Below are 113,149 nucleotides of genomic sequence, written 5' to 3' on the forward strand. Positions count from 1 at the left end.
ACGCCAATCAACAGCGCCACGCCGACGGTGTAGAGCGGCACCGCAAAGCGCATCAGCGTTTGCTGCGGCAGGTTGGCGATGATCCACATCAGCACGAACGACAGCAGGATGTTGCGGACCTGATCTTCCACCCGGCCCGGCATGTCGATGGCGGCCGAATACAGCGCGACCAATCCCGTGCCGAGCAGCAGGAAGACGATCAGCGCCAGCGGGCCATCGAAGCCGGTGAAGAGCGACTTGATGATGTTGAATATGCGGCGCTTGTCCAGTTTGTTCATGGCGAGATCCTCAAGCGCAAATATCAGGGCGCGGCCGGTTTGGAGGCCGGTTTCTGCACGGGCTTTGGCGCCGGCTTGTTACCGGGCTTGGCGTCCTTTGCCCCCTTTGGTGTGGTCGACGGGGCCGCCGCCGGTGCGGCAGCGTTGCCACGTCCGCGCGGTGGCAGTTCGGGTGCCGGTTGCGCATGCGACAGCGCTTGCAGCACCTGGGCGTCGAGCGTAGCCGGGGCGACAGCTTCGGCGCTGGTGCCGGCTTCGCGCAGGGCCGGCGCCACCAGGTCCGGCGACAGCGGCGGCGCGCTGCGGGTGGCGCCTGATGCCACCGCCGAAGCGGCGGCCACAGCACTGGCGGCGGGGGCTGCCACGTCCGAAGCGGCAGCCACACCTGACGCTGCTTCTGCAGCAACCTGGGGCGCAGCCGTCGCGCTGGCGATGGTGGCCGTCTTGCCGGTCGAGAACACACTTGGCGTATCCACTGGCGGTTGCTGCTGGGGCTTCGGCGCGGTGGCGGCCAGCTCGGCGGGCCATTTGCCCGTCAGGTAATAGTCCATGACCGCACGCGCAATTGGCGCGGCCGACGTGGCGCCGAAGCCGGCGTTCTCGACGATGACTGCCAGCGCGATCTTCGGATGGTCCGCCGGTGCGAACGCTTCGAACAGCGCGTGATCGCGCTTGTTTTCGGGAATCGCGTGGTGGTTGTACTTTTCGTTCTTGCCCAGCGAGTACACCTGCGCCGTCCCCGTTTTGCCCGCCGACACGTATTGCGCACCGATGAACGCCTTGGCTGCCGTACCGGCCTGGTTCACGCCCACCATGGCGCGCTTGATCACGTCGATGTTCGCCTGCTTGAGCGGGATCCGGTAGCTCTCCGTCGGCACTGTCAGCGCGCGCGACTTGGACAGCGAATCTTCGACCGCCTTCACCAGGTGGGGCTTCATCACCACACCGTTGTTGGCCAGCGTCGATATGGCATGCGCGAGCTGCAGGATGGTGAAGTTGTTGTAGCCCTGGCCGATGCCCAGCGAGATGGTTTCGCCGTCGTACCACTTCTGCTGTTCGGGGCGCTTGTAGGCTTTGCGCTTCCAGTCGGTGGACGGCAGGATGCCCGTGCGCTCGCCTTCGATGTCGATGCCCGTGACCTGCCCGAAGCCGAACGGCTTCATGAAATCGTGGATGGCGTTGACGCCCATGTCGTTGGCGAGCCGGTAGTAATACGTGTCGCACGACATCACGATGGAGCGGTACATGTCGACCCAGCCGTGGCCGCCCGGCACGTCGTCGCGGAACGTGTGATTACCCAGCGTGAACGAACCCGGATCGGCCATGCCCCACTGCGGCGTGCGCTTGCCAAGCTCGAGCGCGCCCAGCGCCATAAACGGTTTGTAAGTCGAGCCGGGCGGATAGGTGCCGCGCAGCGGGCGGTTCAGCAGTGGCTTGTCCGGCGAGCTGTTCAGCTCGTTCCAGGTCGCGCTGTCGATGCCTTCAATAAACAGGTTCGGATCGAACGTCGGCTTGGAGACGAACGCGAGGATGTCGCCCGTCTCTGGCTCGATCGCCACCAACGCGCCGCGGCGGTTGCCGAAGAGCTGCTCGGCCAGCCGCTGCAGGTTGATATCGAGCGACAGGATCAGGTTGTTGCCCGGCGTAGCTTGCGAGGTCGACAGCGTACGGATTGGCCGCCCGCCCGCGCTCACTTCCACCTCTTCGTAGCCGGTCAGGCCGTGCAGCTCAGTCTCGTAGCTCTGTTCAATGCCGACCTTGCCGATGTATTCCGTGCCGCTGTAGTTGTTGGAATCCTTGCGCGGGTCGTACGCCACGCCGGGCTGGCTGTTGGCATCGCTCATGTTGTCGATGCGGTCCAGGTCGCGCTCGGAAATCCGGCCGATGTAGCCGATCACGTGCGACGCCGATTCGCCCAGCGGGTATTGGCGGAACAATCGCGCATGCACGTCCACGCCCGGAAAGCGGAAGCGCTGCGCCGAGAAGCGTGCCACTTCCTGATCGGTCAGCTGACTGCGGATCGGCAGGCTTTCGAAGCTGCGCGCATCTTCCATCAGGCGCTTGAAGCGGCGGCGGTCGCGCGGCTGGATATCGACCAACTGGGCGAGCTGGTCGATGGTGTTGTCCAGCGTGTCCTGCAGCTTGGACGGCGTGATCTCCAGCGTGTACGCCGAATAGTTGCGCGCCAGGACCACGCCGTTGCGGTCCATGATGATGCCGCGATTGGGCTCGATCGGTGCCACCGAGATGCGGTTGTCTTCCGCCTTGGCGGAATACTGCTCGTGCTTGACCTCCTGCAGCCAGAAGAAGCGCGCCAGCAGCAGCCCGAAGCAGACGAGCACGAAAAGGGCGGCCGCCGCCAGCCGCAGGCGGAAGCGCGACAGCTCCTGTTCGACGTTGCGGATTTCGGTCATGCCAGGTGAACGCTAACGGCGGGGTGCATCAGATCGGCCACCTTAGATGGGCCGAGTTTCATCGACGCTCTCCGGGCGACGCTGCGGCGCCAGCAGGAACGCGTTTGCGAACGGCCACAAGGCGGCTTCGATCAGCGGCGGCAGGATGACCTGCCAGTCCGGCAGGTGCGCGCCCATCAGCAGGCGGATGACGATCGGTACGGCGTGAGCCAGCACCAGCAGCGGCAGCACATGCAGCGCCTGCGACAGCACCGAGAACCACAGCACGCGCCGGTGAATCGTGATCGCGAAGTACGACAGCATCGTGTAGGCCATCGCGTGTTCGCCAAGCAGGCGCGCCTCGTGCACGTCCATCAACAGACCCAGCAGGAAGGCCACCACCATGCCCACGCGGCGCGGCTGGTGGATGTTCCAGAACACCAGCACGAGTGCCACCAGATCGGGAATCCACTGCATGTGGCCCCACGGCATCAGGTTGAACAGGAACGCCAGCACGAAGCTGAAAGCGATGAAGCCGGGGTTGACCGGGCGCAGCAGGTATTGGGGCGAGTTCATGATCGATGGCCTCGCTTCAGCGTTTTTGCGCTGAATCGGTGTCCAGCGGATTGCCGTCGGCGTCGGTCGGGCGCGGCGGCGGGGCGTTGTCTTCAGCTGCGGGCGTGGGGCCCGGCACATTGGCCTCGGCGGCGGCGCGTGCAGCGCGGTCCTTCTCCTCGCGTGCGTCGCGGGCAGCGTTCTTGCCCTTGGGCACCGGCGCGGGCGACAGATCCGTCGGTGGCGGGAAGCCCGATTCGTACTTCACGATCAGCAGGTGCCGGTTGCTGCGGATGCCGGCCACCGGCTCGCAGACGACACGCGAGAACGCGGTGTCGGCCTTGCGCTCGATTTGCGATATGCGCGCCACCGGCAGGCCCGCCGGATAGACGCCGTCCAACCCCGACGTGACCAGCAGGTCGCCCTGTTGCAGATCGGCCGAGGCTGCCATGAAGCGCAGGTCCAGCGCGCCCGGCCGGGCACCGCCAAAGGCCACGCTGCGCAGGCCGTTGCGCACGACCTCCACGGGAATCGCCTGGTCCTTGTCGGTCAGCAGCGTGACTTGCGATTCAAACAGCGATACGCGCGTCACCTGGCCGACCACGCCGCGGTCATCAATGACCGGGTAGCCTGCGCGCACGCCGTCCTTGGAGCCGCGATCAATCACGATGCGCTGTGTATAAGGGTCACGCGCCTCGTAGAGGACTTCCGCCGCCACCGTGGGCACCGCCGCGTGCTGCTTCAGATTGAGCAGCGTGCGCAGATTGCGGTTTTCGGCTTCGAGCTGCGAGGCGCGCAGCGACTGCTGCGCCTGGGCAACGGCCGATTCGCGCAGGTTGCGGTTATCAACAGCGAGCTTGGTGGACGATTGCGTGTATTCGAGTGCGGCACGTGCCGTATCGCGAGGAATCAGCACCAAGCGTTCGACGGGGTACAAGATGACCGACACGACTTGCCTGACCACGCCCAGCACGGACATGCGGGCATCGATCACCAGCAACGCAAGCGCGAGCGCGAGCAGAGCGACCAGCCGCGCGGTGGCGGACGGGCCCTGCTTGAAGAGGGGCGGCGGGGAGTAATCCATGACCCGGACGCTTCAAATGGGCACGGCAGACGCGTGACGGTCAACGTCAAGGTCAACGGTCTGCCGGCAACAGATTGGGTGTGGCGCTGGTGCGGTGCCCAAGCCCTTGGCGGGCGGAGCACGGCGCACCGGCGCGAGACGCATCTCAGCGGTCCGCGAAGGCGGCTGGCGTGACCACAATGGTGGTCACGAAATCGGTCGCAACAGCGGAACGCGGATCGGCGTGGTGCATGGTCCCGTTATTCGTACGAGAAGATGCTGCCGAGCTTGTCCATGCGTTCGAGCGCCATGCCGGAGCCACGCACCACGCAGGTCAGCGGGTCTTCGGCCACCAGCACGGGCAGGCCGGTTTCTTCGGCCAGCAGGCGGTCGAGGTCGCGTAGCAGCGCGCCGCCGCCGGTGAGCATCATGCCGCGCTCGGCAATGTCAGCGCCCAGTTCCGGCGGGGTTTGTTCCAGGGCGATCTTCACCGAGGAGACAATCTGGTTCAGCGGGTCGGTCAGCGCTTCCAGGATTTCGTTGGACGACACCGTGAAGGCGCGCGGAATGCCTTCCGACAGGTTGCGGCCCTTCACTTCCATTTCGCGCACTTCCGAACCCGGGAAGGCCGAGCCGATTTCCTTCTTGATGGCTTCGGCGGTCTGTTCGCCGATCAGCATGCCGTAGTTGCGGCGGATGTAGTTGACGATGGCCTCGTCGAACTTGTCGCCGCCCACGCGCACGCTGCCTTTGTAGACCATGCCGCCCAGCGAGATGATGCCCACCTCGGTGGTGCCGCCGCCAATGTCCACCACCATCGAACCCGACGGCTCCGACACCGGCAGGCCGGCGCCAATGGCAGCGGCCATCGGCTCTTCAATCAGGTACACCTGCGACGCCCCGGCGCCGAGCGCCGATTCACGGATGGCGCGGCGCTCGACCTGGGTCGAACCGCACGGCACGCAGATGATGATGCGCGGGCTCGGGCGCAGCAGCTTGGTGTCGTGCACCATCTTGATGAACTGCTTGAGCATCTGCTCGGTGACGGTGAAGTCGGCGATCACGCCGTCTTTCATCGGGCGGATCGCCTCGATATTGCCCGGCACCTTGCCCAGCATCTGCTTGGCTTCCTTACCGACAGCCTGGATGGTCTTCTTGGCGTTCGGGCCACCTTCCTGGCGAATGGCCACCACCGACGGCTCGTCAAGGACGATGCCCTTGTCGCGGACGTAGATCAGGGTGTTGGCGGTGCCGAGGTCGATCGCGAGATCGTTGGAGAAATAGCTGCGCAAAAAGCCGAACATCGAATGAATCCTGTTTTTCGAGTCATGGGCGGCCCAGCAGCAGGATTGCGGCGCAACGGCTGCACCAACGCGCGGACGTCGCAAGGGCATGCCATGCGGTCCGATCCTGCTACTGCGCTCCCGGGAATGTCGCGGGCTCCGTGGTGATCGACGGTGGGGTGCCGTGGCACTGGCCATCCTGCCGAGGCTGGGCCGCCCGGAGAGGGGGCCCCCAAGGAACCTTTGATTAAGTGTCGCCAGATGCTGACGGTGCGACTGCCGGGAGGTTCCCGGAGTACTTAATCAGAGGGTCCGTGACTGCACGAAGTCGCCTGCTGACTTAGAAATTTAGTCGGCAATCATACCTTATAATTCGGGCATTCTGCGGGTATTCGGCGGGCGTTTGGCGCCAAAATTGCGGCAAATCGGCGCTGTCGGGGCCCAACCTGGGCGCCCCTCGCGCGCAGTAGCCGTCGCTTGCCGTACGCTGCCCGCCCGCCGCTGCACTCACTGACCCATTCCGATGGCACTCGAACTCTCCGACGTCAAACGCATCGCCCACCTTGCCCGTATCGAAGTCTCCGAAGGCGAGGCGGCGCAGACCCTCACCCAGCTCAACCAGTTTTTCTCGCTGGTCGAGCAGATGCAGGCCGTGGACACCACCGGCATTGAGCCGATGGCCCACCCGATCGAGCAGGTTCAGGCGCAAGCACAGCGCTTGCGCGACGATGCCGTCACCGAGGCTGACCGCCGCGCGGACTACCAGCAATGCGCGCCGGCCACCGAAGCCGGCCTGTACCTCGTGCCCAAGGTGATCGAGTAATCCGCATAAACGGCGCTCCCGCGCCCGCCTTGAGCCCACTCCATTCGACGTCGCCGGCGCTTGCCGGCAGCCCATCCGAACGTATTCGATGACCGCATCCACGATCAAAGCCCTGTCCGCCCAACTCGCCGCCAAGGAGGTTTCGGCGGAAGAACTGGCGCGCCATTACCTGTCGCGCATCGAGGCCGGGGCGCACCTCAACGCCTTTACCCACGTCGACGCCGAGGCAACGCTTGCCCAGGCCCGGGCCGCCGACGCGCGCATTGCAGCCGGTAACGCGGCGCCGCTGACCGGCGTGCCGATCGCGCACAAGGACGTGTTCGTCACCCGCGGCTGGCGCGCTACGGCGGGCTCCAAGATGCTCGGCAATTACACCAGCCCGTTTGACGCCACCGTCGTCGAGCGCCTGGGCGCGGCCGGCATGGTGACGCTGGGCAAGACCAACATGGACGAGTTTGCAATGGGTTCGTCCAATGAGAACTCGGCCTTCGGCGCGGTCAAGAACCCCTGGAACGTCGAGCACGTGCCGGGCGGCTCGTCGGGCGGCTCGGCGGCCGCGGTGGCGGCCGATCTGGCGCCCGCTGCAACGGGAACGGACACGGGTGGCTCGATTCGCCAGCCGGCATCGTTCTCGGGCATTACGGGGATCAAGCCGACGTACGGCCGCGTGTCGCGCTACGGCATGATCGCCTTCGCCTCGTCGCTGGATCAGGGCGGCCCGATGGCGCGCACGGCTGAAGATTGCGCGCTGCTGCTGTCTGCCATGGCCGGCTTCGACCCGCGCGATTCCACCAGTCTGGAACCCGGCCGCGGCGGCGACGTGGAAGATTTCGGCCGCCTGCTCGGCCAGCCGCTGCAAGGCGCCGATGCTGCGCGCCCGCTGGCCGGCCTGCGCATCGGTCTGCCCAAGGAGTATTTTGGCGAAGGCCTGGCCGACGACGTGCGCACCACGGTGCGCGCTGCGCTGGCAGAGCTGGAAAAGCTCGGCGCCACGCTGGTCGACATCAGCCTGCCGAAGACCGAACTGTCGATCCCAACGTATTACGTGATCGCCCCGGCCGAGGCGTCGTCCAACCTGTCGCGCTTTGACGGTGTGCGTTACGGCCACCGCGCGGCGGAATATCGCGATCTCGCGGACATGTATCGCAAGTCCCGCGCCGAAGGGTTTGGCTGGGAGGTCAAGCGCCGCATCCTGGTGGGCGCCTATGTGTTGTCCCACGGGTATTACGACGCCTATTACCTGCAGGCGCAGAAGATCCGCCGCATCATCGCGCAGGATTTCCAGAACGCATTCGCGCAGTGCGACGTGATCATGGGCCCCGTCGCCCCGACAGTTGCCTGGAAGATCGGCGAGAAGAGCGATGATCCGGTGCAGATGTACCTTGAAGACATCTTCACCCTGTCGACCAGCCTGGCTGGCCTGCCCGGCATGAGCGTGCCGGCTGGTTTCGGCGCCAACGGTTTGCCGGTTGGCTTGCAGATCATCGGCAACTATTTTGAAGAGGCACGCATGCTGCAGATTGCGCATGCGTTCCAGCAGGCGACCGACTGGCACAGCCGCCAGCCGGCGGCCTGAGGCCCGTTCCGACGTACCCGTTCCACGTAGGAGGCGCGCATGAACCACCGCATCCGCACTGCACTCGGGCTGGCGCTTGCCGCCGGCCTGCTGGCGGCGTGCGTGCCGATTCCGCTGCCGTCGATTCCGGGCATCAGCCGCCCGTCGAAACCGCCGCCGATCTCCGACCGCCGCATCGACATCAACGGCTACTGCAACCAGACCGAGGAAGACGGCTTCCGCGAGCAGGCGACGCTTACCGTGGCCGACAACAACGTCAGCGCAATGCAATGGCAGTTGTGGGTCGGCCGGCGCGGTTCGTGTCAGTTCGACCTGTCGACGTTCCAGCAGACCAAGCGCCGCCCCAGCATTGAGCTGCGCGAGCGCTACGGCAAATGCACGCTGATGGTCTGGCAGGACCCGCGCCGCGTCACGCTGGCACACGCCAACTGCGAAGCGCATTGCACGCCCGGCATCTATGAAGAAGCCTGGCCGGTGATGTTCGACCCGCAAACGGGCCAATGCGCCCGGAATGCCCGGTGATGCGTACATCGCTTCGTGTGTTGGCGGTGCTGGCAAGCGCCTTGGCGCTGCACGCTGCCGCGCAGCCGACGCCGGACGCCGAAGGCGCCTTGCCCGACATGCCGGCTGCGCGTGCGCCCTCGTCGGCGGAGCTGGGCGTGCAGACGATGGAGATTCCGCGTGCGTCCATGAAGGATGCCGAGGATGCGCCGCAAACGCTGACCGCCTACTGGGTCGCATCGCCCGTCAAGACACCTGCGGCCGGCGCGCCGGTGGCGATCGCGCTGCACGGCTGCAGCGGCCTCTATACGCAGGCCGGGGCCGATGCCAAGGCGCTGGGCTCGCGGTATCGCGGGTATGCGCAGTGGCTGGGCGCGCGAGGCTATGCGGTGGTGTTTCCGGATAGTTTCGGCCCGCGCGGTAAGCCGCATGGCATCTGCACCGAACGTACTGCCACGCGCGATATCAATGGCGCGGTGCGCCGCGCCGACGTGCTGGCGACGATCCGCTGGGTAGCCGGACAGCCGGGCGTGGATGCGCGCCGCATCGTTCTGCTGGGTTGGTCCAACGGCGCGCAGGCCGTGCTGGAGGCCGTGGACGCCAGCCGCGCCTGGCCCGCCGATACGCCCGCGATCAATCGCGCGGTGGCGTTCTACCCGGGCTGTGCGTCGGCCCAGAAACGGCCCGACTATCGGCTGAACGCGCCTTTGCTGCTGCTGGCCGGCGGCAACGACGACTGGACCCCGGTTGATCACTGCCAGGCGTTGCAGACGGCCGTTCTGGCGCGGCAGCCGCAGGCGCATTTCGAGCTGGACATGTTTGGCGGTGCGTATCACGGCTTTGACGGCACGGCGCCGGTCAAGGAGCGCAACGGCATCCCGAAAGGACGTCGCTATGGAACGGTCACCGTCGGTGGCGATCCGGCGGCGCGCGAAGCGGCGTTTGCGAAGCTCGCGGCGTGGCTCGATGCGCCGCACCCCTGATCGCAGCAACGCAAGAACACCTGAATACCTGAGTACCTAGACATTCACACCACAACAATCGACAGGACACACGCAACATGCAATGGGAAGTGGTGATCGGCCTCGAGACGCACACGCAGCTCTCGACGGTCTCGAAGATTTTCTCTGGCGCCTCCACCGCCTTCGGCGCGGCGCCCAACACGCAAGCGGCGCCGGTTGACCTGGCGCTGCCGGGTGTGCTGCCGGTGCTGAACAAGGGCGCCGTTGAGCGCGCCATCGTGTTCGGTCTGGCCATTGGCGCCAAGATCGCGCCCAAGAGCATCTTCGCGCGCAAGAATTACTTCTACCCCGATCTGCCCAAGGGCTACCAGATCAGCCAGTACGAAATTCCGGTGGTGCAGGGCGGCACGCTGACCATCCAGGTGGAAGGCAAGAACGGCCAGCCCGGCTATGAGAAGACCGTGCAGCTCACGCGCGCGCACCTGGAAGAAGATGCGGGCAAATCGCTGCACGAAGACTTTGCCGGCATGACCGGCATCGACCTGAACCGCGCCGGCACGCCGCTGCTGGAAATCGTGACCGAGCCCGACATGCGCAGCGCCGCCGAGGCCGTGGCCTATGCCAAGGCGCTGCATGCGCTGGTGATGTGGCTGGGCATCTGCGACGGCAACATGCAGGAAGGCAGCTTCCGCTGTGACGCGAACGTGTCGGTGCGCCGGGGCCCGGATGCGCCGTTCGGCACGCGTTGCGAAATCAAGAACCTCAACTCGTTCCGCTTCCTGGAAGAGGCGATCAACTACGAAGTGCGCCGCCAGATCGAGCTGATCGAAGACGGCGGCACCGTGGTGCAGGAAACCCGCCTGTACGATCCGGACCGCAAGGAAACGCGCTCGATGCGCAGCAAGGAAGACGCGCAGGATTACCGCTACTTCCCTGATCCCGACCTGCTGCCGCTGGTGATCGGCGATGACTGGGTCGAGCGCGTGCGCGCCACGCTGCCCGAACTGCCGGCTGCCATGGCTGCACGCTTCGAGTCTGCCTACGGCCTGCCGAAGTACGACGCCAGCATCCTCACCGCCACCAAGGCGACGGCTGCGTACTTTGAAGCGGTTGTGGCCGATGCCGGTGCCGCGAACGCCAAGGCTGCCGCCAACTGGATCATGGGCGAGGTCGCCTCGAACCTGAACCGTGCCGACCTGGACATCGACGCCGCACCGGTCAAGCCCGCGCAGCTCGCCAAGCTGCTTGCCCGCATTGCCGACGGCACGATCAGCAACAACACCGCCAAGAAAGACGTCTTCCCCGCCATGTGGGCCGGCGAGCACGGCGGCGATGCCGACGCGATCATCGCCGAGAAGGGCCTGAAGCAGATGTCGGATTCGGGCGAGCTGGAGAAGATCATCGACGACGTGCTGGCGGCTAATGCCAAGTCGGTCGAAGAATTCCGCGCCGGCAAGGAGAAGGCGTTCAACGCGCTGGTCGGCCAGGCCATGAAGGCCACGCGCGGCAAGGCCAACCCCGCGCAAGTGAATGATTTGCTGAAGAAGAAACTGGGCGCCTGAGACCGTTGAAAAATGATTCTGACGGCCCAACCCCTCCTTGCCGTACGACTTGTACTGTCTGCGTCGGCGTTGAACCGTCAGAACCGCTTCGCTTCCTTTTGCAACGGTCTCTAAAAGACAAAGATGGTAATGACCATGAACGCACAAGACGTCGCCAACTACCTGCAGGCGCATCCGGCCTTTTTTGAAGAGCATGCCGAGCTGCTGGCTGCCATTCAGCTCACCAGCCCGCACAGCCACCGCGCTGTGTCGCTGCAGGAGCGCCAGATGGAAATCCTGCGCGACAAGAACAAGCACCTCGAGCTCAAGCTGTCGGACCTGATGCGCCACGGCAACGAGAACGACCGCACGCAGCAGCGCGTGCACGCCTGGACGACGCGCCTGCTGGGCGAGGCCGACACGCATGCGTTGCCGTATGCCGTGCAGGATGGCCTGCGTGAAATCTTCGACGTGCCGGCCGTCGCGCTGCGCGTGTGGCAGGTGGGCGAAGAATTCGCGCACCTGGAAGTCGCGCAGGGCGTAAGCGAAGAAGTGCGCCTGTTTGCGGCAGGCCTGCGTGCGCCGTATTGCGGCGCCAACGCCGGTTTTGAGGCAGCCGGCTGGCTCGATACGTCGGACAGCGGCGAGCCCATCGAATCGCTCGCCATCGTGACGCTGCGCGTGCCCGTGCGTGGCGACGCCGATGCCAGCGCTGCGCCGGCATTCGGTCTGCTGGTGCTCGGCTCGCCGGACGCCCGCCGCTTCCATGACGGCATGGGCACGACCTACCTCGCGCAGATCGGCGAACTGGCCGCTGCCACGCTCAACCGCCTGCGCGACTGAGCGCCGCATGCCGCAATCTGCACCCGCCGATGACCATGGCGCTCAGGCGCCGCATCCGCAGATTGCGGCGTACCTTGACGCGCTGAAGTTCGAGCGGCAGCTCTCCCCGCACACGCTCGAGAGCTACACCCGCGAGCTGGCCGTGCTGCAGCGCTTGGGTGCGCAGCACGCCGCCAATGTCGACTTGACGCAGCTGCAGTCGCACCACATTCGCCGCATGATGGCGCAACTGCATGGCGACGGCCTGTCGGGCCGAAGCATTGCGCGGGCGCTGTCGGCGTGGCGCGGCTGGTTCAAATGGATGGCGCTGCGCGATGCCGCTGTCACCGCCAACCCGGTCGATGGCGTGCGTGCGCCCAAGAGCCCGAAGCGGTTGCCGAAAGCGTTGTCCGTCGAGCAGGCTGTCGCGCTGATGGAACAACTGCCTGGCGACGATGTCGAGACGGTTCGCGATCGCGCCGTCAACGAGCTGTTCTATTCGTGCGGGCTGCGGCTCTCCGAACTGGTCAGCCTGGATATGCGGCACGTGAAGGCCGGCGAGTATGAATCTTCGAGCTGGCTCGACCTAGAAGCGCGCGAGGTGCAGGTGCTTGGCAAGGGCAGCAAGCGGCGCACCGTGCCGGTGGGCACCAAGGCGGCCCAGGCGCTGGCCGCATGGCTGGCGGTGCGCGAGCAGCTGGCCAAGCCGGACGCGGCGCCTGAAGACGCGCACGCGCTGTTTCTCTCGCCGCGCGGCAAGCGGTTGGCGCAGCGGCAGATTCAATTGCGCATGAAGCGCAACGCCATCGCGGCAGGTGTGCCGGCGGATGTGCACCCGCATGTGCTGCGGCATTCGTTTGCCACGCACATGCTGCAGTCGTCGGGCGATTTGCGTGCGGTGCAGGAACTGCTCGGCCACGCCAGCATTGCCAGCACGCAGGTTTATACTTCGCTCGATTTTCAGCACCTGGCCAAGATCTACGATCAGGCGCATCCCCGCGCGAAGAAGAAGTAGCGCTGCCCGCTTTGCCGGGCGAACCATCCCAGTCGTATGCAAACCCTGATTCTCAAGCCCGGCAAGGAGCGCTCGCTGCTGCGCCGGCACCCGTGGATTTTCGCCAACGCCATCGATCGCGTGGAGGGCAAGCCCGCCTCCGGCGCGACCGTCATCGTGCGTGCGCATAACGGCCAGTTTCTGGCGCGCGCGGCGTTCAGCCCCGTCTCGCAGATTCGCGCCCGCGTGTGGAGCTTTGATGAAGCCGAGCCCGTCGACCACGCGTTCTTCAAACGCCGCATTGCCGCCGCCGTGGCGTACCGCCGCGCGTGGGTGCACGACACCGACGCCGTGCGCCTCGTCATGGGCGAAGCCGACGGCCTGCCTGGCTTGATCGTCGACCAATACGGCACGGGCGAGGATGGTAAGGGGAGCCAGCTCGTCTGCCAGTTCAGCGCGGCGGGCGTGGAGCACTGGAAGCAAGCGATCGTCGCCGCGCTCATCAAAGAGACGGGCTGCCCGAACGTGTACGAACGTTCCGACGTGAGCGTGCGCGAGCGCGAAGGCCTGGAGCAGATGACTGGCGTGCTGGCCGGTGCGGAGCCCGCCGCAGATCTGTCTGCCACCGAGCACGGCGTGCGCTATTACGTCGACGTGCGCGAAGGCCACAAGACCGGCTTCTACATTGATCAGCGTGACAACCGTGCGCTCGTCGGGGCCCTGGCGCGCGACCGCGATGTGCTCAACTGCTTCTGCTACACCGGTGGTTTTTCGCTGGCGGCGCTCAAAGGCGGGGCGCGCTCGGTGGTGTCGATCGACTCGTCGGGCGAGGCGCTGGCGGTGGCCGAGCGCAACGTTGCGCTCAACGGTTTCGATCCGGCGCGCGCCGAGTGGTTGGATGCGGACGTTTTCAAGTCGCTGCGCAACTTCCGCGCAGAAGGTCGTCAATTCGACCTGATCGTGCTGGACCCGCCCAAATTTGCGGCGTCGGCGCAGCAAGTCGATCGTGCGGCACGGGCGTACAAGGAGATCAACCTGGTCGGCATGCAGTTGCTGCGCCCGGGCGGTCTGCTGTTTACGTATTCGTGCTCGGGTGCAATCGATGCAGACTTGTTTCAAAAGATCGTCGCGGGCGCGGCCGCCGATGCCAAGGTCACGGCGCGCATCCAGCGCAGGCTGGCTGGCGGCGTGGACCACCCGCTGCTGACAAGCTTCCCGGAAGGCGAATACCTCAAGGGGCTGCTGCTCCAGATCGGCTAGCAATTTGTCGCAATTTTTGGCTTGTCCCGGCAAGCCTCCATTGCGAAGATGCGGTCCTTCGTTTTCCGCATCACGTCGATGGCATCCAATGCAGCCCATCATGCGACGGGTTGGGCGGCCGGTCTGATTGCCGCCGCCGCCGTCGCACAGGCTTCCCATACGTCTCTCGAACATCTCGGCAGCATCCTGGCGTTTTGCGCGGCCGTTGCCGGTAGCACCGCGCCTGACTGGATGGAGGTTGCCTGGTGGTCCCGTGCTCGCCGCCTCTGGATCACGCACCGCACCGCCACCCACTGGGGGATTGGCTGGGTGGCGGTGCTTGTTTTGTCATACCAGGCGCTGGGCCAGGGCCATCTGTGGGCACCGCTGCTGTTCGGCTTCGCCTGCGGCGGGCTGATGCACTTGCTGGCAGACTGGCCCAATCCGTTGGGCGTGCCCTGGATCTGGGGGCGCCATTCCCTGAACTTATGGAAGAGCGGCCGCTGCGATCTGATCGTGGTGATCCTGGCCTGGGCCGCGGCATGCTGGCTGGTGCGGCCGCTGTGGGCCGCGACGGCAACCCGGGTGGTTGGATGGCTCGCCCACCAGGCGCGATGAGCCCGTTGTCGCGGTATTGTCTGATGGAAGCCGGGCTCGCGAACGACTAAGTTGGAACCGCCGGACGCCACGCGTCCGAAGCCAACTTCGTTTGCGCAACGCTTGCGCAAACGCCCTCACCGGGAGTCGTCGATGACACTGGATGTGACGCGCCAAGACCCTCGCTACAACACGCTCAAACATGGCTTCAACCTGCGCTGGCCGGCGACGGATGCGCAGGCCGCCAGCCGCATCGCCCTCATTGAAAAGCCCGACGATGTGGCGGCCGCCGTGCAGCGCATCATCAACGCGGGCCAGCGCCCGACAGTGCGCAGCGGCGGGCATTGCTATGAGGATTTCGCCTCCAACAACCCAGACGGCACGATCGTCGATCTGAGCTTGCTCGCTACGCCCGAGGTGCACGCCGACGGCTCGGTGCGCATTCCGGCCGGTACGCAGAACTGGAACGGCTACCTGGAACTGTACAAACGCCACAACGTGACGCTGCCCGGCGGCTCGTGCTATTCGGTGGGCGCGGGCGGACATATTTGCGGCGGCGGTTATGGGCTGCTCTCGCGGCTGCAAGGGCTGACGGTGGATTGGCTCTCGGCCGTTGACATCGTCACCGTAGACAAGACCGGCAAGGCGGCTGCCCGCACGGTGGATGCAGCGCACGATCCCGATCTGTTCCGTGCCTGCCGCGGCGCTGGCGGCGGCAACTTCGGCGTCATCACCGGCTACACGTTCGCCAAGCTGCCCGCGGCGCCGCAGGAAGTCGCACTCGCCACCGTGGCCTTTGACTGGGCCACCATGACGCCGCAGCGCTTTGCCGAACTGCTGCGCATCTACGGCGAATACTGGGAGACGCGCGGCAAGGACCCGGACACGTGGGGCATGTTTTCGCTGCTCAAGCTCACGCACAAATCGTCGGGGCAGATCGTCCTGCTCACGCAGTTCTGCAACCCCGACGGCACGTGCCGCGATCTCTCTGTCCTCAATGATTTTCTGAACCGCTTCCAGGCCTGCGCGCCCACGCCGGTCAAAGGGCGCCCGCCCGGCTACGGCCCCGCGCACAAGCAGGGCGTGGGGCAGATGCTCTGCTCCAAGCCGCACACCATCGTGCAGTACGACTGGCTGACGGCCACGCAGTACCTGAACGGCTCGGGTGCCAATCAGCGCGGCAAGTACAAGTCGGCCTATATGAAACGCGGCTTCACGGCGCGTGAGGCGCAGCGCATCTACACGCATCTCACGCGGACGATGCCGGGCGTAGACCTGAGCCAGTCGCTGCTGCAGGTCGATTCGTACGGGGGCGCCATCAACAAGGCCGAGCGCATTGGCGATACGGCTGTGCCGCAGCGGGCGTCGATCATGAAGCTGCAATACCAGACGTATTGGACGTCTGCCGCCGACGATGCCGGCCACCTGCGCTGGATCAGCGATTTCTACCGCGACGTCTACGGTGCGCCGGACGTGCCCGCGCCGCACAGCGGCACGCCATACCCCGGCGACCGGTACGAGGGCTGCTACATCAACTACCCCGACGTCGACATGCTCGCCTACCCGTTCTGGCCTCAGCTCTACTACGGCAGCGGCGACCTGTACGCGTTTCTGCAGGATGTGAAGCACCGGTATGATCCGAACAACATCTTCCACCACGCGATGTCCGTGCGTGTTTGATGGAGCCATCCCATGACCAATCGTCTTCGTCGAACTTTCATGCAGTGGACTGGTAGCTTGCCTTTGCTGGGCGCTCTTCCCAAAACCGTCATGGCCCAGGCGGGCGAGCAACCGGCTGCGTCGGGTGTGCAGCCTGCGGGCAATGCGCGCCCTCCCCGTTTCGCCTATGTCGGTACCTACACGTTCAACGCACCGGGCGGCACTGCCGGCGGCCCGGCTGCTCGCGGCATCTACGTGCTGGCGCCGCGCGGCGATGCGTGGACGCAGGTGCAGGTGGTCGAAAGTGCCAATCCGTCGTTCTTGGCCGTGCACCCGAATCAGCGATTCCTTTACGCCATCAATGAACTGGAGGTCTACGAGGGCCGCCCGAACGGCAGCGCCGAGGCCTATGCGATTGATCCGCACGACGGAAAGCTGACGCTGCTCAACCGCCAGCCGCTGTCTTTGTCGGGTACCAACCCTGCGCATGTGGTCGTGTCGCCGGACGGCAAGCATCTGTGCGTGTCCATCTACAGCGGTGGCGCGTACAACCTCCTGCCGATCGGCGAGGACGGCAAGCTCGGCACGGTTTCCGGCATCTTCAAGGACACCGGCTCCGGCCCCCGCCCCGAACAGGAAGCGCCGCACGCGCACATGATGTTGTTCGATACCACCGGCCAGCACGTGATCGGCACCGACCTGGGCACCGATCGCATCAACGTGTTCGCCATCGAAGGCGGCAAGCTCGCCCCGCGCGACCGCGCGCAGCTCAAGCCCGGCAGCGGCCCGCGGCACCTGGCGCTGCATCCGCAAGGCAAGCTGCTCTACGTCATCAACGAACTTGAGGGCTCGATCGCCTGCCACGGTTATGACCCCGCCACCGGCCACGTGCTGGAAGAGCGCCAGCGCATCTCCACCACGCCTGCCGACTACACCGGCCAGAAGAGCGGCGCCGAGCTGTTGATGCATCCGTCGGGGCGCTTCCTCTACGCCAGCAACCGGAAACTGAAGTCCGATCACCCGCTGGCCGACAGCGTGGCCGCATTCAGCATTGACGCCTCCGGCAAGCTCGTGCCCCTTCAGTACTGGAGCGAAGGTGTGCACTTCCCGCGCGCGATGACGATGGCGCCCGACGGCCGCTACGTCTACGTGCTCAACCAGAAGGGCGACACCATCCTGCGGCTGCGCATCGACGGGCAGACCGGCAAGCTGGACCAGCCCACGGTGGTGGCGAAGGTGCCGACGCCCGTGTGTCTGGTGTTTGCGGCGTAAGCGGCAACGAAGCGCGAAAAGAAACCCAGGGCGGCGCAAGGCCGCCCAATTGCAACTCAATTGCAGCAACCTGCGCCCCGTGGGACAATCCAGCGCATGAACACCCCGGCCCCGCGCGACGATCTCGCCACTTCGCAATCCCATTCGCCTGAAGAGGCTGCCCGCGCACGCCTGCGCGGCCTGGGTAGCCGTGTGACCGAGCCCCGCGTGCGCGTGCTGGCCGTGCTGATGCAGGGCGCCGATCCGCTCTCGCACCAAGCCGTGTGCGACGCGCTGCCGGACGATTCGGGCATCGATCGCGTGACGGTCTACCGCGTGCTCGACTGGCTCGTGGCCGGCGGCATCGTCCACAAGACGGCAGGGGCGGATCGTGTCTTCCGCTTCAGCCTGGCCGAGCACGACGCCGCGCGCGAAGCGGCGCACCGCTCGCACAGCCACTTTCACTGCACGCAATGCGGGCGGGACTTTTGCCTGGAGGGCGCCGAGCCGCCGGCCATGCCGAAGGCCGGCCTGCCCGCCGGCTTCGCGGCCGACCATGCTGAACTCACCATCAAGGGCGCTTGCGCGGATTGCGCGCATCTGGCGGCCCATCACAAGACAGGAAACGCACCATGTCCAAAATGATCCCGGTCACCATCCTGACGGGCTTTCTCGGTAGCGGAAAAACCACGCTGCTCAAGCGCATCCTGACCGAACAGCACGGCATGAAGATCGCCGTGATCGAAAACGAGTTCGGTGAAGAAAACATCGACAACGACATCCTCGTGCAGGACGGCAACGAGCAGATCGTGCAGATGAGCAACGGCTGCATTTGCTGCACGATCCGCGGCGACCTGGTGCAGGGCTTGTCCGACCTGCTGACGCGCCGCGACAACGGCCAGATCCAGTTTGACCGCGTAGTCATCGAGACCACGGGCGTGGCCAACCCCGGCCCGGTCGCACAGACGTTCTTCATGGACGATGAGATCGCTAGCCGCTACCTGCTGGATGCCGTCATCACGCTGGTCGACGCCAAGCACGGCAACATGCAGCTCGACAAGCAGGAAGAAGCGCAGCGCCAGGTGGGCTTTGCTGACGCCATCTTCATCACCAAGAGCGATCTGGTTTCCGCCGACGATGTGGACGCACTGCGCCACCGCCTGCTGCATATGAACCCGCGCGCTCCGATCCGCACCGCCAATTTTGGTGAGACGCCGATCGACACGATTTTCGACCTGCGCGGCTTCAACCTGAACGCCAAGCTGGAGATCGATCCCGACTTCCTGCGCGAAGACGATCATGACCATAACCACGAGCATGATCACGACCACGCTTGCTCGGCCGACTGCGACCACGATCACGATCATGGTCATCAACATGGTCACGGTCACCACCATCACCACGGCCATGCGCACCACACGGACCGCATCGCCTCGTTCGTCTTCCGCAGCGAACGGCCGTTCAATTACACCAAGCTGGAGGAATTCCTCTCGGGCGTGCTGAATATCTACGGCGAGAAGCTGCTGCGCTACAAGGGCGTGCTGTATATGGAAGGCGTCGACCGCAAGGTCGTGTTTCAGGGCGTGCACCAGCTCATGGGCAGCGACGTGGGGGGCAAATGGGACGGCGAGACCCCTTCCAACCGGATGGTGTTCATCGGCGTGGACCTGCCGCGAGAAACGATTCTGAAAGGATTGGAGAACTGCCTGGCCTGATTCGGGCGCTTTCCCCCTCCTTTTGGGTGGCCCCGCCGCGCGCTTTCAGGCAGAATCCGGGCCGGATTTCCTGTCCGTGTTTCTCCGATAGTTCAGTTAATATCGTTCAGCTACAATAGGTCGATTTAGAAGCACGTCGTCCGAAGCACGTCCGGTAGGAGAGCAGGCGATGGTGACTAAGACCAAGGAAGGACGCGGCGCCAACGGTGGTGCCGGGCGGTCCGTAATGGAGTCGGCTGCAGCCCAGGCTGCGCCAGCCACCCGTAGAAAAGCGGCAGGGGGCGCCGCTGCGGGAGAGGCAAAAGGAGGCGCGCGGGGCGGCAAGTCCGCCGCCAGCCAGAACAAGTCCGACGCATCCCCGCGCAAGGACGACGCGATAGCCGAGACGGCGCGCGATTTACCAGGATCATCTGCAGCAACCATGAGCAGCAAGAAACTACTCACCGAAGCCGAAATCCTGAAGATGAGCGACAAGGATTACATGAACGAGGCGCAGCTCGCCTTCTTCAAGGACCGGCTTGTAAAAATGCGCGATGAAATTCTCGCGAACGCCAACCAGACCACCGAGCACCTGCGCGAGACTGTGATCGTGCCGGACCCGGCTGACCGTGCCACCATCGAGGAAGAGCACGCGCTGGAGCTGCGCACGCGCGATCGTGAGCGCAAGCTGCTCAAGAAGGTCGAACAGTCGATCGCCCGCATCGATGCCAACGACTACGGCTACTGCGACGAAACCGGCGAGCCGATCGGCATTCCGCGCTTGCTTGCTCGCCCGACGGCCACGCTGACGCTGGAGGCGCAAGAGCGCCGCGAAAAGCGCCAGAAGTTGATGGGTGACTGACGTACGCGTCGCATTTGGTTGACGCATTCGTTTGAATTTCGCAGCCCGGTAACTCACCGGGCTGTTTGCTTTGTTGGGCCACAAACTGAGGCCACTGATCATGTCCCGTCCGCTTCCCGTTACCGTGCTGTCTGGCTTCCTGGGCGCCGGTAAGACCACGCTGCTCAATCACGTGCTCGCCAACCGCGAGGGCAAGCGTGTGGCCGTGATCGTCAACGACCTGTCGGACGTCAACATCGACGCGCAGCTCGTGGGCGACGGCACGGCTACCAGTGCGCAGCTCTCGCGCACCGACGAGCGCATGGTGGAGCTGTCCAACGGCTGCATCTGCTGCACGCTGCGCGAAGACCTGCTCGACGAGATCGCGCGCCTGGCCCGTGAGGACCGCTTCGACTATCTGCTGATCGAGTCGACGGGCGTGGCCGAGCCGCTGCCGATTGCCGAGACGTTCACGTTTGAAGACGCTGAAGGCGAAGTGCTGTCCGACCTTGCGCGCCTCGACACGATGGTCACCGTGGTCGATGCCCAGCACTTCCTGGCCGATTACGATGCCGCCGATTTCCTGTCGGATCGCGGCCAGGCGCGGGACGAAGATGACGACCGCACCGTCGTCGACTTGCTGATCGAACAGGTCGAGTTCTGCGACGTGATCGTGCTTAACAAGATCGACCTCGTGAGCGATGCCGAGCGCGAGCGCTTGGCCGGCATCCTGCACTCGCTGAATCCGCGCGCGCGCATCGTGCCGGCATCGTTCGGCAAGGTGCCGCTGGACGAGATCCTCAACACGCATCGTTTCGATTTCGATGCTGCATCCGCCGCGCCGGCGTGGCTGGCGGAGCTGCGCGGCGAACACGTTCCCGAGACCGAAGCGCTCGGCATTCGCAGCTTTGTCTATCGCCGCCGCGTGCCGTTCCACCCGCAGCGTCTGTGGGATTTGATGCATACCGAATGGCTGCGCGAACACGGCCGCGTGCTGCGTTCGAAAGGCTATTTCTGGCTGGCCTCGCGCATGGAGACGGCGGGCAGCTGGGGCCAGGCTGGCGGCGTGATGCGCCATGGCGGTGCCGGAGCGTGGTGGGCTGCGGTGGATGAAGCCGAATGGCCCGACGAGGAAGAAGCCCGCGCAGACATTTCCGACAAGATGCACGACAACGGTGCGCCCGCGCGCTGGGGCGACCGTCGCCAGGAACTGGTTTTCATCGGCACGGATCTGGATGAAGCCGCGCTGATTGCGCAGCTCGATGCCTGCCTGCTGACCGACGCCGAGATGGCTGCTGGCCCAGAAGCTTGGGCGGCGCTGGCCGATCCCTTCCCCGCCTGGGCCTATGACGATCACGACGACGCCGACTGGGACGACGACCACGATCACCAACACGGTGACGACTGCGACTGCGGGCACCATCACTGAGCACGCAGACCCCCCGCTTCATCGACGTTGACACCGGCGTCGTCCGGTCCTGACAATCCCCGAACGTTTTGCTTTCGTCATAAACCATCGGGGAGTCGTCATGCCGGTCCTGCGTCTGCTGCGCGCCGCGAACCTGGTCGCTGCGCTGTCTTTTGCCACGGCGCTCTCGGCGCTCACACCGATTGCGGCGCACGCCCAGCTGGCATCCACGCTGGTCATTGGGCTGTCGGGCGACATCACTTCGCTCGATCCGCACTTCCATAACGTCACGCCCAATTCGAACGTGGCCGAGCATATGTTCGAGGCGCTGATCGCCAAGGACGAGAGGATGCGTCTCAAGCCAGGCCTCGCCACGTCGTGGAAAGCCCTGAGCGACACGGTATGGGAGGTCAAGCTGCGCCCTGGCGTGCATTTTCATGACGGCAGCGAATTCACCTCGGCCGACGTCGTCTATTCGCTGGCGCGCCCGGCCACCATCAAGAACAGCCCGTCGCCGTTCACGATCTACACGCGTGGCTTCAAGGACGTGACGGCAGTCGACAAGCTGACCGTGCGCATCACCACGAACGGCCCGTACCCGCTGGTGCCGAACGATTTGTCGACCATCTACATGGTGTCGAAGAAGGCTGTCGAAAAAGCTGGCGCGGACGATTTCAACAATGGCCGCGCCATGATCGGAACCGGGCCGTACAAATTCGTCTCCTTCAACCGCGGCGATCGTGTGGAACTCACGCGCTTTGATGGCTATTGGGGCAAGAAGCCGCAATGGCAGCACGTGACGCTGCGCATCCTGACGGCCGACGCGCCGCGCGTGGCGGCGCTGCTGGCGGGCGACGTGCAGGTCATCGAGAACGTGCCGAGCTCGGACATCAAAAAGCTGTCGACCAACCCGGCGGTGACGGTGTTCAAGATGCCGGTGTTCCGCATGATGTATCTGCACATGGATTCGAACCGCGATGTGTCGCCGTTCGTGACAGACAAGGCCGGCAAGCCGCTGCCGAAGAACCCGCTCAAGGATGCACGCGTGCGCGAGGCGATTTCGCTGGCGATTTCACGCCAAGCCATCGTCGATCGCGTGATGGAAGGCGCTGCCGAGCCCACTGGCCAACTCGTCAACAGCGCGCTGTTCGGCCACGTGCCGGGCCTGAAGGCACCTGTGGCGGACCCGGCCGCAGCGAAGAAACTGCTAGCCCAGGCCGGCTACCCCGATGGTTTTGCCATCACGCTGCACGCCACCAACAACCGTTACCCGAACGATGACCGCGTCGCGCAGGTGATCGCTTCGATGCTTTCGCGGGTGGGCATTGCCACCAAGGTCGAGACGCTGCCGTCAGCGTCGTTCTTCACGCGGGCAAACAAGCTGGACTTTTCGTTTCTGCAAGCTGGCTGGGGCGCGGATACCGGCGAAGCCGGTTCGAGCCTGAAGGCACTGCTGGCGACCTATGATCCGGCGCGCGGTTGGGGCGCGTCCAATCGCGGGCGCTATTCGAACCCGGCGCTTGATGCCAAGCTGGCTGAAGCTCTGCAGACCCTGGACGACAGCAAGCGCGAGAGGCTGCTGCAGGAAGCTACGGAAATCGGCATGCGCGATTTCGGCGTGATTCCGCTCTACTTCAATATCAACGTGTGGGCGGCGCGTAAGGGCTACACGATGGTGCCTCGTCTGGATGAGCGCACTTACGCGTTCGACGTGACGCACTGAAATAGCCGGGAGCCAAGCAAGAAGCGATTTCCGGCGCACAAAAAATGTGCGTTGTGACGGAAATCAGGCTTGAAATCCTCGGGGCTGGCGTCAAGTATGAAGTTCTTTGGCCGGCCCGCTGGGGGCCGCGCCAAGCCGGACCCCCTAGGAACAAGCGCATGGAACAGTATCACGGCACCACCATCGTCAGCGTGCGTCGCGGCAACCAAGTCGCGCTCGGCGGCGACGGCCAGGTCACGCTGGGCAATATCGTGATGAAAGGCTCGGCCCGCAAAGTGCGCGCCATCCACGATGGCAAGGTGCTGGTCGGTTTTGCCGGCGCCACCGCCGACGCCTTCTCCCTGCTCGACCGTTTTGAAGCCAAGCTGCAAAAGCACCAGGGCAACCTGCTGCGCTCCGCCGTCGACCTGGCCAAGGACTGGCGCACCGATCGCGCCCTGCGTCACCTTGAAGCGATGCTGATCGTCGCCGACCGCGAAGCCACGCTCATCATCACCGGCAACGGTGACGTGCTCGACCCGGAAGGCGGTATTGCTGCCATCGGCTCGGGCGGCTCGTATGCGCAATCGGCAGCCAAGGCGCTGATGGAGAACACCGACCTCGCTCCGCGCGATGTGGTGGAAAAATCGCTGCGCATCGCCGGCGAGCTCTGCATCTATACCAACACCAATTTCGTGATCGAGACGCTCGAGTAACGAGCGCCCTCATCAACAGGATTCCCATGTCTGAAACCATGACGCCGTCGGAAATCGTTTCCGAACTCGACAAGCACATCATCGGCCAGCACAAGGCCAAAAAGGCCGTTGCCGTGGCGCTGCGTAACCGTTGGCGCCGCCAGCAGGTGGGAGACCCGCTGCGCCAGGAAATCACGCCCAAGAACATCCTGATGATCGGACCGACCGGCGTGGGCAAGACCGAGATCGCCCGCCGCCTGGCCAAGCTGGCTGACGCACCGTTCATCAAGATCGAGGCGACCAAGTTCACCGAGGTGGGCTACGTCGGCCGCGATGTCGACACCATCGTGCGCGATCTGGCCGAGATGGCCGTCAAGCAGACGCGCGAATCCGAGATGAAGAAGGTGCGCGCCAAGGCTGAAGATGCGGCCGAAGATCGCATTCTCGACGTCCTGATCCCGCCGCCGCGCGACATCGGTTTTGCGCAGCCGGAAGAGAAGGACTCGACCGCGCGCCAGACCTTCCGCAAGAAGCTGCGCGAAGGCCAGCTGGATGACAAGGAAATCGAACTGGAAGTGTCGGCCGGCACGCCGAGCATGGACATCATGGGCCCGCCCGGCATGGAAGACATGACCGAGCAGATCCGTTCGATGTTCGCGGGCTTGGGTCAGGGCAAGAAGAACCGCCGCAAGATGAAGGTCAAGGAAGCCTTCAAGCTGCTGATCGACGAAGAGGCTGCGAAGCTCGTGAACGAAGACGAGCTGAAGCAGAAAGCGGTGGCCAACGTCGAGCAGAACGGCATCGTGTTCCTGGACGAGATCGACAAGATCGCCAGCCGCAGCGAATACGGCGGCGGCGAGGTGTCGCGCCAGGGCGTGCAGCGCGACTTGCTGCCGCTGGTGGAAGGCACGACCGTCAACACCAAGTACGGGATGATCAAGACCGATCACATCCTGTTCATCGCGTCGGGCGCGTTCCATCTGTCCAAGCCGAGCGACCTGATTCCCGAACTGCAGGGCCGTTTCCCGATTCGCGTGGAGCTGGATTCGCTGTCGGTGGAGGATTTCTGCGCGATTCTCACGCAGACCGACGCGAGCCTCACCAAGCAATATCAGGCGCTGCTGAAGACCGAAGGTGTCGACCTCGTGTTTGCCGAAGACGGTATTCGCCGCCTGGCCGAGATCGCATGTTCGGTCAACGAGAAGGTCGAGAACATTGGCGCACGCCGTTTGTACACGGTGATGGAGCGACTGCTTGAAGACCTGTCCTTCCACGCACACAAATCGTCGGGCGAGACCGTGACCATCGACGCCGCGTACGTCGACGAACGTTTGAGTGAGCTGTCGGGCAACGAAGATCTGTCGCGCTACGTGCTGTAAGCGTGTAAGCAACGCATTCAATATGCCCTGCGGGCCGCATCGGAGACGATGCGGCCCGTTTTGTTTGGGTGCCCGCCAAGCCAGGCCTGGCAAGGGTTTGCTCAGGATCGTGCGTGGTCAGGTCCGTTATCTGCTGAAGAAGGTGGTGCCGCACAGACAATGCGCGCCGCGCACCTGGCGTGCGCGATTCCCACCACGACAAGGAGAGAAGCGTATGAAACCGATCCAACGCCTGGCCCTGTGTTGCGTGCTTGCCTGCGCCCCCCTGGGCATCGCCCACGCCCAGCTCACGCCCGCACCAACCGGACCCGCCGGTACTTCCGCACCGAACGATGCCAAGCGCGCTGCTTACGACAGTGCCGTCAAGCAAGCCGATGCCAATTACAAAGCCGCCAAGGACAAGTGCGATGCGATGAAGGGCAATGACCGCGACGTCTGCCGTGCGCAGGCCAAGGGCGATTACAACGTCGCCAAGGCCAATGCGATGGTCGAGCGCGACGGCACTGAAGCCGCCCGCAACCGCGCCGCCAAGGAAAAGGCCGAAGCCGACTACGACGTCGCCAAGACCAAATGCGATGCCATGAAGGGCAACGACAAAGACACCTGCGTGAAGGATGCCAAGGCTGCCTACACGCGCGCCAAGAGTGGCGACGAGGTGAGCCACGCGAAGGCGACGGGCACTGCCAAGGACGTCAGCGAGGCGCGTCGCGATGCCGTCAAGGACACCAACGACGCCAACTACAAGGCCGCCAAGGAACGCTGCGATGCGATGTCGGGCGATGCCAAGACAAAGTGCCAGAACGACGTGGCCGCCAAGTTCAAGAAGTAAGCCGTACGGAAGTCTCTACACGGGCGGCCTGCGGGTCGCCCCTGCTTTGTCTCAATCTCGCAAATCGCAACGGAGGACGTATGAACTGGGACCAGATCGAAGGTAAATGGGATCAGGCCAAGGGCAAGGTCAAGGAAAAGTGGGGCCAGCTCACCGACGATGACCTCACCGTGATCCGCGGCAAGCGCGACCAGCTTGCCGGCAAAATCCAGGAACGCTACGGCTATACGAAGGAGCGCGCCGAAGACGAACTCAAGGCGTGGGAGCGCGATACCCGCTGGTGATGCAGCGCTGAGGTAGCCTCACGCGGCCGGCGTTTATTTGGCGACCGGCCGTTTGCCCAGCTTGCGTTGCAGCGTGCGCCGGTGCATGTTGAGTGCCCGCGCGGTGGCGGAGATGTTGCCGCCGTGCTCGGCCAGCACGCGCTGGATGTGTTCCCACTCCAGTCGCGCGACCGACAGCGGCGCCGGGTTCTCCATCGTCTGTTCGGCCACGGCTTCAGATACGCCCACCTGCAGCGCCAACAGAATCGAATCGACATTGGCCGGCTTGGCCAGGTATTCGTCGGCCCCCAGTTTGACCGCCTGCACGGCGGTGGCAATGCTTGCGTAGCCCGTGAGGATCAGCATGCGCGCGTCGGGCAGGGCCTGGCGCAATGGGGCAATCCAGTGCAGACCGGAATCCGTCCCGCCATGGGGCATCAGGCCCTTGTCGCTCGCGGCCAAGTGCAGATCGACAGTGACATACGAAAAGCGTGTCTGGCGCGCCAGGGCCAACGCTTCGCCGCCGGTGTGCGCGATCTGCGGAGCAAAGCCGCGACGCGTGAGCGCGCGCGCCAGCGTCTGCGCAAAGACGTCGTCGTCATCGAGGATCAGAAAGGGGGCGGGCTGCTGCATGGTGTTCTCCGGGGCCGTACGTGCACGGGGCTGCGTCAGGCCGTCTCGTTATGTGAAGAGGGTGGGTGCGCCAATGATGGGGGCGGCCGCGTGTTCCATCGGACCGCCAACCGGCAGTCGGAGTTCGGCAATGGCGCCTTGGGGTGGGTTCGGACGAAGCACCACGGTACCACCCAGGCGGCGCGCCGTGGTGGAGGCCAGATACAGCCCGATGCCGTGACCGCCGTGCCGGCTTGGCACCGGCGTGCGGCCGAGCGACGTCCGCAGGTCTTCCGGCAAGCCCAACCCCGTATCGACGATGGACAACACGATCTGCGGCGGCATATCGCGGAGCACATCCGGATTGGCGTCGATCTTGGCGGTCAGCAGCAGCGGCACTAGGTCGCGCCCGGCGTGGTGCTGGCTGCGGGCTGCGTTGTCCAGCAGGATGGTGAGGATCTGGCCGACATTCACTGCGTCCAATTCCACCGCTTGCGCCGCGGGCGACGTCTCCGTGTGGAGGCGGATGTCCGGATGCCGCAGCTGCCACGTCTGCGTGAAATCGGGCAACCATTGGCCGAGTGGCTCGGGCGCGCCGTCGTTGGGTTTGCGCTGCAGGCGCGCCAGGGCGGCGCGGCACAGTTCGAGTTGCTGCTCGATGGCGCGCAGGTCTTCGCGATACGGGCCAAGCGGGGAATCGGGCTGCTTCGCGTCGTGCTGCAGCTCGCCGGTGATGACTGCTACGGTAGACAGCGGTGTGCCCATCTCGTGCGCTACGCTCGCGCCTTGCGACATCAGGGCTTCGATGCGTTGCTCGCGCAGCAGTCGCTCGCGCGCTTCGGTCAGTTGCGCATCGCTTTCGCGCAGCGCGGCGGACAGGCGCGCCGTAAATCCGGCGATCATCGCGCTGCTGGCCACGAAATCGATCCACATGCCCGCCAGGTGATATGCCACCGCATCGGCCTGGTTCGCCAGCTTCAGCGGGATGTAGTTGCCGAGCATCATGCTGTAGGCGGCCAGCGCGTAGAGCGTCAGGCCAACCACGTGTGCGATCGGCAGCATGGCCGCCGCAATTGCCAGTGCCGGCAGGTAGAACGAGACGAACGGATTGGTCGCGCCACCTGTGAAATACAGCAGGGCGGACAGTGCGGTCAGGTCCACCAGAAGTTGAATGGTGATCTCAATATGCTGCACGGGCCGGTTGCGCCGCACCCGCCATCCGGTGAGCAGGTTGAACAGCGCATGCAGGCCCATCACGCTCAGCAGCGGCACCACCGGCAGTTGCACGCCAAATACCAGCGGCGCGAGCAGCATCAGGACCAGTTGAGTGGCCAGCAGACTCCATCGCAGCCAGAAGAGGCGGCGTAAACTGGATGCGTCCAGCAGTGGCGCGGCAAGAGACAGGGTGAAAAGCATGGTGGACAAGTGTAAACGTGCGCACCGCGCGGTTTTCCGCGCGGCGATGCGTCAATCAGCCGCACAATTGTGCACCCAACCTATCTCCCCACAGACGCTGTGCTTTAATGCGCAGCACGTTTGTCCCCGACAGGAGCCCTTGATGATGACGTCCCGATCGATCCGTTCTTCCGCTTGCCTGGCTGTGCTCACGGCAGGCTTGCTCGCAAGCGCCGCCGCTTTCGCACAGGTTACGGTGCAGGACGCCTGGGTGCGCGGCACCGTGCCGGGTCAGACGTCCAGCGGGGCGTTCATGACGCTGCAATCGGCCGACGGTGCCAAGGTGGTTGGCGTATCGACGCCCGTGGCCGGCACGGCCGAGATCCACGAGATGAAGATGGAAGGCGACGTGATGCGCATGCGCGCGATGCCCTCGCTGGATCTGCCAAAGGGCCAGACCGTGCAGCTCAAGCCGGGCGGCTACCACGTGATGTTGATGAACTTGAAGCAGCCGCTGGTGAAGGACACCACCGTGCCCATCACACTCAAGGTGGAGTTGGCCGACAAGCGCGTCGTCGAGCAGAAGGTGGATGCCCGCGTGCGCGACCTGACCGCCGGCAACATGCCCGCCATGAACCACGGCGGCGAACACAAACATTGATGGCTTGCGGCGAGTGTCGCTTCAAGCCACGCAAGGGAGCATTCCCATGGCTAACAAGACACTGGGCACTCGCCAGAAACTGACGTTTCGCATCGAGCCATCAACGAAGGCTGGCACTGCGCGACCGCGCAACTTTCTCGTGCCGCTCGCCCGCGGCCGTAAATCCGGCGCCCATACCGAAGGCGGCCACGCTGAACGCCAGCGCGGCCGAGCCGACGTCCGTCGCGCACTGCGCACGCTCGACGACGACAGCAAAGACAAGGGCTGATCGCTCAGTTGGATTCAGACGCTGCCCTTGCCTGCGCAATCGCTTCGCGCAGGCAACGCTGGCAGCGGCAGCCCTGTCCCGGGCGCCGCGCGCTGGCAGGCAGCGTTTCTTCGGTCGTGCACCAGCATGTTGTGTCGGGCTGCTTGCCGTCGCCGATGGCTCCGCAGCGCATCTGCGCGCCGCAAATTGCACAGACGGCGTTGGCGGCCGACGAGGTCACGCTTGGCTGCTCCCGTCGTCGTCTTGCCCGAGCTTGTGCATCGCCTGGCGCAGAAACCCCATCTGGTGCGAGAACCGCGTACACGCATCGCAGGCAAACAGATGCACGCGCAGGCGTAGCCGCTCGCCCGTGGACAGGTCGCGGTCCATTTTCGACACCAGCATGCGGTGGGCTTCTTTGCAGGTGGGCAGTCCCCAGCGGTTCGGCATGGTTGTTCTCTGTGATGCGGCTCAGGTGCGCCTATGTGCGATTCAGGCGGCGGCGGGCTGATTGCCAAACCAGTGCAGGTCAAGGCACTCGCGCAGGCGCATGCGGGCACGGTAGAGCAGCGCCCAGGCATTGGTCGCCGTGATCTGCAATTCCTGACAGATTTCGTCGGTTTCCAGCTCCAGCCATTCGCGCATCATGAAGACGCGGCCAACGCGCGGCGGCAGGCGATCGACGCACATCTGCAGCACGTCGAAGAACTCCCGCCGCGACAGCGCGGCATCTGGGTCCCCCCAGTCGGACGGCGGGCTGTTGTAATGGCCGTCGGCGGCGAAGAGGCTATTGAAGACGTCCTCGTCGGAACGCATGCCAGCCTCGTCGGATTCACCGCCCGCAAGCAGCGAGACGCGCACTTCGCGCCGTCCTGAGCGGATCGCGTCGATGATCTTGTGCTTGAGGATGCCAATCACGTACGTCTTGAGCGAGGCGTTGCCGGCAAACCGCTCCGGGTGTTCGAGCACCGCCAGGATGGTGTCAGCCACCGTGTCTTCAGCCAGGGCCGTGTCACGCAATTGAAGTTGCGCAAAGCGCAGCAGGTGAGGGCGCAGCGCGTCGAGTTGGTCGGGTGCGATGGCCATGTTTCCCCAGGGTGTTCTTTCGTGGCAACGGTATGCCAGGCACGCAAGGTGCGCCATCAGACCGTAGCGCCTTTTCTTGTAAAATCGCGCCTGCCGAAAATGGGCTGCTTCGTTTTTGTAGCACGCGACATTCGGCGTTCCATCATACCCGCCCAACCGGATGTCACCGTCATGACCGCTTCTGCTGCCCCCGACCCTGCTGGCCTCGCCCCCGAACTCGCGCACGTTGCGCCGGCGTTGAAGGCTGAAATTCTCGCGCAGGCCCTGCCTTACATTCGCAAGTTTCACGGCAAAACCATCGTCGTCAAGTACGGCGGCAACGCCATGACGGAGGAAAAGCTCAAGCACGGCTTCGCGCGCGACGTGATCCTGCTCAAGCTGGTCGGCATGAACCCGGTGGTGGTGCACGGCGGCGGCCCGCAAATCGACGAAGCACTGAAGAAGGTCGGCAAGCAAGGCACCTTCATCCAGGGCATGCGCGTGACCGATGAAGAGACCATGGAAGTGGTCGAATGGGTGCTCGGCGGCGAAGTCCAGCAGGACATCGTCATGCTGATCAACCAGTACGGCGGCCAAGCCGTCGGCCTGACCGGCAAGGACGGTGGCCTGATCCGCGCCAAGAAGCTGAAGATGCCGGATCGCGAGCGCCCGGGGGAGTTCATCGATATCGGCTTCGTGGGCGATATCGAGACGATCAACCCGGCCGTGGTCAAGGCGCTGCAGGACGACGCATTCATTCCGGTCATTTCGCCCATCGGCTTCTCTGACGAAGGCCAGGCCTACAACATCAATGCCGACGTCGTGGCAGGCAAGATGGCCGAGATTCTGAAGGCTGAGAAGCTGGTCATGATGACCAACATTCCCGGCGTGATGGACAAGCAGGGCAACCTGCTGACCGACCTGTCGGCACGCGAGATCGACGAGCTGTTTGCCGACGGCACGATCTCGGGCGGCATGCTGCCGAAGATTTCGTCGGCGCTGGATGCTGCCAAGAGCGGTGTGAACTCGGTGCACATCGTCGATGGCCGTATCGAGCACTCGCTGCTGCTGGAAATCCTGACCGAACAGGCGTTCGGCACGATGATCCGCTCGCACTGATGCGAACCACTCGGGCGGTGCGGGTGCGCCATGCTGCGCGCGCCTTCCCGCGCGAGGTGCCGGCGGGCTCCCCACCCGCCCGGCAGCCGGTCTGGCTGTTCGACCTCGACAACACACTTCACCACGCATCGCACGCGATCTTTCCGCAGATCAACCGGCTGATGACCGCGTACGTGGCGCGCGTGCTCGGCACGGACGACGCCACCGCCAGCCAGGTGCGCGTGGATTATTGGCGCCGCTATGGCGCCACGATTCTGGGCATGGTCCGCCATCACGGCGTCGACCCCGCTGATTTCCTTGCCGAGGCCCACCGCTTTGAAGACCTTCGCGCCATGGTGCGCGCGGAGCGCGGCCTCGCCCAACTGCTGCGTGCCCTGCCGGGGCGCAAGATTTTGCTGACCAACGCGCCGGCCGCCTACGCGCGCGAGGTGCTGCGGCTCATCGGCCTGAAGCGCGCGTTCCTACGCGAAATTGCTGTCGAACACATGTGGGTGCACCGCCGCCTGCGCCCGAAACCTGACCCGCTGATGCTGCGCCGGTTGCTCGCACGCGAACGCATTGCGCCATCGCGCGCCATCCTCGTCGAAGATACGCTTTCTCACCTCAAACGCTATCGGCGCCTGGGGATTCGCACGGTATGGGTGACGGGCTATTTGCGGCGCGTGCCGCTCGGCGTGCAGCCGACTTCCGCTGCAGATGCATTGCACCCAATGCAAGCTGAGGCGATGGGCGCGCGTGCAAATTCACCACATCAACCGGCTGCCACACCGATTTTGTTCGCCAACCGGCCCGGCTATGTGAGCGTGAAAGTAAAATCGGTGCTTCAACTAAAACGAAGGCTTGTTCGACGCGGCTAGGCAGTGGTAACTCCGCGCTCGGAACGGGAGAGGGGCCAGGAAGTCATGAGCAACGCGCAAACGGGGTTTCCGACCGCCGAGCCGGTCGCGGACGTCGCCATAGAAGCACCGCCGGTACGCAAACGCCCCCGCCCGGGCGAGCGCCGCGTGCAGATTCTGCAGACGCTTGCCGGCATGCTCGAGCATCCGCGTGGCGAAAAGATCACAACCGCGGGCTTGGCTGCACGGCTAGATGTCTCCGAAGCGGCGCTGTACCGCCACTTCGCCAGCAAGGCGCAGATGTTCGAAGGGCTGATCGAATTCATCGAGCAGACCGTCTTCGGCCTCATCAACCAGATCACCTTGCGTGAAGAACACGGCCTGCGTCAGGCGCATGCCATCGCGCACATGCTGCTGTCGTTTGCCGACAAGAATCCGGGCATGACACGCGTGCTGGTGGGCGACGCGCTGGTCGGCGAAGACGAGCGCCTGCCCGAGCGCATGGCGCAGTGTCTGGATCGCATCGAGGCGTCGCTCAAGCAGAGTCTGCGCATGGCGGTCACGCAGGGGGCCTGGCCGGCGGATGCCGACATCGCTTCGCGCGCCAACTTGGTTGTGTGTGCGGTGCTGGGGCGCTGGCATCGGTACGCCAAGAGCGGCTTCCGAAAGTCTCCGGTGGAAGGCGCGGATGCGCAGTTGCGGGTGCTGTTGGCCTGAGTGCGTTTCGGCCCGAGCAAAAGCCCCGCAATGCGGGGCTTTTTTGTTGCGTGCAGCGTTGGTCAGCCGACGGTGCGCACTGCCTCCGCCAACGTATGAAACCGCGCCGCAATCTGCTCGGTTTCCACATGGCCATAGCCAAGCAGCAGCCCAGGCAGGCGGCGCGCATCGTCCTGGTAATAACGTGAGAGCGGGCGCGTGACGACGTCATTGGCCAGTGCCAGATCAGCAACGGCCACGTCGTTGGTGCCGGCCGGCAAGCCCAGCACGAGATGCAGGCCCGACGCGCCGTCATGCACGGGCAGCGCGTCGCCGAACTCGTGGGCGATGGACGCCAGCAGCGTCTCGCGCCGTTCGGCATACACACCACGCATGCGCCGGATGTGAGAGACGAAATGCCCCTCTGCAATGAAATCTGCCAGCACGGCCTGCGTGAGAATCTGGCCGCCGCGGAACATCTCCGACAGCCCCGTCGTAAACGCATCGGCCAGCGCGGGCGGCACGACCAGATAGCCGATCCGCAAACTGGGGAACAGCACCTTCGAGAACGTGCCCATGTAGAGCACGCGCCCGCCTTCATCCAGCCCTTGCAGTGAGGGCAGCGGGCGGCTGCCGTAGCGGAATTCGCTGTCGTAGTCGTCTTCGACGATCCATGCATCGGTGGCGTGGGCCGTAGCCAGCAGCGCGCGGCGCCGCGCCAGGCTCATCACCGAACCGAGCGGGTATTGGTGCGAGGGCGAGACCACCATGAGCTTCGGCGGCTTGCTGCGAAGGCGCCCGCGCGTGGGGATGTCAAAGCGCATGCCTTCATCGTCCACCGGCAGTGGCACGGTGCGCACGCCCGCAGCGGTGAGTACGCTGCGCACGCCCCAGTAGCCGGGGTCTTCGATCCATGCGCTGTCGCCGGCGTCGCACAGCAGTTGCGCGATGAGTTGGAGCGACGGATGGATGCCTGCAGTGACGATGATCTGCTCGGGCTCGCAGCGCACGCCACGCGCGGTGCGCAGGTAATCGGCCAGCGCGGTGCGCAGCGGCAGGTAGCCCGCGCCAACGGGATACGTCAGCAGCGCGGGTGAAGGCTTGCGCAGCAGCCGGTTATGCAAGCGCGACCAGATCCGCGCCGGAAACATCCGCACTTCCGGCACGCCCGGCATGAAGGCGCCCCATTGGCGCGAGCTGGCGCCCGCATCGCGCACCAGCGCCCGGCCGCGCGTAGAAAGCATCGGCGCAGACGGCGTGACTGCTTCGGTGATCGGCGCGGGCGCCACTGCGGCAACCGCTGCGGCCGGTGCGGGGGCGGCGTCCAACCGGTCTGGCGCGGTATCGGCGACGAAGGTGCCACTGCCCACGCCTGCCGACACGTAGCCTTCCACGCTGAGTTGCTCATAGACGTGAATGACGGTGTTGCGCGCAATGCCCAGCTCGGTAGCCAACTGCCGCGATGACGGCAGACGCGTGCCCGGCTGCAGCTCGTCGCGCAGGATGCCTTCCTGCAACACGCGGTACAGGCGGCGGTGGTCGGGCTCGCCGCCCGGCTCTGCACGGTCGAAGCGGCGTTGCAGGTAGTCGACCAGCATGCTGGCGCGGTGGGTGGGTGAGTGGTCGGCCATGGTGCGCGATGGAGCCAAAGTGGTTCCAAAAGAAAAACCTGATTGGGTCTTATTGTACAGAGCCAATGAGGACACACTGGCTCGCATCGCCTCTTTCTTGACCCAACGCACACGACCGCCATGAACGCCCGAGACCCGCAACAGAACGCCCAATGGAATGCCCGCCGCCTGGCAGCTACGCCGCGCGGCGTTGGTGTGATGACCGACCGCTACGCCGAGCGCGCCGAGAACGCCCTGTTCTGGGACGTGGAAGGCCGCCGCTACATTGACTTCGCGGCCGGCATTGCCGTGGTCAACACGGGCCATCGCCACCCGCGTCTGGTGCAGGCCGTGCGCGAGCAGCTGGATCACTTCACGCACACTGCTTTCCAGATCGTGCCGTACGGTTCGTACGTCGAGCTGGCCGAGCGCCTGAACGCGATCACGCCGGGCACGCACGTCAAGAAGACCGCTTTCTTCACCACCGGCGCCGAGGCCGTGGAAAACGCCATCAAGATTGCACGGGCGCACACGGGCCGCCCGGGTGTGATCGCACTCACGGGCGCGTTCCACGGCCGTACGTTCATGGGCATGTCGCTGACGGGCAAGGTGGTGCCGTACAAGACGGGCTTCGGACCGTTCCCGGGCAGCATCTATCACGTGCCGGCGCCCGTCGCGCTGCATGGCGTGAGCACGCAGGATGCGCTTGACGCCATTCAGCGCCTGTTCAAGGCCGATATCGATCCGCGCCAGGTGGCAGCCATCATCTTCGAGCCGGTGCAGGGCGAGGGCGGCTTCTACCAGATGCCCGCCGATTTCGTGCGCGCCGTGCGTGCGCTGTGCGATGAACACGGCATCGTGATGATCGCCGACGAAGTGCAAACCGGCTTTGCTCGCACCGGCAAGCTGTTTGCCATGGAGCACACCGGTGTGCTGCCGGACATCACGACGATGGCCAAGGGCCTGGCCGGCGGCCTGCCGCTGTCTGCCGTCACGGGCCGCGCAGAAATCATGGACGCGCCGGCTCCGGGCGGGCTCGGGGGCACCTACGCCGGCAACCCGCTGGCGGTGGCGTCCGCACATGCGGTGCTCGACATCATTGCTGACGAGAAACTCTGCGAGCGCTCCGCCGCGCTCGGCGCACGTCTGGTTGACGCACTGAATGCTGCCAAGGCCAAGCAGTCGCGCATTGCCGAAGTGCGTGGCGTGGGCGCGATGGTTGCTGTCGAATTCAATACGCCGGACGGCAAACCGGACGCCGATTTCACCAAGCTCGTGCAGCAGCGGGCGCTCGAAGCCGGCCTGCTCCTCCTGTCGTGCGGCGTGTACGGCAACGTGATCCGCTTCCTGTTCCCGCTCACGATTGAAGACGCGGTGTTCGAAGAGGGTCTTGCCATCCTGCAACGCGCACTGGAGGGCTGACACTATGACCCGCACCGATCTGCCGAGCGCGCCGGTTACGCCACCGATCGCACTGAAAGACCCCGGCCTGTGGCGCACGCAGGCGTTTCTCGCCGGCACCTGGGCCGATGCCGATGACGGCGCCACGCGCGACGTGACCGACCCCGCCACCGGCCGCAAGATTGGCACCGTGCCCGGCATGGGCGCCGCCGAAACGCGCCGAGCCATCGATGCCGCACAGGTTGCGCAACGCGCCTGGCGCAAGGTGAGCGCACGCGATCGCGCCAGGATCCTGCGCAAGCTGGCCGATTTGATGATGGAGCACCAGCAGGATCTCGCCGCCATCCTCACGGCCGAGCAAGGCAAGCCGCTTCCGGAAGCCGCCGGCGAAATTGCCTACGCTGCTTCGTTCATCGAATGGTTTGCGGAAGAAGCACGCCGGATTTATGGCGACACGATTCCCTCGCCGCAGGGCGATCGCCGCATCGTCGTGCAGAAGGAGCCGATCGGCGTGAGCGCGGCCATCACGCCATGGAATTTCCCCATCGCGATGATGACGCGCAAGGTCGGCCCGGCGCTTGCAGCCGGTTGCTCGATGGTCGTGAAGCCCGCGCTGGAAACGCCCTACTCTGCGCTCGCATTTGCCGAGCTGGCCGTGCGCGCTGGCGTGCCGGCGGGCCTGCTGTCCATCGTCACGGGCGATTCGCAGGCGATTGGTGGCGAGCTGACATCCAACCCGATCGTGCGCAAGCTCAGCTTCACGGGCTCCACTGCGGTCGGCCGCTTGCTGATGCGCCAGTGCGCCGACGACATCAAGAAGCTGTCGCTCGAACTGGGCGGCAACGCGCCGTTCATCGTGTTTGACGATGCCGACGTCGATGCGGCGGTGGAAGGCGCGATGATCGCCAAGTACCGCAACGCAGGCCAGACCTGCGTGTGCGCGAATCGCTTTTACGTGCAACGCGGCATCTACGACACGTTTGCTGCCAAGCTGGCTGACGCCGTGCGTGCGCTGCGCGTCGGCAACGGCACGGAGCCCGGCGTGCAGCAGGGCCCGCTGATCCACATGCGCGCGATGGATAAGGTGCAACAGCATCTGGACGACGCCGTGCGCCAAGGTGCGCGCGTCCTGGTGGGCGGCAAGCCGCATGCGCTGTCCGCACAGGGCGGTGCGTTCTTCGAGCCGACCGTCGTGGTCGATGCGAAGCCGGGCATGCTGGTCGCGCATGAAGAAACGTTCGGCCCGCTGGCTGCGCTCATTCCCTTCGACACGGAAGACGAAGCCGTGGCGGCTGCCAACGACACCGAGTTCGGCCTGGCTGCGTATTTCTACACGCGCGATCTGGGCCGCGCGTGGCGCGTTTCGGACGCGCTGGAGTCCGGCATGGTCGGCGTCAATACGGGGCTGATCTCGACGGCCGAAGCGCCGTTTGGCGGCGTCAAGCAATCGGGGCTCGGCCGCGAAGGCTCGAAATACGGCATCGACGAATACCTGGAGATCAAGTACATCAATATGGCCGGCCTTTGACCCAGCATATGGCCGGGGATCGGACGCATCACGATGCGATGATGCGTCCGCCGCCGCTTGCTCTATAATCACCTTCCTCTGGCGCGCCGATTTGACGACTGGCTTGCGGGCGCGCGGGAGTTCAGATATCCACGGATGTGGCCCTGGGCTCTCATTACAAATGCGGCTAAAGAGGTTCGGTCAGAGCGGGGGCGGTGAAAGCAAGCGCCCCACGTGCGCCACATGAGAACCCGATTGGTTGCGTGAACAGCGTTGCCGGTCGGGTTTTTTCTTTGGTGCCATGACAGACATCCAGGCTGACACCGCGGTCACCGCAGCCGATGCGGCGCAGGCCGATCCATCCTCTCCGAAGGCACATCAGGGCAAGCCGGCCAACGCCATCGGCCTGGTCGTGCCCGAGCGCATGCATTTTGCCGAGCCGCTGCAACTGCGCAACGGCTCGCAGATCAGCGGCTACGACCTGATGGTCGAAACCTACGGCACGCTCAATGCCGACCGTTCCAACGCCGTGCTCATCTGCCACGCGCTCAACGCTTCGCACCACGTGGCGGGCGTGCACGCCGAGGGCGAAGTCGGCTGGTGGGACAACATGGTCGGCCCCGGCAAGCCGGTCGACACCAACCGGTTCTTCGTCATCGGGGTGAATAACCTGGGCTCGTGTTTTGGCTCGACGGGCCCCATGAGCCCGCATCCGGAAACCGGCCTGCCCTACGGCGCGCGCTTTCCCGTGGTGACGGTGGAAGACTGGGTGAACGCCCAGGCACGCGTGGCCGACCGCTTCGGTATCCAGCAATTTGCGGCAGTGATGGGCGGCAGTCTCGGCGGCATGCAGGCGCTGGCTTGGAGCCTGATGTATCCGGACCGGCTGCGGCACTGCGTGGTGGTGGCGTCCACGCCCAAGCTGTCGGCGCAGAACATCGCCTTCAACGAGGTGGCACGCAGCGCGATCCTGTCCGACCCCGATTTCCACGGCGGCGATTACTACGCGCACAACGTCAAGCCCAAGCGCGGCCTGCGCGTGGCCCGGATGATCGGCCACATCACGTACCTGTCGGACGAAGACATGGCCGCGAAATTCGGCCGCGAGCTGAAGGCGGACGACATCCGTTTCTCGTTCGACGTCGAGTTCCAGGTCGAGAGCTACCTGCGCTACCAGGGCGACAAGTTTGCCGAGTACTTCGATGCGAATACATATCTGCTGATCACGCGCGCGCTCGACTACTTCGACCCCGCACTGGCCTACGGCGGGAGCCTTACCAAGGCCGTTGCGCATACCAAGGCGAGCTACCTCGTCGTCAGCTTCATGACCGATTGGCGATTCGCCCCCGCGCGCAGCCGCGAGCTGGTCAAGGCGCTGCTCGACAACAAGCATCCCGTCACCTACGGCGAGATCGACGCGCCACACGGTCACGACGCTTTCCTTCTGGAAGACGCGCGCTACCACGCGCTGGTCCGCGCCTATTACGAACGCATCGCGCAGGAGATCGGCGCATGACAACGCAAACGCTGAACCCCGCTGCGCCGTCCGCAGTGCCGAACATCCTGACCGACCGCGCGGACTTCCGTGCCATCGCCCGCTGGATCGAGCCAAACTCCACCGTGCTCGACCTTGGCTGCGGCGACGGCAGCTTGTTGCGCGTGCTGCAGGATGAGCTCGACGTGCTGGCCTACGGCATCGAGATCGACGATGCGGGCGTGCTGGCCTCCGCGAAAAAGGGCGTGCACGTGATCCAGCAGAACATGGAAGGTGGGCTGGCACTGTTCGAAGACAAGAGCTTCGATACGGTCATCCTTTCGCAAACGCTGCAGACCATCCACAACACGGCGCAGGTGCTGCGCGAGATGCTGCGCGTGGGCCGCGAGTGCATCGTGTCGTTCCCGAACTTCGGCTACTGGCCGCATCGGCTTTCGATCTTCCGCGGGCGCATGCCGGTGTCCAAGTCGCTGCCGTACGAGTGGTACAACACGCCCAACGTGCGCGTGCTGACCATCCGCGACTTTGAAGCGCTGGCGCCCAAGGTGGGGCTGGTGATTCTCGATCGCGTTGTGCTGCACGAAGGCAGCGTGGTGCGCTGGGGGGCCAACTGGCGCGGCAGCGTGGCGGTGTACCGGGTGCGCGCGGGCTGATTGCCTCGGCCGCTGCGGGCGCCTCTGGTGTGCTGGTTTGTGCGCACCCGCACGTAGCAGGATGGCGCGTTACACTGGGCCATCTTCCGTTGAGGAGCGCGCGATGAGCAGACAGGTCCGGCGCAGAAGTCCGCGCATGCTGCAGGCGGTGTTGGTGGTGGCGATGAGTACGGCGATGTCATTGGCAGCCGCTGCAACGTCGCCTGCCGACACACAGGGCGATGCCGCCGCCCTCACCCAGATCGCCATCGCGCATTACGAGAAGAACGATTTCGGCCACGCTTTCGACGAATTTGCCGAGGCGGCACAGCGCGGCAACCGGCTCGCGCAATTCAACTACGCGATGATGCTGATGCGCGGCGAAGGCACCGTCGCCCGCCCAGAAGAGGCGGTCAAATGGCTGCGCCGCGCCGCCGACAACCAGATGACCCACGCGCAGTTTGCCTACGGCGAATTGTTTGAGCGCGGCGAGCTGGTACCGCGCTCCCTGGAAGAAGCCAACAAATGGTACGAACGCGCCGCGGCGGGCGGGCATGTCGAGGCGCAGCGCGCGCTGGCCACCAACTACTTCACCGGACGCGGTGTGCAGCGCGACTACGGGCGCGCGTTTAGCTGGTACAAGAAGGCAGCCGAGGGAGGCGATGGGCCCTCGCAGTACATTGTCGGCAGCTATTACGAGCGTGGGGAACCCGGCGTAGTGGCGCAGGATATCGAGCTGGCCAAGAAGTGGTACGGCCGGGCGGCTGCGCAAGGGGATGTGGGGGCGCTCGGCAAGCTGCGCGAACTGGTGGAGAAAACCTATCGCGCCAAGCACGGCGACCCGCCCACAACGGCGCGTCAGTCCATGTAGCGCACGCAAGCAAAAACCGCCGGGCATGGCAGCATGCACCGGCGGTCTTTGCTTTGGAGCGCGTTCAATCGTCCATCAACAGCAACGGCCCACGCGTCCGGCGTAGCGCGCGTCCTGGCGTTCGCGGAAGAAGTCTTCGTACGTCATGACGGCCTGGCCCGGATGGGTCTCCTGCATGTGGCGCACGTAGGTGTCGTAGTCCGGCACGCCAACCATCAGGCGCAGCGTCTGGCCCAGGTAGCGGCCGAAGTTTTCGAGTTCTTCGCGCATGCCCGTGCTCATGCGCCCAGCGCTTCGTACGGCGTTTCGTTGGCAGTCGGGCGACTTGCCGCGCGCGCCTTGAGTACCGTGCGCAGGCCATACCAAGCGATGCTCACCACCACGAGAATGAACAGACCGCACAGGAATGCGTCGATGCGGTCGTTCAGCACAACCTGCTGCATCTGCGCCATCGACTTGGCCGGAGCCAGCAGCTTGCCTTCGGCAATCGCGCTGGCGTACTTGTTGGCGTGCGCCAGGAAGCCGATCTTCGGGTCCGGATCGAACAGCTTCTGCCAGCCGGCGGTGAGCGTGCAGATCAGCAGCCAGATGGTTGGCAGCAGCGTCACCCACACGTAGCGGTCGCGCTTCATCTTGACCAGCACGCAGGTGCCCAGCGTGAGCGCAATCGCGGCCAGCATCTGGTTGGAGATGCCGAACAGCGGCCACAGCGTATTGATGCCACCCAGCGGATCGATCACCCCTTGGTACAGGAAGTAGCCCCACAGTGCGACGGTTGCAGCCGTGGCAATGAGGTTGGCGACGAGCGAATCCGTGCGCTTGAGTGCCGGCACAAAGGTGCCCAACAGATCCTGCAGCATGAAGCGCCCGGCGCGCGTACCTGCGTCCACGGCGGTGAGGATGAACAGCGCCTCGAACAGGATCGCAAAGTGGTACCAGAAGGCCATCATGGCCTGGCCGCCCACCACCTGGTGCAGGATGTGCGCCATGCCCACGGCCAGCGTCGGTGCGCCGCCTGCGCGGGCGAGGATTGTGTTTTCGCCGACGTCCTTGGCGGTCTGGATCAGCACGTCAGGGGTAATGACGAAGCCCCAGGTGGACAGCGTGTGTGCCACCGTATCGGGCGTAGCGCCCACCAGCGCTGCCGGGCTATTCATCGCGAAGTAGACGCCCGGGTCGATGACCGAAGCAGCCACCAGCGCCATGATGGCGACGAACGATTCCATCAGCATCGCGCCGTAGCCGATGAAGCGTGCTTGGCGTTCGTTCTCCAGCAACTTGGGTGTGGTGCCCGACGAGATGAGCGAGTGGAAGCCCGACACCGCACCGCACGCAATGGTGATGAACAGGAACGGGAACATGTTGCCCGACCACACGGGGCCACCGCCGCCTGCAAACTGCGTGAGCGAGGGCATCTGCATCTGCGGCGCGACGATCAGGATGCCGATGGCCAGTGCCATGATCGTGCCGATCTTCAGGAACGTCGACAGGTAATCACGCGGGGCAAGCAGCAGCCACACTGGCAGCACCGAGGCGACAAAGCCGTAGCCGATCAGCATCCACGTGAGGGCCTTGCCGTCGAATGTGAACAGCGGCGCCAGCGCGGCGTTTTCGTGCACCGCCTGACCGCCGATGATGGCCAGCATCAGCAGCACGAAGCCGATGATGGAGATCTCGCCGATGCGGCCCGGACGGATATAGCGCACGTAGATGCCCATGAACAGCGCGATGGGAATCGTCGCGGCCACCGTGAAGGTGCCCCACGGCGAGCCGACCAGCGCCTTCACCACGATCAGCGCCAGCACGGCCAGGATGATGATCATGATGAGGAACGCGCCAAACAGCGCGATCACGCCGGGCACCGTACCCATCTCACTCTTCACCAGGTCGCCCAGCGAGCGGCCGTCGCGGCGCGTGGAGATGAACAGCACGATGAAATCCTGCACCGCGCCGGCAAACACCACGCCGGCCAGAATCCAGAGCATGCCAGGCAGATAGCCCATCTGCGCGGCCAGCACGGGGCCGACCAGCGGGCCAGCGCCGGCAATGGCCGCAAAGTGGTGGCCGAACAGCACGTGCTTGTTGGTGGGAACGTAGTCGAGCCCGTCGTTGTAGCGCCAAGCGGGTGTCTTGCGGGTGCCGTCCAGGCCGAGCACCTTGTCGGCAATGAAGCGGCTGTAATAGCGATACGCGATCAGATAGATGCATACGGCGGCCACCACCACCCATAGCGCGCTGACTGCCTCGCCGCGCGCAAGCGCAACGGTGGCAAAGGCAGACGCGCCAAGAATGGCAACGACCAGCCAGATCAGGTGTTGCCTGACGAAGCTCATGTCGGTCTCCTCGAACCTTGGTCGAAGTTATTTGCTGAACGCGGGATGTGGGTTCATCCCTGCAGTAAGTCCTACCCCGTGACAGGGGCGTGTAGTATTTGCCAGCCTCACCCCGCGCCACAAGCGGAGGACTACGCAGCACACGTCCGTAGTTCTACGCAGCCCCACATCTGAGCGGGGCTGCTCCGCCACCTTGCAATGCCGCAACGCACGCCGCGTTTTGCCATGAAGCTCCGCCAGAAGATCCTGCTCCTCGCCGTCGCACCGCTGACCATCGCCATGCTGGCGATCATGCTGACCGTGCGACATCAGTCGATTGCGCTGGCGCGGCATGAGCGGCAGTTGGTGGAATCGGCGTACCTGCAGGCCAAGGAGACCGAGCTGCGGTCTTACGTCAAGCTTGCGCAGAGTGCCATCGCCCCGTTGCTTGCGTCCGGCCAAAGTGGCGACCCCGCCCGGGACGAAGCCACGCGCGACGAAGCCATGCGTACCCTCGCCCGCCTCGACTTCGGCACCGATGGCTACTTTTTCCTCTACGACTTGCGTGGCCGCAACCTGATGCACCCGCGCCAGCCCGAACTTGTCGGGCGCGACTTGTGGGACCTGACGGACTCTGGCGGCCAACCGACCATCCAGAAACTGGTGGCTGCCGCGCAGGCCGGTGGCGGTTTCGTGCGCTACATGTGGGACAAGCCATCGACGCACCAGAGCGTGCCCAAGCTCGGTTATGTCGAGCCGATTCCGCAGTGGGGCTGGATGGTGGGCACCGGCCTGTATCTGGATGACATCGAGCAGACCCTGCGAGAGATTGACCAGCGCGCGCAGGCCAACATCGACCAGACGCTGGCGTGGGTCGTTGGCATTGCCGCGATCAGCATCCTGCTGGTAGCCGGCAGCGGTTTGGCGCTGAACGTGAGCGATCACCGCCAGGCCGACGCCAAGCTGCGACAGCTCGCTCAGCAAGTGGTGAAGTCTCAGGAAGACGAACGCGCGCGCGTCTCGCGCGAGTTGCACGACGGCATCAGCCAGGTGTTGGTCTCGACCAAGCTGCTGCTCGAAACCGCGCATGGTCATCTCGAAGCGTCACCTGCATCGCCGCCGTCGATCGAACGGGCGGACAGCATGTTGCGTCGCGCGCTTGATCGGTTGAACAGCGCGCTAGGCGAGGTGCGGCGCGTGTCGCACAACCTGCGTCCCGCGCTGCTGGATGATCTCGGTTTGGCGGCTGCGCTGGAGTTGCTCGTGCGCGAAACGCGCGAAGCGCACGAAGACAGCCAGCCGGGGTTTGCGATTGCGCTCGAAGTGGTCGGGCCGCCCGTGCAGCTACCGGACGCGTGCAACACCGCGCTGTTCCGCATCGCGCAGGAGGCTGTCTCGAACATCGAGCGCCATGCCACGCAAGCCACGCGCGTCGGCGTACTGCTTGAAAACGATCTTGATGCCGTGCGCTTGTCCGTTCGCGACAACGGGCCCGGCTTTGATGTGGAATCCGTGCAGGTGGACCCGCAGCACGGCATCGGCTTGCGCAACATGCGTGAACGCATGGCCGCGCTGGGCGGTACATGTACCGTTGCCTCGGGCCCGCACGGCACCGAGGTGTGCGCTGTGCTGCCGCATATCGTCATCGCTCAACTGGCTTCTGCTCCCTCTTCTTCCCTCGTATGAATATGCGATCACCCGCGCCCGTCAAACTGCTCCTCGTCGACGACCACCCGCTCGTGCGCGATGGTGTGCGCATGCGGCTGGAAGCCGTGCCGCATTTCGAAGTGGTGGGTGAAGCCGGTGACGCCGATGCCGCCTTGCGGGCCGCGCGCACCTTGTCCCCCGATCTGGCACTGATGGACATCGGCATGCGTGGCATGAACGGCATTGCGTTGACCGAGAAGTTTGCCGAGGAATTTCCCGAGATTGCCGTGCTCGTCCTGTCGATGCACGACAACCTGGAGTACGTGCGGCAGGTGATCCGCGCCGGCGCGCGTGGCTACGTGCTCAAGGACGCGCCCGCCAGCGAACTGGTCGAGGCCATCGACGCCGTGCTGGCCGGCCGGCCGTTCTACAGCGCGCAGCTGGCGATGCGCATGGCCGAGCAGGCCGTCATGCCCACGCCGGTCGAGGCGCTCACGCCGCGCGAGCGCGACATTCTTGACGGCATCGCCAAGGGCTATGCCAACAAACGCATCGCCGACGAGCTGGGCCTATCCGTGCGTACGGTGGAATCGCACCGCCTGAACCTCAAGCGCAAACTCGGCATCGAGGGGCAGGCGGAGCTGGTGAAGTTTGCGGTGGAGTTGGGAAAGGGCCGTTAGACGCCCTTCGTGCCTTCCACGTAATCGCGCACCATCGCCTCGAACGAGGTGTCGCGGCCAAAGCCCATCGTATCGGCGCGAGCGGTATCGAAGCGCGCCGGCCAGCTTTGCACGATGGCCTTGATCCGTGCGTCCGGCTCCCAGCGGATGCGCGATACCGGCGCATCGCCCGCCACCCTGCGCAGCGCTTCCACCATCTCGCCCACACGGACCGTAATGCCCGGCAGATTCAATGAGCGGCGATTGCCCCATGCCGACGCCGGCAGCGTATACGCGTGCAGCAGCGAGGCCACCACCTGGCGCGGCGACGCGAGCCACAGTTCGGTCTCGGCTTCGACCGGGCAGATGGCGTCTTCGCCCGACAGCGGCTCGCGGATGATGCCGCTGGCAAAGCTCGATGCCGCGCCATTTGGCTTGCCCGGGCGCACCGACACCGTCGGGATGCGCACCGCGCGGCCATCAACGTAGCCCTTGCGCGAATACTCGCCCACCAGGAATTCGCCCATCAGCTTTTGCACGCCATACGAAGCCTGCGGCGTGGCCGCCGTGTCATCGGTGACGATGGCCGGCAACTGACCGCCGAACACCGCCACAGAGCTGGCGAACAGCACGCGCGGCGCCCGGCCGGTCTTGGCGTGCTGCGCGCGTAGCGCATCAAGCAATGCGCGCGTGCCGTCCAGGTTCACGCGCATGCCAAGGTCGAAATCAGCCTCGGCGGTGCCGCTCACCACGGCGGCCAGATGGAACACGCCGCCCACGTTTTCCTCGATCACCTGGGCGATGAGGGCCGGGTCGGAAGCGTCGCCGGTTACGTAGCGCACGCGCGCATCGGAAATCTGGCCGGCCACCTGGTCCAGCACGATGAAGGTCTCGACCGGCTGCACCGCGCCGTCCGCGCCGGGTAGACCGGGTTGCTGGAGCAGTGCCGCCAGCACGCGCTGGCCGAGGAAACCGGCGCCGCCGGTGATGACGATGTTCATGGTGTCTCCTTGTTGCCTGGCGTAAGCGCCCGGCGTTTTGTCGATGCCTAGGGTAAACAGGGATGAAGCTCTGCGACTCAACTTGTATGATGACACGACGAATTTACGCTTGCCAAGACATCCCTGCCACCATGTTTGAACGACTCGACGCCACGCCTTCCCTGTCCGACCGCGTGGCCCAGACCCTCATGGACAAGATCGACGCGGGCGAACTGCGCCGCGGCGAACGCATGCCGTCCGAAACCGTGCTCGGCCAGGAATTCGGCGTGAGCCGCACCGTGATCCGCGAAGCCATCTCACGTCTGCGCCACGAAGGCGTGGTCGAGGCGCGCCAGGGCAGCGGCGTGTACGTCACGCAGCAGGCCGGCCTCAAGCCCTTGCGTATCGACGCGGCCCAGGCCGGTTCGATCGATGCCGTGCTGCACATCATCGAGCTGCGCCGCGCGCTGGAAGCGGAAGGCGCGGCGCTGGCCGCCCAGCGTCGCACGGATGCCGAGATGATCGAGATCGACGCCGCACTCGACAGCATCGACGCCGCAGTGGCAGCGGGCGGTGACGGCGTGACCGAAGACCTGCGCTTTCACCACGCCATCGCCGCCGCCAGCGGCAATCCGTTTCTGGTGCAGGCACTCGGCTTTTTCAGCCAATACCTGGAAGAAGCGATTGGCGTGACGCGCAGCAACGAAGCGCGCCGCGAAGACTTTGCACGCCAGGTCCGCGACGAACACCGCGCGATGGTCGAGGCCATTCGCCACCGCGACGCACTTGCTGCGCGCAATGCCGCGCAGACCCACATGTTCAATGCCGCACGTCGCCTGGCCGAGGGCCGCGATACGGCGCAAGACTGATTTCAGGAGCAATTCATGACGCAAACGGCGGCTGACCGTAAGGTTGGCGTGATCGGACTCGGCGCCATGGGCTTGGGCATTGCCAAGACCCTGCGCAATCACGGCTACACCGTGCATGCCTGCGACGCGCGCCCGGGTGCCGCTGCGGATTTCGCCAAGGAAGGCGGTGTGGCCTGCGCAACGCCCGCTGACGTTGCGGCGGGTGTGGATGTGGTGGTCTCGGTGGTGGTCAACGCCGCGCAGACCGAGGCCGTGCTGTTCGGCGAGACCGGCGCAGCGGGCGCCATGCGGCCGGGCGGCACCTTCGTCATGTGCTCGACGGTGGATCCGAACTGGTCCATCGCGCTGGAGGCACGCCTCGCGCAGCAGGGCATCCTGTATGTGGATGGCCCGATCTCGGGTGGCGCTGCCAAGGCCGCGTCGGGCCAGATGACCATGATGACCTCGGCCACGCCCGAGGCGTATGCGGCGGCGGGCCATGTGCTCGACGCCATGGCCGGCAAGGTCTATCGCCTTGGCGACAAGGCCGGCGCGGGCAGCAAGGTCAAGATCATCAATCAGTTGCTGGCCGGCGTGCACATTGCAGCGGCTGCGGAAGCCATGGCCCTGGGCCTGCGCGAAGGTGTGGCGGCGGATGCGCTGTATGAAGTCATCACCCATAGCGCGGGCAACAGCTGGATGTTCGAAAACCGCATGGCCCACGTGCTGGCCGGCGACTACACGCCGCTGTCCGCCGTCGACATCTTCGTCAAGGACCTGGGGCTCGTGCTCGATACCGCGCGCGCGACCAAGTTCCCGCTGCCGCTGGCGGCTACTGCCCATCAGATGTTCATGCAGGCGTCGACCGCCGGCTACGCCCGGGAAGATGATTCCGCCGTGATCAAGATCTTCCCGGGGATCACGCTGCCGGAGGGCCAGTCGAAATGAGCGCAGCGCCCACGTCCCGCCCGGTCCTCGGCTGCATCGCCGATGACTTCACCGGTGCGACCGACCTTGCCAACATGCTCGTGCGTGCCGGCATGCGCACCGTGCAGACCATCGGTGTGCCGCCGGCAGGTGAGGAAGCCATCGCTGCGGATGCCGATGCCATTGTCGTGGCCCTCAAATCGCGCACGATTGCGGCGGCCGACGCCGTGGCGCAGTCGTTGAGCGCACTGCGCTGGCTGCGCGCGCAAGGCTGCTCGCGCTTCTTCTTCAAATACTGCTCGACCTTTGATTCCACGGACGAGGGCAACATCGGCCCCGTGGCCGAGGCGTTGATGGCCGAACTGGGCACCGATTTCACATTGGCCTGCCCTGCATTTCCCGAGAACGGCCGAACGATCTTCCGCGGCCATCTGTTCGTGGGCGACGTGCTGCTCAACGCGTCGGGCATGGAGCACCATCCGCTGACGCCGATGCGCGATCCGAACCTCGTGCCGGTGCTCGCGCGCCAGAGCGCGGGCAAGGTCGGCCTGCTGCGTTACGACGCCATCATGCGCGGCGCCCAGGCCGCTCGTGATCAGGCCCAGCAACTGCGCGCCGACGGCGTGAAGCTGGTGATTGCCGATGCCATTTCCAACGATGACCTGATCGTGCTGGGCGAGGCGTTTGCCGACCTGCCGCTGCTCACGGGCGGCTCGGGCCTGGCGCTTGGCTTGCCTGCGCAATACCGCCGGGCGGGGTTGATCATCGAACATGGCAACGCGGCGCAACTGCCGGCGGTAGCCGATTCGGCGATCGTGTTGTCGGGCAGCTGTTCGCGAGCGACGAACGCGCAGGTGGCGCACTGGCGTGCATCGCGCCCCGCCTTCCAGATTGATCCGCTGGCGCTGGCCGAAGGCAAATCGGTGGTGGTCGACGCGCTCGATTTCGTGCACCGCCATGCCGGTCAGACGGTGCTGGTTTACGCCACCAGCGCGCCCGAGCAAGTGGGTCACGTGCAGCAAACGCTGGGTGTGGAGCGCGCCGGCAAGCTGGTTGAAGATGCACTGGGCCGCATCGCTCGCACGCTGCATGCCGATGGCGTGCGCCGCTTCGTGGTAGCCGGTGGTGAAACATCGGGCGCGGTGGTGCAGGCGCTCGACGTGCGCGCGCTGCGCATCGGCCCGCAGATCGACCCAGGCGTGCCCTGGACAGCCACCATCGACACCGATCCGGTTGCGCTGGCATTGAAGTCCGGCAACTTCGGGACGGTGGATTTCTTCGAGAAGGCGCTTGCGCAACTGGCGCAGGCCACAGCGGAGGCGGCGGTATGAGCGCGTCCACTGAAACTGCACTGCGTGAAGAGATCGCCCGTGTCGGGCAGAGCCTGTATGCGCGCGGTTACACCGTCGGCACGGCAGGCAACATCAGCGCACGCCTGCCGGACGGCTGGCTCATCACGCCCACCGATGCCTGCCTTGGCACGCTGGACCCGGCGCGTATCGCCAAGGTGCTGGCGACGGGCGAGTGGGTTGGCGGCGACAAGCCTTCGAAAACGCTCGCTCTGCATCGCGGCATCTACGACCGCAATGCCGACGCGCATGCCGTGGTGCACACGCATTCGACGCATCTGGTGGCGCTCACGCTTGCCGGCGTCTGGAACGAAGCCGATGTGCTGCCGCCCATCACGCCGTACTACGTGATGAAGGTCGGCCACGTGCCGCTCATCACGTATCAGCGTCCGGGGCATCCGGATGTGGCTTCGCAGATTGCTGCGCTGGCCAATGACGTGCGCGCCGTGCTGCTCGATCGACTGGGGCCCGTGGTATGGCACGGCTCGGTGTCGAACGCAGCCTACGCGCTGGAAGAACTGGAAGAAACCGCACGGCTTTGGTTGATGACCGAACCCAAGCCTGCACCGCTGTCCGACGCGCAGATCGACGAACTGCGCCAGACGTTCGGGGCTCGTTGGTAGCGACCGATAGCAAATCGGTAGCGCCCACAGCACGGCCCACATAAAACCTACACCGGAGACCACATGAACACCTCGACCGCCACCACGGCGGCGTTGCCTTCGCACGCCGTTTCAAAAGAGGACAGCGTTTATGCGCGCGTGTCGCGCCGCATCGTCCCGCTCATCATGCTCTGCTACGTGGTCGCGTACCTCGACCGTGTGAACGTCGGCTTTGCGAAGCTGCAGATGTCGCAGGCGCTGAATTTTTCCGAGACGGTCTACGGGCTGGGAGCCGGCATCTTCTTCATCGGTTACTTCCTCTTCGAGGTGCCGAGCAACCTGCTGATGAACAAGATCGGCGCGCGTATTTGGATCGCGCGGATCATGATCACGTGGGGTTTGATTTCGGGCGCATTCGCATTCGTGCAGACGCCCACCCAGTTCTACGTGATGCGGTTCCTGCTGGGTTTGGCCGAAGCGGGCTTCTACCCCGGCGTCATCCTGTATCTGACGTACTGGTATCCGTCGCATCGCCGCGCGCGCATTGTGGCGATGTTCATGGCGGCCATCCCCATCTCGGGCATCTTCGGCAATCCGCTGTCGGGCTGGATCATGAGCGCGTTCCACGGGACGGGCGTCGGCGGCGGCTGGCAGGGCTGGCAGTGGATGTTCGTGATCGAAGCCATTCCTGCCGTGCTGGTCGGCTTGCTGGTGCTGTGGAAGTTCGATGACAGCATCCGCAAAGCCAAGTGGTTGTCGGAAGACGAGAAGCAGATTCTCGAAGCCAACATTGCTGCAGACAACAAAGGCAAGATCGAGCACCACGGCATCGGCAAGGTGTTCTCCGATCCGCGCGTGTGGATGATGAGCCTGATCTACTTCACTTTCGTCATGGGCCAGTACGGGCTGACGTTCTGGATGCCGACGCTGGTGAAGGACGCCGGTGTGAAAGACACCTTCATGGTGGGCGTGCTCTCCGCCATCCCGTACGTATGTGCGGCGATCACCATGGTGCTGATCGGTCGCAGCGCCGATGCACGCCGCGAGCGTCGCTGGCACCTGGTTGTGCCGGCGCTGATGGGCGCAGTCGGTTTTGCTGTGGTCGCCACGGCTGGGCACAACGTGGCCCTGTCGATCGTGTTCCTGTCATTGGCCGCTGCGGGTGTGCTGACGTGCGCGCCGCTGTTCTGGTCCCTGCCGACGGCCTTCCTGCAAGGCACGGCTGCCGCTGCCGGCATTGCCGCCATCAACTCGGTCGGCAACTTGGCCGGCTTTGTGAGCCCCTATATGATCGGTGCGCTCAAGGACATGACGGGCAGCACATCCGCCGGCATGTATGCGTTGGCGGGCGTGCTGGTGCTCGGCTGCATTGCCGTGTTGCGCACGCCGTCGAAGTTGGTCAATAAATAAGCAATCGTATTCAGAGGTCTGCCATGCCGCGCTTTGCCGCCAACCTGTCCATGATGTACCAGGAGCACGCGTTCCTCGACCGCTTTGCCGCTGCGGCAAAGGATGGCTTCGAGGGCGTGGAGTTCCTATTTCCCTACGACTTCGACAAGGCGGATATCCGCGCCCGTCTTGACGACGCTGGCCTCACGCAAGCACTGTTCAATGCTCCGCCGGGCGACTGGGCTGGCGGCGAGCGCGGCATCGCCTCGCTGCCCGGTCGCGAAGAGGAATTCAAGCGCGGCATTGCGACAGCGCTGGAGTATGCGCAGGTGCTGGGCAATACGCGCCTGCACGTGATGGCCGGGCTGCTGCCCCCGGGTGCAGACCGCACACGCCACCATGCCACCTACGTGAGCAACGTCGCCTACGCTGCGCGCGAGGCTGCCGGCGCGGCGGTCACCATCGTGCTGGAACCGATCAACACGCGCGACATGCCGGGCTTTTTCCTCACGCACCAGGCGCAGGCACATGCGGTGTGCAAGGAAGTCGGCGCGACCAACGTCAAGGTGCAGTTCGATCTGTATCACGCGCAGATCATGGAGGGCGATCTGTCGGTCAAGCTCAAGCAGTACGTCGATGGTGTGGGTCACGTGCAGATTGCCGGCGTGCCCGATCGCCACGAACCGGACGAAGGCGAGCTGAACTATCCGCACCTCTTTGCATTGCTGGACGCGCTCGGCTATGACGGCTGGGTCGGCTGTGAATACCGGCCGCGTGCCGGTACGAGCGAAGGGCTCGGCTGGCTCAAACGCTGGCGCGAAGGCCAACGCTGACGCAGCAGCACAAGAAGGAACTGCGCCAATCTGTCCAGGTTACGGCGCGCATGACCATGCGCTGACGCAAAAGAAAACCGCCGCTGCGCAATGCGCAAGCGGCGGTCTGCTCTGGCGGACAGGCTCGTTAGGCGCCCAACTGAGCTGGGCCGAGCGAGCGCGTCGTGGGGACGCGGCCGTATGCCGGCAGTTCAGCCTTGCGGCTTGCGGCTTCCAATTGCATGCCGATCGCGTCGGCAGCATATGCGGCCGTTGCGCCGCTGGTGCCGACCACGAGGCGATAGCCGCCGCCGCGCACGGTCTGGATCAGGCCATCGCAGGGCGTGCCGGCCAGCGCCACGCGCAGCTTGCGCACGTGCACATCCACCGTGCGCTCACCTACGAATACATGGTTGCCCCATACGCGGTCCAGCAGTTGCGTGCGCGAGTGCACGCGTTGCGGATGCGCGACGAGAAAGTGCAGCAGGCGGAATTCCAGCGGACTGAGCGGAATGGCGCGCGGGCCGGTGTCGGTTTGCGCAGTCACGCCCAGCGTGAGCGGATCGAGGCGCAGGCCGTTGACCTGCAGGATGTCGTCGCCGTGCTGATGCGGCGCGCGGCGGCGCAGTACGGCGCGAATGCGGGCATGCAGCTCGCCCGTGTCGCACGGTTTGACGACGTAGTCGTCGGCACCGGCGTCGAGCGCGGCAATCTTGGCACGCGCATCGCCATGACGGGACAGCACGATGACCGGCAGGCCGCGCGTCTGCATGTTGGCGCGCAACGCCAGCAGCATGTCGATCGACTCGCGCTCGGGCCATGTCCACTCCATCAGGAGCAACTCAGGCATGGCGGCCAGGATGGCTGCCTGCGCCTGGCCCGGATGGCTGACCCGTTGAACGTCGTGTCCACCATCACGCAGGGAAAACGACAGACGCTCCCCCTCTGCCTGGTCTTGTTCGACCAGCAAGATCTGAATACCCACTTTGTGATACCTCCCGTCTAACCAGCCGACACACTCCGGCGAGCAGCCTCGCGGCTGCGCTCTGCTGTCTGCGGTGCGCGTTGTTATGAGTGCCATGCGGGCAATTGCGCGTGTGCTCGCATGTCATTTCTTGCGGGCGCTGTTGTCCGGCCGTCGGCCTTGTGCGGATCGTCATGTTGCTATTCCCGTCGACGATCGCCAGCGGAGCCTCCTGGGTGTGGTGTCCAGGGTGGTCCTGAGAAAGGTCTGCAAGCCCCTCGGTGCCTGCCGCAGCGTGCCGAACCATGCAATCGTTTGCACAGTTTGCGGCGTTGCGTGCGCGCAATCCGAGCCGGCGCCCCCCCGAGCGCCGGTGAAGTAGGGATCCCCCACCTCCGTTGGCATAAGGCTTGTTAGCCCTCTCCCGTTTCCTCTAGTCATGAACCCCCCTTCTGGCTCAGAGAAAAGGGATTCCGTTTTGCCGGATTATAAGAATCCCGTAGGGATTCGTCACGCAGGAATTTTAAAATTTGGAAATTCATTCAATTCGACACGCATTGGGGTGGCGCGGTTGACATGCATTCTTCATAAAGCTATGCCAGGCAACGTTCTTGGCCGATACCATGCGTGTAATGATTCAAGCTTGGCATAAATGCATGACGATTATGCTCGCGCCGGCATAATCACCAATCCCATGTGTGGACCGGTATTTTTTACAAAGCAATTCGATTTCCTAAAAATCAATTGATCTGTTTTGTTGGCAGGGGTAATTCGCGCGATTTAAAACTTTAGGATTACTGCTCGTTGTTTGAGCAACCTTCTTCGGGCAGACACAAAAAAGCCCGCGCGAGGCGGGCTTCTTGTCCTGGTGTCGAGGCGGTGGCGGGCGTTAGCCCTGCAGGCGTTCTTCCAGGCGGGTCTTAGCATCGGGCAGCGCTTGCGGCAGACCGTGTGCCAGTTTCGTGAACAATTCGTCGTGCAGGGCCAGTTCCTGCGTCCAGGCGTCCGCGTCCAGCGAGATCACCTTGGCGAACTGCTCGGCCGTGAAGTCCAGCCCGTCCCAGCTCAACTCTTCGTAGCGCGGCGACACACCAAAGACGTGCTCATCGCCCTGTGCTCGGCCTTCGATGCGATCGATCATCCACTTGAGCACCCGCATGTTTTCGCCAAAGCCCGGCCAGACGAACTTGCCGTTCTCGTCCTTGCGGAACCAGTTCACGCAGAAGATCTTCGGCAGCGTGGCGCCACTTTCGGCCAGCTTCTCGCCCAGGTTCAGCCAGTGCGCAAAGTAGTCGGCCATGTTGTAGCCGCAGAACGGCAGCATGGCGAATGGGTCGCGGCGCACCACGCCTTGCTGGCCTGCAGCGGCGGCAGTGGTTTCCGAGCCCATCGTGGCAGCCATGTAAACGCCTTCGGTCCAGTCGCGCGCTTCGGTCACGAGCGGCACCGTGGTCGAGCGGCGCCCGCCGAAGATGAACGCATCAATGGGTACGCCTGCCGGGTTGTCCCATTCCGGATCAATCGAGGGGCATTGTGCTGCCGGCGCGGTGAAACGCGCGTTCGGATGCGCTGCCTTGCGGCCGGTTTCCTTGGCGGTCTCGGGTGTCCAGTCCTGGCCTTGCCAGTCGATCAGGTGGGCGGGCGGCGTGTCGGTCATGCCTTCCCACCACACATCGCCGTCGTCCGTGAGCGCAACGTTGGTGAAGATGACGTTCTCTTTGAGCGTGGCCATCGCGTTGAAGTTGGTCTTCTCGCTGGTGCCCGGGGCCACGCCAAAGTAGCCGGCTTCCGGGTTGATGGCGTACAGGCGGGTCTTGCCGGCGGCGTCCTTGCGGGGCTTGATCCAGGCGATGTCGTCGCCGATGGTCGTCACCTTCCAGCCGTTCAGCCCTGCGGGCGGAATCAGCATCGCAAAGTTGGTCTTGCCGCAGGCAGACGGGAAAGCCGCCGCCACGTGATACGTCTTGCCTTCCGGCGAGGTCACGCCCAGGATCAGCATGTGCTCGGCCAGCCAGCCCTGGTCGCGGCCCATGGTCGAGGCGATCCGCAGGGCGAAGCATTTCTTGCCCAGCAGCGCGTTGCCGCCGTAGCCCGAGCCGAACGACCAGATTTCGCGCGTTTCCGGGAAATGCACGATGTACTTGGTCGGGTTGCACGGCCACGGCACGTCCTTCTCGCCGGCGGCGAGCGGCTTGCCGACGGTGTGCACGCACGGCACGAAATCGCCGTCGGTGCCAAGCACGTCGTACACCGCGCGACCCATGCGGGTCATGATGCGCATGTTGACGGCCACGTACGGGCTGTCCGACAGCTCCACGCCGATGTGCGCGATCGGCGAGCCCAGCGGGCCCATCGAGAACGGCACGACGTACAGCGTGCGGCCGCGCATGCTGCCGTCAAACAGGCCGTTCAGCGTCTGGCGCATCTCGGCCGGGGCCGTCCAGTTGTTGGTGGGGCCGGCATCTTCCTTCTTCTGCGAGCAGATGAAGGTGCGGTCTTCCACGCGCGCCACGTCCGAAGGGTCCGACAGTGCCAGGTAAGAGTTCTTGCGCTTGGCCGGGTTGAGCTGCTTCATCGTGCCGGCGGCCACCATTTCGGCGCACAGGCGGTCGTATTCCTCTTGCGAACCATCGCACCAAACAATGCGCTCCGGCTTGGTGAGTGCTGCCACCTCGCCCACCCACGCGACGAGGCGCGGATGTTTCACGTAATCGGGCACGTTCAATGCAGGCACGCCCTGCATCACGGGTTGATTCATGACCAAAACTCCAATGAAAGTGAGAAAGAAATCGGTGGCGGATCAGCACGGTGGCCACGCCCAGCGGCGGGTTGGAAAGCGATCGACGGCGCATCATGAGCAGGCCGGATCAGCGATTTCCAGAGGGGGAGGTGAGGCAGGCGGAGGGACGGTAGCCGTGCTGGTTTCACATTCAGTTACAAAGCGGTGCGCTGGCGGAACGTGGGTTTTTCCGGGCAGCGGGGGCCGCGTGCGCTAAAGTGGCGGGACCGAGGTCAACAGACCATAGAACAAGGACTCGTCACCAGCGGGGCAGCGCAAATTGCGTGCCCGCGGCGGGCAATTCCAAACGTCGACACAGATTGTCGTGCGACGAGGGATGGGAAGAATACCACCGCGAGGGATCGCTGTTTTTTGCTGCGCACCATTGTTCGAAGTGAGATGTCGATGAAGATTGCCGTACTGGACGACTACCAAGACGCTGTTCGCAAGCTGGATTGCTTCAGCCTGATGCAGGACCACGAAGTCAAAGTGTTCAACAATACCGTCAAGGGTGTGGGGCAATTGGCCGCACGCGTGGCGGACGTTGAAGCCATCGTGCTGATCCGGGAGCGCACACGCATAACGCGTCAGCTGCTCGACCGCCTGCCCAAACTCAAGATCATCAGCCAGACTGGCCGGGTGTCGCGCGATTCGGGCAGCCATATTGATCTGGATGCCTGTACCGACAAGGGCGTTGTGGTGCTGGAGGGCAAGGGCTCGCCGGTGGCGCCGGCTGAACTGACCTGGGCGCTGGTGATGGCTGCTCAGCGTCGCATTCCGCAATACGTTGCGAGCCTGAAGCACGGCGCGTGGCAACAGTCGGGGCTGAAATCCACCACGATGCCGCCCAACTTTGGCATTGGCCGCGTCCTGAAGGGCCAGACGCTGGGAATCTTCGGCTACGGCAAGATCGGTCAGCTCGTGGCTGGCTACGGCCGCGCCTTCGGCATGAATGTGCTGGTGTGGGGGCGCGAGGGCTCACAGGAACGCGCACGCGCCGATGGCTTTGCCGTAGCGGAATCGAAGGATGCGCTGTTCGAGCAGTCCGACGTGCTGTCCGTCCACCTGCGGCTGAACGACGAAACGCGCGGCATCGTGACGGTGGCCGACCTCACGCGAATGAAGCCGACCGCCCTCTTCGTCAACACGAGTCGCGCTGAATTGGTGGAAGAAAACGGCTTGGTGACGTCGCTCAATCGCGGGCGTCCGGGCATGGCTGCCATCGACGTGTTTGAAACGGAACCCATCCTGCAGGGCCACACCCTGCTGCGCATGGAGAACTGCATCTGCACGCCGCACATCGGCTACGTCGAACGCGAAGGTTACGAGCTGTACTTCAGCATCGCGTTCCAGAACATCCTCGATGTCCTGCAGGGTAACGTCGACAGCGTGGTCAATCCGACGGCGCTGGCGCCAGCGCTGATCCGCGCCTAACGCCGGCGTTCTGTCCGCCGTTTTTCGTCAATCAAGCCGCGGCACGCAGCTGCGGTTGGTTGGCGCCGGCGCCGTCAAACCGGAAGCTGTCCATCGCCAGTGCCCCGTACGTCACCGTATCGACCACGTGCTGAGCCTGCACGCCGCCCGGCGTGGCTTGGCCCGGCTGGCCCATCGCGGCGCCCAGTGCCACGTACAGCGGCATGAGGTGTTCGTCGGTCGGGTGGGCGTGGGCGGCGTTCGGGGCTTGCGCGCGGTAATCGCAGAACTGGGTGAAATCACCGCTGCGGATGCCCTCGGTCATTGACTCGATCATCCACTCACGGAACGCCGTCACCCAAGGCTCGGCCGGCACGCCATGCTGCGCCATGCCGGGGCCGCGCATCAGCGCGCGCAAGTTGTGCGTGAAGCTGCCGGAACCGACGATCAGCACGCCTTCGTCGCGCAGCGGCGCGAGCGTGCGCCCCATTGCCATCTGGCAAGCCGGTGACAGGCCCGGCATCAACGACACCTGCACCACGGGAATCTTCGCCTCGGGAAACATCAGCATCAGGGGCATCCAGGCGCCGTGGTCCAGCGGCTGGCGCGGGTCCAGCACGGTGGAGGCCTGTTCCTCCAGCCCGGGGACGATGTTGCCGTCGATCAGCGCACGGATGCGCTCGGCCAAGTCTGGCGCCCCCGGCGGCGCGTATTCCAGGGCGTACAGTTGCGGCGGGAAACCGCCGAAGTCGTGCCACGCTTCCTGCTGGGCGCGGGCGGTGACGGTCGGCCGGCGAGTCATCCAATGCGGCGAAACCACAACGATGGCGCGCGGCTTGAGGGCGGCCATTTCTTGCCCGAGCGCCGCCAGCATCTTGCCGACAGGGCCCGGATCGGCCGCCAGCATGGGCGACCCATGGGACAGATAAAGCACGGGGAGCATGTCAAATTTCCTGAAGAATATATTTCCTATTCTGCGCCGACCCAGCACCAGTAACGTGCATGGATTTGCAGACCGGGATCAGGAAAATTGAACGAGTGCGCTTACATGCTCAGCAATTCCTCTGCCACCGTTGGGTGCAGGCCGACGGTCGTATGCAGGTGCTTGAGCCGGACGCCCATGCGCACGGCCACCGCCAGCGCCTGGATGATCTCCGGCGCGGCGTTGTCGACGATGTGAGCGCCCAGCACGCGTCCGCTGCGCGCATTGCACACCAGCTTGATCAGCGATTCCATGCCCGAGCCCGCAAAACGCTGCTCCAGCGAGACGAAGCGGCGGACCACCACGTCGATGCGATCTGCCAAGGCGCGTTTGTCGGTGTCCGGCCCGCGTTTGCCCAGTTCGGGCCAGCGCGTGCGCGCCTCGGCTTCGGTCAGGCCCACGCTTGCGATGGCCGGATCGCAAAACACAGCCATTGGCACGGTGTCCATGTCGGGCAGCTTGGCGCCTTTGCCGAATAAGCGTTCGGCCACGTAGCGGCCTTGCGCGGCGGCCACGGGCGTCAATTGCAGACGGCTGGCGCCGCAGATGTCGCCCACGGCATGCACGCCGCGTGCGCGCGTGCGGAAATGGCGGTCGACCGCAATGCGTCCGTGCGTATCGAGCGTGACTCCGGCCGCGTCCAGGCCAAGGCCCGCGATGTTCGGCGTTCGGCCGATGGCGCTTAACACTCGCTGGGCGCGTAGCGCGCGGGGAACGTCGCTGCCGTCGATGCTCGCGTAGACGGCCACGCCGCCGCCATTCACGGCATCGCGTTCGACGCGGACAACATCGGCGTTCGGGATCAGCTCGACGCCGCAGCCGGCCAGCGACTGCGCGGCGGCCTCGGCCACCGTGGCATCAAATTCAGGCAGCACGCGCGCATCGCGCGTCAGCACGGTCACCCGCACGCCGAAGCGCGCCAGCGTGGACGCCATTTCCACCGCGATGACGCCGCCGCCCACGATGATGAGCGATGCGGGCAGCGTGTCCCAGCCGAATACGTCGTCGGAGGTGCAAGCCAGGTCCGCGCCGGGTGTGGGAAGCGGCGTGGGGCGGGCGCCGGCAGCCAGCACGATTTGGCGCGCGCGCAGCGTAGTCTTGCCGGTATCGGTTTGCAGCCGCACGATGCCGCGGCCGCGCAGGGATGCGGCGCCGCTCAGCCATTGCACGCCCGCCTCGGCCAAGTGGGCGAAATGCGCTTCGTGCAGCCGCGCGACTTCGGCACGCGTGCGGGCGATGGCGTCGGCCCAGGCATCCGCGGCATGCGCGGCGCGCAAACACCGAACCATCGTCTGCGACCAAGCGGCGCCGTAGCCGAGCAGTTTCTTGGGCACGCATCCGCGGTTGACGCAGGTGCCGCCCACTTGCGCGCGGTCGATCAGCAGCGTTCGCGCCCCCAGTTGCGCAGACCGGCGCGCAGCCGCGAGCCCGGCCGAACCGGCGCCGATTACGATCAGGTCAAACGCATGTGCAGGGTTTGCGGGCATGAGGTGTCCGTCGAAGAAGCATCGGCCGGACGACCTTGGTGGCACGCCGGCGGGCGTGCCGTGTGCAGCAAGCGGCGCGCCCGCCGCCTGTTTTAGAGGAGGTGGCTACGCAGCCATCGCCGTGGCAAACCCGCGTGGAAGTTCGCGCAGGAAGGTTTCGCCGTCATGACGGCCGAGCGCATAGGCGTCGCGCATGGCGCCCGGGCGGGTGTAATCCCAGCTTGAAATGGGAACCTTGCGGGAAGGCTGCACGTAAAAGCGGCGCTGCACGCCGCCGGCCACGGGCACATCCATGCGGAAATACGTTGGCCGCGGGTACAGGCGCGTGACCAGCACCAGCGCGTCGCCGGGCGTGGCGTCCAGCGCGTGAACGGGCACGTTGTCGACCATGCCGCCATCGAGCACCGGCCGCCCCGCGCGCCGCAGCACCGGCGTGAACGGCGGGGTGGAGGCCGATTGCAGCAGAAGATCTGCAAGTTCCTCAGGTGTGGCGCAATCCTGTGCGCGCACGATTTCCGGCGTGAAGCCCAGGCGTTTGCCCAGCGTCGGGTGCAGCGTCTTGCGGACGTGCTTTTCGATGTTGTAGGCAATCAGCCCCGCCGCCACCGCCGACCGTGCGCCCAGCCAGCGCGGGATATGCGCCACGCCGATGCGGATCTCGGGCGCCTGCGCCAGCCGCCCGAAGCGGCCCTCGCCGAACACCGTCAGCAGCGCCGTGCGGTACATGCCGTAATGCGGAAACACGCGCTCGCCGCGCAGCAGGTTGCCCCAATGGGCGTTGCGGGTGTTCTGGCGCAGGGCTTCGCCGTAGTAATCCATCAGCTCGGCTGAATTCCATGCATGCAGCATGCACGCCGTCGATGCGCCGGCCGAGATGCCGGCAATCACGCGTGGCGCCAAGCCCAGTTCAGGCTGCACGACGTCCCACCATCCAGCCTGCCACCAGCATCGGTTGCCGCCGCCGGCAAAGACCATCTGGTCGAACTCGGGCATGTTCATGCCGAGGCCCCGGCGTGGGCCGCAGTGGGCGGCGCCGGCTCCAGCCGCAGCGACGGCGCGTATTTGAGGGTGTCAATGCACGCATCCAGCAGGCGCTCGCGCTTGGTGGCGAGGCTGGAGGCGTCCGGGTAGAAAAGGTAATCGCCCATGATGCCGTTGAAGGTGGCATGGAAATGCGCCACGGCCAGCGGGATGTCGAGGTCGGCCGGCAACTGCCCGCGTCGCGTCGCCTGCTCGATGATGCTCGTCAGGTGGGTCATGCCTTCTTCAAACGATTCTTGTTGGCGCTTGAGGATGGGGCTCGTGTCCTCCACGAACTCGCACTTGTTGAACATGATCTCGAAGACCTTGCGCCAGTGCGCATCTTCCACGAGTTGCCGCAGCAGGAAGTTGCCCACCGTGCGCAATTCGCCCAGCGGATCATCGGCTTCCACCCCGAGCGGGGTGCACATGGTCTCCATGGGCAGTTTCACGCGCTCGCACATGGCGGCAAATACGTCGGTCTTGTTGCGGAAGTGCCAGTAGATGGCGCCGCGCGTCACGCCCGCGGCTTGCGCGATATCCGATAACGATGTGCGTGCCACGCCGCGCGCATAGAACACGTCTTCCGCCGCATCCAGGATGCGGTTACGTGTTTCCAGTGCTTCTTCCTTCGTTCGTCTAACCATGATCTTCCAGAGGAACGCCGTGTCACCTCAAACGGCGTTCTTTCGATTGGCTTTTGTGCAATGCACAATTTCCGGCAACGCACCATTGCGCTTCGCACAACGCGGCAGCGGGCTTGTTGGCTGACAATGCTTGTCGCAGCGCGCTATCTCCTGCATGTTCGTTTGATCGACGTCATTGCTACGAACTCCGGAAAGGTGTCAACGGAGTCCCTATTGTTCAATGGCGTGACTTACATACATACGCGAACGTATCTATAATAGCGCGCACTCCGTCGCTTGCCCATGGCCGTATGCGCCACATCCATCCCGGGCACGTGGTCTGGGGCCGACTTTGCGTCTGTCGGTGGCCAGGTCGGAGATCGACTGCCGATCGCTCCCGCGTCTTAGCATTCTGGTCCGAGTTGTTGCGAGTTCGTCGCAAAGGCCATATCGCATGCCGCGAGATGCAGCTAGCATCGGACGTTTTCGTTTTGTGTTTTTTTGGTTTCGCTGACGGTTTGCCGGCGTCGCACTCGTTTGCGCGGCGTGGCGGCACCCGGCATTCCGCTTATCGCCACATGGGGTCATCTATGACGAACACCCGCCGTTATCACCAACTCGCTGCCGCCGCATTCATGGTGGTGGCACTTGCAGCCTGCGGCAACAAGCAGGCACAAGGGCCGGGCGGCGCCGGCATGCCTCCGACCGAAGTCGGTGTTGTGACCGTGCAGCCGCACTCCGTTGGTCTGACCAGCGAGTTGCCGGGCCGCTTGGAGGCCACGCGTGTGGCACAGGTGCGAGCACGGGTCGCGGGCATCGTACTCAAGCGCACCTACGCTGAAGGCAGTGACGTGAAGGCCGGCCAGCAGTTGTTCCAAATCGATCCGGCGCAGTACAAGGCGTCGCTCGACAGCGCCAAGGCGCAGCTGGCGCGTTCAGAAGCCACGCAAACGCAGGCGCAACTGAAGGCTGAGCGCTACAAACCGCTGGTTGCCACGAACGCCATCAGCAAGCAGGACTACGACGACGCCACCGCCGCCGCCAAGCAAGCCACCGCTGACGTGGCCGCCGCCCGCGCTGCCGTGGAAACCGCCAAGCTGAACGTCGGCTACGCCAGCGTGACCTCGCCCATTTCCGGCCGTGCCGGGCTGGCGCAGGTCACCGAAGGCGCACTGGTGGGCCAGGGCGAGGCGACGCTGCTGACGACCGTGCAACAAATCGACCCGATCTATCTGACCTTCACCCAGTCGAGCACCGAAGTGCTGCGTCTGCAGCAAGCGCTTAAGGACGGCAAGCTGGCCAAGGCCGGTGGTGACGCCGCCAAGGTCACGCTCGTGACGGAAGACGGCCGCGCCTATGCCCAACCGGGCAAGCTGTATTTCTCCGACCTGACGGTGGACCCGGCCACGGGCACGATCACGCTGCGCGCGATTGTTCCGAACGCCGACCGCACGCTGCTGCCGGGCATGTACGTGCGTGCCCGCCTGGAGCAGGCCGTGGACGAGCAGGCGATCACGGTGCCGCAACAAGCGGTGACGCGTAGCCCGGACGGCGCCTCGGTCATGGTGGTCGACGAAAAGGGCATGGCAGCTGTGCGCCAAGTCCAGGCCGATCGCTCAACCGGTACGGAATGGATCGTTTCCAGCGGCCTGAAGGCAGGCGACAAGGTGATCGTCGACGGTCTGCAGAAGGTCCATCCTGGAGCACCGGTCAAGGCTGTGCCGTGGCAGCCGATGGCGGCAGGCCAGGGCAAGGGCCCGCAAGGTCAGGGCGGCCAGGGTGGCGGCGCTGCACCCGCACCGGCGGCCAGCGCCCCTGCTGCAAGCACTCCCGCTGCCAGCGCACCGGCAGCCAAGCAGTAAACAAGGAGCCATCGCATGGCAAAGTTTTTTATCGATCGCCCGGTCTTTGCCTGGGTGCTCGCGCTGTTCATCATCCTTGCTGGGGCGATCTCGATCACCCAGCTGCCGATCTCGCAGTACCCGACCATCGCGCCGCCGTCCGTCATCATTACGGCCACGTACCCGGGCGCAAACGCGAAGACGCTGGACGAATCCGTCACCAGCATCATCGAGCAGGAAATGAACGGCGCGGACGGCCTGCTCTATATGGAGTCGGTCAGCCAGGGCGGTAACGGCCAGGCGCAGATTACCGTGACGTTCAAGGCCGGTACCGATCCGGCGCTGGCGCAGGTGGACGTGCAGAACCGCTTGAAGCGCGTGGAAGCGCGGTTGCCGTCTGCTGTGACGCAGCAGGGTGTGCAGGTCGACAAGGCCCGCTCGAACTTCCTGCTGTTTGCCACGCTGGCATCCACCGACGGCAAGATGGACCCGGTCGCACTGGGTGATTACATCTCGCGCAACGTGCTGAATGAAATCAAGCGCGTGCCGGGTGTGGGCCAGGCCATCCTGTTCGGTACGGAACGCGCCATGCGCGTCTGGGTCGATCCGGCCAAGCTGGTCGGCTACAAGCTGACGCCCACGGACGTCTACAACGCCATCCGCGCCCAGAACGCGCTGGTCTCGGCAGGCACGATCGGCGATCTGCCGTCTGTCTCCGATCAGCCGCTCGCGGCAACGGTCGTGGTGGAAGGCCAGCTCACGACCACCGAGCAGTTCGGCAACATCGTGCTGGTGTCCAAGCCTGATGGCTCGCTGGTGCGCGTGAAGGACGTTGCACGCCTTGAATTGGGTGGCCAGACCTACTCGACGTCTGCGCGCATCAACGGCCAGCCGATTTCGGCCATTGGTGTGCAGCTCTCGCCCACGGGTAACGCGCTGGGTACGGCCAAGGCCGTGAAGGCCAAGTTGGAAGAACTCTCGAAGTACTTCCCGGCGGGCGTGGAATACAAGGTGCCGTACGACACCTCCAAGTTCGTCCAGATCTCGATCGAGGAAGTGGTCAAGACGCTGTTCGAAGCCATGGCGCTGGTGTTCCTGGTGATGCTGCTGTTCCTGCAGAACATCCGCTACACGCTGGTGCCGTCGATCGTGGTGCCGATCTCGCTCTTGGGCGCGTTCGCCACCATGAACGCGATGGGTTTCTCGATCAACGTGCTAACGATGTTCGGCCTCGTGCTGGCGATCGGTATCCTTGTTGACGATGCGATCGTGGTGGTTGAAAACGTCGAGCGGATCATGGCCGAAGAAGGCCTGCCGCCGCGCGAAGCCACTCGCAAGGCCATGGGCCAGATCACGGGCGCCATCATCGGTATTACGCTGGTGCTGATGGCCGTGTTCATCCCGATGGCGTTCTTCTCGGGCTCGGTGGGCGCGATCTATCGCCAGTTCTCGTTGTCGATGGTGTCGTCGATCTTCTTCTCGGCACTCATGGCGCTGACGCTCACGCCGGCACTGTGCTCGACGCTGCTCAAGCCGATCGAGAAGGGTTCGCACCACGAGAAGAAGGGCTTCTTCGGCTGGTTCAACCGCATGTTCAGTACCACCACGAACCGCTACCAAAGCTTCGTGGAGCGCATGCTCAAGAAGACCTTCCGCTACATGGTCATCTACGTTGCGCTGATCGTTGCGGTGGTGTTCCTGTTCCTGCGTCTGCCGTCTTCGTTCCTGCCGACCGAAGACCAGGGCTACATCGTGACCAACATTCAGTTGCCGCCGGGTGCATCGGCCAACCGCACGCTGGAAGTGATCAAGCAGGTCGAGAACTACTACAAGCATGAAAAGGCGGTCGAGAACATCGTGGCCGTGCAGGGTTTCAGCTTCTCGGGCAACGGGCCGAACGCCGGTATCGTATTCACCCCGTTCAAGGACTGGAGCGAACGTAAGGGCAAGGATCAAACCGCTGATGCCGTGGCTGGCCGTGCCTTTGGTGCGCTGTTCGGTGGTATTCGCGATGCGATCGTGTTCCCGCTGAACCCGCCGCCGATTCCGGAACTGGGCAACGCCACTGGCTTTACCTTCCGTCTGCAAGATCGTGCTGGCCTGGGGCATGACGCCCTGATTGCAGCTCGCAATCAACTGATGGGGATGGCGGCGAAAAGCAAGATCATTACTGGCATGCGCCCGGAAGGTCTGGAAGATTCGCCGCAGTACCAAGTGGATATCGATCGCGAGAAGGCCAATGCGCTGGGTGTGTCGTTCACCGACATCAACGCTGTGCTGTCGACGGCGCTGGGTTCGGCGTACGCCAACGACTTCCCGAACTACGGTCGTCAGCAGCGTGTGATCGTGCAAGCGGACAAGATCAACCGCATGCAGCCCGAAGACATCATGAACCTGTACGTGCGCAACGCGCAGGGCAACATGGTGCCGATGTCGACGTTCGCCAAGGGCCATTGGATCGTCGGCCCGGTGCAGCTCGTGCGCTACAACGGCTATCCGGCTGTTCGCCTTTCGGGTGCAGCCGCGCCGGGTGCCAGCTCGGGCGACGCCATGGCCGAGATGGAACGTCTGGCCGCCAAGCTGCCGGCTGGTATCGGCTACGAGTGGACGGGCCAGTCGCTGCAGGAAAAGGCCTCGGGCTCGCAGGCGCCGGCGCTGTATGCGCTGTCGCTGCTGGCGGTGTTCCTGGTGCTGGCGGCGCTGTATGAAAGCTGGTCGATCCCGGCGGCGGTGATTCTGGTGGTGCCGCTGGGCGTGCTCGGCGCACTGCTGGGCGTGACCCTGCGCGCGATGCCCGATGACGTGTACTTCAAGGTCGGCCTGATTGCCGTGGTGGGCTTGTCCGCCAAGAACGCAATTCTGATCATCGAGTTTGCGAAGGACTTGCAGGCGCAAGGCAAGAGCCTGATCGACGCGACGCTGGAAGCCGTGCACCTGCGGTTCCGCCCGATCATCATGACGTCGTTCGCCTTCATCCTGGGCGTGCTGCCGCTGGCGATTGCCACCGGCGCCAGCTCTGCCAGCCAACGCGCCATCGGTACCGGCGTGATGGGCGGGATGATCACCGCGACGGTGCTGGCCGTGGTGCTGGTGCCCGTGTTCTTCGTGGTGGTCCGCCGCATCTTCAAGGGCAGCGAGCGTCAACGCCGCCTGGATGCTGCGCACCGTCCGCTGGACGAGGAAATCTGAATATGCAGAAAACGATGACCTTTCGAACCCCTGCGCTGCTACCGGCGCTCCTGCTGGCTGCGGGCGTGCTGTCCGGCTGCTCGCTGGCGCCGACGTATGAGCGCCCGGATGCTCCGGTAACGAGCGCCTATCCGCAGGCACCGGCTGGCTATGCCGTGCCGGCAGACTCCGCCAAGCCCGGCGAGAACGCGCCCCGCGCGACCGAACTGGGCTGGCGCGAGTTCTTCCCCGATGCGCGCTTGCAAAAGCTGATTGGCCTTGCGCTTGAGAACAACCGCGACCTGCGCGTGGCCATGCTCAACGTCGAGGCGGCGCGTGCGCAGTACCGCCTGCAGATCGCCGACCTGCTGCCGCCGGTCAATGCGTCTGCCACGTACACGCGCAGCCATACGCCGCCGTCGATCTCGACAACCGGCGGCGACATCTACACCAAGCAGTACCAGCTTGGCGTGGGCATCAGCAACTACCAGGTGAACCTGTTCAGCGTGGGCGACGTGACGTCGTCTGCGCGTGCGAGCTATCTGGCGACGGACGAGGGGCGGCGCGCCGCGCAAATCAGCCTGATCTCGCAGGTGGCTAAGGCCTACCTGAACGAGCGCGCCTATGCCGAGCAGCTAGACCTGGCGCAGCAGACCCTGAAGGGCCGCGAGGATTACTACAAGCTCGCCAAGCAGCGGTTTGACGTGGGCGCTTCGTCAGCGCTGGACCTGCGCCAGACAGAGACGCTGGTGGAATCGGCCCGCGTGTCGGTGGCTCAGCTCACGCGTCAGTACGCGCAGGCGACCAACGCCCTGGTGCTGCTGGTCGGGGCCCCGTTGCCGGCCGACCTGCCTGCGCCGACCACGGTGTCGTCGGAAAAGATCGTCGCTGACATTCCTCCGGGTGTGCCGTCCGAGCTGCTGGAGCAGCGCCCCGATATTCGTCAGGCCGAGCAGAAGCTGATTGCCGCCAACGCCAACATTGGCGTGGCGCGTGCGGCGTTCTTTCCGAGCATCGGGCTGACGTCCAACGTGGGGACGGCAAGCGGCGCGCTGCATGATCTTTTCAAGAGCGGAACGGGGCTGTGGTCGTTCGTGCCGAACCTGACGCTGCCGATCTTCAACTGGGGCACCAACATCTTCAACCTGGACTTGACCAAGACCAACCAGAAGATCGCGGTTGCCAACTACGAGAAGACGATCCAGACCGCGTTCCGCGAGGTGTCCGACGCCCTCGTGGCGCGCGGCACGCTGGAAGAGCAGGTGGCAGCGCAGAAGCGCTTCCGCGATGCCACGGCTGATCGCCTGACGCTGTCTGACCAGCGCTATCGCAACGGCGTGTCGAGCTTCCTCGATGTGCTCGACGCGCAGCGCGATCTGTTCAGCGCCGACCAGACGCTGGTGCAGACGCGCCTGGCTCGCCTGACCAACGCCATTGATCTGTACACGGCGCTGGGCGGCGGTCTGCAGGAACACAGCACCACCGTGGCCGCACAGCAGGCTCAGCCGACGGCTGCGCCGGGCGTTGCGCCCGCCACGCCGGACATGACGCCGCAGCAATCGAAGTAAGTTCGCGTCAGTTCGCTCGAAAGCCCGCCTTGTTCAGGCGGGCTTTTTTTCGCCTGTGCCCTTTGCCTTTGCGCCGGCGGTGTGTTCAAGAAATCGAAGCAGAGCCACTTCTTCGCGTCGCAGGCCCTTGCGTGCGCGGGTCGGGGGCAGTGCTTCCAGCTCGCCTGCGAGGAACGCGTCCACCACGGCCGGATGCACATAGCACTTGCGGCAGACGGCCGGCGTGTTCCCCAGGCGTTGGGCCACGGCAGCAACAGCTTCCACCACCTGCCGGCGCGCCTCGGTAACGTTCGCCGACGTGTGCCCGCGCAGCAGATCCAGCGCGAGCACGCTGCCGGCCCAGGTGCGGTAGTCCTTTGCCGTGAAATCCGCGCCGGTAATCGCTTGTAAGTATGTATTCACATCTGTGGAATCAACCACGCGGCGTTCACCCGCTTCGTCGATGTACTGGAACAACTCCTGCCCCGGGAGATCGACGCAGCGCCGAATGATGCGAGCCAGGCGCGGGTCCGATACCGACACGTCGTGCTCCACGCCACTCTTACCGCGAAACTGAAAGCGCACCGTGTTGCCGTGCACCTCCACGTGGCGATTGCGCAGCGTCGTGAGCCCATAGGAGCGGTTGTCGCGTGCATACGCAACGTTGCCTACACGCACGAGCGTCACGTCCAGCAGAAAGACCACCGTCGCCAGCATCTTCTCGCGCGACAGGCCGGGCGCCGCCAAGTGGGCGGTGATCGCCTCACGCACGCGTGGCAGCGCTGCCCCGAAGGACAGCAGCCGCCCGTATTTGTCGGCATCACGAAAGACGCGCCAGTCGGCGTGATAGCGATACTGTTTGCGCCCGCGTGCGTCGCGACCTGTCGCTTGTAGATGGCCGCCTGCGTGCGGGCAGATCCATACGTCGGTATAGGCTGGCGGAATTGCCAGTTTGTTGATGCGCGCAATGACGGCGGGATCGCGGATGCGCTCGCCGCGCGTATCGAAATAGACGAAGCGGCCGCGCAGCCGGCGCCGGGTGTAGCCCGGGCGCGTGTCGTCCACATAGCGCAGCCGTTCGGGCAGCGCTTCGGCAGCGGGCGGTGCGCTCGTGGCAAACAACGCAGGCGCAGACTTGGGAACGCGTTCCACGATAGAGATCAGGAGAGATGCTCGCCCTGAGCAAGCGGCGTTCCTTTTCCGCGCGCATTCCGGTGGTTGGCCGGCCCATGGCGTAGTATCGAGGCCACGCATCTGCACAAAATTGCGGCAGGAAATGGCCTTTCCGCCACAATCGGAAGTGCCTTGCATCGGTAAACAGATTCAACTACACTGCACGCCCTCTGGGCGGTATATAATCCGCTGTTTCGCCGTCCACCCGAATATTGAGCAAGGGACCCGATGACCACCATCCGTCTGAAAGAAAACGAGCCGGTCGAAGTTGCGCTGCGCCGCTTCCGCCGTGAAATCGAGCGCACTGGCCTGATCAAGGAACTGCGCGCCCGCACCGCTTACGAAAAGCCGACGACCGAGCGCAAGCGCAAGAAGGCTGCTGCCGTGTCGCGTACGCGTAAACGCCTGCGCTCGCAAATGCTGCCGAAGAAGCTCTACTAAGATCGCGCGATTGTTTCGATAGCACCAATCGGGTGCTGCCGCTGGCGGTGTGAAGTCAATTGACCTCCGTTCCGCCGAGCTTGGTTTGTAGCGCCTTGCGCGCACCGGAAGCCTTTCCGGACTCAACCAACGCTCCACTCCCCGATACAGAAGCTAGCAAGATGCGGTTGATGGCCTGTGCGCCATTGTCCGCCGCTTCGGTGCGCTCAGCGCGTGCCCTTCCTGTTTCAAACGACTTCCGCCAGCGGTAATTGACCGGCTGGCTGTTGGCGTTTGTTGCGCCGATTCTGCGTGAGAGTACAGTGGCGTGCGTCCTTTGCACGCGCGCTCTCAGACAACGATGCCTACCAATTCCAACGAGTACTGGTTTCCGGCCAAGCGCTACGGCTGGGGATGGGGCTTGCCTTCGCGTTGGCAGGGCTGGGTGGTGCTCACCATCTATGCCGTACTGCTGGCGGCGGGCATCGTCGGGTTGCACCCAGGGCGAACGCAGTCGAGCTTTGCGTTGTACGTGCTGGGCGTGACAGCGCTGCTGGTGCTGGTTTGCTGGTGGAAGGGCGAGCCGCCGCGCTGGCGTTGGGGGCGGGACTGAGCGGTTTACTTGCCAATCAACTGCGCAGATACGGACCGACCCGTTTCTCCAGCAAGGCGACGAGTTCGGGCTGCATGAACACGTAGTCGTCGGGAATATGCAGACACACCACGCGCTTGCCGCGTAACCGCGGACCAAACTGCTGCGACAGGCGCCGCTGGTGGCTGCGTTCCATGACGAAAATCACCTCAGCCCAGTCGAGCTGATCGGCGTCGAGCTGCACGTCTGCGTCGGGAGCCAAGCCCGCCGAATCTGTCTCGACGTTTGGCCACCTGGCGAAGACCACTTCCGCCGTCGGGCTGCGCAGCCGATTGCGGCTGCAGATGAAGAGCACACGCATCGGGCTAAACCGACGCCTCCAGCGTCGCCGCAATCGATGCCCGATAGCCCTTCGGCAAATTCACCGGCAACGTATCAGGCGCAAACAGCCCAAGGCGCTTGTGCTCATGACTGACGATGGGTTCAAACGGGCCCACCAGCGCGCGCGCATACGTGGCAACGAACACATGCTTGCCCGGCACGACTTCGAACAGATACGTGTCGATCGGAGCGCGCACCTCCACCTGCAGGTTCAGCTCTTCGGCAATCTCACGTGCCAGACATTCTGCAGGGGATTCGCCGAGTTCAATACGGCCGCCGGGCAGCTCCCATTCTTCGCGCTCATTGATCAGCAGGACGATCTCGCCGGTGGGCGCGTGCAGGACGCCCTTGATGGAGACGGGGTAGGCGGACATGGCGCTCACTTGCCGATGCAAAACCGACTAAAAATAACCCCCAGCAAATCATCACTCGAAAACGCCCCCGTGATGCTGTTCAGCGCCTCCTGCGCAAGCCGCAGTTCTTCGGCAAACAAGTCCAGCGACTGCGCTTGCTGATCTGCGTGCTCTGCGGCCGTGACCAGATGTTCGCGGGCCGTGCGCAGCGCCGCTAGATGACGCTCGCGCGCAAGGTAAAGCCCCTCACCGCCGCCCTGCCAGCCGGCAATCTCCAGTAACGCCGCGCGCAGCAATTCAACGCCCAGGCCCTCGCGCGCCGAGAGCCATACCTCGGGCGTCTCTGAATCCACGCGGCCCGGTACGGCCACGCCCGAGAGGTCGATCTTGTTGACGACGCGCAGGGTCGGCACGCCGGCGGGCACGTGCTCGGCGATGCGGGCGTCGATGGCGGCGTCTTCGGGCGAGAGGCCGTTGGCGCGATAGTCCGCTGCGTCCAGCAGATGCAGGACGACATCGGCGCGGGCGATGGCGGCCCAGGTGCGCTCGATACCGATGCGCTCGACTTCGTCTTCCGTGTCACGCAGGCCTGCCGTGTCGACGATGTTCAGCGGGATGCCTTCGATCTGGATGGTCTGCTGCACCTTGTCGCGCGTGGTGCCGGCGATGGGCGTGACGATGGCCAGCTCCGCGCCGGCCAGCGCATTGAGCAGCGATGACTTGCCCACGTTCGGCTGCCCCGCCAGCACCACATGCAGGCCTTCGCGCAGCAGCGCGCCCTGGCGCGCCTGCGCCAGCACGCCATCGACGGCCGCGCGGATGCCGGCGAGCTGGCCGCGTGCGTCGGAGGCTTCCAGGAAGTCGATCTCCTCCTCAGGAAAATCCAGCGTTGCCTCCACCAGCATGCGCAGATGGATCACGCGCTCGACCAGCGCATGTACCGCCTGCGAAAACGCGCCATCGAGCGAACGTGCCGCCGAACGTGCGGCAGCTTCGGTGCTGGCCTCGATCAGGTCGGCGACGGCCTCGGCCTGCGCCAGATCCATCTTGTCGTTGAGAAAGGCCCGGCGCGTGAACTCGCCGGGCTCCGCCACGCGCAGGCCGATCTCGCGACCGGCGGCCAGGCAACGCTGCAGCAGCAGTTGCATCACGACGGGGCCGCCGTGGCCCTGCAGCTCCAGCACGTCTTCGCCCGTGTACGAATGCGGCGCGGGAAACCACAGCGCGATGCCGCGGTCGATGGCGTTACCGTCGGCGTCGAGGAAGGGCAGGTAGGTTGCCTGGCGCGGCGTCAGCAGGCGTCCGCACACGGCTTGCATGACGGTGCGTACGTCAGGCCCCGACACGCGCACCACGCCAATGCCCCCCCGCCCGGGCGCGGTGGCAATCGCCGCGATGGGGATCGTGAGGATGGGGGCGCGCGGCGCGGCGGAAGCGTTCGGCAAGGCGGTGGGGTGGTCAGCAGCGGTCATGGGCGGTATTGTGCGGCAGCCGCGCAGTTGCGCGCCAGTTTCCAACCCAGGAGATTCGGATGATCGATCACACCGGCGTCGTCGTCAGCGACTTCGAGGCCAGCAAGCGATTCTACGAACAGGCGCTCGGCGCTATTGGCTTGGCCAAGGTGCTGGAGTTTCCAGCGGCCGTCACCGGCCACACCGATGTGGCGGGCTTTGGCCCACCCGGCAAGGCGGAGTTCTGGATTTCTGCGGCGATGGCTGGGCAGGGAGGGGCCGAACAAGCCGCCGCTGCACGTGGCCTTCCGCGTTGACACGCGTGCCGAGGTGGAGGCGTTCTACGCTGCGGCAATGGCCGCAGGCGGCACTGACAATGGCACCCCCGGCGTGCGTGCGCACTATCACCCGAACTACTACGGCGCTTTCGTGCGCGACCCGGATGGCCACAACATCGAGGCCGTCTGCCACGCTCCCGTTTGAAGCGCTTGAAGCGTTTCAGACAGGCGTAAAAAAAGGGCACCCGGAGGTGCCCTTTTTACTGAAGCGCATTCGCCTTACTTGGCGGGTGCCGCCTTCTTGTTGGTACCCAGCATGCGGTTGATCGACCATTGCTGCGCGATCGACAGGCAGTTGTTCACCACCCAGTACAGCACCAGGCCGGCCGGGAAGAAGAAGAACATCACCGAGAACGCGATCGGCATGAACATCATGACCTTGGCCTGCACCGGGTCCGGTGGGGTCGGGTTCAGCCTGGTCTGCACGAACATCGACACGGCCATCAGCACCGGCAGGATGTAGAACGGATCAGGCGTGGACAGATCGTGCACCCAGCCGATCCAAGGCGCGCCGCGCATTTCAACCGACGACAGCAGCGCCCAGTACAACGCCATGAACACCGGAATCTGGATCACGATCGGCAGGCAGCCGCCGAGCGGATTGACCTTCTCGGTGCGGTACAGCGTCATCATCTCCTGGTTCATCTTCTGTGGATCGCCCTTGTGGCGCTCGCGGATGGCCGTCATGCGCGGCTGCAGGTCCTTCATCTTGGCCATCGAGCGGTAGCTCGTGGCCGACAGCGGGAAGAACACCAGCTTGATCAGCACCGTGAGCGCGACGATCGACCAGCCCCAGTTGCCCAGCATCGCGTGGATCTTCTCGAGCAGCCAGAACAGCGGCTTGGCCACGATGGTCAGCCAGCCATAGTCCTTCACCAGATCCAGGCCCGGGGTGATGGCCTCAAGCATGCGTGCTTGCTGCGGGCCGGCAAACAGGCGTGCCGTGGCCGACACACTGGCGCCCGGCGCGACCGTGCCCAGCGGCTCCTGGAGTCCGATGCGGTAGAAGTTGGTGTCGACGCGGTTGACGTAGTACTCGCGCTTGACGTTGTCCGCAGGAATCCACGCCGATGCAAAGTAATGCTGCACCATCGCCACCCAGCCGCTGTCGGTCGGGGCCGGCACGTGCGCCTTGCCCTTGTCGATGTCGGCAAAGGTGATCTTGTGGAACTTGTCGCCGTCGGTGTACACGGCCGGGCCGGTGAACGTGCTGTAGAAGCGCGATTGCTCCACAGCGCCGCCGTCACGGGCCAGTTCCAGGTACAGCGTCGGGTTGATCGGCGCTGTGCCGTCGTTGGTCACGTCGAAACGCGTGTCGATCACGTAGCTGCCGCGCTTGAAGACATACGTCTTGGCCAGCTTGGCGCCGCCCTTGTCGGCCGTCAGCGTGATCGACACATCGTTGCCCGTGCCGAGGTCACGCGGGCCGGCCGATGCCGTGAACACCGTCGTGTGGTTCGGGAAGTCGCCGCCGATCAAGCCCGAGCGCGCCAGATAGGTACGCTCGATGCTGCGGTCGAACAGCACCATCGGGTTGCCGTCGTGGTCCTTCTGATCAAGCAGTTCGAGCTTGGTGACGATGGCGCCGTCGGTGTCGATGGTGGCGCGCAGCAGGTCGGTCGAGATGACGATCTTTTCCGAAGCCGGTGCCTGCGAAGCGGCGCCCGTGGCCGGGGCGGCTTGGGAGCCGGCGGCCGCCGTCGTGGAGGCGCTGTTCGGCACGTCGCCTGCTGGCGCGCTGCCCGGCGCGGCGGCCGTGGTCGTGGCCGTTTGCGGCGTCGGGAAGAACATCGACTGGTGGCCATTCGCGCGTTGCCAGTTGTCGAACAGCAGGACAACCGCCAGCGAGAAGATCACCCAGAGAATGGTGCGTTTGATATCCATGTCGGATTACGGTCTGGGAAGGTGAATCGACGGCCGCGCAGGCTGGGAGTCAGCTGCGGTCGCGTCGGTCGATGCGGGATCGTTGGAGCGGGGCACAGCGTCGCCAGCGGCGGGCGGCACAGGATCATACCCGCCTTGTGCGAACGGATGGCAGCGGCATAGACGTTTTGCCGCAAGATAACTGCCGTAACCCGGCCCGTGAGTGAGCACGGCGTCGCGCGCGTAGTCAGAACAGGTCGGGAGGAAACGGCATTGCGCGCCCACAAACGGGCTGAATGCCACTTTGTAGATGCGCAGCAGAAACAGCAGCACGCGCGTCATGGCGTGCTCCCAGCGGTGGGCTGGGAGGGTGCGGCGGCAGGGGGCGCCGGCAGCGGGCGCGTGGCAATCTCAAAGAGATGCACCAGCTCTTCGCGGCAGATGCGCTTGAAGGCGGCCACGGTGGGCACGTCCTGGCGCGGAAACTTGGCCTGCAGACGGATCAGCACGTCACGCCCGCCCAGCAAAGGCTGCCGCAGGCGGAACAACTCGCGGCACTGCCGTTTGATGAGGTTGCGCTCGACAGCGCGCTTGGCGAATTTCTTGCCGATTACCACGCCCAGGCGCGCTTGGGGGGCGCCGTTGGCGCGCACATACAGCACGAAGTGACGACTACGCCGGACAGGCCGCAAAGCAAAAACGGATGAAAACTCATCCGTTTTTGTCAGCCTCGCGGCCTTGGGGTAGGCGTGCAGGCCCATCGCCAGCGTGCCGCAAAGCCACAGGTAACGGCTATGAGCCGCCACCCTCGGCGCGGCCGTCTTTAGATGGCCAGGCGCTTACGACCCTTGGCGCGGCGTGCGTTCAGCACGGCACGGCCACCGCGGGTCTTCATGCGGACACGGAAACCGTGGGTGCGCTTGCGACGGGTAACGGAAGGTTGATAGGTACGCTTCATGATGCACTCTCTTGTTAATGGGTGGTGCGGACATTGCCGCACGCGCCGGGCCTAGGGCTACCGCCGCGGCCTGGTGTCGATTCAGTCAGAGAAATCGCCCACGCAGACTGCCGTGCGCTATGTTGTTCAGGTCTAGGGTGTCACCGGAACATCGGGCACCGAGAGCATCGGGCCTAAGCCGGATCAGTCGCGACGAAGTGGTTCTCGCCCCGCATCTGACACGAACAAGCGTGCGCTCCCCTGCTGCGCATCGCAGAACCCGGCATTTAAACGGCATTTTCCGCATCTGTCAAGCCTTTCTGACTGGGGATAACGTGCGCTCGGGGCCCGAAATTCACCCTGCGATGAGTTGTCCCCATCGCCTTGTGCGGCTTGGTGTGCTCTGCGCAAAGCCTTGTCGGAACTGGGTTTGCGGCGAGTCAATAAAATCGGTTGTCCACCGCTACTCACAGCAGGTCCACAGGTTATCCACAGACTTATCCTTTGTGGATAACTTTCCGCCGGGGGTACAATCCCGTTCCAATAACGAAAGCCACCCGGTTTCTGGCCTGCGCCAGGAGCCCGGCGGCCGGCCCTCCCGGGGACGTCAACAGACGCGTGTGGCGCCGGTCAAACACCTAACGATAACGATGCAGGATTTCTGGCATGCGGCGTCCGCTCAGCTCGAGAGTGAGCTGACGCCGCAACAATTCAAGACGTGGATCAAGCCGCTGACGCCGCTGTCGTTTGACGAGCAGGCGTGCACGCTGCGGATTGCCGCGCCCAACCGCTTCAAGCTCGACTGGGTCAAGAGCCAGTTCTCTGGCCGCATCCAGTCGCTTGCGTGCGACTACTGGGAGGCGACGGTCGACGTGCAGTTCGTGCTCGACCCGACCGCCGGCCAGCGCCAGGCGGCCTTGCAGCCGTCGCTCGCGCCGGTGCCGATGCAACCTTTGGGCGCGCAGCAGATTCAACCGCGGCAGGCCATGTCGGCCGGCAACGGTGCCGCGCATGACGCGGGTAATCTGCGCGCCGCGCCGGCCGTGTATCGCGAAGCCTCGCTTGCAACGGCCGGCCATGCTGCCGCCGATATCGACATGCCCGTGATGGATGCCACCGAGGTCAGGGCCCAGTCGTACCGCATGCCGCAGGCGCCCGCCGTGGTCACCAGCCAGGCCGCGCCGCCGCAAGCGCCGGTGGATGATTCCGTGCACGAGCGCTCTCGGCTGAATCAGATCCTGACGTTCGACAACTTCGTCACCGGTAAGGCAAACCAGTTGGCACGCGCTGCGGCTATCCAGGTCGCCAACAACCCGGGCAAGTCGTACAACCCGCTGTACCTGTACGGCGGCGTGGGCCTGGGCAAGACGCACTTGATCCATGCCATTGGCAACTTCATGCTGATGGAGAACCCGCGCGCGCGCATCCGCTACATCCACGCAGAGCAATACGTGTCCGATGTGGTGAAGGCATATCAGCGCAAGGCGTTTGACGATTTCAAACGGTACTACCACTCGCTCGACCTGCTGCTGATCGATGACATCCAATTCTTCTCGGGCAAGAACCGCACGCAGGAAGAGTTCTTCTACGCGTTCGAGGCGCTGATCGCCAACCGCGCGCAGGTCATCATCACCAGCGACACGTATCCGAAAGAGATCACCGGGATCGATGACCGCCTGATCTCGCGCTTTGACTCCGGCCTGACCGTGGCCATCGAGCCGCCCGAGCTGGAGATGCGCGTCGCGATTCTGATGAAGAAGGCGCAGGCCGAGAATGTGATCGTGCCGGAAGAGGTGGCTTTCTTCGTGGCCAAGCACCTGCGCTCGAACGTGCGCGAGCTGGAAGGCGCGCTGCGCAAGATCCTGGCGTACTCGAACTTCCACGGCAAAGAGATCACGATCGAGGTCACGCGCGAGGCCCTGAAAGACCTGCTGACCGTGCAGAACCGCCAGATCTCGGTGGAAAACATCCAGAAGACCTGCGCGGATTTCTACAACATCAAGGTCGCGGACATGTACTCCAAGAAGCGGCCGGCCAACATCGCGCGCCCGCGCCAGATCGCCATGTATCTGGCCAAGGAACTCACGCAGAAGAGCCTGCCTGAGATTGGCGAATTGTTTGGCGGACGCGACCACACCACGGTGCTGCACGCCGTGCGAAAGATCGCCGACGAGCGCACCAAGGACGCCCAGCTCAACCACGAGTTGCACGTGCTGGAGCAAACGCTCAAGGGCTGACCGCGCGATGGTCAGCAGAGCGCATGGCAACGCCATTCGCCCTGAATCAAGCCTCGACAGACGCCCGCTCGAATGCGGGCGTCTTTTCATGCACAATAGACATATTTGCCGCGCGCGTGACGCTATCCAGCGCCCCCTTATTTGCGGTATAATTTGTGATTAACCCCTTGATTTACAACAACTTTGGGTTAATCGCGAATGCTCCTGCAGGCACCGGCCCGTGTGGCCTAGGCTGGGGCGCGCGCGGTGTCACCTCTCAAGCCAAGGATCGCCTTCATGCAATTGGTCAAAACCTCGCGAGACAACCTGCTGCGTCCGCTGCAAATCGTGAGCGGCATCGTGGAACGCCGACACACGCTGCCCATCCTGGCCAATCTGCTCATCACCAAGCAAGGTGAACGGGTTTCCTTCCTGTCCACCGACATCGAAATCCAGATCACCACGCACGCCGATTGCGGCGCCGGCGCCGGCGATGTCGCCACCACCGTGGCCGCCCGCAAGCTGGTCGACATCCTGCGTGCCATGCCCGACGGCGAAGTTGCCCTCACGCTCAACGACAAGCGCATGACAGTGCAATCCGGCAAGAGCCGCTTTGCGCTGCAGACGCTGGCCGCCGAAGAATTCCCGACCGTCGCAGAGGCAACCGATTTCGGTGCCCGCATCACGGTGCCGCAGAAGACGCTCAAGCATCTGCTGGCGATGGTGCACTTCGCGATGGCCCAGCAAGATATCCGCTACTACCTCAACGGCATGCTGCTGGTGGTCGATGGCAAGCAAGTCATGGCAGTCGCCACCGACGGCCACCGCCTGGCCTACTGCGGCGTTGAAACCGGCGAGCAACCGGCAGGCGCCGGCGGCCGCCAGGAAGTCATCATCCCGCGCAAGACCATTCTCGAACTCCAACGCCTGCTGGAAGACGTGGACGATCCCGTCTCGGTGCAGCTGGCATCGAACCAGGTCAAGTTCACCTTCGGCAATATCGAGCTGATCTCCAAGCTGGTCGAAGGCAAGTTCCCGGATTTCCAGCGCGTGATCCCAAAGGGTTACCGCAACAGCTTCACGATCGACCGCACGTTCCTGCAGAGCGCACTGCAACGCACGGCCATCCTGACGACTGACAAGTTCAAGGGCGTGCGCTGCATGCTCGACACCAACGTCCTGAAGATCAGCTCCACCAACGCTGACCAGGAAGAAGCGCAGGAAGAACTCGAAATCGACTACCAGGGCGACGCGCTGGATATCGGTTTCAACGTCACCTACCTGCTGGACGTGCTGGCCAACCTCAAGGCCGAAAAAGTGCAGGTGAGCCTGGGCGACTCCAACTCGAGCGCGCTCATCACCCTGCCAGACGACGACACCTTCAAGTACGTCGTCATGCCGATGCGCATTTGACGCACCGCTGCACCCAGAGCAAGACGAGGGGCTGGATCGTGACGATCCGCCCCTTCGCCGTTTTTAAGCAACCCCGCTGTGTGCGCAAAACGCCCATGGCTGCGAGCAGAACGACATGACCGAAGAGCAGAAACCGCAATCCACCCCCGCCGAGGCCCACAGCTATGACGCCGCCTCGATCCAGATCCTGGAAGGCCTGGAGGCGGTACGTAAGCGGCCGGGCATGTACATCGGCGACACCTCGGATGGCACCGGCCTGCACCACCTCGTGTTCGAGGTGCTGGACAACTCCATTGATGAGGCGCTGGCCGGTCATTGCACCGAGATCCAGGTCACCATCCACACGGACAACTCCATCTCCGTGATCGACAACGGCCGGGGCATCCCGACCGGCATCAAGTTTGACGACAAGCACGAGCCCAAGCGCAGCGCGACCGAGATCGCCATGACCGAGCTGCACGCCGGTGGCAAGTTCAACCAGAACAGCTACAAGGTGTCGGGCGGCCTGCACGGCGTTGGCGTGTCTTGCGTAAACGGCCTGTCGAAGTGGATGAAGGTCACCGTCCGCCAGGGTGGCAAGGTGCATTACATCGAATTTGCACAGGGCGTTCCGCAAAATCGCCTGATCGAAACGGTGCAAGCGCCGGACGGCCAGATGGTCGAAGTCTCGCCGCTGCGCGTGTCGGGCACCACCGACAAGCGTGGCACCGAAGTGCACTTCCTGGCCGACGAAGAGATCTTCACCAACGTCGAATACCACTACGAGATCCTCTCCAAGCGCATTCGCGAGCTCTCGTTCCTGAACAACGGCGTGCACATCAGGCTGACGGATCAGCGCACCGGCAAGGAAGAAGACTTTGCCTTCTCGGGCGGCGTGAAGGGCTTTGTTGAGTACATCAACAAGAACAAGACCGTGCTGCACCCCACCATCTTCTTTGCCGCCGGCGAGAAAGACGGCGTGGCCGTAGAAGTGTCGATGCAGTGGAACGACGCCTACAACGAGCAGGTGCTCTGCTTCACCAACAACATCCCGCAGCGCGACGGCGGCACCCACCTCACGGGCCTGCGCGCCGCCATGACGCGCGTCATCAACAAGTACATCGCCGACAACGAGATCGCCAAGAAAGCCAAGGTCGACACCTCGGGCGACGACATGCGCGAAGGCCTGACCTGCGTGCTGTCCGTCAAGGTGCCCGAGCCCAAGTTCAGCTCGCAGACCAAAGACAAGCTCGTCTCGTCTGAAGTGCGCCTGCCGGTGGAAGAAGTCGTGGCCAAGGCCCTGAGCGACTTCCTGCTGGAAACGCCCGTAGACGCCAAGATCATCTGCGGCAAGATCGTTGAAGCCGCCCGCGCACGTGAAGCTGCCCGCAAGGCCCGCGAAATGACCCGCCGCAAGGGCGTGCTCGACGGCATGGGCCTGCCCGGCAAACTGGCCGACTGCCAAGAGAAAGACCCCGCGCTGTCAGAACTCTTCATCGTCGAGGGTGACTCCGCAGGCGGCTCTGCCAAGCAAGGCCGCGACCGCAAGTTCCAGGCAATCCTGCCGCTCAAGGGCAAGATCCTGAACGTCGAGCGCGCACGCTTTGACAAGATGCTCTCCAGCCAGGAAGTGCTCACGCTCATCACCGCCATGGGCACCGGCATTGGCAAAGACGACTACAACCTCGACAAGCTGCGCTACCACCGCATCATCATCATGACCGATGCTGACGTAGACGGCTCGCACATCCGCACGCTGCTGCTCACGTTCTTCTACCGCCAGATGCCCGAGATCATCGAGCGCGGCCACGTGTACATCGCCCAGCCGCCGCTCTACAAGATCAAGCACGGCAAGGAAGAGCGCTACATCAAAGACGACGTCGAGATGGCCGCCTACCTCGTGCGCCAGGCGCTGGACACCGCCGTGCTCGTGCGTGCCGACGGCACCGAGATTGCCGGCGACGCCCTGGCCGAACTCGCACGCCAGTACCAGCTCAGCCGCGGCGTGATCGAGCGCCTGTCTCGCGTGATTGACGCCGACGCCCTGCGCGCCATTGCCGAAGGCGTGGCCCTGGACCTCAGCAGCGAAGCCGCAGCCGAAGCCAGCGCCCGCACGCTTAAGGCCCGCCTGCTGGAAATGCAAGGCAACGCCAGCAACGCCAACGGCGGCGCCACCGCAGACGCCTTCATGCAGTACGACGAGAAGAGCGAGAAGTACCGCGTCATGGTGGTGCGCCGCCAGCACGGCAACCAGCGCCTCAGCCATATCGACGCAGACTTTGTGGCCGGCGCAGACTACGCCGCCCTGTCGGGCACCGCCGCCACCTTCCAGGGCCTGATTGGCGACGGCGCCAAGGTGCGCCGCGGCACCGGCGACAAGGTGCGCGAGCAGCACGTGACCGACTTCCACGCCGCCATGACGTGGCTGCTTACCGAAGCCGAGCGCGGCGTGAGCCGCCAGCGCTACAAGGGCCTGGGCGAAATGAACCCCGAGCAGCTGTGGGAAACCACCATGGACGTCACCCAGCGCCGCCTGCTGCGCGTGCAGATTGAAGACGCCATTGCCGCGGACCAGATCTTCACCACGCTGATGGGCGACGACGTGGAACCGCGCCGCAACTTCATTGAGAGCAATGCGTTGGTGGCGCGGAATATTGATGTTTGATTGACGCTAATTGCGCAAAAAAACAAAACGCCGAGAAAAATCTCTCGGCGTTTTGTTTTGAGCCCGCTTTGCGCTAAACAGTCTAGCGACTGTTAATGGTGGTTCCAATTTGAGGAGAGGGCTTCTGCTTGTTGTAGCACCGTCTGGACAGCGGCATCCTGAAGATCAGGCGGATACCCATAATTGCGTAGGATGCGCTTTACCAGCACTCGCATCCGGGCCCGAGCTGACTCGCGATGTGCCCAATCTACGGACACGTTTTCTCTCAAGCTGACTAGCAGCTCGTGGGCGATGAGCCGCAGCTTGTCGTCGCCCATCATCTGTATAGCGCTTTTGTTTTCGGCCAGCGCGTCATAGAAGGCGATCTCCTCGTCGGACAACCCGCACTCGTCGCCGCGCTGACGGGCCGCGCGGATGTCCTTAGCCAGTTGGATCAGTTCCTGCAGCACCTCTGCGGTCGTGATCGCATTGGCGTGATAGCGCGCCACGGCGTCCTCCAGGCGTTCCGAGAACGCCTTGGTCTGCACGACGTTGGCCTTGCTCCGCGAGCGGATGCCGTCATTGATCAGCTTGCGCAACGCCTCCAGCGCAAGGTTCTTGCGCTCCATCTGTTGGACTTCGGCGAGGAATTCGTCGGAAAGGATCGAGATGTCGGGGCTCTTGATTCCTGCCGCGGCTAGGATGTCGACGATCTCAGTCGACACCACTGCGCGGCTCACGATTTGTTGGATCGCCAGTTCGCGTTCTTTCTCGGTGGCGCCTGAGCCTGTCGCACTCTTGCTCAGCGCGGCACGAATCGCTTGGAAGAACCCGACTTCCTCTCGGATTTGTCGAGCCTCGTCTGAGGCGGATGCCAGGGCGAACGCTTTTGACAGCGCCAGTACGGCGTCCGGGTATTGGCGATGTGCGTTCTTCTTGCCTTCCTCGGTCGTCTCTTTCGCCGCCAGCTGCTGTTGGGAATCGAGAATCCACTCAATGGCTCCAGCCATCATGGCCAGGCGCTCTTGAGGTGTTCCGTTCAGCGCAGAGGCGTAATCGAAGCGGTGGTAGATATCCCGTACCACTTCGTACTTCTCCATCATCACTGCGATGGTCTGCGCTTCGTCGACGCCGGTGTTTTCCTGATCGTTCTTCGAGTACTGCTGCAGGGCCGACTTCAGGTTTTGCGCGATGCCGATGTAGTCCACGATTAGCCCGGCAGGCTTGTCGCGGAACACACGGTTAACTCGCGCAATCGCCTGCATCAGGCCATGCCCCTGCATCGGCTTGTCCACGTACATCGTGTGCATGCAAGGTGCGTCAAAGCCGGTCAGCCACATATCCCGCACGATCACCAGTTTGAGTGGGTCTTTCGGGTCGCGAGCACGCTTGGCCAGCAGATCGCGTCGGGCTTTGTTGCCGATGTGCTGCTGCCATTCCTGCGGATCGCTTGCCGCCCCCGTCATCACGATTTTGACCGCGCCAGCGTTGTCATCGGCGCTGTGCCAGCCCGGGCGCAGCTTGACGATCTCGTCGTAGAGCTTCACGCAAATGCGGCGGCTCATGCACACCACCATCGCTTTGCCATCCAGGGCTGCCACGCGGTCTTCGAAGTGGGTGACCATGTCTTTTGCCACCAGGGCAAGGCGCTTGTCACTGCCGACCAGGGCTTCGACGGTTGACCACTTCTTCTTGAAGCGTTCCTGGTCCGCCTCGGAATCTTCCTCAGTCAGGTCGTCAACCTCTGCATCGATCTTCGGCTTCTCGTTCTCGTTGAGTTCGATCCGTGCCAGCCGCGACTCGTAGTAAATCGGCACGGTCGCACCGTCTTCGACCGCACGGCTGATGTCGTAGACATCGATGTAGTTGCCGAACACCGCCGGAGTATTGACATCGTCCGCCTCGATGGGTGTGCCGGTAAAACCGATGAAGGAGGCGTTCGGTAGAGCGTCGCGCATGTACTTGGCGAAGCCGTAGGAAATTTCACCGGTCTTCGAGTCCACCTTGGCCTTGAAGCCGTACTGACTGCGGTGTGCTTCATCCGCGATGACGACCACGTTGCGTCGTGTGGTGAGCGGCTCCGCGATTTCGCCAAACTTCTGCAAGGTCGTGAAAATTACACCGCCCGACGCCCGGCTCAAGACCTTCCGCAGCTCTTCGCGGCTCTCCGCCTGCACCGGCGTTTGCCGGATAAGGTCACGGCACATGGAGAAAGTCGAGAAGAGCTGGTCGTCGAGATCGTTCCGGTCGGTCAACACCACCAGCGTCGGGTTGGCCATTGCCGGGTGTTTGACGAGTTGCCCGGCGTAGAACGCCATCAGCAGGCTTTTGCCGGAGCCTTGGGTGTGCCAGATGACGCCAACTCGCTGATTGCCCTCCGGAGAGGATGCAGTCACCGTGCTGTTGACCGCGTGCCGTACCGCGTGGAACTGGTGATACCCCGCGATGATCTTCGCCAGCCCCGATCCGGTTTCGCCAAAGACCGTGAAGTGGCAAAGTAGATCGAGTAAGCGGCGATGCTCGAACACTCCATCGATCAGCGTAGGGAGCTCCGGTGCACCTTTTGGTGCAACGTCCGTACCGTCGGTAGCACGCCAGGGCATGAAGCGCTCAAGGTCAGCCGACAGCGACCCCATCCGTGCCGCAATGCCGTCCGATGTCACTAGCAGAGCATTGGTGTTGAACAGCGCCGGAATCTGCTGCTTGTAGGTTTGCAGTTGATTGAACGCACCCAGTAGATGTGCCCCGGCGCTACCCGGAGCCTTCAGCTCGATCACGCCCAGCGGTAAGCCATTCACGAACACCACCACATCGGGCCGCCGGTTGCTCTGGCCGTTGATCACGACGAACTGGTTCACCGCCAACCAATCGTTCTGCTCCGGTCGCTCGAAGTCGATGAGTGCGACCTTGCCCGCGGTCAGCGTGCCGTCGTCGGCGTAGTACTCGACGTCAACACCCTCGGTCATCAGTCTGTGGAGCCGACGGTTCTCTTCAGGCAGCGATGGCAGTTCTGACTGCATCACGCGGCGCATGGCATCGTGCCATGCCTCCGATGGCATACCGGGATTCAGGCGAGCAATGGCGTCCTCGAACCGTCTCTTGAGAATGACCTCATCGTGGCTCTCTCGCTCAGGACGGTGTCCATCAGGGCCGATGTCCTCTTCACGTTCGATGCTGTAATTCAGCGCACGCAGCTGATCCAACAGCGCTTGCTCCACGGCAGCCTCTGATAAAAACGCCATTATTGTTCTCCCGCCGCTTTGCATCTGCACATTTCTAATCCACCCCAAGCCCGAACAGCCCGCGCAATTCGTTTATTTCCATTGCGAAATTTTTTCGGTCTTCTTCGTGGCGTACGGCCTCACCAATGACTTCGTATTCGATCCGCCGGTCTGGCGCTTCGCCGCGTGTTTTCCTGAAAATACAAAGTCGGGTTGTATGGCCAACACCGTCCTCTCGAAAGTGAATCATCGGGCGAAGGCCAAAAATAAGTCCATCAGCGATCACAAGCATTTGCCCTTGCTGGAAGTATTTCGCAGAGTCCAGCATTTGCTGACGGTTAATCTTGATGTTCTGGATTGTTCTTGTGGAGCTATGTCCTCTGAATATTTCACATCGCAGCGTGGTTCCATCAACCTGACTCAAATATCGGACGATCTGGATGCCTTCTAGGCCGTCCAGATCTGCAAGAACTTCCACTACGTCTACATAGCATTCGCTAATCCAACTCCGCGCCTGCGCTTCGGACTGCGCGGCACTATGAGAGAAGGCATTTCGGGACTGGTTGAGCTCCTTCATCGCAGCAAGTGTCGCCGCAGGTGAGATTTTTGCGACGGTGGGCAAAATGCCTGCGGCGCTCAACTGGCTAGTGACCCCTTCGATGTTCTCGAGCCTTTTTGCGACACTGTCGGTGAACAAGTCCTTAAATTTCAGCGGATCTATGATCGGAATATTTCGATGGCGACATTCCGCCACAGCAAGCGCATGTAGGATATCAATGACAGACTCCCAGGTATCCCGAAGAAGGTGCAGGCGCTGTAAATCACTCTCGTAACCGTTTTCAAATCGATAGAAATAATATGCAATTGGAGATGGGAACAAGTTGCACACCGAGGCTTTTATCTCTTCCTCGCGCTGTTGCATGAAGTCCGAAAAAGTGGCCTCATAAGTATCTGGACTCATAGTGAACAGAACAAAGCTCGGTCTCGGCTGATAGCCGAGAATATCAAGCGGGCCAGATTGCTCTGCATACTGTTCGTCTAGCCAGTCGTTGTACGACGGACAACCGTCGTAGTTATTGGGGTCAAGCTGAAGTTTCATTCAAACTCCAGTTATGCGTTCAGCGACTGACACCTGCAACTCGCCGGTAAGTAATTGAGGAAGCAGAGTGTCGCGAAGTTGTGCAAGTGCGCGAGACTCCGCCGAATTGCTGACGGCTTCCTCGAACAACGGCGCTATGGTGGCGTCAAGCCTCTCCATGCTTCCCGGTGGCGGAACAGCGATCCGAGCTTCCGTAAGGTGCTTGCGTTGAATGTGGCCCATGGTCGTAGCCTTGTCGGCGGCAATCGCGCGGAAACTCGGCAAGTGATGCCGAGTGGCGAAGTAGTAGAACCACTTCGGCACTTTGTCAGAAGTAACCTTGAACAAGTGCTGATTCAAAGCGCCACGCCCACCGGTCCACACTTCGACCTCGAGCGACCCTGACCACGAGAACAGTATGTCCCCATCGACCACAACATATTCCGGTTTGATTTGCGCGCTTGCTTTGTCTGCTCCAGTCGTATTTCCGGAACGTAGTTGTGCAATCTTTATAACCGGTAGGAACTCGTTTTCGCTTTCGGGTGGGAATTTCTGTAAAGCAAGGCCGTTGAGATAGCTCGCAATCGAGTCCAACGAACGCATCTCCCATCCTTCCGGAATATCCCCAAACTCAGATTCGACGAAGCGATCGGGAAAGATGTCGTTGAGATGGGGGGGCAAGCCGGCTAGCGATTGGCCACGCGGCCACCGACCATCCATCTTGGCACGCGTCGGCTCGAAGTCTACGAACCACGCTTTGAACAGAGTTCGGGCCATCGTCTCCAACGTTTCGTTCGCGCGCCGGTTAAGTTCGATTTTGTCGTCCAGTGTCCCGAGGATATGAGCGATGGCGTGCTGCACTTCAATGGATGGAATACGCGCTGCAAAGCTCTCGATTCGCCCCGGAGACGTGTGCTTTACCGTTGTGCCCGTAGCGGAGCCCACCACCCATGAGCGATACTCGTGTGTGCGCAACAGATACTGAATGAATCGTGGCGACGCTGGTATGGCAGGCTTGAATTCGAGCAAACCGACGCGTTGATTGTGCAACCATATGGTTGAGTCATCCGGGATGCTTGCTGCGTATCCAAGCGTGTCAGACTCTTTGCTGAGGTCTGTCATCGTGACGACAACTTGCCCTGGCTTTAGAACGTAATCTTCGGGTACTGGGCCGTTGTAGTACTTACGCTTGCCGGTTTGAAAGCCTCCGCCAATAGCGAAATTGCCGGGTGTGACAAGAACCGTGTTCCGCGGTTCGTCGGTGAAGTATTCACCCTTGAACGCGAATCCGTGCTTGACCTTGAATATTTCGCCTAGCGAAACCGTGCGCCAATCATTCGCCATACCCAAGCTCCTGCAGGCTGGCGTCAATTGCCGTGTCCAGCTTAGCCGCTGTTGCTCGCTGCTCGCGCCACTTAGCGGAAAGCCGCGCCATCTTTTCCTCAAACGGCTCGCCATCGTCTTCCTGCTCTGCTGCACCCACGTACCGCCCCGGCGTCAGCACATGACCGTGTTTGCCGATTTCATCTAACGAGGCGGACTTGCAGAAGCCCGCCACGTCGGCATATTCACCCGCGCCATCTTCCCCACGCCAGGCGTGGTACGTGTCTGCAACCTTCTGGACTTCCTCGTCCGTGAGTTCACGCCGAGTGCGATCCACCAGCACGCCCAGCTTGCGGGCGTCGATGAACAGCACTTGCCCGCGCCGGTCGCGCAGGCCCTTGCCGGGGTTCTTGTTGCGGGCTAAGAACCACAAGCAAGCGGGAATCTGCGTGGAGTAGAAGAGCTGTCCGGGCAGTGCCACCATGCAATCCAACGTGTCGGCTTCAATCATGGCCTTGCGGATCTCGCCTTCGCCGGACTGGTTAGAGCTCATCGAGCCGTTGGCCAGCACCACGCCCGCTGTGCCATTAGGCGCGAGGTGGTGGTGGATGTGCTGCAGCCAGGCGTAGTTGGCGTTGCCCAGGGGCGGCACACCGAACTTCCAGCGTACGTCTTCACGCAGGCGGTCGCCGCCCCAGTCAGAGATGTTGAACGGCGGATTGGCGAGGACGTAGTCAGCCTTAAGGTCGCGCAGCTCGTCTTTGTGAAAGCTGCCTTCGTTATTCCAGCGGATGTCGGAGTCGATGCCCCGGACGGCCAAGTTCATCTTGGCCAGCCGCCACGTGGTGTAGTTTGACTCCTGACCGTAGATCGCAATGTCGCCGATGCGGCCGCCGTGCTCCCGCACAAACTTTTCCGACTGCACGAACATCCCGCCGGAGCCGCAGCACGGGTCATACACGCGACCTGAGTACGGCTCGAGCATTTCGACCAGCACGCGCACAACGGAACGGGGAGTGTAGAACTCGCCGCCGCGCTTGCCTTCAGCTCCGGCGAACTGGCCGAGGAAGTACTCGTACACGCGCCCGAGGATGTCCTTGGAACGGTTCCCTTCTTCGTTGAGTGCGATGCCGGAGATCAAGTCGATCAATTCGCCCAGCATCACCTTGTTCAGCGCGGGGCGGGCATAGTCTTTGGGGAGCACGCCTTTGAGAGACTCGTTGTCCTTCTCGATGGCGCGCATCGCGTCGTCGATCAATGTGCCAATGCTCGGGAGCTTTGCGTTGGCCTGCAGATTCGACCACCGTGCCTCCTTCGGCACCCAGAACACGTTGCCGGCAAGGTATTCGTCTTTGTCTTCGGCCGCGTGCTCGTCTTCAGCCAGCAGCGCTTTGTGCTTGGCCTCGAAGGCGTCGGATATGTACTTCAGGAAGATAAGCCCGAGCGCGACGTGCTTGTAGTCAGACGGCTCCATGTTGCCGCGCAGTTTGTCCGCTGCTTTAAAAAGTTCAGCTTCGAAACCCAAGCTACTGCCGTTATTGGTGCTGTTTTGAGCCATGCTTATTCCAGTGTGATGTCCACTCGGGTTGGACCTGTGCGATAGGGCGCTATTATCCGTCCTCCCGGCGCGGGACCGGCTGGGATTCAGCGGTCGAACCCCGGAAACCGTGCCTTCAGTCGATCAACCGTGGCACGCCACTTCGCCGCCACCGGCTTGCAGATCGTGTTCTGATTACCGAAGAAGCCGATCTCGCGTACTGCTTGGCCAGCCGGCACAGTCTGCAGCCACTTCATCGGCACAAAGTACTCGCCCTTCTCAGGGTCATCGAGGTACTCCACGTGGTAGCTCCCGCGCTTCGCCACTTCCAACACGGGCTTGTCACCCTCAGGCGTGGGCACCGTGAAATCGCTGGCCGGTAGCGCATGGCCAGTTACGTAGCCCACACCGACATAGCCGCTGCCCGGAATGTTGATCCAGACCCGATCGCCAGGGTTGAGCAACTGAAGCGTCTTGCTGTACCAACTTCCTCCGCCTCCGCAGATGAACCCGAACTGCACTGCGTCTTCCCAGGAGCGCGAAACGCCGTCGCCAAACGAGCAATAGAACTCTCCGTTCCAGGGCTCCTGCTGCTGGGTAGCTTCTGTCGATGCATTCGATTGCGTCTGGATCGGGTCGAGTAGCCACGCGCGGCTCAAGAACTGTTCGCTGTTGTGCCCGAACACTTGGAAGCAAAGCACGTTGATCGGGATTTGCCGTCCGTTCAGGTAAGACACGATGCGCTCAGTACTTGCATCCAGCGATGCGGCAACGATCACGATCTGGTGCGACTGGTTCAGCATGTCCTCGTCGAGCGCGGCACCAAATCGCGAGCGAAAATCCTCGCCCAAATCTTGTCCCGGCTTGAAGCGCCGATAGATCGCGTTGATCTGGTCTGCCGTCAGGTCCATCACCCAGCTGGCATAGTCGAGTGCTTGCGCCACGACCTCTCGCGGTGTGCGGTCTCGCTTTAGCTCAATAAGGACAAGACTTCCGTCCGGCGCAATCGCGAGTAGATCGATCCGGCCGCCGTATCCCGTATCTTCCTGCTGCCCGATTAGCATCCATTCATCAGACAAAATGCGTGGCGAGGCGAGGATCATGTCCTCGAGCAATTTTTCGCTATCTAGGCGTGATTGCACGAGCTGTTTTGGCTGTGCATTTACCGTCCACAAAGCTGTGTGAATAGGCATGTTGACCGCAATTGCTGGGTGGTAATCAATGGGAGAGAATGCTACCCCAACCGCTTTATCTTCCACCCCACCCAGACGGGGTATTTGTCAGCCACCTTTTGATCGTGGTCTATATGAAAAGTCCGCTTCTTCATTCTCCGAGCACGCTTCCAGTCCATACCCCCGTTACACGCCTCATCACATCGCTGAAAGAAGCGGAAAACACGGAGGAAGATGCATTTTCTCGAGGTCAGCTGTGGTCTGGCGGACTCGGCTTTCTTTTGGCGGTGTTAGGGCTTGGTATCTATCTGCTGAACGAAAATTATTGGAAGGTGTCGTCACTCGCGACGGTGTCGTTAGGAGCAGTAGGCGGCGGGATAGCGAGCTCGGCAATTTTCGCCTTCCTCGGAACCAAGGAGATCTGGCTCGGGCTGAAGCGATTCGAGGTCGACGCGCTGAAACTCGCAGAGCCACGGATTCGAGAACGCCACAGGTTGGCTGAACGTATCGGTGGCGAGTTTGATGCAAAGCAGATCGCTTTTGCGAGGGTATACCTCAAAGACAGTTGCCAAGGCCTCAGATATCGCATCGGCATGGGGGTGGGGGCACTAGAGAAAGTTGGCATTCTTCCCCTAACGGCGTCCACGCTTGTTGCCCTCGCCAAAATGTATGAGAGCAGTCCGTTCGCCGTGAACTGGGTAATTGGAGCACTTGTTTTGCTGCTGTTTTACCTTGGCGCGATCAGGATATTGGGAGCAGTTCAAACCATTGAACGCCTCCTCCTCGTTCTCGACCATGCAGAGGCCTATGCAGTCGAGCGCGCGCCACGCGATCAGCTTGGTTCTTGACGTTAGGCTCATGGAGCACAGAATGAACAAAGCCGCCCCAACGGGCGGCTTCCTTCAAACCATCAACAACCCATCACCTCACTCCGCAGCCTCCTCTACCTTCTTCCTACGCCCCCGGCTAAACCGAGCCGACAACGCCTGCCGAGCCGTATCCAGCCCTTCTCCCTTACCGGCAACCTTCAGGAAGGCATACCCCTCCAGCGAACCCGTCATCAGATCGCTACCCAGCGCCAGCTGCGAATCGCGCATCTTTTCGTAGAGTTTTTCAAAACGGACCAAGCGAGGCCGCAGCGTGTCAAATCCGGCGAGGTCTCGCCGCAGTTCCGCAAGGCTGAAGTTGGCCGGCAACACGCCAGGGTTATTACCCAGCACTTCCACGGCCTTACGGCAAAACGCTTCCGACTTGTCGCCCATCTTCATGAGCGTGCTGCGTTGCTCGATCGACAAATCGATCAGACCAGCAAGCTTCTCTTCCAGTGTCTTCAGCGCGGCGTCGACGGCGGTCAGGTCAGCGGCACTTGGCTGAAACGAAATCAGGTTTTGTGACATTGCAATCCTTATTGGTTGGCAACGTTATGCCGGTTGGCACAACCGCGCGAGATTGGCGTGCCGCTGCCTCGGTAGCAATGCAAGCAGCGACATTTGACAATTGGACCGGCGTGCCTCGAAGGAAACCGTACGGATTCCGCCCGTTTCGTTTCAGTGTTGGACAGTGACGCTCGACCCTTGGACGGTCGAGTTCGAGTGTTTAAGAGTCGAGCCTGACTCTCAAAGCGTGACGTTTCAGTGTCTAACGGTGAAGCGCGAAGCTCAAACACTGGCGTTTCAGTGTTCGAGGGTGATAACCGCCACCCTCAGACAGTGAGACTTCAGTGTTTGAGGGTGAAGCTCGACCGTCAGAGGGTCGGACTTCACCGTTTTAGGCTCAAGTGCGACTCTTAGAGTGTGGCGCTCCACCGTCTGATGGCGGAGCGCTAGCGTCAGACAGTCGATGACGCGGCGTTGACGGAAAGCTATTGACCGTTTCCGCCCGCGAACGGCGCTTCCTTTGCCGCGATGCGGGCGCGCAGCTCGTCGTTTCGGTGTTGGCCGTTCTCGCCAAAGTGAATGAGGCGGTGGCACGTCGGGCAGATCGCACCGACGTACTTCGGGTGGTCTAGCCCGCCATCGGAAAGCCTGTTGATGTGGTGCGGTTCCAGATACGGCGTGCCGTCGCTTTTACGATTGAACGGTGCCGGCGCCTCGCAAAGTTCGCAGTGGCCCTGCGCCCGCGCCAAGACATATCGCTTAACGCGGGCACTGCGCTGGTATGCGATCCGGACAGTCTCTTTCGGGTCTGCGATCGGGCCGCCGGGCTGACATGCAGCAATCGCCGCTTGCCTCAGCGTCGACAAGTCAGCCGGCTGGTTATCGGCTTTTGTCACGCCTTCGTTGTCTTGATCGGACAGATCGTCCAGTTCGCGGCGCAACGTGTTCGATACCGGCATCAGTCGAAACACGACCACATCGCGTTCGTCTCCATTGCGGTCCGCGTCTCGTTTGAAAAAGTGCGAATCGCACGCGAACTCGCCAACGTACACGCACGGCTTGCCCTTGCCCGTCATCTGAAAGACATGCAGCGCCCGCCCGTCTTCTGCGTGCGAGGCGATGGCAAGGTTGCCCTTCGTCATCTTCATATCGCCGAGCTGTCCCTCGCCAACGTAAAGCAGGTGACCGAACTCGTCGAACTCGTCCTTGTAGCCGTGCTGTTCGCCTGTCCCCGTAAAAAGAAAGACGGCGGGTGACAGTCGGGAGGGTGCTATGCCGCTTTGGCCGCTGCCCCCGAACTTTCCCGTGATCTCTTTTCTGCGGTTGTAGGCCTTCCCGATGACGAACTCGGGAATCTCCATTGCCGTTGCAGCCGTCTGCTGAACGGTGTCTTCATCCTCATTGGGCAGCATGCAATCCCCCCGGATTGGCTGTAAATTTTTGTGCCCATTTTATGTCACGCTAGTCCGCACAGAGTGGTGCTCTCAGTTGCTCAAGCCCTGCGGCCTCAAGCCGCCGTCACATTTCGTGCGGGAAATAAGGGGCTGCTTTTGGACTTCGCTTTCGTATAATCCCCAGCGCTGCCGCACCAACGGCAGCCGGGTCTGGCGATCCGTCTGAAGTACTTCCTGTGAATGCATGTCGCCTTGCGCGACGTGCTGCGTTCGCTCGCGCAAGCCAGTTCATGGCGGGCCGGGCGGGGAGACCTTCGGGTCTGCCGGCGCCACAGGGAGCCGGTTCGCCAGCCCCGCCGCCAGGCCCGCCACCCCTCATCTGGCGATGAGCGGCAGGCCTCTTCAATCCCTGTGGAGGCTTCATGCCAAGTTCTCAAAGCGGGAACCGCCCCGCGTCGTATCCATCTCCGCCAACATCGCACCCCCCACCGCCCACGTCCTCCGACACAGGCAGGCTCACCAAGAACCGCACCTACCTGAACGGCGCAATCGCAGCGCAGGCGTATCTCAAGCGCACACGCACCGCCATGTGCACGCACGGCCAATGCCGGCCGGGCATGCTGCGGGAGCAGCTTCAGCAGTTTTCGGCACACGCCTTCCCGCCGGCCTTCATCAAAGGCTTCGTGGATGCGATTGATGCTTACGTATCGATGTCGCTCGGGGGACGCGATGTCGATCCGCAAACGTGGGATGTTTTAGCCGCCATAGAGCGGCGGGGCTACAGCCAATAACAACAGATTGACGCATTCCCGAGACGGGCGGGAATGCCAACAGAAGCAGCGCTTCAGGCGCGCTCGCGCCAAGCCAGCCTCCGCCTCTTCAACAGTTCAACGCACCCGACTTGCGGGTTGGTTTTCCTGACCGCTTCTGCGGCCCGTGCGTTCACGTCGGCCGCTTCAAAAATACGGCTTCAATATGCGCGCGGTCCGGCGTACCGAACTGATCGGTAAAGAACTTGGCCGTGTCGCGAAACTCAACGGCCGTGCCGTGAAACGGGTCGCGAATCGATAGATGAAACTGTCCGTTCGCTTCCCGAATGCCGTCCAGCATCACCATGTGCCCGTTCTTTCGGAGGATGCATGGCCCCATGTCATTGATCTTGCTCGCAAGATCCCGCCACGCCTGTTTGCGGCTCGGGTGCGCGGCGCCAAACAGGCCCGTCTTGTAGTTGAGGTCGTGCTCCACCAAGATCGGGGTCCATCCAGTCTGGTGGTGTAGCGAAGCCATCAGGTTGGCGGTTTCACGGGTTTTGCCAAGGGCTGCTTCGTAACCGTGGGCGGTATCGCGGTTGATGTGCCCGTGGTCAAACATCATCATCAGTTCGCAGGCGCCCGTGCAATCCCGAAAACCCGGCTGCGGCACCATCACCTTGCCGTTCCCAAGCGGATAGGCCTTGAATTGCCAGCCGACTTGAATGGGGCTGACTGTATTGCCGTTCACCTCAAACGCTGCGTGCTTGGCATCGGCGGCCAGGTTGATGCCCCCAATGCGATTGGTGACGTATTTGGCCGGAATGTCGTAGATCTGCCCATTCCCCAACTGCGAGAAGTAGCGGTCGTTGTCACCCTCCGCGCGCGGGAACCGCCGGACGCCACCATCGCTGCAACGGACCATGGGCTCCGCCATCGGCGCGTATTTGATATCGGGCGGAATGCCATAGGCAGCGGGCGGGCGCTCATACATGGCCCCGACCACCGTCGAGATACCCCTGAAGTGCGAGAACTCAGCAGCCGGATACACCGACCGATGTGGCCCTTCTGGCACCGCCGGAGAGTCGGGCGGGCTCTGCCGTGACGACGATGCTTCGCCAACGGTCGCACGGCTGCTGCTCGGCGCCGTGGCGCTGATCGGGCGTCTCGGCAAGGGTGCCCGGCGGCGCATGGGCCCATCGGCGTGTGAACTGGTTCCCGCGCGCCGCGCAGCCGGCATGCCGTCGGGGCGCTGCAGCACGCGCGTAGAGCGCTGCGGTGAATCCGTTGAGGCAGGCTGCCTTGCGGCAGTCGCGTCCTGTCCCAGCTGAAGGCCGCTGACTCTCTTATGCAGCTCTGCGTATGCAGCTGGATCATGCGGCACATGGTTGAACTTGGTGTCCATACGGGGTTCGCAAAGCATGATTGGCAGCCGATGCTGCCACGCAGGCAAGACGCTCGCCCCGCCCGCTGGCGAAGCAACGTAGTCGTGTGCGAAGCAAGAGGTTCTCCATACCTGCCCAGTCGCAACGCAGAGCGACTGGCCCCAACAGGCCTCATCAAATGGCGGGTCGATTCACTTCACGCTGGCCCATTCGAACGGCCCGTAAGAGGCGCGATTCCGACCTTCAACTTTCCTCATGGTCATCTTTAAGCGCGCGCACGGATGCTAATTTGATTCAGCGTGATAGCACGCATGTAGGCAAAAGGCGCCGGCCCAAGCAGATTGCTTTGCCGGGCCGCGATGCCCCTCAGCGCGAAGGTGCCGCTGAGTCGGGTGCTTTCTCAAATAAGCATGAAAATTGACGAGGTCGGGAAATGACAAACGGTAGTGTGGCAGCGGACACGCGTCGGCAAGAAATGCACGCGCGCGTAAATCGCAGTCTGTTCTCTCATCGGCATGTGGCGGCAGCTTTGATGGCACTTGCCCTATTCGGCTGCGGCGGCGGAAGCGATGATGCATCCACCAGCGGCACGACAACGCAAAGCAGCAGTGGCAGCGCACCAGGCTCGGCACAAACGGGCACCGGCGCTGGCGCTGGCGACGTTAAGCGGGTCATGGGTACGGACACCAACGCTTCCGCCGCGATTCTCAGCAAGATGGGCAGAACGGGGCGTGTGCAGATCGGATTGGGTTCGGGCCAGTCGATCGCCGATATGCAGGCCCAGGGCATTCGTCCTGACATTGTCGACGTCTACCTCGTAGGTGTTGGGTCAGGCGCCTGGACTTCGTGGAACAGCCCCACCGGCGCATACGTGACCTATCAGGCCAAAAACGCCATCAGCTATGGCGCGACCCCGATGTTCACGCTCTACCAGATGGCCCAGCGGGGCGACAGTAATCTGAGCGGCATCAGCGATGCGAGCTTCATGAATGACTACTGGTCGCAAGTGCGGACGATGTATGACCGCATCAACGAGCTCGACACCGCGGTGCTGGTCAACCTCGAGCCGGACTTTTGGCCGTACGTCTATGCGCAGGCGCCCAACCACGACATGACGCAAATGCCTGCCGTGCTCAATAACCAGCCGGAATGCAGTTGGATGGCGAACACCGCCGCCAACATCGGCAGCTGTCTGGTGTCGATGGCGCGTTGGCATGCGCCCAAAGCGCTGATTGGCTTTCCCCCGGCATTCTGGAATGCCACGCCAGACGTCTTCGCAAAGCAGATGCAGCTCGTTGGCGCGGATCGTGCCGATTTCATCGTGGCGCAGACAAGCGACCGCGACGCCGGCTGCCTCGAAGCCGCAGCCGTTGGGGAATGCATGGGCCGCAGTGGTCCGTTCTACCTGGACGAAAACAACGTCAACACGCCCAATTTCCACCAACAGCAGAACTCGTACTCGGCCTATCGTGACGCGCTGGGCAACGGGCTGCCAATCCTTTGGTGGCAAACGCCGTTGGGTGTGCCTTCCGACACCCCTGGCGGCACGCCCGGGCACTACCGAGACAACCACGTTGACTACATGCTGCGCAACACGTGGGAGTACGGCGGCATGCACACCTTCGCCATTGTGTTCGGCGGCGGCGGCACGTATTCGACGAACATCAACACCGACGGCGGCCAGTTCGCGCGCCTCTTCGGTCAGTATCTGACATCGGGTGGCGTTGCAGCGATGTAACTGTGGGTTGGAGGGGCGCATTGGCGCCCCTTTTTATTACCGAGGAAGATGGCCAACAAGCCGGCGCCAGTGATGGCACTGCCGGGGCCAACCATGCCAACGGTGAGGCAACGGCAGCGGGCGCCAACCCAACCCGCGCCCCTCATCCCCCTAGTTCACCAACGTAGTAATGCTTTTAGCCGGCAGCGTAACGGTGAACACATTCCCGCTCACGCTTAGCGGCTGCTGCTGCTCAAACGTGGCAGTCGCAGTCGTCCGGTACGGAGTCAGGCTGGTCACCGTGCGCCCCGCAGAGTTGATCGACGTCGTCAGGGTGACGTCCGTGGCGTTCTCGTTCACCAGCACCACCACAGCCTTGTTGACGCTCGCACCTGCGGGCGTGCCGAACGCAGAAACACGCACGCCCTTCTGCGGCAGCGCGGTGGTGTCGTAGCGCACGTAGCCGGGGCGGATGAAGTACGCAAAGTGCTTCAGGCCAATGCCGAAGTAGGTGGGCTTGTTGTCCGAGCCGATCAGGCCGGTGGGCTGGGCATCGTTGGAGTTGACCAGCCACCAGTAGACGTACGCGTTGTACTGCCCCAGCGTAAAGCCGTCGTGGATCTCCTTCGCAATGGCAATGGCATCGTCAATGCTGGTCTGCCAGGCCGTCTTGTTGTCGGCCTTGTTGACGGAGTCCAGGAAGTGTTCGGTCATCCATACGTCTTTGCCCAGCTTGCGGGCAGAGGCCGGGTAGGCGGGCACGCCGCCGTACAGATGCCCGCCAATGATGGAGATGTTGCTGGCCGCATTGGCATCGCCCAGCAGTGTGTCCACCGTCGCCTGAGAAAAGTAGAACGATTCCGGTGCCATTAGCTTGGCCGTGGTGCCGGCAACGGCCTCGGCGCCATGGCCGGCGGCCCACGCCCGCATTTCGTCGGGGCTCCACAGGCAGGATTCGTAGGTCGCCGGGTCCCAGTCCGGCTCGTTCTGCAGTGACACGGCGTAGAGGTTCACGTTGCGCGTGGCGGCATACCGGATGTAGCTGTTCAGGTACTTGGCGTAGTCGGCGTACCGCGCCGGGTCAAGGCGCCCGCTGTAGAGCGGGTTCGTGCGGTCTGTGTTGACGATCTTCATGCTGGCCGGCGGCGTCCAGGGCGATGCAAAGACGAGGGCGCCGCGTGCCTGGGCGGCGGCGCCGTTCGCAAGCTCCGCTGTCCATTGGGTGGTGTCGGCCGTCTGGGTCGTGGTGTTCCACTCGGCGGGCGCAATGCGCAGCCGCAGGATGGAAAGCCCCAGGCTGTCGGTCAGGCTGGTGCCGAACAGCGCGTTCACGCGGTCGTCCGCCATCTTGGTGTAGTACCAGGCCGCCGAGCCTCCGAACCCCTGGATGGTTTGTTGCGCACTGCCAAAGTTGATGGCCGCGGCCGTGGCGGCGGGTTTGATGCTCAGCGTCGTGCTGACCATCGCCGTCCGGTAGTGCGCGCTGTCCCTCGGCACGAACGTGGCCTGCAAGGTCACGCTGCCGGCGGTGCTGGTGGTGGCGGCACTCAGCGGTGCGCCATCCGCTGTGGTGTACGAAGCCGGGTCCACCGTGCCCCCAATGCCGTACAGCGCATAGGGCGCGGTGGAAACCTGCGCAGGCGTCAGCGCAGAACCCTGCAGCACGGCAGCGGGCAGATCCCACCGCACCGGCGGCTCGGCCTTGTTGACGGTCAGCGTTCGCACGGCGGTGGTGGTGGCGTACCTGGTCGTGTCCTGCGGCGTGAACGTCACCGACAGCGTCTGCGTGCCGACCTCCGGCTTGGTGCCAACCGCGGGTGAATAGACGAAGGTGCCGGGCACGTTGGCAGTCGCGTTCAACTGCGCGGTGCTGAGCGCCGTTCCCCATGCAATCGATGCGGGGTTGAGCCAGGTGATCGTTGGCGTTGGGGTGGGCGTTGGTGCGGGTGTAGGCGTAGGGCCGGGCGCAGGAGTGGGTGTTGGCGCAGGCGTTGGTGTCGGTGTCGTGGTTGGCGCGGGTGTCGGCGCCGGGCTGGCGCCAGGGCTTGACGCAGACACGGGCGCAGTCGTCCCGGCAGTGGACGAGTCGGCGGGCGTATCGGCCGAGCCGCCGCCGCAAGCCGCCAGCCACAGGCTCAGCAAACCAATCACCATGCTCCGCGCGAATGGGTGATGCCGCTCTTGCGGCGCGCTCGTTCTTCTCAACGTCAACAACATGTCTTGGCTCTTTTTTTAGATGGGTTACGCGCAGCAGTCACCCCCTACTAAAGTGGGGTGCTCCGTTGGGCACACGCGGTATCCCATGTCGCCTCGGCGCGCGTCAAGGCAACGGCGGGGTTGGTGAGAGTTCTTGAACATCTCCATGGCCTCTCGTTGTGATCAAGCCGGCCACGCGCACCAAACCTGCGCTGCCCGCAAGACGGCCTTGGCGGTCTGCAACCCGGCCTGCGCATTCATCTGACTTGCGGCCCGTGCTGTTGCGCTTGGCACTGGTGCGCGGGCAGGGCATCCCAAATCGGTGCGCCCCGCACCAACTCCAAGCGGTGATGCGCTCATCCGGCAGCGCACGCCCCGCACAAGGGCAGCGCCCAGGCAGTCAACCACCCGCAGCGCGGCTCAACACGCCGCTTCGTGCTGCATGGCACAAAACTCGCATAAGCCGTGGGCGACCGGTCAGACCACGACCGTGTCTTTCTCCAACGTTGGCCCATGCACAGCATTCCTTCCTCCGTCGCACAAACGCTGCAGCAACGCATCCTGAGCGGCGATTACCCCAGTGGCAGCCGCCTGCCGCCGCAGCGTGAGCTGGCGGAAACGCTGGGCGTGAGCCGCGCGTCGTTGCGCGAGGCGCTGACGGTGCTTGAGACGCTGGGCCTGGTCGACATCCTCCCCAGCCGGGGCGTGGTGGTGCGCGGCCAGAAGTTTGGCGCAGAGCGGGCCAGTGCCGAGCGCATGCATCGCCCGTTTGCCACGCCGGCGCTGGGCACCTTGTCGCCGCGTCAGTTGATTGAGCTGCGCCTGGTGCTGGAGCCCGGCTGGACGGCGCTGGCCGCCGCGCGCATGCATGCCGCCGGCCTGCGCCACCTGCAATGGCTGCAGCAGCAGTTGGCCCACGCGCTGGAGCGCAATGATTTGCTGAGCGCGGCAGAGGCGGACTTGCACTTCCACGTGCTGCTCGCGCAGTTGTCCGGCAACCCGGGCCTGATGGCGATGGCGGGGCAGTTGGAGCACGCCATTGGTCACAGCCTGCGGCTGCCCTTTGCCCGCAACGGCGCAGACGACCACCCCGCGCACGAGCACGACGCCATCGTGCAGGCCGTTGCCGCAGGTGATGCCGCCGCCAGCGCAGAGGCCATGCGCGCGCATCTGTCGTCGGCCGCGCGCCGCAGCGGCATCGACTTGAGCGCCGCGCCCGCCACGCCCGAACCCATGCAGCACGAACCCGTTTCCTTTCGCCTCGCCTCGATTTCCTGAATTTCCTGAATTTCCTGAAGGAGTTTTTGAATGTTCCGCACCCTCGCTCTGCACCTGTCGCGTCATACCTCGCGCCGCACCTTCTTCCACGCCGTCATGGCCGCCAGCGCGCTCGTCGCGTTGTTGCCGGGCCGCCCGGCCCATGCCGATACGCTGGCCAACATCCAGAAAGCCGGCGTGATCCGCGTGGCAATCCCGAATGACTTCCCGCCGTTCGGCTCGCTCGGTCCGGACCTGAAGCTGCAGGGCTATGACATCGACATGGCCGGCCTTATCGCCAAGGAACTCGGCGTTAAGGCAGAACTGGTGCCCGTCACCAGCACCAACCGCATTCCGTTCCTGACCACGGGCAAGGTGGATGTCGTCATCTCCAGCCTGGGTAAGAACGCCGAGCGCGCCAAGGTGATCGACTTCTCGCAGGCGTATGCGCCGTTCCCCAAGAGCGTGTACGGCCCGAAGGATGTGTCGATCAAGGCGCCGGCTGACTTGGCCGGCAAGACGATTGGCGTCACGCGCGGCTCAACGGAAGATCTGGCGCTCTCGGCGCTGGCCCCGGCCTCGGCCACCATCAAGCGCTATGAAGACAACAACGCCACCGCGCAGAGCTACCTGATCGGTCAGGTGCAGTTGGTCACGCTGGGCAACATCGTTGCCAACGCGGTGAACGAGCGCACGAAGCTGCGTCAGCTCGATGTGAAGTTCCCCGTGGAAGACACGCCTTGCTACGTGGGTGTTGCCAAGGGCGAGCCCGCGCTGCTGGACAAGGTCAACGCCATCATCACCAAGCTGAAGACGGATGGCCGCCTGAACGATCTGTCGCAGCGCTGGATCAAGATGCCGCTGCCGGCAAAGATGTAAGAACCGCGCACGCCTTCGCAACACAGGCCCGGCGCGCGCTTAGGTGTGCCGGGCCACGGATGACCTCCATGGCTTATCAATTCGACTTTGGCGCTGTCTTCAATTACAGCGGCCAGCTCGCGCAGGGCGCGGCCTTTACGCTCGCGCTCACGGCGGCGGGCGCGGTGCTCGGTGGCGCTATCGGCATTGCCGGCGGTGTGTGCCGCGCCTGGCGCATCGCCCCGTTCAATGCGCTGTTCAAGGTGTATGTGGAGGGCATTCGCAACACGCCGTTCCTGGTGCAGTTGATGTTCGTGTTCTTCGGTTTGCCCTCGCTGGGTTTGCAGATCAACGAATGGCAGGCGGCATTGCTCACGGCGGTGGTCAACCTGGGCGCGTACATCACCGAGATCGTGCGTGCAGGCATTCAAGAAACGCCGCGCGGCCAGTTGGAAGCGGCCAATGCCTTGGCGATGAGCCGCTGGGCCATCTTCCGGCATGTGGTGCTGCGGCCCGCGCTGCAGAAGGTGTGGCCGGCGCTGAGCAGCCAGATCGTGATCGTGATGCTGGGCACGTCGGTTGTCTCCCAGATTGCCGCGCAGGATCTGACTTTCGCCGCCAACTTCATCCAGTCGCGCAACTTCCGCGCATTTGAAACCTACCTGGTGGTGACGGCGCTGTACTTTGCGCTGGCGCTATTGCTGCGTCAGTTGCTGGCCTGGATCGGGCAGCGCTTTATCGTGGGGCGCCGCGCGCCTGCAGCATCGGCCGCTCCGCTTGCCACCGCCAACGCAGCCACCACCGGAGGTGCAGCATGATCTCCGACATCCCTCTGTTGCCCATTCTCCTCAAGCTGGGGGAAGGGCTGCTCGCTACGCTCATGCTGTCGCTCATGGCCTTTGCGCTGGGCGGCACGGCTGGCCTCGTGGTGCTGTTTGCCCGCGTGGGGCGCAACGCCACGCTGCGGCGCGTGAGCAAGGCATATATCCAACTCTTCCAGAACACGCCGCTGCTCATGCAGATGTTCATCGTGTTCTTTGGTGCGTCCATGGCGGGGTTCGATATGTCGCCGTGGACGGCCGCTGCCATCGGCCTGACGCTGTACACCAGCGCCTATCTGGCCGAGGTCTGGCGCGGCTGTGTGGAGGCTATTCCGCGCGGGCAGTGGGAGGCGTCTTCCAGCCTGGCGATGGGCTACTTCCAGCAGATGCGGCACGTGGTGCTGCCGCAGGCGGTGCGCCTGTCGATTGCGCCCACCGTGGGGTTCTCCGTGCAGATCGTCAAGGGCACGGCGGTGGCCTCCATCATCGGGTTTGAAGACCTGTCCAAGCTGGGTTCGGTGCTGGCCAATGCCACCTTCCAGCCGTTCCTCATCTACGGGCTGGTGGCCGTTGCGTACTTCGCGCTGTGCTGGCCGCTGTCTCTTTACGCCTCTCATCTGGAAAAGAAGCTCTATGCCGCTCGTTGATCTCTGCGCCGTACACAAGCATTACGGCAACAACCACGTGCTCAAGGGCGTGGACCTGCGCGTTGAAAGCGGCCAGGTGGTCGCCATCATCGGGCGCAGCGGCTCGGGCAAGAGCACGCTGCTGCGGTCCATCAATGGGCTGGAAGCCATCGACGACGGCCAGATCGTTGTCGACAACGCGGTGCTCAAGGGCTCACAGGCCACGCCCGCGCAACTGCGCGCGCTGCGCCTGAATGTGGGCATGGTGTTTCAGCAGTTCAACCTGTTTCCGCACCTCACGGCGGGCGAAAACGTGGCGCTGTCGCCCGTGGTGGTCAAGGGCATGAAAAAGTCAGACGCCCAAGACCTCGCCCGGCAGATGCTGATCAAGGTGGGCTTGGCCGATAAGTTCGATGCGTACCCCGATCAGCTCAGTGGCGGCCAGCAGCAGCGCGTGGCCATTGCGCGGGCGCTCGCCATGCAGCCGAAGGTGCTGCTGTGCGACGAGATCACCTCCGCGCTGGACCCTGAACTGGTGAACGAAGTGCTGGCCGTGGTGAAGCAGCTCGCCGCCGAAGGCATGACGCTCATCATGGTCACGCACGAGATGCGCTTTGCGCGTGACGTTGGTGATCAGCTCGTCTTCATGCACCAAGGGCTGATCCATGAAAGCGGCCCGGCCAAGGAAGTGTTTGCCAGTCCCAAGACGGCGGAGCTGGCGGCGTTCATTGGCGCGGTGCAGTAAGCGGGGCCTATGCCACCTCTTGCAGCTATTTAGGATTAGGCAGTTTCTCATCACCCCACCTGGTGCTTTCTGACTATTTTGTTGGTGCGCTCAACATAATGGTTAGGGGCGCCAAATCGGTAATCTGTTCAGTAAGTTTTCTCTCCATCTGTGCTTCTTATCTCTCAGCAGCGGCCGGAATTTTATTTGCTTATGCTACCGAAGCCCTGAATTTGGGCCGAAGTAAATGCCGTGAAAATCGCACCGCATTTGCTGCGTTGATATTGAAATCACATTCTGGAGATAAAACATGTCGAACGTTCAGACCGCTGCCACGTCGTGGGGGACAGTGCCGTCGATCCGTGTGTACACGGCCAATGGTGGCAAGATCACCGAGCGTTGCTATGACGGGAAGGGGTGGTACACGGGCGCTTTCAACGAGCCCGGCGATAACGTCTCCGTCACGAGCTGGCTGGTCGGCAGCGCTATCCATATCCGCGTGTATGCAACCAGCGGCAGCAATACCACGGAGTGGTGCTGGGACGGCAACAGCTGGACCAAGGGCGGCTATACCGCCACCAACTGATTTACCGCAGGCTTGATCGTGCGGAATCTGAAATGGGGTTCCGCACAGGTTGGCGTAAAGCGAGGGCGTTCGTTTTGCGCCGATTTGCGTTTTTTTAATGTGCCAGATTTTTAAAATCTGGATCGATCGGTTTATAAAAATAACGCACTTATTGACGGTATGCGTGCCGGGCGTGGGTTCGTTTGTCCGGTCATGCTTTCGCGCGGGGCAGCCCTGCGCGCTGCGCGCCATCGCAATAATGCACGCTCCCCCTTTTTTTCAGCTGTTCAGGAGTTGCCGTGCCGCGTGTAGACGGTTCCAGTTCTTCGGCGGTGCCGCCATCCACAAGCCAGCCATCGGCCAGCCACGCCACCCGGCAGCCTGACGTCAACTTGCACCCGCGCCCAATGCGAGCGCGTACGGGCGCGTTGGCCGATCTGCCGGTACCACGTGCAAATGCACCTCGCGTGCAGGCAGGTGGCATTGCCGTGGCGGTGCCAGCGCGCGGCCGCGTTGCTGCCACGCTTGATCGTGTGCGTGGTGCTGGTCAGGCGTTGGCCAATGTGGGTGCGCAGGCCGCGCGTGCGGGCGCTGCCGTGGGGCAATACGCGCTCCACAGTCCGTTGGTGGCGGGCGGTGTTGGTGTCATTGCCGTCAGCACCTACAACATGCATCGCGCGGAGCAACGCAATGACATGCTGGCCTTTGCGGATTCGCAGGCCATGGCGCGGCTGGCCGCGTTGATGCTGGGCGTGCGGCTGGCTTATGTCACAGTCAACCGGCTGTTCCGAACGTCGGCCCCCAGCCACGCCAACGCGCAGACGATGTCCGATGCTGTCGACATGCTCAACGGTCTGGACGGCGTAGACATGACCGCAGAAACCGGCCGCCACACGCTGTACGTTATCGACCATCTGCAAGACATTGCGTTGCTGCCCCGCTATGACTTGCACCCTGCGGTGCGCGCGGCAGTGCGGCAGGCGGGTGACAACCCGCAGCAACTGATTCGCAATCTGATGGGGGTGCTGACAGCCAATCCGCCGGTGTATTCGTCGCGTCGGCCACCGCCGGGTGCGCCCCAGGCGCCAGCGCCGTTGGTGCCGCCGCCGGCGCTGGCACCACGGGGCGTGAGCCGTGAGACGCTGCACCGCGCGGTCGACATGCTCATCGGCTTTGCGGGAGCAGAAGAAGACATGACCGCTGAAACTGGGATCCACACCCAAGACGTCATCGACCACCTGCAAGACATTGCTGCCCGCCCGGCATCGCTGCACCCGACCGTGCGCCGGGCAGCCCAGGCGGCCGGCGACGATGCTCAGCAGTTGGTGCGCAACCTGGTGGCGATGATGCGGCAGGACCCGTCCATCCTGCCTGCGCGTCGGCAAGCGCAGACGCAATAGCCAGGCGGCAATACGGCAGCAACAGGGCGGCAACAGCGCGATAACAGGGCGGCAATACGGCAAGCGCCTCGGGGTGTCTGCGATAATTCCGCACCCCCATCTCCCCGCGCGTTCGCGTCGTCCCATGGTTGTCCGCCCCCATCTGCACTGGTTCCGCATGCTTCTGGCATGGCGCGGTTCGGTGCTGCCGCAGCTTCTGCCGCGCCTGTTCCTGATCTTCTGTGTGTCGTTGGTGGCCATTGCGGTGCATGCGCACCTGCTGCCCATCTCGGTCAACCTGAGCACCACGCCGTTCTCGCTCATCGGCATCGCGCTGGCGGTGTTCCTGGGTTTTCGAAACAACGCCAGCTATGACCGCTATTGGGAGGCGCGCAAGCTCTGGGGCCAGTTGCTCAACACGGCGCGCTCACTCACGCGCCAGGCACTGACGTTGCCGCGTGGTGATGGTCCGAACGGTGCCGTGGCCGATGCCGACGTGCGCGAGTTCGCACAGGTGCTGGGTGCGCTGCCGCACGCGCTGCGCCATCAGTTGCGCCATACCGATGCCCGCGAAGACCTCGCCGCGCGCCTGCCCGCACCGTTGCTCGAACGCGTGATGGCCTCGCGCTACCAGCCCATCGCCATCGTGCAGTGGTTGAGTGAATGGGTGCAGCGTCGCGCGCAAGCCGGTGCCCTGGATGCGTATGCCGCCCTGGCGTTCGATCGCAACCTGAACGAACTGTCCAACAGCATTGGCGGGTGCGAGCGCATTGCCGGCACGCCGCTGCCGTTTGCGTACTCCGTCATGATCCACCGCACGGTGTACTTCTTCTGTGCGGCACTGCCGTTCGGGCTGGTGGAAAGCATCGGCAGCTTCACGCCCGTGTTTGCGGTGTTCGTGGCCTACACCTTCATGGCGCACGAGGCCATCGCCTCGCAGCTCGAAGACCCGTTCGGCACGGAAGACAACGACCTCGCGCTCAATGCGCTGTCCAACACGATTGAAGATGCCGTGCGCGACATCATGGGCGAGCCCAGCCTGCTGCCGCCGCGTGCGGGTGTGCGACGCGGGGTGATCTTCGATTGATGCCGCGGTTGCTGCGCAGCGTTTAAAGGGCCATCGCCAGCGGCTGCGCCCACCGCTCCAACGTGGTGGCGCTGCCGTGCACCGCACAGCCAGATGAATCCGCGTTGCCCGCCAGCAGGGCGCTCAGTTCCACCCCGAACAGGCTCGCGCATGTGTCGTTCAGCGTGCGTACGTTGCGCAGGCCAGCCCGCCGGGCCACCGCGTGCAGCGCTTCGGCGTCCACTTCGGCTTCCGCTTCGGCATCGGCACTGCAGCGCATCTGCGCCAGTTGGTACAGCGCCCACGCGGCGCGTTGCTCGCGCACCAGGGCATGCAGCGCTTCGCCTTCTGCAAACAGACGTGCACGCACCTGGCGCGGGCAGGCCTGCCAGCACTCGCTGAGCAAGGCCGCTTTCCACGCCTGCGCGGGGTGTTCGAACACCAGCGTGGCCAGTGCGCGCGCCCAGGGCTTGTCATGCTGGATGGCGGCCACGCGCGGGCAGCCCGCGTCGGGCACGGCCTTGAAGCTGATGGCGCATGGCTGCCATACGGTGCCCGGTATCTCGCAGCCGAAATGCGCGAAGGCGGGCACGACAAACGGGTCACCCGGGCGCACTTCACGCCGCCCGTTGGCATCGCGCAGGCACGCGCTGCCCCGCTCGGCCTGCACGCGCACCGCAAACGGAAAGCGCAGGCGCGAGAGACGGACATGGGCACGGCTGATGAGTGGCATGGCTGACCGATAAGGCGGCGGGTGAAGCGCGACTGTCGCAGGATTCTAAGACTGCGTGCAACAGGGGCAATGTCGCTCGGGTGACAGAGTCGGGTGGCGCTTACAGCTCCGACAGGCCGAAGAGCCGCAGCCGCTCAAGGTCGGTCACGCGGATGGTCTGATATGACAGCGCGATCATTCCGCCTTCGGCCAGGCGTTGCAGCGCGCGGTTGACGCGCTGGCGCGACAGCCCCGTCAGCAGCCCGATCTCTTCCTGCGACAGTTCCAGCACGCTGCTCGTGCGCGGGTACAGCGCCGGGTGGAACAACTGCGCAATCGCTTGCGCCACGCGCGCATCGGCGCTCAGCAGGCGGTCGTTCTGCACGGTGGCAATGAACTGGCCCATACGCTCGTTGAGCTGCCGCACCACAAAGCTGGCAAACGGCAGGCTCTGCGCAAGCAGCGTGTTGAACACGGGTTCGGGCACCAGCAGCACTTGCGAGGTGCGGATGGCGATCACGTCATAGCGGCGGTCTTCGCGCTTGATGACGCTGCCCTCGCCGCACCAGCCGCCCGCGGGCACGCCCGAGAACGTGCAGCCGCGCCCGTCGGAGGTGTACACCGCCAGCTTGATGAGGCCGGTGTCGACGCCGATCCAGTAGCGCGACGGCTCGCCGCGCCGGGCAATGAAGGCGCCGGGCTCGAATGCCTGCAGCAGGGTTTCTCTCGCGGCCAGGGCCTGGTGTTCGGGTGCCAGCGCGGTGAACCACGCGTGGCCTTCCAGTTGCGTGGCGGGCGTGGCAGGCGTGGGGGCGCGGGTGGCGTTCATGGCAGGCGTGGGCACTCGGTCAAAGGGTGGCGGGGGCGCGTGGGGCTCAGCCGTCGCTTTGTAAGAAACCCGTCAGCCTTGGTGTGGCGCGGGTTTCCGGGCGGTTTGTCATTCAGGTGACAGAGTGCGGGAGCCGGCAGATGATAGCGTTGCCCAACAAAAAGCAACAGCGCCCGGCGCACGGAGACACAGCAATGCCCACGGATTTTGATAGCGGTCTGGCCCGCAACGCGGCCAACTTCGTCCCGCTCACCCCGATCGAGTTTCTTGCCCGCGCGGCAGACGTCTATGGTGACCGCCTGGCGATCGTGCACGGCCCCGTGCGCCAGAACTGGCGCGACACCTATGTGCGCGCGCGGCGCCTGGCCAGTGCGCTGTCGCTGGCCGGTGTGGGCCGTGGCGACACGGTGGCGGCGCTCTTGCCGAACACGCCTGCCATGGTGGAGGCACATTTCGGGGTGCCGATGGCGGGCGGCGTGCTCAATGCGCTGAACATTCGCCTGGACGCGGCCAACCTCGTCTTCATGCTGCGCCATGGCGAGGCCCGCGTGCTGCTGGCCGACACCGAGTTCGCCGACGTGGCCCGCCAGATGGCGCTGGAGATTCCCGGCCTGAAAGTGATTGCCGTGAACGACGCCCTGGGCCCGCAGGCCGAGCCGTTTGGCGAGACCGACTACGAATCCTTCCTGGCCTCGGGCGATCCGCACTACGACTGGCAGATGCCGGCAGATGAGTGGGATGCGATTGCGCTCAACTACACCTCGGGCACCACGGGCGACCCGAAGGGCGTGGTCTATCACCATCGTGGCGCCACCATCAACGCGGTATCGAACATCCTGGAGTGGGATCTGCCCAAGCACCCGGTCTACCTCTGGACGCTGCCGATGTTCCACTGCAACGGCTGGTGCTTCCCCTGGACGATCGCGGCGCGCGCGGGCGTGAACGTCTGCCTGCGCAAGTTCGAGCCGAAGCTGGTGTTCGACCTCATGCGCGACGAGGGCGTGACGCATTACTGCGCAGCGCCCATCGTGCACACCGCGCTGGTGAACGCGCCGCCGTCTTGGCGCGAGGGCCTGCGCGGGCCGGTGCGCGGCATGGTGGCGGGCGCACCGCCGCCGGCCGCCGTGCTGGCGCAGATGGAAGCCATGGGCTTCGAGCTGACGCACGTCTACGGCCTGACCGAGGTGTACGGCCCCGCAGCCGTCTGTGCCGAGCAGGACGAATGGCGCACGCTGCCCGAGCATGACCGCGCCACGATGAAGGCGCGCCAGGGCGTGCGTTACCACCTGCAATCGCAGGTGGCGGTCCTCAACCCCGAAACCATGCAACCCGTGCCGGCCGATGGCGAAACCATTGGCGAGATCATGTTCCGCGGCAACATCTGCATGAAGGGCTACCTCAAGAACGAGAAGGCCACGCGCGAGGCCTTTGCCGGCGGCTGGTTCCACACCGGCGACCTGGGCGTCTGCATGCCCGACGGCTACATCAAGATCAAGGACCGCAGCAAGGACATCATCATCTCCGGCGGCGAGAACATCTCAAGCGTCGAGGTGGAAGACGCGCTGTACCGCCACCCCGCCGTGCTGGCCGCAGCCGTGGTCGCCCAGCCCGATGCCAAGTGGGGCGAAACACCGTGTGCCTTCGTTGAACTCAAGGACGGCGCCACCGCCACCGCAGAAGACCTGATCGCGCATTGCAAGACGTTGCTGGCCGGCTTCAAGGTGCCCAAGGCGGTGTTCTTCGGGCCACTGCCAAAGACGTCGACGGGCAAGATCCAGAAGTACGAGCTGCGCCGCAAGGTGAACTCCACCTCGGCGATCGACGTGTGAGCTTGTTGCGGGCGGCCGCGTGCGCCCGCAACAAGAAGGCCACGGCCAGTGGCTGCACCCACCGCGGCTGGGATGGCGCTACTGGGCGTGCCCGAGCGGGTTGCATTCCGGCCGGGCGGCCGCCTCTGCCGTGTCCCGCACGTTGGACAGACGCAGTACCGAAAACGGGCCGAAGTAGCGCTGCGTCCGTACCAGGCATTCATAGCCCTGCGCTTGGGCATCGTCCGGGGCGTAGGCTTCAAACGTGTCCAACGTGCCCAGCAGGGCGGTGTGATCGCCGCGCCAGACAACGCGGCTCGGCCTGCCCTCAACGGACTCAACCGGTGCGGAAGCCGCATTCCGCTCGATGCGGGGGCCGGGCAGGGCCCGGAATCCGTGGAACGCGTACGTAGTCTCTTGCGTGGTGCCAACCGGCTCCGGCTCGCCGCTCGTGTTGGTTGCGGCGCCTCTCGGGTGAACGTGCTCAATGCTCACGTTGTCCGGCGCGATGGCCAGCACCAGCAGCGCCACTGCGGCAGCAAGCGCAACACCAACCTGCCGATACATCCCGCCGCGCACTCCCGGCCCGCGCGTCAACCATAGCGAGTAAGCGAGTTGCGGCAGCATCAACAACCCGCCCAGCCACAGCAACGCAGTGCCCGCAGCGTCATAACCGAGATGCCAGTTCAGCGCCGCCAGCCAGCCGATGTTTTTGGACTGGCCCAGTGCGAGGCACAGACCACCGGTGATGAGCAGCAGGGCGACAACGGCGCTGTACCGGCGCGGGGGTTGGCGGGAGGGTGGGTTGGAAAGCGCATCCATGGTGCTGTGTCGCCGTGTTCCTGGAAGTAGTGCCGCCGGCCTAGGCTGGGCGATGGTATTGGAATCGCGCACCGGCCTGGAATAAGAGGTGTTAACAAACCGCACAGATAGCGGTTTTCAGGCATCGAGTGGCCCAATGGGTGAACGCCGGAATACAAAAAAAGCCCCTCGCTATCGCGAGGGGCTTTGCATTCGCGCAAACCGATTCAGCCCAGCCTCAAGGCACCGCCACAATCGCCATCCCCCGCGGGATGTTGCCGGTGGCCGCAGACCCGCTTGCCACGGCGGTCAGCTTGCCGGTGGTGCTGTCGATGCTGTACGCGCTGACGCTGTTGTCCACGGCGTTGGCCACATAGGCGAAGGTGCCGGTGGGGTTCACGAGCACCGTTACGGGTGCGTTGCCGGTGGGGGTGGTGTCGACCAGTGTGAGGGCGCCGTTGGTGGGGTTGATGCTGAAGACGCTGACGGTGTTGTCCAGCACGTTGGCCGTGTACAGGAATCCACCCGACGGTGCGATGGCGATGTAGAACGGGTTGGTGCCGGTCGCCACGGGTGAGCCCGAGGCGGCGAGCGCGCCGGTGCCATCAATGCTGTACACGCTCAACGTGTTGTCTGCCGAGTTGGCCACGTAGGCAAAGGTGCCTGCTGGGTTCACGGCAATGAACTGCGGCGTGCCGCCCGTGGCCACGACGCTGCCCACCTGCGTGAGTGCGCCCGTGCTGCCGTTGATGCCGAACGCCATGGCCGTGCCGGTGGCGTTGCCGCTGTCGGCGTTCACCACGTAGGCGAAGGTGCCGGCGCTGTTGATGGTGACCGTGTACGGGTTGGCCCCAGCGGTGATAGGCGCCAGCGCCGTGAGCGCGCCCGTGCCGGTATCTACCGAGAAGGCCGAGAGGGTGTTGTCTCCAAAGTTGGCGGTGTACGCAAAGTTGCCGTTGGGCGTGCGCGCAATGCTGTACGGCTGAATGCCCGTGGGCGTGGGCGACCCCACTACCGTGAGCAGGCCGGTTTCCGCGTCGATGGCGAGCGTGGTGACGGTGTTGTCGTTGGCGTTGGCCACGTAGACGTACTTGCCCGCCGGGTCGATGGTCAGTGAAAGCGGCCCTTGCCCCACGGGCACCGATGCGCCGATAGCCGTTGGCATGCCGGTGGTCAGGTCCAGTGTGAAGGCGGAGATCGTGCCGTCGTTGGAGTTGACCGCGTAGCCGAACAGCGGCCGCGGTGCGCAGGCCACCGCAATGGTGGTCACGTTGCTGGTGCCCACGGTGCCGCTGCCGTTGGTAACGGTGCAGTTCTCGCCCGAGGGCCGCGTGCCAACCGTAGCGGCATACGGTGCGCCCTGTGCCAGCGCCGTGGCGAATTGGAAGCTTCCGTCGGCACTGACCGTGACCGCGTCGCCGCCGTTGTTCAGCAGCGTGACGGATTTGCCTGAGGCCAGGCCGGTGACGGTGCCGCCCACGGAGTAGGTTGCCGGGGCAGGCGCAGGGGCCGGTGTGGGTGACGGCGTAGGCGATGGCGCGGGCGTGTTGTTGTTCGTCGGTGGGGTCGTGGCGGTTGCATCTTCGCCGCCACCGCACGCGGTGAGGCCCAACGACAGCGCGGCAGCCATCACCAGCGCGGCGCCGTGCATGCCGCGTGCATGCCGTGGACCATCGGGTGGGATCGGTGCCGGTGTGGGTTGTACGTGTGCGCTGCTGCTGCGTTGCGCTTGGGCGATCAAAAGCTCGACCATGGCTTCCCCCGTTTCTGGTTGTCGCGGTTTGTTGACTCGCGTTTCCTCGAAGCATAGGTACCCGGGTTCGCACGCCGACATAGGCCAATTGACGGACAACGCCCTCGGCTTCATGGACGGAGGCGGCGCTGTAGGTCTCGTGCATGTGATTGGCGCGATACTGGCGGCTCTCGCCCGCTTCTTGCCCGTTTTTTGCCCGCTTTTTGCCCCCACGCGCTGCCAGCCATGTCCAACGCCAACCCGAGCAACAACGCCGTCGTTATCCGCCAGCTCTCTTCCGAAAATGCGGCCGATGTGGCGGACTACCGCGCCATTCGTCTTGCTGCGCTCAAGGATTCGCCAGATGCATTCGGTTCAACCTACGACGCTGAAGTCGGGCTCTCGATGGAGGCCTTTGCCGAGCGGCTGGCCACCACCATTGTGCTGGGCGCCTACGAGGCAGCGGCAGGCGCAGGCGACGCACGCATCATCGGCATGGTCGGCTTCAAGCAGCAGACGATGACAAAGCTCGCGCACAAGGGCTTTGTGTGGGGCTTCTACGTGGCGCCGGCAGCGCGAGGGCGCGGCGTGGGCGTTGCGCTGGTGGAGCGCATCGTGGCGGCGGCAACGGGGTTGGTTCAGCAGCTCACTTTGTCGGTGGTGCAGGGCAACGATGCGGCGCTGGCGCTGTACGAGCGCTGCGGGTTTGAGACCTACGGCGTGGAGCCGCGCGCGCTCAAGTCCACCACGGGCTATGCAGATGAAGTGCTGATGGTGCGCTTCCTGCAGGGCTAAGCCTGTAGGTGCAGCGCCTACGCGTGTGCGCAGGCGCTGCTGTACAGCGATCGTCGTACTGGCGCCGGAGTTGTTACGCCGCTGCAACGTACGGCGCCTTCAGCGGCACCGGGTTGCGCAGGCTCACGTTCAGCAGGTTCCAGCTGTTGATGGTGACGATCACAAAGCTCAGCTCGGCGATCTCTTCATCGCTGAAGTGCTCGCGCAGTTTGGCGAATTCTTCGTCGCTGGCATCGCTGTGCGGGGTGTTGGTGACCAGCTCGGCCCAGCGCAATGCGGCGCGCTCGCGCTCGGTAAAGAACGGGGCCTCGCGCCAGCCGGCCACGGCGTTCAGGTGGCGCGGGTATTCGCCCATCTTGATGAGGTCGCTCCAGTGCATGTCGATGCAGAAGGCGCAACCGTTGATTTGCGACACGCGCAG

Annotated in this window: 102 protein-coding genes and 1 pseudogene (2 of these 103 cut by a window edge); 61 read left to right on the top strand and 42 right to left on the bottom strand. The window is 63.9% G+C overall.

The features are described from left to right. The 5 genes from rodA to NKG59_RS05965 form a co-directional block, all read right to left on the bottom strand. Positions 1-278, bottom strand: the start of a protein-coding gene (gene rodA / locus NKG59_RS05945; protein ID WP_045205148.1) for a rod shape-determining protein RodA. Its footprint begins 874 nt before the window's first position; the window shows 278 of its 1,152 coding nt (coding positions 1-278); the start codon lies at positions 276-278; its stop codon lies off the left edge, out of view. Positions 279-301: 23 nt separating this feature from the next. After that, positions 302-2,692 (bottom strand): penicillin-binding protein 2, encoded by a 2,391-nt coding sequence (mrdA, locus tag NKG59_RS05950; protein ID WP_253535882.1) that lies wholly within the window; start codon positions 2,690-2,692, stop codon positions 302-304. 42 nt (positions 2,693-2,734) lie between these two features. Further along, entirely contained in the window at positions 2,735-3,247 is a 513-nt protein-coding gene (mreD, locus tag NKG59_RS05955) for a rod shape-determining protein MreD (protein WP_015856079.1), read from the bottom strand. A 16-nt stretch (positions 3,248-3,263) separates the two neighbouring features. Beyond that, positions 3,264-4,310 (bottom strand): rod shape-determining protein MreC, encoded by a 1,047-nt coding sequence (mreC, locus tag NKG59_RS05960; protein ID WP_253535883.1) that lies wholly within the window; start codon positions 4,308-4,310, stop codon positions 3,264-3,266. Between the two features lie 239 nt (positions 4,311-4,549). After that, positions 4,550-5,593: a rod shape-determining protein gene (locus NKG59_RS05965; RefSeq protein WP_004628293.1), complete on the bottom strand. Its 1,044-nt coding sequence runs from the start codon at positions 5,591-5,593 to the stop codon at positions 4,550-4,552. A 502-nt stretch (positions 5,594-6,095) separates the two neighbouring features. Here NKG59_RS05965 and gatC point away from each other — a divergent pair. The 20 genes from gatC to NKG59_RS06065 all read left to right on the top strand — a co-directional run bounded on the left by gatC (position 6,096) and on the right by NKG59_RS06065 (position 26,369). Beyond that, positions 6,096-6,395, top strand: a complete 300-nt coding sequence (gatC, locus tag NKG59_RS05970; protein ID WP_004628291.1) for an Asp-tRNA(Asn)/Glu-tRNA(Gln) amidotransferase subunit GatC — start codon at positions 6,096-6,098, stop codon at positions 6,393-6,395. A gap of 88 nt (positions 6,396-6,483) precedes the next feature. Continuing rightward, complete coding sequence (gatA, locus tag NKG59_RS05975) at positions 6,484-7,971, top strand: Asp-tRNA(Asn)/Glu-tRNA(Gln) amidotransferase subunit GatA (protein WP_253535884.1); 1,488 nt, start codon at positions 6,484-6,486, stop codon at positions 7,969-7,971. A 39-nt stretch (positions 7,972-8,010) separates the two neighbouring features. Then, complete coding sequence (locus NKG59_RS05980) at positions 8,011-8,493, top strand: hypothetical protein (protein ID WP_045205144.1); 483 nt, start codon at positions 8,011-8,013, stop codon at positions 8,491-8,493. Then, entirely contained in the window at positions 8,493-9,455 is a 963-nt protein-coding gene (locus NKG59_RS05985; protein WP_253535885.1) for a dienelactone hydrolase family protein, read from the top strand. Before NKG59_RS05980 ends, NKG59_RS05985 begins: the two co-directional genes overlap by 1 nt. Before the next feature lie 77 nt (positions 9,456-9,532). Next, positions 9,533-10,996, top strand: a complete 1,464-nt coding sequence (gene gatB / locus NKG59_RS05990; RefSeq protein ID WP_253535886.1) for an Asp-tRNA(Asn)/Glu-tRNA(Gln) amidotransferase subunit GatB — start codon at positions 9,533-9,535, stop codon at positions 10,994-10,996. 135 nt (positions 10,997-11,131) lie between these two features. After that, entirely contained in the window at positions 11,132-11,818 is a 687-nt protein-coding gene (locus tag NKG59_RS05995; protein ID WP_045205336.1) for a DUF484 family protein, read from the top strand. Between the two features lie 7 nt (positions 11,819-11,825). Beyond that, positions 11,826-12,812 carry a tyrosine recombinase XerC gene (xerC, locus tag NKG59_RS06000; protein ID WP_253535887.1) on the top strand — a complete coding sequence of 329 codons (987 nt, stop codon included), beginning with the start codon at positions 11,826-11,828 and terminating at the stop codon, positions 12,810-12,812. A 36-nt stretch (positions 12,813-12,848) separates the two neighbouring features. After that, complete coding sequence (locus NKG59_RS06005; RefSeq protein WP_253535888.1) at positions 12,849-14,051, top strand: class I SAM-dependent rRNA methyltransferase; 1,203 nt, start codon at positions 12,849-12,851, stop codon at positions 14,049-14,051. 78 nt (positions 14,052-14,129) lie between these two features. After that, complete coding sequence (locus NKG59_RS06010; protein ID WP_253535889.1) at positions 14,130-14,648, top strand: metal-dependent hydrolase; 519 nt, start codon at positions 14,130-14,132, stop codon at positions 14,646-14,648. Positions 14,649-14,780: 132 nt separating this feature from the next. Next, positions 14,781-16,307 carry an FAD-binding oxidoreductase gene (locus NKG59_RS06015; RefSeq protein ID WP_253535890.1) on the top strand — a complete coding sequence of 509 codons (1,527 nt, stop codon included), beginning with the start codon at positions 14,781-14,783 and terminating at the stop codon, positions 16,305-16,307. 12 nt (positions 16,308-16,319) lie between these two features. Beyond that, complete coding sequence (locus tag NKG59_RS06020) at positions 16,320-17,558, top strand: lactonase family protein (RefSeq protein ID WP_253535891.1); 1,239 nt, start codon at positions 16,320-16,322, stop codon at positions 17,556-17,558. 96 nt (positions 17,559-17,654) lie between these two features. Next, the gene (locus NKG59_RS06025) at positions 17,655-18,182 is read left to right on the top strand and encodes a Fur family transcriptional regulator (protein WP_045205138.1); all 528 of its coding nucleotides are present in this window, start codon (positions 17,655-17,657) and stop codon (positions 18,180-18,182) included. Next, positions 18,170-19,252, top strand: coding sequence for a CobW family GTP-binding protein (locus NKG59_RS06030; protein ID WP_253535892.1), 1,083 nt, complete (start codon positions 18,170-18,172; stop codon positions 19,250-19,252). The genes NKG59_RS06025 and NKG59_RS06030 overlap by 13 nt, the downstream gene beginning before the upstream one ends. A 421-nt stretch (positions 19,253-19,673) precedes the next feature. After that, a complete protein-coding gene (dksA, locus tag NKG59_RS06035) occupies positions 19,674-20,093 on the top strand; it encodes an RNA polymerase-binding protein DksA (RefSeq protein WP_024977044.1) in 420 nt (139 codons plus the stop codon). Between the two features lie 100 nt (positions 20,094-20,193). Further along, positions 20,194-21,501: a zinc metallochaperone GTPase ZigA gene (gene zigA / locus NKG59_RS06040; RefSeq protein ID WP_253535893.1), complete on the top strand. Its 1,308-nt coding sequence runs from the start codon at positions 20,194-20,196 to the stop codon at positions 21,499-21,501. Between the two features lie 100 nt (positions 21,502-21,601). Further along, positions 21,602-23,203 (top strand): ABC transporter substrate-binding protein, encoded by a 1,602-nt coding sequence (locus tag NKG59_RS06045; RefSeq protein WP_253535894.1) that lies wholly within the window; start codon positions 21,602-21,604, stop codon positions 23,201-23,203. Positions 23,204-23,361: 158 nt separating this feature from the next. Continuing rightward, a complete protein-coding gene (hslV, locus tag NKG59_RS06050; RefSeq protein WP_045205134.1) occupies positions 23,362-23,898 on the top strand; it encodes an ATP-dependent protease subunit HslV in 537 nt (178 codons plus the stop codon). A gap of 26 nt (positions 23,899-23,924) precedes the next feature. Then, positions 23,925-25,256, top strand: coding sequence for an ATP-dependent protease ATPase subunit HslU (gene hslU, locus NKG59_RS06055; protein WP_045205133.1), 1,332 nt, complete (start codon positions 23,925-23,927; stop codon positions 25,254-25,256). A gap of 214 nt (positions 25,257-25,470) precedes the next feature. Continuing rightward, positions 25,471-26,085, top strand: a complete 615-nt coding sequence (locus NKG59_RS06060) for a hypothetical protein (RefSeq protein WP_253535895.1) — start codon at positions 25,471-25,473, stop codon at positions 26,083-26,085. An 80-nt stretch (positions 26,086-26,165) separates the two neighbouring features. Beyond that, on the top strand, positions 26,166-26,369 hold the full coding sequence (locus tag NKG59_RS06065; protein ID WP_024977038.1) for a CsbD family protein: 204 nt from the start codon (positions 26,166-26,168) through the stop codon (positions 26,367-26,369). A 33-nt stretch (positions 26,370-26,402) separates the two neighbouring features. Here NKG59_RS06065 and NKG59_RS06070 read toward each other — a convergent pair whose 3' ends face one another. After that, positions 26,403-26,981, bottom strand: a complete 579-nt coding sequence (locus NKG59_RS06070) for a response regulator transcription factor (RefSeq protein ID WP_024977037.1) — start codon at positions 26,979-26,981, stop codon at positions 26,403-26,405. A 48-nt stretch (positions 26,982-27,029) separates the two neighbouring features. Beyond that, positions 27,030-28,376, bottom strand: coding sequence for an ATP-binding protein (locus NKG59_RS06075; RefSeq protein ID WP_045205131.1), 1,347 nt, complete (start codon positions 28,374-28,376; stop codon positions 27,030-27,032). Between the two features lie 145 nt (positions 28,377-28,521). Here NKG59_RS06075 and NKG59_RS06080 point away from each other — a divergent pair, with 145 nt between their 5' ends. Next, entirely contained in the window at positions 28,522-29,016 is a 495-nt protein-coding gene (locus tag NKG59_RS06080) for a copper chaperone PCu(A)C (RefSeq protein WP_080693683.1), read from the top strand. A gap of 46 nt (positions 29,017-29,062) precedes the next feature. Then, on the top strand, positions 29,063-29,284 hold the full coding sequence (locus tag NKG59_RS06085) for a hypothetical protein (protein WP_253535896.1): 222 nt from the start codon (positions 29,063-29,065) through the stop codon (positions 29,282-29,284). 4 nt (positions 29,285-29,288) lie between these two features. Here NKG59_RS06085 and NKG59_RS06090 read toward each other — a convergent pair whose 3' ends face one another. Genes NKG59_RS06090 through NKG59_RS06100 form a run of 3 tightly spaced genes read right to left on the bottom strand, consistent with a single transcriptional unit; the run spans position 29,289 to position 30,349 of the window. Further along, positions 29,289-29,504, bottom strand: coding sequence for a cysteine-rich CWC family protein (locus tag NKG59_RS06090; RefSeq protein ID WP_253535897.1), 216 nt, complete (start codon positions 29,502-29,504; stop codon positions 29,289-29,291). Beyond that, a complete protein-coding gene (locus NKG59_RS06095; protein WP_024977032.1) occupies positions 29,501-29,713 on the bottom strand; it encodes a zf-HC2 domain-containing protein in 213 nt (70 codons plus the stop codon). Before NKG59_RS06095 ends, NKG59_RS06090 begins: the two co-directional genes overlap by 4 nt. Positions 29,714-29,755: 42 nt before the next feature. After that, positions 29,756-30,349 (bottom strand): sigma-70 family RNA polymerase sigma factor, encoded by a 594-nt coding sequence (locus tag NKG59_RS06100; protein WP_253535898.1) that lies wholly within the window; start codon positions 30,347-30,349, stop codon positions 29,756-29,758. Positions 30,350-30,520: 171 nt separating this feature from the next. On the opposite strand from NKG59_RS06100, the gene argB reads away from it, so the two are divergent. Genes argB through slmA form a run of 3 tightly spaced genes read left to right on the top strand, consistent with a single transcriptional unit; the run spans position 30,521 to position 33,000 of the window. After that, the gene (gene argB / locus NKG59_RS06105) at positions 30,521-31,447 is read left to right on the top strand and encodes an acetylglutamate kinase (RefSeq protein ID WP_045205126.1); all 927 of its coding nucleotides are present in this window, start codon (positions 30,521-30,523) and stop codon (positions 31,445-31,447) included. Next, a complete protein-coding gene (locus NKG59_RS06110; RefSeq protein ID WP_253535899.1) occupies positions 31,447-32,304 on the top strand; it encodes a pyrimidine 5'-nucleotidase in 858 nt (285 codons plus the stop codon). The genes argB and NKG59_RS06110 overlap by 1 nt, the downstream gene beginning before the upstream one ends. A gap of 45 nt (positions 32,305-32,349) precedes the next feature. Then, on the top strand, positions 32,350-33,000 hold the full coding sequence (gene slmA, locus NKG59_RS06115; RefSeq protein ID WP_253535900.1) for a nucleoid occlusion factor SlmA: 651 nt from the start codon (positions 32,350-32,352) through the stop codon (positions 32,998-33,000). Between the two features lie 62 nt (positions 33,001-33,062). Here slmA and pdxR read toward each other — a convergent pair whose 3' ends face one another. Beyond that, positions 33,063-34,577, bottom strand: a complete 1,515-nt coding sequence (gene pdxR / locus NKG59_RS06120; RefSeq protein WP_253536467.1) for a MocR-like pyridoxine biosynthesis transcription factor PdxR — start codon at positions 34,575-34,577, stop codon at positions 33,063-33,065. Between the two features lie 153 nt (positions 34,578-34,730). Between pdxR and gabT the strand changes: the two genes are divergently transcribed. The 5 genes from gabT to NKG59_RS06145 all read left to right on the top strand — a co-directional run bounded on the left by gabT (position 34,731) and on the right by NKG59_RS06145 (position 40,495). After that, complete coding sequence (gene gabT / locus NKG59_RS06125; protein WP_253535901.1) at positions 34,731-36,011, top strand: 4-aminobutyrate--2-oxoglutarate transaminase; 1,281 nt, start codon at positions 34,731-34,733, stop codon at positions 36,009-36,011. Positions 36,012-36,015: 4 nt separating this feature from the next. Next, on the top strand, positions 36,016-37,518 hold the full coding sequence (locus tag NKG59_RS06130; protein ID WP_253535902.1) for an NAD-dependent succinate-semialdehyde dehydrogenase: 1,503 nt from the start codon (positions 36,016-36,018) through the stop codon (positions 37,516-37,518). A 280-nt stretch (positions 37,519-37,798) separates the two neighbouring features. Continuing rightward, positions 37,799-39,013: a homoserine O-succinyltransferase MetX gene (gene metX, locus NKG59_RS06135; protein ID WP_253535903.1), complete on the top strand. Its 1,215-nt coding sequence runs from the start codon at positions 37,799-37,801 to the stop codon at positions 39,011-39,013. Beyond that, positions 39,010-39,645 carry a methionine biosynthesis protein MetW gene (metW, locus tag NKG59_RS06140; protein ID WP_045205121.1) on the top strand — a complete coding sequence of 212 codons (636 nt, stop codon included), beginning with the start codon at positions 39,010-39,012 and terminating at the stop codon, positions 39,643-39,645. Before metX ends, metW begins: the two co-directional genes overlap by 4 nt. A gap of 103 nt (positions 39,646-39,748) precedes the next feature. Next, positions 39,749-40,495, top strand: coding sequence for a tetratricopeptide repeat protein (locus NKG59_RS06145; RefSeq protein ID WP_253535904.1), 747 nt, complete (start codon positions 39,749-39,751; stop codon positions 40,493-40,495). 75 nt (positions 40,496-40,570) lie between these two features. Here the strand turns inward: NKG59_RS06145 and NKG59_RS06150 are convergent, their stop codons facing one another. Continuing rightward, positions 40,571-40,765 (bottom strand): YbdD/YjiX family protein, encoded by a 195-nt coding sequence (locus NKG59_RS06150; RefSeq protein WP_004628224.1) that lies wholly within the window; start codon positions 40,763-40,765, stop codon positions 40,571-40,573. An 8-nt stretch (positions 40,766-40,773) separates the two neighbouring features. After that, the gene (locus NKG59_RS06155; RefSeq protein ID WP_253535905.1) at positions 40,774-42,828 is read right to left on the bottom strand and encodes a carbon starvation CstA family protein; all 2,055 of its coding nucleotides are present in this window, start codon (positions 42,826-42,828) and stop codon (positions 40,774-40,776) included. 225 nt (positions 42,829-43,053) lie between these two features. On the opposite strand from NKG59_RS06155, the gene NKG59_RS06160 reads away from it, so the two are divergent. Next, positions 43,054-44,493: a cache domain-containing protein gene (locus tag NKG59_RS06160; RefSeq protein WP_253535906.1), complete on the top strand. Its 1,440-nt coding sequence runs from the start codon at positions 43,054-43,056 to the stop codon at positions 44,491-44,493. Further along, positions 44,490-45,134 (top strand): response regulator, encoded by a 645-nt coding sequence (locus NKG59_RS06165; protein ID WP_253535907.1) that lies wholly within the window; start codon positions 44,490-44,492, stop codon positions 45,132-45,134. The genes NKG59_RS06160 and NKG59_RS06165 overlap by 4 nt, the downstream gene beginning before the upstream one ends. On the opposite strand, the gene denD is transcribed toward NKG59_RS06165, so the two are convergent. After that, on the bottom strand, positions 45,131-46,114 hold the full coding sequence (gene denD, locus NKG59_RS06170; RefSeq protein ID WP_253535908.1) for a D-erythronate dehydrogenase: 984 nt from the start codon (positions 46,112-46,114) through the stop codon (positions 45,131-45,133). The two genes, NKG59_RS06165 and denD, sit on opposite strands and share 4 nt — an antisense overlap. A gap of 131 nt (positions 46,115-46,245) precedes the next feature. Between denD and NKG59_RS06175 the strand changes: the two genes are divergently transcribed. The 6 genes from NKG59_RS06175 to otnI all read left to right on the top strand — a co-directional run bounded on the left by NKG59_RS06175 (position 46,246) and on the right by otnI (position 52,041). After that, positions 46,246-46,962 carry a FadR/GntR family transcriptional regulator gene (locus NKG59_RS06175; protein ID WP_253535909.1) on the top strand — a complete coding sequence of 239 codons (717 nt, stop codon included), beginning with the start codon at positions 46,246-46,248 and terminating at the stop codon, positions 46,960-46,962. 15 nt (positions 46,963-46,977) lie between these two features. Beyond that, the gene (ltnD, locus tag NKG59_RS06180; RefSeq protein ID WP_253535910.1) at positions 46,978-47,889 is read left to right on the top strand and encodes an L-threonate dehydrogenase; all 912 of its coding nucleotides are present in this window, start codon (positions 46,978-46,980) and stop codon (positions 47,887-47,889) included. Beyond that, entirely contained in the window at positions 47,886-49,199 is a 1,314-nt protein-coding gene (otnK, locus tag NKG59_RS06185) for a 3-oxo-tetronate kinase (protein WP_253535911.1), read from the top strand. Before ltnD ends, otnK begins: the two co-directional genes overlap by 4 nt. After that, the gene (gene otnC / locus NKG59_RS06190; protein WP_045205113.1) at positions 49,196-49,840 is read left to right on the top strand and encodes a 3-oxo-tetronate 4-phosphate decarboxylase; all 645 of its coding nucleotides are present in this window, start codon (positions 49,196-49,198) and stop codon (positions 49,838-49,840) included. Before otnK ends, otnC begins: the two co-directional genes overlap by 4 nt. A 63-nt stretch (positions 49,841-49,903) precedes the next feature. Further along, a complete protein-coding gene (locus NKG59_RS06195; RefSeq protein WP_253535912.1) occupies positions 49,904-51,229 on the top strand; it encodes an MFS transporter in 1,326 nt (441 codons plus the stop codon). Between the two features lie 23 nt (positions 51,230-51,252). Next, positions 51,253-52,041 carry a 2-oxo-tetronate isomerase gene (otnI, locus tag NKG59_RS06200; protein WP_253535913.1) on the top strand — a complete coding sequence of 263 codons (789 nt, stop codon included), beginning with the start codon at positions 51,253-51,255 and terminating at the stop codon, positions 52,039-52,041. Between the two features lie 127 nt (positions 52,042-52,168). On the opposite strand, the gene NKG59_RS06205 is transcribed toward otnI, so the two are convergent. Together NKG59_RS06205 and NKG59_RS06210 are read right to left on the bottom strand one after the other, a co-directional pair. Next, positions 52,169-53,005 carry a winged helix-turn-helix domain-containing protein gene (locus NKG59_RS06205; protein WP_045205110.1) on the bottom strand — a complete coding sequence of 279 codons (837 nt, stop codon included), beginning with the start codon at positions 53,003-53,005 and terminating at the stop codon, positions 52,169-52,171. A gap of 868 nt (positions 53,006-53,873) precedes the next feature. Further along, the gene (locus NKG59_RS06210) at positions 53,874-55,742 is read right to left on the bottom strand and encodes a phosphoenolpyruvate carboxykinase (GTP) (protein ID WP_253535914.1); all 1,869 of its coding nucleotides are present in this window, start codon (positions 55,740-55,742) and stop codon (positions 53,874-53,876) included. A 426-nt stretch (positions 55,743-56,168) separates the two neighbouring features. Here NKG59_RS06210 and NKG59_RS06215 point away from each other — a divergent pair, with 426 nt between their 5' ends. After that, positions 56,169-57,197, top strand: coding sequence for a D-2-hydroxyacid dehydrogenase family protein (locus NKG59_RS06215; RefSeq protein ID WP_024977009.1), 1,029 nt, complete (start codon positions 56,169-56,171; stop codon positions 57,195-57,197). A 31-nt stretch (positions 57,198-57,228) separates the two neighbouring features. Here NKG59_RS06215 and NKG59_RS06220 read toward each other — a convergent pair whose 3' ends face one another. The 4 genes from NKG59_RS06220 to NKG59_RS06235 form a co-directional block, all read right to left on the bottom strand. Next, on the bottom strand, positions 57,229-58,119 hold the full coding sequence (locus tag NKG59_RS06220) for a DODA-type extradiol aromatic ring-opening family dioxygenase (protein WP_253535915.1): 891 nt from the start codon (positions 58,117-58,119) through the stop codon (positions 57,229-57,231). Positions 58,120-58,220: 101 nt separating this feature from the next. Then, the gene (locus tag NKG59_RS06225; RefSeq protein WP_253535916.1) at positions 58,221-59,645 is read right to left on the bottom strand and encodes a dihydrolipoyl dehydrogenase family protein; all 1,425 of its coding nucleotides are present in this window, start codon (positions 59,643-59,645) and stop codon (positions 58,221-58,223) included. A gap of 105 nt (positions 59,646-59,750) precedes the next feature. Further along, positions 59,751-60,644 carry a patatin-like phospholipase family protein gene (locus tag NKG59_RS06230; protein ID WP_253535917.1) on the bottom strand — a complete coding sequence of 298 codons (894 nt, stop codon included), beginning with the start codon at positions 60,642-60,644 and terminating at the stop codon, positions 59,751-59,753. After that, complete coding sequence (locus NKG59_RS06235) at positions 60,641-61,312, bottom strand: TetR family transcriptional regulator (protein ID WP_045205105.1); 672 nt, start codon at positions 61,310-61,312, stop codon at positions 60,641-60,643. Before NKG59_RS06235 ends, NKG59_RS06230 begins: the two co-directional genes overlap by 4 nt. Positions 61,313-61,881: 569 nt before the next feature. On the opposite strand from NKG59_RS06235, the gene NKG59_RS06240 reads away from it, so the two are divergent. From NKG59_RS06240 to NKG59_RS06250, 3 genes are read left to right on the top strand one after another with little or no spacing between them, the layout of a single operon-like run. Then, positions 61,882-63,153 carry an efflux RND transporter periplasmic adaptor subunit gene (locus tag NKG59_RS06240; protein WP_045205104.1) on the top strand — a complete coding sequence of 424 codons (1,272 nt, stop codon included), beginning with the start codon at positions 61,882-61,884 and terminating at the stop codon, positions 63,151-63,153. Positions 63,154-63,168: 15 nt separating this feature from the next. Next, positions 63,169-66,321 carry an efflux RND transporter permease subunit gene (locus NKG59_RS06245; RefSeq protein ID WP_253535918.1) on the top strand — a complete coding sequence of 1,051 codons (3,153 nt, stop codon included), beginning with the start codon at positions 63,169-63,171 and terminating at the stop codon, positions 66,319-66,321. Positions 66,322-66,323: 2 nt separating this feature from the next. Then, the gene (locus NKG59_RS06250) at positions 66,324-67,868 is read left to right on the top strand and encodes an efflux transporter outer membrane subunit (protein WP_253535919.1); all 1,545 of its coding nucleotides are present in this window, start codon (positions 66,324-66,326) and stop codon (positions 67,866-67,868) included. Positions 67,869-67,901: 33 nt separating this feature from the next. Here the strand turns inward: NKG59_RS06250 and NKG59_RS06255 are convergent, their stop codons facing one another. Next, a complete protein-coding gene (locus NKG59_RS06255) occupies positions 67,902-68,999 on the bottom strand; it encodes a DNA topoisomerase IB (RefSeq protein ID WP_253535920.1) in 1,098 nt (365 codons plus the stop codon). Between the two features lie 249 nt (positions 69,000-69,248). On the opposite strand from NKG59_RS06255, the gene rpsU reads away from it, so the two are divergent. Continuing rightward, positions 69,249-69,461: a 30S ribosomal protein S21 gene (gene rpsU / locus NKG59_RS06260; protein ID WP_003262970.1), complete on the top strand. Its 213-nt coding sequence runs from the start codon at positions 69,249-69,251 to the stop codon at positions 69,459-69,461. A gap of 340 nt (positions 69,462-69,801) precedes the next feature. After that, on the top strand, positions 69,802-70,053 hold the full coding sequence (locus NKG59_RS06265; protein ID WP_045205100.1) for a hypothetical protein: 252 nt from the start codon (positions 69,802-69,804) through the stop codon (positions 70,051-70,053). 16 nt (positions 70,054-70,069) lie between these two features. Here NKG59_RS06265 and NKG59_RS06270 read toward each other — a convergent pair whose 3' ends face one another. The 3 genes from NKG59_RS06270 to mnmE are packed head-to-tail and all read right to left on the bottom strand — an operon-like array spanning position 70,070 to position 72,238. Beyond that, entirely contained in the window at positions 70,070-70,393 is a 324-nt protein-coding gene (locus NKG59_RS06270; protein ID WP_045205099.1) for a low molecular weight protein tyrosine phosphatase family protein, read from the bottom strand. A 4-nt stretch (positions 70,394-70,397) separates the two neighbouring features. Beyond that, positions 70,398-70,787, bottom strand: coding sequence for an NUDIX hydrolase (locus NKG59_RS06275; protein WP_253535921.1), 390 nt, complete (start codon positions 70,785-70,787; stop codon positions 70,398-70,400). 5 nt (positions 70,788-70,792) lie between these two features. After that, positions 70,793-72,238: a tRNA uridine-5-carboxymethylaminomethyl(34) synthesis GTPase MnmE gene (gene mnmE, locus NKG59_RS06280; RefSeq protein ID WP_253535922.1), complete on the bottom strand. Its 1,446-nt coding sequence runs from the start codon at positions 72,236-72,238 to the stop codon at positions 70,793-70,795. Between the two features lie 59 nt (positions 72,239-72,297). On the opposite strand from mnmE, the pseudogene NKG59_RS06290 reads away from it, so the two are divergent. Next, a pseudogene (locus tag NKG59_RS06290) lies at positions 72,298-72,700 on the top strand (VOC family protein). A gap of 74 nt (positions 72,701-72,774) precedes the next feature. Here NKG59_RS06290 and yidC read toward each other — a convergent pair. From yidC to rpmH, 4 genes are all read right to left on the bottom strand, one after another. Next, on the bottom strand, positions 72,775-74,439 hold the full coding sequence (yidC, locus tag NKG59_RS06295; RefSeq protein WP_253535925.1) for a membrane protein insertase YidC: 1,665 nt from the start codon (positions 74,437-74,439) through the stop codon (positions 72,775-72,777). 6 nt (positions 74,440-74,445) lie between these two features. Further along, the gene (gene yidD, locus NKG59_RS06300; RefSeq protein ID WP_253535926.1) at positions 74,446-74,760 is read right to left on the bottom strand and encodes a membrane protein insertion efficiency factor YidD; all 315 of its coding nucleotides are present in this window, start codon (positions 74,758-74,760) and stop codon (positions 74,446-74,448) included. Then, positions 74,757-75,179 carry a ribonuclease P protein component gene (gene rnpA / locus NKG59_RS06305; protein ID WP_253536468.1) on the bottom strand — a complete coding sequence of 141 codons (423 nt, stop codon included), beginning with the start codon at positions 75,177-75,179 and terminating at the stop codon, positions 74,757-74,759. The genes yidD and rnpA overlap by 4 nt, the downstream gene beginning before the upstream one ends. A 62-nt stretch (positions 75,180-75,241) precedes the next feature. Next, a complete protein-coding gene (rpmH, locus tag NKG59_RS06310; RefSeq protein WP_003262958.1) occupies positions 75,242-75,376 on the bottom strand; it encodes a 50S ribosomal protein L34 in 135 nt (44 codons plus the stop codon). Between the two features lie 629 nt (positions 75,377-76,005). Between rpmH and dnaA the strand changes: the two genes are divergently transcribed. From dnaA to gyrB, 3 genes are all read left to right on the top strand, one after another. Further along, a complete protein-coding gene (dnaA, locus tag NKG59_RS06315) occupies positions 76,006-77,592 on the top strand; it encodes a chromosomal replication initiator protein DnaA (RefSeq protein WP_045205092.1) in 1,587 nt (528 codons plus the stop codon). 276 nt (positions 77,593-77,868) lie between these two features. Continuing rightward, complete coding sequence (dnaN, locus tag NKG59_RS06320; RefSeq protein WP_045205091.1) at positions 77,869-78,984, top strand: DNA polymerase III subunit beta; 1,116 nt, start codon at positions 77,869-77,871, stop codon at positions 78,982-78,984. A gap of 115 nt (positions 78,985-79,099) precedes the next feature. Beyond that, the gene (gene gyrB / locus NKG59_RS06325) at positions 79,100-81,628 is read left to right on the top strand and encodes a DNA topoisomerase (ATP-hydrolyzing) subunit B (RefSeq protein ID WP_253535927.1); all 2,529 of its coding nucleotides are present in this window, start codon (positions 79,100-79,102) and stop codon (positions 81,626-81,628) included. A 92-nt stretch (positions 81,629-81,720) separates the two neighbouring features. Here gyrB and NKG59_RS06330 read toward each other — a convergent pair whose 3' ends face one another. The 5 genes from NKG59_RS06330 to NKG59_RS06350 all read right to left on the bottom strand — a co-directional run bounded on the left by NKG59_RS06330 (position 81,721) and on the right by NKG59_RS06350 (position 89,959). Beyond that, complete coding sequence (locus tag NKG59_RS06330) at positions 81,721-84,849, bottom strand: type I restriction endonuclease subunit R (protein ID WP_253535928.1); 3,129 nt, start codon at positions 84,847-84,849, stop codon at positions 81,721-81,723. Positions 84,850-84,883: 34 nt separating this feature from the next. Next, on the bottom strand, positions 84,884-85,927 hold the full coding sequence (locus NKG59_RS06335; RefSeq protein WP_253535929.1) for a hypothetical protein: 1,044 nt from the start codon (positions 85,925-85,927) through the stop codon (positions 84,884-84,886). Beyond that, positions 85,928-87,250, bottom strand: coding sequence for a restriction endonuclease subunit S (locus tag NKG59_RS06340; RefSeq protein ID WP_253535930.1), 1,323 nt, complete (start codon positions 87,248-87,250; stop codon positions 85,928-85,930). It lies immediately after the preceding gene. Then, on the bottom strand, positions 87,240-88,787 hold the full coding sequence (locus tag NKG59_RS06345) for a class I SAM-dependent DNA methyltransferase (protein ID WP_253535931.1): 1,548 nt from the start codon (positions 88,785-88,787) through the stop codon (positions 87,240-87,242). Before NKG59_RS06345 ends, NKG59_RS06340 begins: the two co-directional genes overlap by 11 nt. Positions 88,788-88,873: 86 nt before the next feature. Further along, a complete protein-coding gene (locus NKG59_RS06350; protein ID WP_253535932.1) occupies positions 88,874-89,959 on the bottom strand; it encodes a PDDEXK family nuclease in 1,086 nt (361 codons plus the stop codon). Between the two features lie 113 nt (positions 89,960-90,072). Between NKG59_RS06350 and NKG59_RS06355 the strand changes: the two genes are divergently transcribed. After that, entirely contained in the window at positions 90,073-90,786 is a 714-nt protein-coding gene (locus NKG59_RS06355; RefSeq protein ID WP_253535933.1) for a hypothetical protein, read from the top strand. A gap of 78 nt (positions 90,787-90,864) precedes the next feature. On the opposite strand, the gene NKG59_RS06360 is transcribed toward NKG59_RS06355, so the two are convergent. Then, positions 90,865-91,335 carry a hypothetical protein gene (locus NKG59_RS06360; protein WP_253535934.1) on the bottom strand — a complete coding sequence of 157 codons (471 nt, stop codon included), beginning with the start codon at positions 91,333-91,335 and terminating at the stop codon, positions 90,865-90,867. 464 nt (positions 91,336-91,799) lie between these two features. Continuing rightward, complete coding sequence (locus tag NKG59_RS06365) at positions 91,800-92,675, bottom strand: HNH endonuclease (RefSeq protein WP_253535935.1); 876 nt, start codon at positions 92,673-92,675, stop codon at positions 91,800-91,802. 455 nt (positions 92,676-93,130) lie between these two features. On the opposite strand from NKG59_RS06365, the gene NKG59_RS06370 reads away from it, so the two are divergent. Continuing rightward, entirely contained in the window at positions 93,131-93,499 is a 369-nt protein-coding gene (locus NKG59_RS06370; RefSeq protein WP_253535936.1) for a hypothetical protein, read from the top strand. Between the two features lie 151 nt (positions 93,500-93,650). Here the strand turns inward: NKG59_RS06370 and NKG59_RS06375 are convergent, their stop codons facing one another. After that, positions 93,651-94,631: a hypothetical protein gene (locus tag NKG59_RS06375; protein ID WP_253535937.1), complete on the bottom strand. Its 981-nt coding sequence runs from the start codon at positions 94,629-94,631 to the stop codon at positions 93,651-93,653. A gap of 743 nt (positions 94,632-95,374) precedes the next feature. Here NKG59_RS06375 and NKG59_RS06380 point away from each other — a divergent pair. Further along, positions 95,375-96,580 carry a hypothetical protein gene (locus NKG59_RS06380; RefSeq protein ID WP_253535938.1) on the top strand — a complete coding sequence of 402 codons (1,206 nt, stop codon included), beginning with the start codon at positions 95,375-95,377 and terminating at the stop codon, positions 96,578-96,580. 150 nt (positions 96,581-96,730) lie between these two features. Here NKG59_RS06380 and NKG59_RS06385 read toward each other — a convergent pair whose 3' ends face one another. After that, entirely contained in the window at positions 96,731-98,713 is a 1,983-nt protein-coding gene (locus tag NKG59_RS06385) for a glycoside hydrolase (RefSeq protein ID WP_253535939.1), read from the bottom strand. 555 nt (positions 98,714-99,268) lie between these two features. Here NKG59_RS06385 and NKG59_RS06390 point away from each other — a divergent pair. From NKG59_RS06390 to NKG59_RS06425, 8 genes are all read left to right on the top strand, one after another. After that, positions 99,269-100,033: a FadR/GntR family transcriptional regulator gene (locus NKG59_RS06390; RefSeq protein ID WP_253535940.1), complete on the top strand. Its 765-nt coding sequence runs from the start codon at positions 99,269-99,271 to the stop codon at positions 100,031-100,033. A 30-nt stretch (positions 100,034-100,063) separates the two neighbouring features. Further along, positions 100,064-100,891 carry a transporter substrate-binding domain-containing protein gene (locus NKG59_RS06395; RefSeq protein ID WP_420804022.1) on the top strand — a complete coding sequence of 276 codons (828 nt, stop codon included), beginning with the start codon at positions 100,064-100,066 and terminating at the stop codon, positions 100,889-100,891. A gap of 68 nt (positions 100,892-100,959) precedes the next feature. Continuing rightward, positions 100,960-101,688, top strand: coding sequence for an amino acid ABC transporter permease (locus NKG59_RS06400; protein ID WP_253535941.1), 729 nt, complete (start codon positions 100,960-100,962; stop codon positions 101,686-101,688). After that, positions 101,685-102,338 carry an amino acid ABC transporter permease gene (locus tag NKG59_RS06405; protein ID WP_045205065.1) on the top strand — a complete coding sequence of 218 codons (654 nt, stop codon included), beginning with the start codon at positions 101,685-101,687 and terminating at the stop codon, positions 102,336-102,338. The genes NKG59_RS06400 and NKG59_RS06405 overlap by 4 nt, the downstream gene beginning before the upstream one ends. Continuing rightward, on the top strand, positions 102,325-103,062 hold the full coding sequence (locus tag NKG59_RS06410; RefSeq protein ID WP_045205064.1) for an amino acid ABC transporter ATP-binding protein: 738 nt from the start codon (positions 102,325-102,327) through the stop codon (positions 103,060-103,062). The genes NKG59_RS06405 and NKG59_RS06410 overlap by 14 nt, the downstream gene beginning before the upstream one ends. A gap of 289 nt (positions 103,063-103,351) precedes the next feature. After that, the gene (locus NKG59_RS06415; protein ID WP_024976975.1) at positions 103,352-103,627 is read left to right on the top strand and encodes a fucose-binding lectin; all 276 of its coding nucleotides are present in this window, start codon (positions 103,352-103,354) and stop codon (positions 103,625-103,627) included. Positions 103,628-104,013: 386 nt separating this feature from the next. Continuing rightward, complete coding sequence (locus tag NKG59_RS06420) at positions 104,014-105,006, top strand: hypothetical protein (protein WP_253535942.1); 993 nt, start codon at positions 104,014-104,016, stop codon at positions 105,004-105,006. A 124-nt stretch (positions 105,007-105,130) separates the two neighbouring features. Further along, the gene (locus NKG59_RS06425) at positions 105,131-106,072 is read left to right on the top strand and encodes a bestrophin family protein (RefSeq protein WP_253535943.1); all 942 of its coding nucleotides are present in this window, start codon (positions 105,131-105,133) and stop codon (positions 106,070-106,072) included. 22 nt (positions 106,073-106,094) lie between these two features. Here NKG59_RS06425 and NKG59_RS06430 read toward each other — a convergent pair whose 3' ends face one another. Both NKG59_RS06430 and NKG59_RS06435 read right to left on the bottom strand, forming a co-directional pair. Further along, positions 106,095-106,784 (bottom strand): AraC family transcriptional regulator, encoded by a 690-nt coding sequence (locus tag NKG59_RS06430; RefSeq protein WP_253535944.1) that lies wholly within the window; start codon positions 106,782-106,784, stop codon positions 106,095-106,097. Between the two features lie 100 nt (positions 106,785-106,884). Then, positions 106,885-107,592 (bottom strand): Crp/Fnr family transcriptional regulator, encoded by a 708-nt coding sequence (locus NKG59_RS06435; protein WP_045205060.1) that lies wholly within the window; start codon positions 107,590-107,592, stop codon positions 106,885-106,887. A gap of 194 nt (positions 107,593-107,786) precedes the next feature. Here NKG59_RS06435 and NKG59_RS06440 point away from each other — a divergent pair, with 194 nt between their 5' ends. Further along, positions 107,787-109,421: an acyl-CoA synthetase gene (locus tag NKG59_RS06440; RefSeq protein WP_253535945.1), complete on the top strand. Its 1,635-nt coding sequence runs from the start codon at positions 107,787-107,789 to the stop codon at positions 109,419-109,421. 78 nt (positions 109,422-109,499) lie between these two features. Here the strand turns inward: NKG59_RS06440 and NKG59_RS06445 are convergent, their stop codons facing one another. Further along, positions 109,500-110,222 (bottom strand): hypothetical protein, encoded by a 723-nt coding sequence (locus tag NKG59_RS06445; RefSeq protein ID WP_253535946.1) that lies wholly within the window; start codon positions 110,220-110,222, stop codon positions 109,500-109,502. 217 nt (positions 110,223-110,439) lie between these two features. Then, positions 110,440-111,954: a lactonase family protein gene (locus NKG59_RS06450; protein WP_253535947.1), complete on the bottom strand. Its 1,515-nt coding sequence runs from the start codon at positions 111,952-111,954 to the stop codon at positions 110,440-110,442. Between the two features lie 225 nt (positions 111,955-112,179). On the opposite strand from NKG59_RS06450, the gene NKG59_RS06455 reads away from it, so the two are divergent. Continuing rightward, positions 112,180-112,728, top strand: coding sequence for a GNAT family N-acetyltransferase (locus tag NKG59_RS06455; RefSeq protein ID WP_253535948.1), 549 nt, complete (start codon positions 112,180-112,182; stop codon positions 112,726-112,728). A 73-nt stretch (positions 112,729-112,801) separates the two neighbouring features. Here the strand turns inward: NKG59_RS06455 and NKG59_RS06460 are convergent, their stop codons facing one another. After that, positions 112,802-113,149, bottom strand: partial view of a carboxymuconolactone decarboxylase family protein gene (locus NKG59_RS06460; RefSeq protein WP_253535949.1) — the 3' portion only. The gene runs 123 nt beyond the window's last position; only the last 348 of its 471 coding nucleotides appear in the window; the start codon falls outside the window, past its right edge; it ends in the stop codon at positions 112,802-112,804.

This window comes from Ralstonia chuxiongensis, from assembly GCF_024158925.1.
Taxonomy (GTDB): domain Bacteria; phylum Pseudomonadota; class Gammaproteobacteria; order Burkholderiales; family Burkholderiaceae; genus Ralstonia; species Ralstonia chuxiongensis.

Bases quoted from the DNA above. Each gene is read 5' to 3' on its own strand.
- mrdA (WP_253535882.1), bottom strand. From the start codon at position 2,692: ATGACCGAAATCCGCAACGTCGAACAGGAGCTGTCGCGCTTCCGCCTG.
- mreD (WP_015856079.1), bottom strand. From the start codon at position 3,247: ATGAACTCGCCCCAATACCTGCTGCGCCCGGTCAACCCCGGCTTCATC.
- mreC (WP_253535883.1), bottom strand. From the start codon at position 4,310: ATGGATTACTCCCCGCCGCCCCTCTTCAAGCAGGGCCCGTCCGCCACC.
- NKG59_RS05965 (WP_004628293.1), bottom strand. From the start codon at position 5,593: ATGTTCGGCTTTTTGCGCAGCTATTTCTCCAACGATCTCGCGATCGAC.
- gatC (WP_004628291.1), top strand. From the start codon at position 6,096: ATGGCACTCGAACTCTCCGACGTCAAACGCATCGCCCACCTTGCCCGT.
- gatA (WP_253535884.1), top strand. From the start codon at position 6,484: ATGACCGCATCCACGATCAAAGCCCTGTCCGCCCAACTCGCCGCCAAG.
- NKG59_RS05980 (WP_045205144.1), top strand. From the start codon at position 8,011: ATGAACCACCGCATCCGCACTGCACTCGGGCTGGCGCTTGCCGCCGGC.
- NKG59_RS05985 (WP_253535885.1), top strand. From the start codon at position 8,493: ATGCGTACATCGCTTCGTGTGTTGGCGGTGCTGGCAAGCGCCTTGGCG.
- gatB (WP_253535886.1), top strand. From the start codon at position 9,533: ATGCAATGGGAAGTGGTGATCGGCCTCGAGACGCACACGCAGCTCTCG.
- NKG59_RS05995 (WP_045205336.1), top strand. From the start codon at position 11,132: ATGAACGCACAAGACGTCGCCAACTACCTGCAGGCGCATCCGGCCTTT.
- xerC (WP_253535887.1), top strand. From the start codon at position 11,826: ATGCCGCAATCTGCACCCGCCGATGACCATGGCGCTCAGGCGCCGCAT.
- NKG59_RS06005 (WP_253535888.1), top strand. From the start codon at position 12,849: ATGCAAACCCTGATTCTCAAGCCCGGCAAGGAGCGCTCGCTGCTGCGC.
- NKG59_RS06010 (WP_253535889.1), top strand. From the start codon at position 14,130: ATGGCATCCAATGCAGCCCATCATGCGACGGGTTGGGCGGCCGGTCTG.
- NKG59_RS06015 (WP_253535890.1), top strand. From the start codon at position 14,781: ATGACACTGGATGTGACGCGCCAAGACCCTCGCTACAACACGCTCAAA.
- NKG59_RS06020 (WP_253535891.1), top strand. From the start codon at position 16,320: ATGACCAATCGTCTTCGTCGAACTTTCATGCAGTGGACTGGTAGCTTG.
- NKG59_RS06025 (WP_045205138.1), top strand. From the start codon at position 17,655: ATGAACACCCCGGCCCCGCGCGACGATCTCGCCACTTCGCAATCCCAT.
- NKG59_RS06030 (WP_253535892.1), top strand. From the start codon at position 18,170: ATGTCCAAAATGATCCCGGTCACCATCCTGACGGGCTTTCTCGGTAGC.
- dksA (WP_024977044.1), top strand. From the start codon at position 19,674: ATGAGCAGCAAGAAACTACTCACCGAAGCCGAAATCCTGAAGATGAGC.
- zigA (WP_253535893.1), top strand. From the start codon at position 20,194: ATGTCCCGTCCGCTTCCCGTTACCGTGCTGTCTGGCTTCCTGGGCGCC.
- NKG59_RS06045 (WP_253535894.1), top strand. From the start codon at position 21,602: ATGCCGGTCCTGCGTCTGCTGCGCGCCGCGAACCTGGTCGCTGCGCTG.
- hslV (WP_045205134.1), top strand. From the start codon at position 23,362: ATGGAACAGTATCACGGCACCACCATCGTCAGCGTGCGTCGCGGCAAC.
- hslU (WP_045205133.1), top strand. From the start codon at position 23,925: ATGTCTGAAACCATGACGCCGTCGGAAATCGTTTCCGAACTCGACAAG.
- NKG59_RS06060 (WP_253535895.1), top strand. From the start codon at position 25,471: ATGAAACCGATCCAACGCCTGGCCCTGTGTTGCGTGCTTGCCTGCGCC.
- NKG59_RS06065 (WP_024977038.1), top strand. From the start codon at position 26,166: ATGAACTGGGACCAGATCGAAGGTAAATGGGATCAGGCCAAGGGCAAG.
- NKG59_RS06070 (WP_024977037.1), bottom strand. From the start codon at position 26,981: ATGCAGCAGCCCGCCCCCTTTCTGATCCTCGATGACGACGACGTCTTT.
- NKG59_RS06075 (WP_045205131.1), bottom strand. From the start codon at position 28,376: ATGCTTTTCACCCTGTCTCTTGCCGCGCCACTGCTGGACGCATCCAGT.
- NKG59_RS06080 (WP_080693683.1), top strand. From the start codon at position 28,522: ATGACGTCCCGATCGATCCGTTCTTCCGCTTGCCTGGCTGTGCTCACG.
- NKG59_RS06085 (WP_253535896.1), top strand. From the start codon at position 29,063: ATGGCTAACAAGACACTGGGCACTCGCCAGAAACTGACGTTTCGCATC.
- NKG59_RS06095 (WP_024977032.1), bottom strand. From the start codon at position 29,713: ATGCCGAACCGCTGGGGACTGCCCACCTGCAAAGAAGCCCACCGCATG.
- NKG59_RS06100 (WP_253535898.1), bottom strand. From the start codon at position 30,349: ATGGCCATCGCACCCGACCAACTCGACGCGCTGCGCCCTCACCTGCTG.
- argB (WP_045205126.1), top strand. From the start codon at position 30,521: ATGACCGCTTCTGCTGCCCCCGACCCTGCTGGCCTCGCCCCCGAACTC.
- NKG59_RS06110 (WP_253535899.1), top strand. From the start codon at position 31,447: ATGCGAACCACTCGGGCGGTGCGGGTGCGCCATGCTGCGCGCGCCTTC.
- slmA (WP_253535900.1), top strand. From the start codon at position 32,350: ATGAGCAACGCGCAAACGGGGTTTCCGACCGCCGAGCCGGTCGCGGAC.
- pdxR (WP_253536467.1), bottom strand. From the start codon at position 34,577: ATGCTGGTCGACTACCTGCAACGCCGCTTCGACCGTGCAGAGCCGGGC.
- gabT (WP_253535901.1), top strand. From the start codon at position 34,731: ATGAACGCCCGAGACCCGCAACAGAACGCCCAATGGAATGCCCGCCGC.
- NKG59_RS06130 (WP_253535902.1), top strand. From the start codon at position 36,016: ATGACCCGCACCGATCTGCCGAGCGCGCCGGTTACGCCACCGATCGCA.
- metX (WP_253535903.1), top strand. From the start codon at position 37,799: ATGACAGACATCCAGGCTGACACCGCGGTCACCGCAGCCGATGCGGCG.
- metW (WP_045205121.1), top strand. From the start codon at position 39,010: ATGACAACGCAAACGCTGAACCCCGCTGCGCCGTCCGCAGTGCCGAAC.
- NKG59_RS06145 (WP_253535904.1), top strand. From the start codon at position 39,749: ATGAGCAGACAGGTCCGGCGCAGAAGTCCGCGCATGCTGCAGGCGGTG.
- NKG59_RS06150 (WP_004628224.1), bottom strand. From the start codon at position 40,765: ATGCGCGAAGAACTCGAAAACTTCGGCCGCTACCTGGGCCAGACGCTG.
- NKG59_RS06155 (WP_253535905.1), bottom strand. From the start codon at position 42,828: ATGAGCTTCGTCAGGCAACACCTGATCTGGCTGGTCGTTGCCATTCTT.
- NKG59_RS06160 (WP_253535906.1), top strand. From the start codon at position 43,054: ATGAAGCTCCGCCAGAAGATCCTGCTCCTCGCCGTCGCACCGCTGACC.
- NKG59_RS06165 (WP_253535907.1), top strand. From the start codon at position 44,490: ATGAATATGCGATCACCCGCGCCCGTCAAACTGCTCCTCGTCGACGAC.
- denD (WP_253535908.1), bottom strand. From the start codon at position 46,114: ATGAACATCGTCATCACCGGCGGCGCCGGTTTCCTCGGCCAGCGCGTG.
- NKG59_RS06175 (WP_253535909.1), top strand. From the start codon at position 46,246: ATGTTTGAACGACTCGACGCCACGCCTTCCCTGTCCGACCGCGTGGCC.
- ltnD (WP_253535910.1), top strand. From the start codon at position 46,978: ATGACGCAAACGGCGGCTGACCGTAAGGTTGGCGTGATCGGACTCGGC.
- otnK (WP_253535911.1), top strand. From the start codon at position 47,886: ATGAGCGCAGCGCCCACGTCCCGCCCGGTCCTCGGCTGCATCGCCGAT.
- otnC (WP_045205113.1), top strand. From the start codon at position 49,196: ATGAGCGCGTCCACTGAAACTGCACTGCGTGAAGAGATCGCCCGTGTC.
- NKG59_RS06195 (WP_253535912.1), top strand. From the start codon at position 49,904: ATGAACACCTCGACCGCCACCACGGCGGCGTTGCCTTCGCACGCCGTT.
- otnI (WP_253535913.1), top strand. From the start codon at position 51,253: ATGCCGCGCTTTGCCGCCAACCTGTCCATGATGTACCAGGAGCACGCG.
- NKG59_RS06210 (WP_253535914.1), bottom strand. From the start codon at position 55,742: ATGAATCAACCCGTGATGCAGGGCGTGCCTGCATTGAACGTGCCCGAT.
- NKG59_RS06215 (WP_024977009.1), top strand. From the start codon at position 56,169: ATGAAGATTGCCGTACTGGACGACTACCAAGACGCTGTTCGCAAGCTG.
- NKG59_RS06220 (WP_253535915.1), bottom strand. From the start codon at position 58,119: ATGCTCCCCGTGCTTTATCTGTCCCATGGGTCGCCCATGCTGGCGGCC.
- NKG59_RS06225 (WP_253535916.1), bottom strand. From the start codon at position 59,645: ATGCCCGCAAACCCTGCACATGCGTTTGACCTGATCGTAATCGGCGCC.
- NKG59_RS06230 (WP_253535917.1), bottom strand. From the start codon at position 60,644: ATGAACATGCCCGAGTTCGACCAGATGGTCTTTGCCGGCGGCGGCAAC.
- NKG59_RS06235 (WP_045205105.1), bottom strand. From the start codon at position 61,312: ATGGTTAGACGAACGAAGGAAGAAGCACTGGAAACACGTAACCGCATC.
- NKG59_RS06240 (WP_045205104.1), top strand. From the start codon at position 61,882: ATGACGAACACCCGCCGTTATCACCAACTCGCTGCCGCCGCATTCATG.
- NKG59_RS06245 (WP_253535918.1), top strand. From the start codon at position 63,169: ATGGCAAAGTTTTTTATCGATCGCCCGGTCTTTGCCTGGGTGCTCGCG.
- NKG59_RS06250 (WP_253535919.1), top strand. From the start codon at position 66,324: ATGCAGAAAACGATGACCTTTCGAACCCCTGCGCTGCTACCGGCGCTC.
- rpsU (WP_003262970.1), top strand. From the start codon at position 69,249: ATGACCACCATCCGTCTGAAAGAAAACGAGCCGGTCGAAGTTGCGCTG.
- NKG59_RS06265 (WP_045205100.1), top strand. From the start codon at position 69,802: ATGCCTACCAATTCCAACGAGTACTGGTTTCCGGCCAAGCGCTACGGC.
- NKG59_RS06270 (WP_045205099.1), bottom strand. From the start codon at position 70,393: ATGCGTGTGCTCTTCATCTGCAGCCGCAATCGGCTGCGCAGCCCGACG.
- NKG59_RS06275 (WP_253535921.1), bottom strand. From the start codon at position 70,787: ATGTCCGCCTACCCCGTCTCCATCAAGGGCGTCCTGCACGCGCCCACC.
- mnmE (WP_253535922.1), bottom strand. From the start codon at position 72,238: ATGACCGCTGCTGACCACCCCACCGCCTTGCCGAACGCTTCCGCCGCG.
- yidC (WP_253535925.1), bottom strand. From the start codon at position 74,439: ATGGATATCAAACGCACCATTCTCTGGGTGATCTTCTCGCTGGCGGTT.
- yidD (WP_253535926.1), bottom strand. From the start codon at position 74,760: ATGACGCGCGTGCTGCTGTTTCTGCTGCGCATCTACAAAGTGGCATTC.
- rnpA (WP_253536468.1), bottom strand. From the start codon at position 75,179: ATGGGCCTGCACGCCTACCCCAAGGCCGCGAGGCTGACAAAAACGGAT.
- rpmH (WP_003262958.1), bottom strand. From the start codon at position 75,376: ATGAAGCGTACCTATCAACCTTCCGTTACCCGTCGCAAGCGCACCCAC.
- dnaA (WP_045205092.1), top strand. From the start codon at position 76,006: ATGCAGGATTTCTGGCATGCGGCGTCCGCTCAGCTCGAGAGTGAGCTG.
- dnaN (WP_045205091.1), top strand. From the start codon at position 77,869: ATGCAATTGGTCAAAACCTCGCGAGACAACCTGCTGCGTCCGCTGCAA.
- gyrB (WP_253535927.1), top strand. From the start codon at position 79,100: ATGACCGAAGAGCAGAAACCGCAATCCACCCCCGCCGAGGCCCACAGC.
- NKG59_RS06330 (WP_253535928.1), bottom strand. From the start codon at position 84,849: ATGGCGTTTTTATCAGAGGCTGCCGTGGAGCAAGCGCTGTTGGATCAG.
- NKG59_RS06335 (WP_253535929.1), bottom strand. From the start codon at position 85,927: ATGAAACTTCAGCTTGACCCCAATAACTACGACGGTTGTCCGTCGTAC.
- NKG59_RS06340 (WP_253535930.1), bottom strand. From the start codon at position 87,250: ATGGCGAATGATTGGCGCACGGTTTCGCTAGGCGAAATATTCAAGGTC.
- NKG59_RS06345 (WP_253535931.1), bottom strand. From the start codon at position 88,787: ATGGCTCAAAACAGCACCAATAACGGCAGTAGCTTGGGTTTCGAAGCT.
- NKG59_RS06350 (WP_253535932.1), bottom strand. From the start codon at position 89,959: ATGCCTATTCACACAGCTTTGTGGACGGTAAATGCACAGCCAAAACAG.
- NKG59_RS06355 (WP_253535933.1), top strand. From the start codon at position 90,073: ATGAAAAGTCCGCTTCTTCATTCTCCGAGCACGCTTCCAGTCCATACC.
- NKG59_RS06360 (WP_253535934.1), bottom strand. From the start codon at position 91,335: ATGTCACAAAACCTGATTTCGTTTCAGCCAAGTGCCGCTGACCTGACC.
- NKG59_RS06365 (WP_253535935.1), bottom strand. From the start codon at position 92,675: ATGGAGATTCCCGAGTTCGTCATCGGGAAGGCCTACAACCGCAGAAAA.
- NKG59_RS06370 (WP_253535936.1), top strand. From the start codon at position 93,131: ATGCCAAGTTCTCAAAGCGGGAACCGCCCCGCGTCGTATCCATCTCCG.
- NKG59_RS06380 (WP_253535938.1), top strand. From the start codon at position 95,375: ATGGCACTTGCCCTATTCGGCTGCGGCGGCGGAAGCGATGATGCATCC.
- NKG59_RS06385 (WP_253535939.1), bottom strand. From the start codon at position 98,713: ATGGTGATTGGTTTGCTGAGCCTGTGGCTGGCGGCTTGCGGCGGCGGC.
- NKG59_RS06390 (WP_253535940.1), top strand. From the start codon at position 99,269: ATGCACAGCATTCCTTCCTCCGTCGCACAAACGCTGCAGCAACGCATC.
- NKG59_RS06395 (WP_420804022.1), top strand. From the start codon at position 100,064: ATGTTCCGCACCCTCGCTCTGCACCTGTCGCGTCATACCTCGCGCCGC.
- NKG59_RS06400 (WP_253535941.1), top strand. From the start codon at position 100,960: ATGGCTTATCAATTCGACTTTGGCGCTGTCTTCAATTACAGCGGCCAG.
- NKG59_RS06405 (WP_045205065.1), top strand. From the start codon at position 101,685: ATGATCTCCGACATCCCTCTGTTGCCCATTCTCCTCAAGCTGGGGGAA.
- NKG59_RS06410 (WP_045205064.1), top strand. From the start codon at position 102,325: ATGCCGCTCGTTGATCTCTGCGCCGTACACAAGCATTACGGCAACAAC.
- NKG59_RS06415 (WP_024976975.1), top strand. From the start codon at position 103,352: ATGTCGAACGTTCAGACCGCTGCCACGTCGTGGGGGACAGTGCCGTCG.
- NKG59_RS06420 (WP_253535942.1), top strand. From the start codon at position 104,014: ATGCGAGCGCGTACGGGCGCGTTGGCCGATCTGCCGGTACCACGTGCA.
- NKG59_RS06425 (WP_253535943.1), top strand. From the start codon at position 105,131: ATGGTTGTCCGCCCCCATCTGCACTGGTTCCGCATGCTTCTGGCATGG.
- NKG59_RS06430 (WP_253535944.1), bottom strand. From the start codon at position 106,784: ATGCCACTCATCAGCCGTGCCCATGTCCGTCTCTCGCGCCTGCGCTTT.
- NKG59_RS06435 (WP_045205060.1), bottom strand. From the start codon at position 107,592: ATGAACGCCACCCGCGCCCCCACGCCTGCCACGCCCGCCACGCAACTG.
- NKG59_RS06440 (WP_253535945.1), top strand. From the start codon at position 107,787: ATGCCCACGGATTTTGATAGCGGTCTGGCCCGCAACGCGGCCAACTTC.
- NKG59_RS06445 (WP_253535946.1), bottom strand. From the start codon at position 110,222: ATGGATGCGCTTTCCAACCCACCCTCCCGCCAACCCCCGCGCCGGTAC.
- NKG59_RS06450 (WP_253535947.1), bottom strand. From the start codon at position 111,954: ATGGTCGAGCTTTTGATCGCCCAAGCGCAACGCAGCAGCAGCGCACAC.
- NKG59_RS06455 (WP_253535948.1), top strand. From the start codon at position 112,180: ATGTCCAACGCCAACCCGAGCAACAACGCCGTCGTTATCCGCCAGCTC.